Source organism: Candidatus Villigracilis proximus (assembly GCF_016717045.1).
Taxonomy (GTDB): Bacteria; Chloroflexota; Anaerolineae; order Anaerolineales; family Villigracilaceae; genus Villigracilis; species Villigracilis proximus.
This window is the reverse complement of sequence record NZ_JADJUO010000017.1, coordinates 54,137-142,727: the sequence shown is the minus strand read 5'-3', so window position 1 is coordinate 142,727 and position 88,591 is coordinate 54,137. Positions and strand designations below refer to the sequence as shown.

The 88,591-nt window shown below is 49.0% G+C and carries 94 protein-coding genes, 1 tRNA gene, 1 other RNA gene and 6 pseudogenes (1 of these 102 only partly in view); 68 read left to right on the top strand and 34 right to left on the bottom strand.

The annotated features are described in order from the left end of the window. The 3 genes and pseudogenes from IPL71_RS17730 to IPL71_RS17720 all read right to left on the bottom strand — a co-directional run. Nucleotides 1-239: pseudogene (locus tag IPL71_RS17730) on the bottom strand (N-6 DNA methylase); the annotation flags it as partial. A 128-nt stretch (nt 240-367) separates the two neighbouring features. Continuing rightward, nucleotides 368-1,003 carry a hypothetical protein gene (locus IPL71_RS17725; protein ID WP_345323902.1) on the bottom strand — a complete coding sequence of 212 codons (636 nt, stop codon included), beginning with the start codon at nt 1,001-1,003 and terminating at the stop codon, nt 368-370. Nucleotides 1,004-1,061: 58 nt separating this feature from the next. Beyond that, a pseudogene (locus tag IPL71_RS17720) lies at nt 1,062-3,611 on the bottom strand (DEAD/DEAH box helicase family protein). Between the two features lie 165 nt (nt 3,612-3,776). Between IPL71_RS17720 and IPL71_RS17715 the strand changes: the two are divergent. Then, nucleotides 3,777-4,352, top strand: a complete 576-nt coding sequence (locus IPL71_RS17715; RefSeq protein ID WP_345323900.1) for a PHP domain-containing protein — start codon at nt 3,777-3,779, stop codon at nt 4,350-4,352. Further along, on the top strand, nt 4,343-6,751 hold the full coding sequence (dnaE, locus tag IPL71_RS17710; protein ID WP_345323898.1) for a DNA polymerase III subunit alpha: 2,409 nt from the start codon (nt 4,343-4,345) through the stop codon (nt 6,749-6,751). The genes IPL71_RS17715 and dnaE overlap by 10 nt, the downstream gene beginning before the upstream one ends. Before the next feature lie 80 nt (nt 6,752-6,831). On the opposite strand, the gene rnpB is transcribed toward dnaE, so the two are convergent. Then, an RNA gene (gene rnpB / locus IPL71_RS17705) (RNase P RNA component class A) lies at nt 6,832-7,270 on the bottom strand. 342 nt (nt 7,271-7,612) lie between these two features. Here rnpB and coaE point away from each other — a divergent pair. The 4 genes from coaE to der are packed head-to-tail and all read left to right on the top strand — an operon-like array spanning nt 7,613 to nt 12,386. Then, entirely contained in the window at nt 7,613-8,821 is a 1,209-nt protein-coding gene (gene coaE / locus IPL71_RS17700) for a dephospho-CoA kinase (protein WP_345323896.1), read from the top strand. 18 nt (nt 8,822-8,839) lie between these two features. Further along, complete coding sequence (cdaA, locus tag IPL71_RS17695; RefSeq protein WP_345323895.1) at nt 8,840-9,811, top strand: diadenylate cyclase CdaA; 972 nt, start codon at nt 8,840-8,842, stop codon at nt 9,809-9,811. Continuing rightward, on the top strand, nt 9,711-10,958 hold the full coding sequence (locus IPL71_RS17690; RefSeq protein ID WP_345323893.1) for a CdaR family protein: 1,248 nt from the start codon (nt 9,711-9,713) through the stop codon (nt 10,956-10,958). Before cdaA ends, IPL71_RS17690 begins: the two co-directional genes overlap by 101 nt. Nucleotides 10,959-11,015: 57 nt before the next feature. Next, complete coding sequence (der, locus tag IPL71_RS17685; RefSeq protein WP_345323915.1) at nt 11,016-12,386, top strand: ribosome biogenesis GTPase Der; 1,371 nt, start codon at nt 11,016-11,018, stop codon at nt 12,384-12,386. Here the strand turns inward: der and IPL71_RS17680 are convergent. The 6 genes from IPL71_RS17680 to IPL71_RS17655 form a co-directional block, all read right to left on the bottom strand. Then, nucleotides 12,383-12,946 carry a LysM peptidoglycan-binding domain-containing protein gene (locus IPL71_RS17680; RefSeq protein ID WP_345323891.1) on the bottom strand — a complete coding sequence of 188 codons (564 nt, stop codon included), beginning with the start codon at nt 12,944-12,946 and terminating at the stop codon, nt 12,383-12,385. The genes der and IPL71_RS17680 overlap by 4 nt on opposite strands. A gap of 35 nt (nt 12,947-12,981) precedes the next feature. After that, nucleotides 12,982-13,179 carry a hypothetical protein gene (locus IPL71_RS17675; protein ID WP_345323889.1) on the bottom strand — a complete coding sequence of 66 codons (198 nt, stop codon included), beginning with the start codon at nt 13,177-13,179 and terminating at the stop codon, nt 12,982-12,984. Beyond that, on the bottom strand, nt 13,179-13,388 hold the full coding sequence (locus IPL71_RS17670) for a hypothetical protein (RefSeq protein ID WP_345323887.1): 210 nt from the start codon (nt 13,386-13,388) through the stop codon (nt 13,179-13,181). Before IPL71_RS17670 ends, IPL71_RS17675 begins: the two co-directional genes overlap by 1 nt. A gap of 4 nt (nt 13,389-13,392) precedes the next feature. Continuing rightward, the gene (locus tag IPL71_RS17665) at nt 13,393-13,974 is read right to left on the bottom strand and encodes a TolB family protein (RefSeq protein ID WP_345323886.1); all 582 of its coding nucleotides are present in this window, start codon (nt 13,972-13,974) and stop codon (nt 13,393-13,395) included. Then, nucleotides 13,922-14,353: a TolB family protein gene (locus IPL71_RS17660; protein ID WP_345323885.1), complete on the bottom strand. Its 432-nt coding sequence runs from the start codon at nt 14,351-14,353 to the stop codon at nt 13,922-13,924. Before IPL71_RS17660 ends, IPL71_RS17665 begins: the two co-directional genes overlap by 53 nt. A gap of 240 nt (nt 14,354-14,593) precedes the next feature. After that, entirely contained in the window at nt 14,594-16,720 is a 2,127-nt protein-coding gene (locus tag IPL71_RS17655) for an NBR1-Ig-like domain-containing protein (RefSeq protein WP_345323883.1), read from the bottom strand. A 264-nt stretch (nt 16,721-16,984) separates the two neighbouring features. Here IPL71_RS17655 and dinB point away from each other — a divergent pair, with 264 nt between their 5' ends. The 6 genes from dinB (at nt 16,985) to IPL71_RS17625 (ending at nt 21,930) form a co-directional block, all read left to right on the top strand. Continuing rightward, nucleotides 16,985-18,151: a DNA polymerase IV gene (gene dinB / locus IPL71_RS17650; protein ID WP_345323881.1), complete on the top strand. Its 1,167-nt coding sequence runs from the start codon at nt 16,985-16,987 to the stop codon at nt 18,149-18,151. Nucleotides 18,152-18,236: 85 nt separating this feature from the next. Continuing rightward, a complete protein-coding gene (locus IPL71_RS17645) occupies nt 18,237-19,340 on the top strand; it encodes a helix-turn-helix transcriptional regulator (RefSeq protein ID WP_345323879.1) in 1,104 nt (367 codons plus the stop codon). Further along, nucleotides 19,256-19,753 carry a DinB family protein gene (locus IPL71_RS17640; RefSeq protein WP_345323877.1) on the top strand — a complete coding sequence of 166 codons (498 nt, stop codon included), beginning with the start codon at nt 19,256-19,258 and terminating at the stop codon, nt 19,751-19,753. Before IPL71_RS17645 ends, IPL71_RS17640 begins: the two co-directional genes overlap by 85 nt. Before the next feature lie 117 nt (nt 19,754-19,870). Continuing rightward, complete coding sequence (locus IPL71_RS17635; protein ID WP_345323875.1) at nt 19,871-20,905, top strand: GyrI-like domain-containing protein; 1,035 nt, start codon at nt 19,871-19,873, stop codon at nt 20,903-20,905. Beyond that, complete coding sequence (locus tag IPL71_RS17630) at nt 20,905-21,660, top strand: zinc dependent phospholipase C family protein (protein ID WP_345323873.1); 756 nt, start codon at nt 20,905-20,907, stop codon at nt 21,658-21,660. The genes IPL71_RS17635 and IPL71_RS17630 overlap by 1 nt, the downstream gene beginning before the upstream one ends. Before the next feature lie 66 nt (nt 21,661-21,726). Continuing rightward, nucleotides 21,727-21,930 carry a PspC domain-containing protein gene (locus IPL71_RS17625; protein ID WP_345323871.1) on the top strand — a complete coding sequence of 68 codons (204 nt, stop codon included), beginning with the start codon at nt 21,727-21,729 and terminating at the stop codon, nt 21,928-21,930. Between the two features lie 58 nt (nt 21,931-21,988). Here IPL71_RS17625 and IPL71_RS17620 read toward each other — a convergent pair whose 3' ends face one another. From IPL71_RS17620 to IPL71_RS17585, 8 genes are all read right to left on the bottom strand, one after another. Beyond that, the gene (locus tag IPL71_RS17620; protein ID WP_345323870.1) at nt 21,989-22,894 is read right to left on the bottom strand and encodes an ABC transporter ATP-binding protein; all 906 of its coding nucleotides are present in this window, start codon (nt 22,892-22,894) and stop codon (nt 21,989-21,991) included. Then, on the bottom strand, nt 22,887-23,834 hold the full coding sequence (locus IPL71_RS17615) for an ABC transporter ATP-binding protein (RefSeq protein ID WP_345323869.1): 948 nt from the start codon (nt 23,832-23,834) through the stop codon (nt 22,887-22,889). Before IPL71_RS17615 ends, IPL71_RS17620 begins: the two co-directional genes overlap by 8 nt. A 2-nt stretch (nt 23,835-23,836) precedes the next feature. Then, nucleotides 23,837-24,181 (bottom strand): nitroreductase/quinone reductase family protein, encoded by a 345-nt coding sequence (locus IPL71_RS17610; protein ID WP_345323867.1) that lies wholly within the window; start codon nt 24,179-24,181, stop codon nt 23,837-23,839. After that, nucleotides 24,153-24,317: a hypothetical protein gene (locus IPL71_RS17605; protein ID WP_345323865.1), complete on the bottom strand. Its 165-nt coding sequence runs from the start codon at nt 24,315-24,317 to the stop codon at nt 24,153-24,155. Before IPL71_RS17605 ends, IPL71_RS17610 begins: the two co-directional genes overlap by 29 nt. Before the next feature lie 112 nt (nt 24,318-24,429). Beyond that, nucleotides 24,430-24,771, bottom strand: a complete 342-nt coding sequence (locus IPL71_RS26120; RefSeq protein WP_514130813.1) for an HlyD family secretion protein — start codon at nt 24,769-24,771, stop codon at nt 24,430-24,432. A gap of 458 nt (nt 24,772-25,229) precedes the next feature. Further along, complete coding sequence (locus IPL71_RS17595; protein ID WP_345323864.1) at nt 25,230-25,730, bottom strand: HlyD family secretion protein; 501 nt, start codon at nt 25,728-25,730, stop codon at nt 25,230-25,232. A gap of 30 nt (nt 25,731-25,760) precedes the next feature. Further along, on the bottom strand, nt 25,761-26,888 hold the full coding sequence (locus IPL71_RS17590) for an ABC transporter permease (RefSeq protein ID WP_345323863.1): 1,128 nt from the start codon (nt 26,886-26,888) through the stop codon (nt 25,761-25,763). Between the two features lie 112 nt (nt 26,889-27,000). Then, a complete protein-coding gene (locus tag IPL71_RS17585; RefSeq protein WP_345323861.1) occupies nt 27,001-27,621 on the bottom strand; it encodes a TetR/AcrR family transcriptional regulator in 621 nt (206 codons plus the stop codon). A gap of 113 nt (nt 27,622-27,734) precedes the next feature. On the opposite strand from IPL71_RS17585, the gene IPL71_RS17580 reads away from it, so the two are divergent. The 12 genes from IPL71_RS17580 to IPL71_RS17525 all read left to right on the top strand — a co-directional run bounded on the left by IPL71_RS17580 (nt 27,735) and on the right by IPL71_RS17525 (nt 36,682). Beyond that, nucleotides 27,735-29,012 carry an MFS transporter gene (locus tag IPL71_RS17580; RefSeq protein WP_345323860.1) on the top strand — a complete coding sequence of 426 codons (1,278 nt, stop codon included), beginning with the start codon at nt 27,735-27,737 and terminating at the stop codon, nt 29,010-29,012. Nucleotides 29,013-29,062: 50 nt separating this feature from the next. Next, nucleotides 29,063-29,887, top strand: a complete 825-nt coding sequence (locus IPL71_RS17575; protein ID WP_345323859.1) for a M24 family metallopeptidase — start codon at nt 29,063-29,065, stop codon at nt 29,885-29,887. Next, complete coding sequence (locus IPL71_RS17570; RefSeq protein WP_345323857.1) at nt 29,850-30,140, top strand: M24 family metallopeptidase; 291 nt, start codon at nt 29,850-29,852, stop codon at nt 30,138-30,140. The genes IPL71_RS17575 and IPL71_RS17570 overlap by 38 nt, the downstream gene beginning before the upstream one ends. A gap of 103 nt (nt 30,141-30,243) precedes the next feature. Next, complete coding sequence (locus tag IPL71_RS17565; protein ID WP_345323855.1) at nt 30,244-30,672, top strand: RrF2 family transcriptional regulator; 429 nt, start codon at nt 30,244-30,246, stop codon at nt 30,670-30,672. A 69-nt stretch (nt 30,673-30,741) separates the two neighbouring features. Next, complete coding sequence (locus tag IPL71_RS17560) at nt 30,742-31,062, top strand: hypothetical protein (protein WP_345323853.1); 321 nt, start codon at nt 30,742-30,744, stop codon at nt 31,060-31,062. A gap of 151 nt (nt 31,063-31,213) precedes the next feature. Then, nucleotides 31,214-31,600 (top strand): hypothetical protein, encoded by a 387-nt coding sequence (locus IPL71_RS17555; protein ID WP_345323851.1) that lies wholly within the window; start codon nt 31,214-31,216, stop codon nt 31,598-31,600. 62 nt (nt 31,601-31,662) lie between these two features. After that, nucleotides 31,663-32,232: a hypothetical protein gene (locus IPL71_RS17550; protein WP_345323849.1), complete on the top strand. Its 570-nt coding sequence runs from the start codon at nt 31,663-31,665 to the stop codon at nt 32,230-32,232. Next, entirely contained in the window at nt 32,229-32,846 is a 618-nt protein-coding gene (locus IPL71_RS17545) for a class I SAM-dependent methyltransferase (protein ID WP_345323848.1), read from the top strand. Before IPL71_RS17550 ends, IPL71_RS17545 begins: the two co-directional genes overlap by 4 nt. Nucleotides 32,847-33,081: 235 nt before the next feature. Further along, nucleotides 33,082-34,635, top strand: coding sequence for an acyl-CoA carboxylase subunit beta (locus IPL71_RS17540; protein WP_345323846.1), 1,554 nt, complete (start codon nt 33,082-33,084; stop codon nt 34,633-34,635). A gap of 63 nt (nt 34,636-34,698) precedes the next feature. Further along, nucleotides 34,699-35,043, top strand: coding sequence for an OadG family protein (locus IPL71_RS17535; protein ID WP_345323844.1), 345 nt, complete (start codon nt 34,699-34,701; stop codon nt 35,041-35,043). A gap of 56 nt (nt 35,044-35,099) precedes the next feature. Next, nucleotides 35,100-35,558, top strand: a complete 459-nt coding sequence (locus IPL71_RS17530; protein WP_345323842.1) for an acyl-CoA carboxylase biotin carboxyl carrier protein subunit — start codon at nt 35,100-35,102, stop codon at nt 35,556-35,558. Beyond that, nucleotides 35,549-36,682 (top strand): sodium ion-translocating decarboxylase subunit beta, encoded by a 1,134-nt coding sequence (locus IPL71_RS17525; RefSeq protein ID WP_345323841.1) that lies wholly within the window; start codon nt 35,549-35,551, stop codon nt 36,680-36,682. The genes IPL71_RS17530 and IPL71_RS17525 overlap by 10 nt, the downstream gene beginning before the upstream one ends. Before the next feature lie 140 nt (nt 36,683-36,822). Here IPL71_RS17525 and IPL71_RS17520 read toward each other — a convergent pair whose 3' ends face one another. Then, nucleotides 36,823-38,973: a histidine kinase N-terminal 7TM domain-containing diguanylate cyclase gene (locus IPL71_RS17520; RefSeq protein WP_345323839.1), complete on the bottom strand. Its 2,151-nt coding sequence runs from the start codon at nt 38,971-38,973 to the stop codon at nt 36,823-36,825. An 80-nt stretch (nt 38,974-39,053) separates the two neighbouring features. Between IPL71_RS17520 and IPL71_RS17515 the strand changes: the two genes are divergently transcribed. Then, nucleotides 39,054-40,514 (top strand): pyridoxal-phosphate dependent enzyme, encoded by a 1,461-nt coding sequence (locus IPL71_RS17515; protein WP_345323911.1) that lies wholly within the window; start codon nt 39,054-39,056, stop codon nt 40,512-40,514. Nucleotides 40,515-40,612: 98 nt separating this feature from the next. On the opposite strand, the gene IPL71_RS17510 is transcribed toward IPL71_RS17515, so the two are convergent. Further along, a complete protein-coding gene (locus IPL71_RS17510; RefSeq protein ID WP_345323837.1) occupies nt 40,613-41,245 on the bottom strand; it encodes a DUF6962 family protein in 633 nt (210 codons plus the stop codon). After that, a complete protein-coding gene (locus IPL71_RS17505) occupies nt 41,239-42,252 on the bottom strand; it encodes a glycoside hydrolase family 18 protein (RefSeq protein ID WP_345323835.1) in 1,014 nt (337 codons plus the stop codon). The genes IPL71_RS17510 and IPL71_RS17505 overlap by 7 nt, the downstream gene beginning before the upstream one ends. Before the next feature lie 21 nt (nt 42,253-42,273). Here IPL71_RS17505 and IPL71_RS17500 point away from each other — a divergent pair, with 21 nt between their 5' ends. The 10 genes and pseudogenes from IPL71_RS17500 to IPL71_RS17460 all read left to right on the top strand — a co-directional run bounded on the left by IPL71_RS17500 (nt 42,274) and on the right by IPL71_RS17460 (nt 49,643). Further along, a complete protein-coding gene (locus IPL71_RS17500; RefSeq protein WP_514130810.1) occupies nt 42,274-42,813 on the top strand; it encodes a DUF8743 domain-containing protein in 540 nt (179 codons plus the stop codon). Nucleotides 42,814-42,936: 123 nt separating this feature from the next. Next, nucleotides 42,937-43,320 (top strand): four helix bundle protein, encoded by a 384-nt coding sequence (locus IPL71_RS17495; RefSeq protein ID WP_345323831.1) that lies wholly within the window; start codon nt 42,937-42,939, stop codon nt 43,318-43,320. Nucleotides 43,321-43,390: 70 nt separating this feature from the next. Further along, on the top strand, nt 43,391-44,803 hold the full coding sequence (gene hydA / locus IPL71_RS17490) for a dihydropyrimidinase (RefSeq protein ID WP_345323829.1): 1,413 nt from the start codon (nt 43,391-43,393) through the stop codon (nt 44,801-44,803). Nucleotides 44,804-44,850: 47 nt separating this feature from the next. Further along, nucleotides 44,851-45,228: a carbonic anhydrase gene (locus IPL71_RS17485; protein WP_345323828.1), complete on the top strand. Its 378-nt coding sequence runs from the start codon at nt 44,851-44,853 to the stop codon at nt 45,226-45,228. A 16-nt stretch (nt 45,229-45,244) separates the two neighbouring features. Beyond that, the gene (locus tag IPL71_RS17480; RefSeq protein WP_345323826.1) at nt 45,245-45,607 is read left to right on the top strand and encodes a carbonic anhydrase; all 363 of its coding nucleotides are present in this window, start codon (nt 45,245-45,247) and stop codon (nt 45,605-45,607) included. 18 nt (nt 45,608-45,625) lie between these two features. Next, on the top strand, nt 45,626-45,832 hold the full coding sequence (locus IPL71_RS17475) for a hypothetical protein (protein WP_345323824.1): 207 nt from the start codon (nt 45,626-45,628) through the stop codon (nt 45,830-45,832). A 99-nt stretch (nt 45,833-45,931) separates the two neighbouring features. Then, nucleotides 45,932-46,042 (top strand): annotated as a pseudogene (locus IPL71_RS26115) (nitroreductase/quinone reductase family protein); the annotation flags it as partial. Nucleotides 46,043-46,182: 140 nt separating this feature from the next. Then, a complete protein-coding gene (locus IPL71_RS17470) occupies nt 46,183-46,347 on the top strand; it encodes a hypothetical protein (protein ID WP_345323822.1) in 165 nt (54 codons plus the stop codon). Further along, nucleotides 46,344-47,870, top strand: coding sequence for a SulP family inorganic anion transporter (locus tag IPL71_RS17465; RefSeq protein ID WP_345323820.1), 1,527 nt, complete (start codon nt 46,344-46,346; stop codon nt 47,868-47,870). Before IPL71_RS17470 ends, IPL71_RS17465 begins: the two co-directional genes overlap by 4 nt. A 51-nt stretch (nt 47,871-47,921) precedes the next feature. Further along, complete coding sequence (locus IPL71_RS17460; RefSeq protein ID WP_345323818.1) at nt 47,922-49,643, top strand: SulP family inorganic anion transporter; 1,722 nt, start codon at nt 47,922-47,924, stop codon at nt 49,641-49,643. Nucleotides 49,644-49,660: 17 nt separating this feature from the next. Here the strand turns inward: IPL71_RS17460 and IPL71_RS17455 are convergent, their stop codons facing one another. From IPL71_RS17455 to IPL71_RS17430, 6 genes are all read right to left on the bottom strand, one after another. Further along, entirely contained in the window at nt 49,661-50,338 is a 678-nt protein-coding gene (locus IPL71_RS17455) for a lysophospholipid acyltransferase family protein (protein WP_345323816.1), read from the bottom strand. A gap of 20 nt (nt 50,339-50,358) precedes the next feature. Further along, nucleotides 50,359-51,027, bottom strand: a complete 669-nt coding sequence (locus IPL71_RS17450) for a lysophospholipid acyltransferase family protein (protein WP_345323814.1) — start codon at nt 51,025-51,027, stop codon at nt 50,359-50,361. A 94-nt stretch (nt 51,028-51,121) separates the two neighbouring features. Next, a complete protein-coding gene (locus tag IPL71_RS17445) occupies nt 51,122-51,511 on the bottom strand; it encodes a PilZ domain-containing protein (RefSeq protein WP_345323812.1) in 390 nt (129 codons plus the stop codon). 69 nt (nt 51,512-51,580) lie between these two features. After that, a complete protein-coding gene (locus IPL71_RS17440) occupies nt 51,581-52,732 on the bottom strand; it encodes a thiolase domain-containing protein (protein ID WP_345323809.1) in 1,152 nt (383 codons plus the stop codon). Between the two features lie 36 nt (nt 52,733-52,768). Then, a complete protein-coding gene (locus tag IPL71_RS17435; RefSeq protein WP_345323807.1) occupies nt 52,769-53,272 on the bottom strand; it encodes a hypothetical protein in 504 nt (167 codons plus the stop codon). Then, nucleotides 53,244-53,768 carry a GNAT family N-acetyltransferase gene (locus IPL71_RS17430; protein WP_345323805.1) on the bottom strand — a complete coding sequence of 175 codons (525 nt, stop codon included), beginning with the start codon at nt 53,766-53,768 and terminating at the stop codon, nt 53,244-53,246. The genes IPL71_RS17435 and IPL71_RS17430 overlap by 29 nt, the downstream gene beginning before the upstream one ends. Nucleotides 53,769-53,848: 80 nt before the next feature. Here IPL71_RS17430 and IPL71_RS17425 point away from each other — a divergent pair, with 80 nt between their 5' ends. Then, nucleotides 53,849-54,331, top strand: coding sequence for a hypothetical protein (locus IPL71_RS17425; protein ID WP_345323803.1), 483 nt, complete (start codon nt 53,849-53,851; stop codon nt 54,329-54,331). 602 nt (nt 54,332-54,933) lie between these two features. Here IPL71_RS17425 and IPL71_RS17420 read toward each other — a convergent pair. Together IPL71_RS17420 and IPL71_RS17415 are read right to left on the bottom strand one after the other, a co-directional pair. Then, nucleotides 54,934-56,097, bottom strand: a complete 1,164-nt coding sequence (locus tag IPL71_RS17420) for a MalY/PatB family protein (RefSeq protein WP_345323801.1) — start codon at nt 56,095-56,097, stop codon at nt 54,934-54,936. Between the two features lie 8 nt (nt 56,098-56,105). Continuing rightward, complete coding sequence (locus IPL71_RS17415) at nt 56,106-56,744, bottom strand: O-methyltransferase (RefSeq protein ID WP_345323799.1); 639 nt, start codon at nt 56,742-56,744, stop codon at nt 56,106-56,108. A gap of 90 nt (nt 56,745-56,834) precedes the next feature. On the opposite strand from IPL71_RS17415, the gene IPL71_RS17410 reads away from it, so the two are divergent. The 4 genes from IPL71_RS17410 (at nt 56,835) to IPL71_RS17395 (ending at nt 59,910) form a co-directional block, all read left to right on the top strand. Continuing rightward, nucleotides 56,835-57,290: an SRPBCC family protein gene (locus tag IPL71_RS17410; protein ID WP_345323797.1), complete on the top strand. Its 456-nt coding sequence runs from the start codon at nt 56,835-56,837 to the stop codon at nt 57,288-57,290. Nucleotides 57,291-57,361: 71 nt separating this feature from the next. Further along, complete coding sequence (locus tag IPL71_RS17405) at nt 57,362-57,799, top strand: hypothetical protein (RefSeq protein WP_345323795.1); 438 nt, start codon at nt 57,362-57,364, stop codon at nt 57,797-57,799. A 326-nt stretch (nt 57,800-58,125) separates the two neighbouring features. Continuing rightward, complete coding sequence (locus tag IPL71_RS17400) at nt 58,126-58,521, top strand: hypothetical protein (protein ID WP_345323793.1); 396 nt, start codon at nt 58,126-58,128, stop codon at nt 58,519-58,521. A 201-nt stretch (nt 58,522-58,722) separates the two neighbouring features. Beyond that, the gene (locus IPL71_RS17395; protein WP_345323791.1) at nt 58,723-59,910 is read left to right on the top strand and encodes a sulfotransferase family protein; all 1,188 of its coding nucleotides are present in this window, start codon (nt 58,723-58,725) and stop codon (nt 59,908-59,910) included. An 83-nt stretch (nt 59,911-59,993) separates the two neighbouring features. On the opposite strand, the gene lgt is transcribed toward IPL71_RS17395, so the two are convergent. Beyond that, nucleotides 59,994-61,037 carry a prolipoprotein diacylglyceryl transferase gene (lgt, locus tag IPL71_RS17390; protein ID WP_345323790.1) on the bottom strand — a complete coding sequence of 348 codons (1,044 nt, stop codon included), beginning with the start codon at nt 61,035-61,037 and terminating at the stop codon, nt 59,994-59,996. Nucleotides 61,038-61,300: 263 nt separating this feature from the next. Here lgt and IPL71_RS17385 point away from each other — a divergent pair, with 263 nt between their 5' ends. From IPL71_RS17385 to IPL71_RS17260, 24 genes and pseudogenes are all read left to right on the top strand, one after another. Beyond that, complete coding sequence (locus IPL71_RS17385; RefSeq protein ID WP_345323788.1) at nt 61,301-61,804, top strand: RrF2 family transcriptional regulator; 504 nt, start codon at nt 61,301-61,303, stop codon at nt 61,802-61,804. Then, nucleotides 61,801-62,475: an SCO family protein gene (locus IPL71_RS17380; RefSeq protein ID WP_345323786.1), complete on the top strand. Its 675-nt coding sequence runs from the start codon at nt 61,801-61,803 to the stop codon at nt 62,473-62,475. Before IPL71_RS17385 ends, IPL71_RS17380 begins: the two co-directional genes overlap by 4 nt. A 21-nt stretch (nt 62,476-62,496) precedes the next feature. Further along, nucleotides 62,497-63,087 carry an SCO family protein gene (locus tag IPL71_RS17375; RefSeq protein ID WP_345323784.1) on the top strand — a complete coding sequence of 197 codons (591 nt, stop codon included), beginning with the start codon at nt 62,497-62,499 and terminating at the stop codon, nt 63,085-63,087. Nucleotides 63,088-63,197: 110 nt separating this feature from the next. Then, entirely contained in the window at nt 63,198-63,335 is a 138-nt protein-coding gene (locus IPL71_RS17370; RefSeq protein ID WP_345323782.1) for a cytochrome c oxidase subunit 2A, read from the top strand. After that, nucleotides 63,332-63,832 carry a cytochrome c oxidase subunit II gene (locus IPL71_RS17365; protein ID WP_345323780.1) on the top strand — a complete coding sequence of 167 codons (501 nt, stop codon included), beginning with the start codon at nt 63,332-63,334 and terminating at the stop codon, nt 63,830-63,832. Before IPL71_RS17370 ends, IPL71_RS17365 begins: the two co-directional genes overlap by 4 nt. 18 nt (nt 63,833-63,850) lie before the next feature. Continuing rightward, nucleotides 63,851-65,500 carry a b(o/a)3-type cytochrome-c oxidase subunit 1 gene (locus tag IPL71_RS17360; RefSeq protein ID WP_345323778.1) on the top strand — a complete coding sequence of 550 codons (1,650 nt, stop codon included), beginning with the start codon at nt 63,851-63,853 and terminating at the stop codon, nt 65,498-65,500. A 126-nt stretch (nt 65,501-65,626) separates the two neighbouring features. Beyond that, on the top strand, nt 65,627-67,804 hold the full coding sequence (locus IPL71_RS17355) for a hydrogenase iron-sulfur subunit (RefSeq protein WP_345323776.1): 2,178 nt from the start codon (nt 65,627-65,629) through the stop codon (nt 67,802-67,804). A 29-nt stretch (nt 67,805-67,833) separates the two neighbouring features. Further along, complete coding sequence (locus IPL71_RS17350) at nt 67,834-67,962, top strand: hypothetical protein (RefSeq protein ID WP_345323774.1); 129 nt, start codon at nt 67,834-67,836, stop codon at nt 67,960-67,962. A 28-nt stretch (nt 67,963-67,990) separates the two neighbouring features. After that, complete coding sequence (locus IPL71_RS17345) at nt 67,991-68,416, top strand: hypothetical protein (protein WP_345323772.1); 426 nt, start codon at nt 67,991-67,993, stop codon at nt 68,414-68,416. A 468-nt stretch (nt 68,417-68,884) separates the two neighbouring features. Then, nucleotides 68,885-70,327, top strand: a complete 1,443-nt coding sequence (locus tag IPL71_RS17340; protein ID WP_345323770.1) for an NAD(P)/FAD-dependent oxidoreductase — start codon at nt 68,885-68,887, stop codon at nt 70,325-70,327. A gap of 290 nt (nt 70,328-70,617) precedes the next feature. Beyond that, on the top strand, nt 70,618-71,064 hold the full coding sequence (locus IPL71_RS17335; protein WP_345323768.1) for an RrF2 family transcriptional regulator: 447 nt from the start codon (nt 70,618-70,620) through the stop codon (nt 71,062-71,064). Nucleotides 71,065-71,200: 136 nt separating this feature from the next. Then, on the top strand, nt 71,201-72,595 hold the full coding sequence (locus tag IPL71_RS17330) for a cytochrome ubiquinol oxidase subunit I (protein ID WP_345323767.1): 1,395 nt from the start codon (nt 71,201-71,203) through the stop codon (nt 72,593-72,595). A gap of 15 nt (nt 72,596-72,610) precedes the next feature. Next, complete coding sequence (gene cydB / locus IPL71_RS17325; RefSeq protein WP_514130809.1) at nt 72,611-73,648, top strand: cytochrome d ubiquinol oxidase subunit II; 1,038 nt, start codon at nt 72,611-72,613, stop codon at nt 73,646-73,648. Between the two features lie 204 nt (nt 73,649-73,852). Beyond that, a pseudogene (locus IPL71_RS17315) lies at nt 73,853-75,264 on the top strand (cytochrome ubiquinol oxidase subunit I). 90 nt (nt 75,265-75,354) lie between these two features. Further along, nucleotides 75,355-76,308, top strand: coding sequence for an ABC transporter ATP-binding protein/permease (locus IPL71_RS17305; RefSeq protein WP_345323761.1), 954 nt, complete (start codon nt 75,355-75,357; stop codon nt 76,306-76,308). Beyond that, a pseudogene (locus tag IPL71_RS26110) lies at nt 76,253-76,810 on the top strand (ATP-binding cassette domain-containing protein); the annotation flags it as partial. The gene IPL71_RS17305 and the pseudogene IPL71_RS26110, both read left to right, overlap by 56 nt. 448 nt (nt 76,811-77,258) lie before the next feature. Beyond that, nucleotides 77,259-78,236, top strand: coding sequence for an amino acid ABC transporter ATP-binding/permease protein (locus IPL71_RS17295; protein ID WP_345323758.1), 978 nt, complete (start codon nt 77,259-77,261; stop codon nt 78,234-78,236). A 41-nt stretch (nt 78,237-78,277) separates the two neighbouring features. Further along, nucleotides 78,278-78,598, top strand: coding sequence for an ATP-binding cassette domain-containing protein (locus IPL71_RS17290; protein WP_345323756.1), 321 nt, complete (start codon nt 78,278-78,280; stop codon nt 78,596-78,598). 233 nt (nt 78,599-78,831) lie between these two features. After that, nucleotides 78,832-80,112 carry a transcription termination factor Rho gene (gene rho, locus IPL71_RS17285; RefSeq protein WP_345323755.1) on the top strand — a complete coding sequence of 427 codons (1,281 nt, stop codon included), beginning with the start codon at nt 78,832-78,834 and terminating at the stop codon, nt 80,110-80,112. Nucleotides 80,113-80,157: 45 nt separating this feature from the next. Beyond that, on the top strand, nt 80,158-80,367 hold the full coding sequence (locus IPL71_RS17280; RefSeq protein ID WP_345323753.1) for a hypothetical protein: 210 nt from the start codon (nt 80,158-80,160) through the stop codon (nt 80,365-80,367). A 126-nt stretch (nt 80,368-80,493) separates the two neighbouring features. Beyond that, the gene (locus IPL71_RS17275) at nt 80,494-81,318 is read left to right on the top strand and encodes a peptidoglycan DD-metalloendopeptidase family protein (RefSeq protein WP_345323751.1); all 825 of its coding nucleotides are present in this window, start codon (nt 80,494-80,496) and stop codon (nt 81,316-81,318) included. 45 nt (nt 81,319-81,363) lie between these two features. Beyond that, entirely contained in the window at nt 81,364-81,531 is a 168-nt protein-coding gene (locus IPL71_RS17270; protein ID WP_345323749.1) for a hypothetical protein, read from the top strand. Nucleotides 81,532-81,549: 18 nt separating this feature from the next. Next, nucleotides 81,550-82,092: pseudogene (locus tag IPL71_RS17265) on the top strand (biotin--[acetyl-CoA-carboxylase] ligase); the annotation flags it as partial. 86 nt (nt 82,093-82,178) lie between these two features. Continuing rightward, entirely contained in the window at nt 82,179-82,400 is a 222-nt protein-coding gene (locus tag IPL71_RS17260) for a hypothetical protein (protein WP_345323747.1), read from the top strand. Between the two features lie 73 nt (nt 82,401-82,473). Here the strand turns inward: IPL71_RS17260 and gyrA are convergent, their stop codons facing one another. From gyrA to IPL71_RS17240, 4 genes are all read right to left on the bottom strand, one after another. Next, on the bottom strand, nt 82,474-85,005 hold the full coding sequence (gyrA, locus tag IPL71_RS17255; protein ID WP_345323745.1) for a DNA gyrase subunit A: 2,532 nt from the start codon (nt 85,003-85,005) through the stop codon (nt 82,474-82,476). Nucleotides 85,006-85,076: 71 nt separating this feature from the next. Next, nucleotides 85,077-85,160 (bottom strand) — tRNA-Leu (locus IPL71_RS17250). Between the two features lie 467 nt (nt 85,161-85,627). Continuing rightward, on the bottom strand, nt 85,628-85,903 hold the full coding sequence (locus IPL71_RS17245) for a co-chaperone GroES (RefSeq protein ID WP_345323744.1): 276 nt from the start codon (nt 85,901-85,903) through the stop codon (nt 85,628-85,630). 12 nt (nt 85,904-85,915) lie between these two features. Further along, nucleotides 85,916-86,170 (bottom strand): glutaredoxin family protein, encoded by a 255-nt coding sequence (locus IPL71_RS17240; RefSeq protein WP_345323742.1) that lies wholly within the window; start codon nt 86,168-86,170, stop codon nt 85,916-85,918. A 239-nt stretch (nt 86,171-86,409) separates the two neighbouring features. Here IPL71_RS17240 and IPL71_RS17235 point away from each other — a divergent pair, with 239 nt between their 5' ends. From IPL71_RS17235 to IPL71_RS17220, 4 genes are all read left to right on the top strand, one after another. Then, entirely contained in the window at nt 86,410-86,706 is a 297-nt protein-coding gene (locus IPL71_RS17235; RefSeq protein WP_345323740.1) for a hypothetical protein, read from the top strand. A 40-nt stretch (nt 86,707-86,746) separates the two neighbouring features. Next, on the top strand, nt 86,747-87,034 hold the full coding sequence (locus IPL71_RS17230; protein WP_345323738.1) for a hypothetical protein: 288 nt from the start codon (nt 86,747-86,749) through the stop codon (nt 87,032-87,034). 67 nt (nt 87,035-87,101) lie between these two features. After that, the gene (locus tag IPL71_RS17225; protein WP_345323736.1) at nt 87,102-87,872 is read left to right on the top strand and encodes an electron transfer flavoprotein subunit beta/FixA family protein; all 771 of its coding nucleotides are present in this window, start codon (nt 87,102-87,104) and stop codon (nt 87,870-87,872) included. Beyond that, nucleotides 87,869-88,591, top strand: the 5' portion of a protein-coding gene (locus tag IPL71_RS17220) for an electron transfer flavoprotein subunit alpha/FixB family protein (RefSeq protein ID WP_345323734.1). Its footprint extends 267 nt past the window's final position; 723 of the gene's 990 nt are visible here — the first part of the coding sequence; its start codon is at nt 87,869-87,871; the stop codon falls past the right edge of the window. Before IPL71_RS17225 ends, IPL71_RS17220 begins: the two co-directional genes overlap by 4 nt.

The following is an 88,591-nucleotide window of genomic DNA, read 5'->3' as shown; positions in this document are numbered from 1 at the left end:
AACATTTCCACGCCGCCCAAACGCGGGTCGAAGATATTGCCCCAGCCATACTTCTTAAACTCACCCTTGAAGAAACTCGCCTTCCCGCCCATCTCGATCGATTGCCTGTCCATGTCATCCATGAACTTATAGATCAAGGCAATCGTAATCTGCTCCACCTGGCTCTTCGGGTCGGGCACTTTGCCCACGAGAATATCGCGGGCAGAGTCAATACGGCGTTTTGTTTCGGAATCTAACAAGATGTATCTCCTTGATACTATACAGACCCTAAGGGTTTTGAAAACCCTTAGGGTCTTATTTTATTATATAAATTTACCAAGACCCTAAAGGTCTTAAAGACCTTTAGGGTCTATATTTTATATTTATTTTAATCGTAATCATCACCCGCGAACCACTTGCTTTGCGCTTGAGCATCCATTCCTGGTGCAGGTTCAGGTATTCCTGCTTTGTCCCAAAACCAATCCAATACCTCAGTCCGCTGTAAAAAGGTGGATTCTTCAGAGACAAGAATATCATAAGAAGAGTGTTTCCAATCACGAAAATCCTTCACAAATCCATGCTTTTGCGGATTCTGATGTATATAAGCGATCACATTCCAAAACTGACGGTCAGAGGTCACAGGCACGCGCCCGAATGGATGTTGAAATAAACTGCCTACCCGATTGTATGCCTTGTTAATAGACTTGGCATAGGCGTTGAAAAAGTCGGAGAATTTTTTACTTGGATAACCGGTAATAGTAGTAGAGTCCCTAAGGGTCTCAGAGACCCTTAGGGACTTGGAGATTAAGGTTATTTCCTCTTCCGATCTTGTCTTCACCAAAACATGAAAATGATTTTTCAAAAGGCAATAGGCGAACGTCTCTGCCACAGGCTGGATGTGCTTTTCATACAACTTGAGGAAGTATTCATAATTCCGTTCTTCAACAAAAATATTCTCGCGGTTTACACCGCGATTATAAATATGGTAATACGTGTCACAAAGAAGAGGTGAAGGGCTGGTCATGTTATTCCAAGTTTCAGACCCTAAGGGTTTTAAAAACCCTTAGGGTCTTGTTAAATAATTAAGTAAATTGATTGAACGACACGTAATCTTTTACATACTCAACGATCTTGTTTCGTAATTCTATCGTCAATTTTCTCAAAGACTCGCCCCCCGCATGACTTCCCATAATATAGGCAAAGTTACCATCATCCACTTGCATTCTGAAATCGGGGTCAAGCACATAGGTTCTGAAGAAATTCTTCGCGGGCGCAAATTGCTTTTCATCCGGCATAAAACGACTGTCGAATTTATCAAATTCTTCATCCAGCATTTCGTCTCTGGTCTTGAAATAAGACTTCAAACCAAAGATCACTTCCACGATCTCACGCAGAGATACGCGGCGGTCAATATTCAAAGACTTGCGCAGTTTCTCAAGGTTAAAGAACTCTTCCGGCTTGTCAAAGACATTTTCTTCGATATGTTTGATGATGGCTTCCATATCTCCGGCTTCCGCCTTTTCAACGGCAAAATTATCCTGTTTGATCTGATCTTCAAACTTCTGAAAGTACATCCTGTCCACGCGCATGCCTTCGGGGCCAATGGCAGTTTCCCGAATGGCATTGATCGCATCAGCGCGGTTGCTTTCATAGGCTTCATAAGTAACACCTGTACCACCGCCGGTATCAGGTCCGCTGGCACCTGTGCCGCTCTTGAGTTTCGGCAGATGCAGTTTTTCGTTATAGTTAAAATCTTCTTCAAAGTATTCACAATTGGCAAAGAAATCAAACAGCTTGAATTGCTCTTTCTGTTTTGAGCCAACATTCTTTTTCCATGCCGGGTCAGTAATTTGCTCACTGAATTCATGCTTGCGTGTGCCGCGTCCTTTGATCTGAATAAAATCAGTAGGCGAAAACACCGGACGCATGAGAGCCAGGTTGAGAATATCAGGGCAGTCATAACCAGTGGTCATCATGCCCACCGTCACCGCTACCCGCGCCTTGCTGGTCTTGTAACTCTCAATGAAATTAGCCGATCCGCCCAGGTTGTTATTTGAGAAGTTAAGCGAGAACTGCTGTGCATCCTGAATCCTGCCGAGGTGATTTGAATCGCAAAGTCAGATTGATATTTGCCGGGATACATCTTATCTGCGATTTCATTCAAGAGCCTGCGTGATTTTCGCCGCGTGTTTCTGGCTTACGCAAAACACAATCCCTTTACCGATCTCCCCGCTGATCGGGTCAAGCAGGGCATTTTGTAAATATGTCTCACAAAAGACGCGGTTGGTATCATCAGAGAAGAAGGTCTTCTCAAAATCTTTTCGGACGAAGGTCTGCTCGTCCACTTTATTTTCTTCGCCTTCTTCGGCTTCCTCATTGGTTACAGGCACAACATATCCTGTATCCGCCAGCATTTGGGCAGTGATCTCAGTCCGCGCATCCACGACCACCGGATTAATTAAATGCCCTTCCTTGACGCCATCCAACAGTGAATAACGATAAGTGGGAATCCCATTTTCACAGCCAAAGGTCTTGTAGGTATCCATCAAAATACGCCGCTCCCATTCACGCGGATTATTTTGATTTGCAACATCAACATTCTTCAAGTAATCTTTGGGTGTGGCGGTCAGGCCGAGTTTATAGCCGATGAAATACTCAAATACAGCGCGGCTATTCCCGCCAATACTGCGGTGCGCTTCGTCTGAAATCACCAGATCAAAATCATCGGGCGCAAAGAGTCTCTTGTAACGGTTCTTTGATGTAAAAGTCTGCACTGTGGAAACAACAATTTCAGCCTTGCGCCAGTCATCGCGGTTTTCTTTATAGACCACAGTTTGATAATCATTCTTTAGATAATTCACAAAGGCTTTCTTTGCCTGATCTTCGAGTTCGAGCCTGTCCACCAAAAATAGCACCCGCCTTGCATTGCCTGAACGCAGGAATAACTTAATCACAGCCGCAGAGACCAGTGTCTTCCCCGTCCCTGTTGCCATTTCAAACAGAAAGCGATCCCTGCCCTTCTTTACATGTTCCTGAATGGAATGAATTGCTTTGAGCTGATAATCGCGTAGAAAGCGCAATCCATTATTCTGCACAAATTGCGCCCGCGCCACTTCTGAAATCCACGAGGGGTCGGTCTTGTAATCGGGCTTTTGCGTTGAAACAATATAGTCCCTATCCACAACCTCCCGAATAAGCGCCGTCGGGTTTGGGATAAACTCCGAATATCCCTCCACTGATTCAGGAGAAGGGAATTTTGTAATGGCACGCGGGTTGCCTTGTTGGGTATCCCAGAAATAATGTGAATTGCCATTGGATAAAATAATAAAGCGGCAGTGCTGTGATAAAGCATACTTGCGCGCCTGTTCCTTTCCCGCCAGCGCGTGCTTATCTTCCGCTTTTGCTTCAAGAATAATAAAAGGAAACCCTTTTTTATCAAGCAAAAGAAAATCAACAAAGCCGTTCTTGCTCGTCTCAAAATTTTCGCCAAGCGTGTTGATCTGGCTCTCGGTAATTTTGATGTTGTTCTCAAGGACAATATTTGCCCTGCCGTTGGCATCATCAAAAAACTTCCAGCCCGCTTCTTTCAGCATTTCATTAATTTTGATTCTTGCTTTGGCTTCTTTGCTCATAAAATTTCCTCAGCAGGGCATTCCCCGCTCACTGCGTCCAAGTATACCCGACAGATTTTCACATGCAAGTAGTTGCAACTCCAGCTTATCCATGACTCACATTATTAAATAATCTCTGTGTCTTATTCTTTCACAACCCGCCCAAACCGTTGTAAAATAGAACAAATGTACATTCACCTCACAGCGCACTCCGCATACTCCTTGCAGGAAGGGCTGCTCTCCCCCGCTGACCTGGTCCACGCGGCGCAGACGCATCACATGCCCGCCCTCGGACTCACCGACCATCACCTGTTGACGGGCACAGTTGAATTTGTCACCGCTTGCAAAGAGGCCGGCATTCAACCCATCCTCGGGCTGGAGATTGATCTCGAACATGGTCCGCTGAATGTACTGGCAATGAATATCGAAGGCTGGTCGAATCTGTGCAGGCTGAGCAGTGCCATTGCCTTGCAGAATGAAAGCAAAACGGTCTGCTCGCTTGAAATGCTCGCTTTATATTCGCAAGACCTGCTTGCTCTTAGCAGCCATTCCCTCGAAGAACTACAGCCCATCTTTCCAGATCATTTATATGTTGCTCTGCAAAACCAGGTCAACGCATTTAATCTTTCAAAACTTGCCCGCAGTCTCTCACTTCCCACAGTCGTTACCCATCCCATTTATTATCTAACCCCGAACAGGCCGGATTACAACACACGTTATCTGCGATCCGCCTCAACCAACCCGTTCAACAATTGCTGCTGAGTGCCGCCGCACCTGCCGGATCATATTTCACCAGTCCACAGGAGATGGAAGTCCGCTTTCAGGAATTTCCAGAAGCCCTGGCCGCCACTGTCGAAATTGCAGAGCGCTGCCGCTTCGACCTTCCGCTGGGTCAGCCCAACATGCCTACTGTTCCCCTGCCCGACGGAGTCTCGGCCTCACAACATCTTCAGCAAAAAGCATTTGCAGGTGCGCAAAATTTATATGGCGAGATCACACCTGAAATTCAGTCCCGTCTTGATCACGAGCTGGGAGTCATTGCCCGCATGGGATTTGAGCCGATCTTCCTGATTGTCGAAGAAGTATTGGATTATGCCCGCAAGACGGGCGTCCCATTTTCTTCAAGAGGTTCCGCCGCTTCGTCTTTGGTAGCGCATTGTTTGGGAATCACCAGTCCCGACCCATTGCGGCTCAATCTATACTTTGAACGGTTTCTAAATCCCGCGCGACTCACTCCACCTGATATTGATACCGACCTATGTTCCCGCAGACGTGATGCCGTCATTCAACATGTCTTCGATACCTATGGCGCAGACCGTGTGGCGATGGTCGGCACCATCAATCGCTTTCGTCCGCGCTCGGCATTGAGCGATGTTGCCAAGGCGCATGGAATTGAATTATCCAAAGTGCGCGAGATGGTCAATCAATTGCCGTATTCATTCTGGGCAAAATTTGAAGATGGCGAAGACCCCGCATCTCCCTTCGCTGACCTGCGCCTGTCTCATCCGCAATATCAACACATCTTCGATGAAGCCGAAGCCATTCTCAAACTACCGCGTCATCTCTCCGTCCACGCCGGCGGATTGATCGTCGCCCCGTCCGCGCTGACCGATCTTGTGCGGGTCATGCGCTCGGGCAGCAAAGGCATCATCATCACACAGCTTGATCTGGATTCAGTCGAAGCCCTGGGATTGGTAAAGATCGACCTGCTCGGCATCCGCGGATTAACTGTCCTCGGTGATGTGGCAGAATACATCACCGAAAATAATTCTGAAAAATATATCAATCTGGTTTCGGCGCTTGAAGATATTCCATCCAGCGATGAACCAACTGCGCAGCGTGTGGAAACCGGCCAGACCATTGGCTGTTTCAATATTGAAAGCCCCGGAATGCGCTCCACACTCAAAGAAATCCACGCCCGCAGCGAAGATGACATTATGGCGGCGCTGGCTTTGTATCGCCCCGGTCCACTCACTGGCGGGCTGAAAGATGCCTTCGTCCGGCGCTTCAAAGGCGAAGAAAAAGTCAATCACTTGCATTCATCGCTGGCACCATTATTAGATGAAACCTTCGGCGTGATTCTGTATCAGGAACAGGTCTTGAGAATCGCGCATGAACTGGCGGGCTTCAGTCTGGCAGAAGCTGATCTCTTGCGCAGAGCAATGAGTCACTTTGACCCCGGCAAACGTATGCAGGAACTACAAAAGAAATTTGTGGGCGAAGCACAAAGCAAGAGCGGTGTTCCATCTGCAGTTGGTGAAAGAGTCTGGGAAATGATGGCGGCTTTCGCGGGCTATGGTTTTCCAAAAGCGCACGCCGCGTCTTATGCAAGAATCGCATGGCGCTCGGCCTGGTGTAAAACTTATTTTCCGGCGCAGTTCATGGCCGGCGTGCTCGCCAATTGGGGCGGCTATTACAGTCAGCGTGTGTATCTCAGCGAAGCGCGGCGCATGGGTCTTTCCGTCCGACCGCCGCATGTCAATTGGGCAGGTACCAACTTTCAGGTTAAGAATGAAGCGCTTTATATGGGGCTGGATCAAGTCAAGGATTTAACACGTCGCACCATCGAGCGCATCATCCAACTGGCCCCTTTCCATTCACTGGATGAATTTCTTTCGCGTGTCGACCCACGTCCGCAGGAAGCGATCAGCCTGGCGCGCACGAGCTGCCTCGAAAGTTTTGGAACGATCCCATCTATTTTAAGAAGATTAGAAAACGGCTGGCAGGCCGGGCAGATGAATTTATTTGGCTGGGATGACAACGGGGATGATTGGACTCTGCAGCAAAAGATGGATGCGCAGCTGGAATTGCTCGGTGTGAGTTTGGAAGCGCATCCGCTCGAACTGGTAGCTGATCAAGTCTCGAAAAGCAGTTCCATCCCGATCGTGGATGCCGCCGGCAAACTCGGCCAGCGTGTGACCATCGCCGGCATCCGTCAAACGTCACACCGCAGCCGCACCGCCAAAGGTGACTCGATGTTGTTTCTCACCATCGAAGACCTAACCGGCACACTCGATGCCATCGCCTTCCCTGATGTGTATCGCGTTGCGAAAAATATTCTGAGTTCCAATTCACCCATGTTCTTAACCGGCCTGATGGAAATGGACACCTCCCGCGGCGAGCCGTATTTAAGAGTTGAGAAAGTTGCACAGGTGAAGTGATCTGGCTCTGCAAACGATCAGTACAAAACAAATAGTGCATCAATACCTTATGGCATGGATGCACTATTTATAAACAAAGTACCTCAGGCTGGTCTGTAAGCCGCATTCTGTCCAGCGGATTGCTCCGCTTGTGCAGTCATCTCTCTGGGCCGCGCGTCGCCGCGCTGCTCGATGCAGCCTACCCGAGGCTGGCCTTTCCCACAAGAGGGAAAGGCACATGCGGAGACGAGCAGTCTCCCATCGTCCACAGACGATTTCGCCTCTGCTTGGCCTTGCTCCCGGCGGGGGTTACCTGGCCGTCTGCATTACGGCAAACGCCGGTGGTCTCTTACACCACCTTTTCACCATCACCTCTCACCCAAAAGGATGGAAAGGCTGTTTGTTTCTGTGGCCCTTTTCCGGCAGATTCACGCCTCTCGGCGGTTTCTCCGCCCCGGGTGCTATCCGACGCCGTGCTCTATGGAGTGCGGACTTTCCTCGATCCCGACAACGCAGGACCGCGACTGCCCAACCAGCCTGAGTGAATGCATGATACACGCTGCACAAGGTAGAGTCAACCTTGCCTTATCCCGCCACCAAACCCCATGGTTATTCCAAGTCGCTTGACGTGTCTTAATTTCTATGGAGTATTTTGAATGCGCACGCCACATCTTCCCGATGTACTTTTGGGAGTGCAGGTGTTTATCGAATGAACGAATTTTGCGAATTTAAAAAGGTTTTCGTGATTCGCCTGTTCGATTCGCGTTAACTTTCCGACCTTGGAACAGCCAAGCACCAAACCCGGTAAAAGGTGGACAATTCAAGAAAAGACATTAAAATAGAAGAAGCATAAATTTATTCATTAAACAACGAGGAAACACTGTGAGTAATTGGCCCGGCAAATTCGTGATCGGCCTCACTGGCAATATTGCCACGGGGAAAAGCGTGGTACGCCGTATGTTTGAGCATCTCGGTGCATACACAATAGACGCAGATGCGCTCACCCATCGCGCGTATGCAAAGGGAGCGCCGGGCTATCAACAGGTGGTTGATAAATTTGGAAAATGGCTTATCAATAAAGATGGAGAGATCGACCGCAGCAAACTCGGCAATCTTGTTTTCAGCGACTCGGAAGCCATGGGCGAACTGGAAGCCATTGTCCACCCATTGGTGCGGCAGGCATCAGAAATGCTCATCAAACGCGCCACCCAGCGCGTGATCGTGATCGAAGCCATCAAACTGCTCGAAGGCGACCTGCGCAAAATTTGCGATTCGATCTGGGTCACCAACGCTCCTGAAGTGATACAGGTTGAAAGACTCATCCGCAAACGCGGATTAACCCGCGATCGCGCACTGGAAAGAATTCACATGCAATCCGCGCAGAGCGCAAAAGTGGCGCTGGCAAATATTGTCATCACGAATACCGGTTCCTATGATGATCTATGGAAACAGGTCAACGCAGCATGGAAAGAGATCGTCCCGGGCGCCAGCGGTCCCGATACAGAATCACAGATCAAAATAAAACCGGCAGCCACCAGCGGTGAATTTTCAGTACGACGCGGCAAACCCAAAAACTCCGCAGATATTGCCGAACTCATCACACGCTTGAGCAAGGGCAAACGCAAAATGACCGCCGACAATGTAATGGAAGCCTTCGGCGAAAAAGCCTACATGCTGCTGCAACTGGATGGAAAAATTGTCGGCCTCGCGGGCTGGCAGGTGGAAAATCTGGTTGCGCGTACAAGTGATATTTTTCTTGAAGAAACCATCAACCCGCAAAAAGCGCTTGAAACTTTAATCAACGAAGTGGAACGCGCCTCGGGTGAATTACAAAGCGAAGCATCGCTAATCTTCCCCATGAACGATCTCGCCGCGCAGGAAGAGCTTTGGAAAAGACTCGGTTACGAAAAACGCACACCCGAAACGCTCGGCGTGCAAGCCTGGCAGGATGCCGCCGCCGAATCCTTATCCGCAGAAAGCGCCCTCTTCTTTAAAACAGTTACGCCAGGATCGTGTCTTGCGTCCAATTTAGGAATAGGGAGTAGGTATCAGGTAATTAGGTTTGCCTCGTTCCTGATTACCCAACCCTGAACCCTAAACCCCTAAACAGTGACAGAATTCCTCAACAACCTCTTTTTCATATTTCAACGCATCAGTTGGCTAAGCCTATTTGATATTCTGCTTGTCACACTGATATTTTTTGGCTTGCTATATTCCCTGCGCGACACACAGGCCATGGCATTGCTGCGTGGAATGATCCTGATCGTGGTGGGCATCATCCTGCTCACCAGCCTGGTGGAACTTCCTGCATTCTCATGGCTGGCGCGGAATGCCCTCCCCGCACTCCTGCTTGCCATTCCCGTCATCTTCGCCCCCGAGATCAGGCGGACACTGGAACGGCTCGGTCGCGCCGGGACCGTTTGGCCTGTTACCATTAAATCGGCTGATCTGCCGCTGGAGCAGACCATCCGGGCTGTGGTCAGCGCGGCGGCAAGGTTATCGGCCCGCCAGCATGGAGCGTTGATCATCCTGCAGCGTTTGGATAATCTCGAAGAATATATCCAGACCGGTGTGCAGATGAATGCGCGGGTCACCCCTGAAATTCTGCTGCAGATCTTTTATCCGAACACACCCTTGCACGATGGCGGCGTAATTATCGTCGGGCCGCGAGTTGCCGCAGCGGCTTGCGTCATGCCGCTTTCAGCCAGTGGAATTTTGAACCGTACTCCCGAACGTCAAATGGGATTGCGCCACCGTGCCGCACTGGGTACCTCCGAAGCCAGCGATGCGATCACACTAGTTGTCTCAGAGGAAACCGGCGCCATTTCCATCGCGCATGCTGGTAGAATGTTACGCCGGCTTGACCCGGATCGTTTGGAAAATATTCTGATCGCTTTTTTCCGCCCGCATGGTGACACACACAAAATAATCCATTGGAAAGATTTTTCCCCGGTTTATTTCCCAAAAAAGAAGATAAATAATGTTTCGTTGGATATCAGAAAATTACCGTACCTTCCTCTGGGCCTTTGCATTATCAATTGCTGTTTGGGTCGCGGCAGTCACATCCGCCGACCCGGATGAAACGCGTCTGCTTGAGGCTCCTGTGCCGGTACAGATCATTGGGCAGGACCCGAGCCTCGTCATCAACAGCGACATTCCCAAAGAAGTGGAAGTAACCCTGCGCGCGCCGCGCTCGGTTTGGAATTTGATCGATGCCGACCCGCAGATCGTGCAAGCCATTTTGGATATTTCAGGCTTAAGTTCCGGTGAACATAGCATCGAAGTCCAAATACAGATCGATGCGCGCCCGATACAGATCGTATCCGTTGGGCCGGGGACGATCACGTTCATACTCGAGACTTTAGCCACACAAACTCTCAGCGTGGATCTAAGTCTGGCAGGAGAACCTGCTGTTGGGTATCAGGTAGGAGAAACAAGCCTGGAGCCAGTGGAAATTGTGGTGGCGGGCGCCCAGTCTCAGGTCCAGAAGGTGGCGCGGGCTCGTGTCTCCGTAGACCTAAGCGGAATCCGTCAAAACTATGATCAAACGCTGCCGATCGAAGTCCTCGATGAAAAAGGACAACTGGTGGAAGGCATCACCGTTTCACCTGAAACGATCCATGTTTCGATGCCGGTCAGTCAGCAGGGCGGCTATCGTGATGTGGCGATCAAGGTCATCACAACTGGGCGTGTTGCCAGCGGGTACCGCCTGACAGATATTTCTGTGTTTCCTCCGGTGGTGACTGTTTTTGCTGGTGACCCGCAGCTTGTGAGCGAACTGCCGGGTGTTTTGGAAACACAAGCGCTTGATCTGCAAAATGCGCAGGAAGATATCAACACGCGCATTGCTTTGAATTTACCGGAAGGGATTTCAATTGTCGGGGAGCAGACGGTATTGATCCAGGTTGGTGTTTCACCAATTGAAAGCAGTATTACACTTGCCAGCGAGAAAGTGGAGATTACCGGCCTCGGCACAGGGTTAAGCGCTCAGGTTCTGCCCCTGAATGTGGATGTGATCCTCTCCGGCCCGCTGCCCCTGCTGGATACGCTCACTCGTCAGGGAATCCGCGTGACCGTGGACCTGACCGGTCTGCTGCCGGGCACACATCAGGTTGTTCCGAAAGTGGAAGTATTAATCTCGGATATTGTTGTAGAATCAATATTACCGAATACAATAGAGGTTGTGATCTCTCTTAACGGCGTGCCTACTATTACGCCGACGCCTTAGTTATTGCAAGAGGCGCTTTAATTCTTAATCTTATGTAAGTTTGGAAAGCAGTAAATTATTATGAAACCAATCGTAGCCCTTGTCGGCCGACCGAATGTCGGTAAATCAGCACTTTTCAATCGTCTTGCAGGTGAACGCCTAGCCATTGTGGATGATACCCCCGGCACAACCCGTGACCGTTTATTTGGCGTTTCAGAGTGGAATGGCCGTTCCTTCAACATTGTCGACACCGGCGGTATTGACCCGACCCACGGCGGAAAGACTCCGCTCTCGATCGGTTCTGCAGATTTCATTGATGATATTCGCAAGCAGGCGCAGGTTGCCATTCATGAATCTGATGCGATCCTTTTTGTGAATGACGGTGAATCAGGTATTACCGCGCCAGATCGTGAAGTGGCTGAGATTCTGCGCCGCTCACAAAAGAAACAACCTGACGGTACTTTCTGGCCGCCGATCTTTGTGGTGGTCAATAAATGTGAATCAAAGGAACGCCGCGATCAGGCTTCTGAATTTTACGAGTTGGGATTAGGCGATCCCTACCCCATCTCTGCCTTGCACGGCACAAGCACAGGTGACATTCTCGATGCGCTTGTGGCTTCCTTCCCTGTGCAGGAAGAGGAAGAGGAAGATGACAGTATCAAGATCGCACTGGTCGGGAAACCGAATGCGGGCAAGTCAAGCCTGCTCAATAAGTTGACCGGCGAAGAACGGGTGATCGTCAGCCCGATCGCGGGCACAACCCGCGATTCAATTGACAGCAAAATGGAATTTGACGGTCTGTCTGTAACCTTGATCGACACGGCAGGCATTCGCCGCCGCGGTAAGATCGATCATGGCGTGGAACAATATAGCGTACTGCGCGCTTTCAAATCCATCGAACGCGCAGATGTGGCGCTGTTGATGATCGATGCGACAACGGGCATCACATCACAGGATGCGCACATCGCGGGCTTCGTGCTCGATGAGTGGAAGTCTTGTGTGGTTTTGGTCAACAAGTGGGATGCCATCGAAAAAAATAATGAAACGATGGAAGAATACACAACCAGAATTCAACGCGAGTTGAACTTTATGTCTTATGTGCCGATCCTCTTTATTTCGGCCAAGACCGGTCAGCGCGTGGATCAGGTATTGCCAATGGCGTTGCGTGTTCAGGAAGAACGCCTCGCGCGTTTGACCACATCCACCATCAATCAGATCATTCACAAGGCGCAGGATGCACATCCGCACCCAGGTCATGCTGGCCGTGCGCTCAAGATGTTCTACGGCACGCAAGTCCGCTCTGACCCGCCGACTTTCCTGATCTATGTCAACGAGCCGAAGTTAATGCATTTCTCGTATATTCGTTATCTTGAGAATCAGATCCGCGCTGAGTATGGATTTTTAGGGACGCCGATCCGCATTGTGACGAAGGGGCGACGGGAAGATTAGGGGAAGTAAATGAGTAAAAAGTAAAGAAGTAAGAAGTAAAAAAATATACTGGTAATGAGTAAGCGCAACTGGGTTTGACCCAGTTGCGCTTTTTTTTTTTTATTCGTTGTTTTTAGATCGGTTTTCGTTTGGTCATTGCGGTGAAGAGTCCGCCGAGGAAGAGAGCGGCAATGGCAATGCCGACGATGCCAGGGTGTTGTTTCGCTTTTCCTGTTCGGTGTATTCGCGCAGGCCAGCGGGTGGAAGTTGGTGCGGGTCACTGTCAGCGTGGGGAATGTTGAGGGCGATGAATCAGGTGTCCCGTTGAGAGATGCGGGGGCGGCGGGTTGCGGAGCATTTTTCAAGATCAATAAATGTTCACCAGGCCGGACCGTTGTGTCGGTTAATCCATTTAATTCCTGAATTTTTTTAATGGTTGTGCCGTATGCAATTGCGATGCTCCATAGGGTTTGACCGTATTTGACATCGTGATATACGCTGCCATCTGCAAGCGGAGTGTTAACCGTAACTGCATACATGCCCTGTGGAAGCAATCCGTTTTTTGCGGCTTCGGTAGCCATGCTTGAATACGCGGCCTGGGTTTGTGGAATGCCGGTCAGGATGGCGAGGGCTTCGGTTTGCGGCTGCCCGCTTTTGGTTTGCAGGGCGGTTTCGACCCCATCTCGGGAGAAAACGCAATGCCCACGCCAATACTCGATAAATTGAAAGCTGGTGTTGCTGTGTTCGTCGCCTCAGCCACATGTCCCTCGCGGCCTGAGGCGATTCCATCTGCTTCCTGTTGACCGACTTGCATTAATACGGGATGCGCACCCAGCGGCGTAAGGCCATGCGCGAATTATTCACCGCATTGATAATATACGCATGAGTCGGAGGTCCGCTGATGGGTGTGGAAGTTGCGGGCGGCGGCGTGACAGTTGGAGTTTCATCCTGCGCCGAGACTTGATTCACAGAGAACAGAGCCAAAAGAAGCGCAGACGCTGCGAGCCATAAAAAATGTTTCACGAGATTACGGCCTCCATGAAGGCGCGTACCAATCAAAATCAGTAGACAGGCCCGGCGCTTGCAGCATCTTCATTTCGCGTGTGGCAAGATTTACAACGAACAAGTGTCCGCCTGAGACGGATGTTGTTTCTTCAACAAGTAAATATTTTCCATTGGGTGAAAAGATCAAACGTCCAATGGTTGTGCCTTTATAGACTGATGTCAGATTGCCGCCTTTACGATCCACAATATAAACTTCGGCGCTGGGCGAGCTGTTGACAAAGCTGCTGTAATAGTTGAATGCGATCCATTGACTATCAGGCGACCAAACGATGGGATATAAACTTCCGCCTGAAAAATTTGCGAGGGCCACGGCATTTGCGCCGTCAGGTTCCATTACTTTTAAAATATGATTCTGGCTGTTGTAATCATATTCATCATAGGCCAGCAGACTTGCATCCGGCGCGGCGATGAATTGCGATTTGGTCAACAGCGTTTCAAACATCGGGCGGGCATATCCGTCGCTGGCGCGCACGAGATAGATCAGGCCTTCGTTACCGGGCAGCGCCGAACGCATGATGATATTTTCTGTATACCAGCCGTCCATGATGTATGGGCGGCCTTCGAGGGGCAGGCCGGCGGAGATGCTTTAATTCAGAGCCATCACGATGCACAACATACACATCTTCACTGCCGAGTCCGTCCTGGGTGCGGAAGGCGATCCACGTGCCATCGGGTGACCAGAAGGGCGGGTCGATGTATGGAAATTCCGCGAGCGAAGTCCACGTGTTGGATGCGGTATCGAACAGCCACATTTTTGTCGGCGTGCCGTTGGCGTTATCAGAATAGGAGAACGCGGCGTGCTGTCCATTGGGCGCCCAGCTTAATGCATTGATCGTAAAGTTAAACGCAAACGGGACGTTCACGATCTGCATCGGCGGACATTGTGCCGGATTCGAGATACACGCGCCTGAAACTTTTGCCAATTGGATGGACGCTCCGGCCTGCCTCGGTTGCAGGAAGAAGTACAACTCCCCTCCCGCTTCTTCACTGAACGTTGTGCCTGATTCTGTTCATTCATTCCCAGCGGAGCAGGCTGTCAGAAAGATGGAAATTAAAAAAATAATTCGTTTCATTAAGTCTCCTTTTCGCAAAAAGGACGCGTATAAAAATAAAAAGTTCCCGCTGCCTTTCGACAACGGGAACTTTTTTGATTGCTGACTTGTTTACGGTGTTGCAGTTGCCGTGGCAGTTTCTGTTGCGGTGGCGGTTGCGGTTGCTGTGGATGGATCAACCGTGGACGTGGCAGTTACTGTCGGGCCGGTGGTAGCTGTGACCGTTGCCGAAACCGTGGCAGGCACCGGTGTGGCGCTTGGCACGGTACCAGAGGATGCCGCGTTGTAAATGATGGGCGCGACCCAAAGTGCGCGATCACCGGCAGCGGTGCCAGTGGCATTTACAGTGAGGACAAATTTAATATCCTGACCAGCCAATGCAGAAAGATCAATGTCGGCGGAGTAATACTGGCCTTCATATCTTTCAACGAAAGCCCAGAAGGTTTGAATGGTGGAACTGCCGCTGACAACATAATCCAAACGGAAGACAACATAGCAGGATGTGGCGCCATTTTCACAATTGACAATCGTGCGGAATTTATCGCCGCTCTTCACTTTGTAAACCGGGTAATAGCCTTGAATGTATCCGTTGTTGATGTTCTGCGGAAAGGCCAGTAAACCGGGGCGGCTATCGCTGACTCCGTTTTCCAGTTTGGAAGGATTGGTGATCAACACAAATCCTTTTGCATCGCCTTCAGTTCCGGGGCATGGCAGTTGACCTGCTCCGCTGAACCAGGTGGCCGCGCAGACGTTGGCAACAAAATCATAGTTGGTGCCGGCGATCGGAGTTGCAGGAGTCACAGGCGTGCCGGGGGTGACGGTCACCACTGGGGTAACGGCCGTGCCAGCCACTTTGATCTCAACCCAGAAGGATTTTGTTCCGGCTGAGCCAATACCAAACGGAACGCCGCTGGCATTCTTAAGTTTCCAATAGCCGCGGAATGTTCCACCGGTGGCGGGAGCAGTCAGGCTAATGGTAATGTCTACGGTCTGGCCGGGAGCCACAGAAGTTGGGATCACCGCAGAATCAGGCCCACCCATCTTTTCGCCTGAGTCAAAGATCAGGCTGTAATTTGTCCATGTGCAGGTGCCCACGTTCTTTAAGCGCCAGGTCTTGCTGAAGGCGGCATTCGGCTGGAAACTGGTTCCATCGGGTACGGTGACATCAGAAACAAATTGCGCACGATCACAAGTGGACGGTACAGGAGTTGCAGATTTCGTTGGTGTAACTGTGGCGGGTGTGCCAGTGACAGTAGGATTGGGTGTGTTGGTAGCAACCGTTCCGCCAGCACGTGCAATCACCGGATTAACCCACAAAGCGCGGTCGCCGGTTGGAGAACCATAAGCAGAAATCACAAGGATAAACTTCACATCCTGACCTGCTAATGAACTCAGGTCAAGATTGACGTTGTAGCTCAAGCCTTCATATTTCTCGCGGAAGGTCCAGAAAGTCTTGACCGCATTGGAACCGATCTGATAATCAAGGCGGTACGTGACATAACAATTGGTCGCGCCATATTCGCATCCGATCGTAGACTGGAAGCGGTCACCGCTCTGTACTTTGAAAGCGGGATAGCTCGCCTGAATATAACCATTGCTGACATTGTTCGGAACAAAGAGCAAACCAGCCTGCGCGGATTCGATTCCGTTTTCAAGTTTGGGTTTATCAAGTTTCAAGGCAAAGCCATTGGCATTGCCATCTGCGCCGGGGAAGGTCAACGCGCCCGCGCCGCCTGACCATGCAGCAGAAGCAGCATTGGCTGTAAAGTCATAGCCGGTGCCGGAGGACGAAGTGACATTGATCTCAACCCAAAAAGATTTGTTCGCGGTTGTACCAATACCAAATACGCCGCCCGTGGCGCTCTTGAATTTGTAGTAACCGAAATAATGACCAGCCGCACTCGGCGCGGTCATATCCACGGTAATATCCACGGTCTGGCCGGGGTTGACAGTGGTCGGCAAGGCAGATGAAGCAGGCGCGCCCATCTTCTCACCGCTGTCAAAGATCAAGGAGACATCGGTGCTGCTCCAGGCGCAGGTACCAATATTCTTTAATCGCCAGGTTTTCTTAAAGGCAGTACCCGGAGCATAATTTGTACCGTCAGGAACGGTTACATCGGCGATGAATTGCGCCCAATAGCATGTCGCAGCCTGTGCAGATTGCGTGGCTGATGGCACGAGTGAGAGCATCAAAGCCAGTAAAAGTAGTGCTGTTGCAAATTTTGTTACGAATTTCATTTCTTCCTCCGTCTAATCAAATGCTAAATAATGACGTTAAATAAAATCGAAAAGTTCCCTTTGACTATACGCCGTCTCTAGTATAACTTTTCTTAAGCGATTGTTCAATATATTAACAGGGCAATTTCATGACCTTTTTGTCCCATATAAAATCGACGCTATAGAGTCTTTGGAGTCAGACAGCTTGCTGTCTGAGTGATTAACTTGAAACCATCAGCAAGCTGATGATAGACTCCACAATAAACTCCAGACTATAATTCACTCATGCCACGCACCATCCTTCATTTAGATCTTGATGCCTTCTTCTGTTCAGTGGAAGAAACGCAAAACCCCGAATTACGCGGCAAGCCTTTCGCTGTGGGCGGGAAGCCCAACGAACGCGGTGTGGTCGCATCGTGTTCGTATGCCGCGCGCGCAGTAGGCGTCCGCAGTGCCATGCCCATGTCGCGCGCGCTGCAACTATGCAGAAACCTGATCATTGTTCCCGGACGGCATCATTTATATAGTGAAGTCTCAAAGCAAGTGATGGAAAGACTTCATCATTTGACAGGTCTGGTCGAACAGATTTCCATCGACGAAGCCTTTCTCGACATCTCAGACATGAGCGCCCCCCCAGCACGCATCGCGCTCGACCTGCAAGCGGGCATCAAAAACGAATTGCATTTACCCAGCTCGATCGGAATCGCATCCAATAAACTCGTGGCAAAAATTGCAACCGAGGTCGGCAAGAAATCAAAAAAGAAAAGCACCGAGCCGCCCTTTGGATTAACCATCGTCCCTGCAGGTGAAGAAGCAAAATTCCTCGCGCCCCTGCCCGCGGACATGCTCTGGGGTGTGGGCCCAAAAACATCAGCGCGATTAACCGAGCTTGGCATTCACACCATCGGCGATATTGCCAACTGGCCCGAAAATGAAATGGCCCGTCTCTTCGGCGAAAACGGACGCGACCTCTGGCGCCACGCACACGGCATCGATAATCGCCCCATCGTCACTGAATATGAAACCAAATCCATCAGCCAGGAAACCACATTCAATGTAGATATCCGCGATGACAAGACTCTTGAAAAGACGATCCGCGAACAGTCGAAAGAAATCGGTCGTCAGCTTCGCAAAAATGATCTTGCCGGAAAAACTGTCAAGTTAAAGATTCGCTGGCCTGATTTCACCACCATTTCAAGACAGGTCACATTGCCAACTTCAACAGACAATGATGATGAAATCCTCAAGGCCGTTCTGAAATTATTGCACAGCGTTCGCAAACCCAATCAGGCGGTGAGGCTGATCGGAGTCGGCGTCAGCGGGCTGGGTGCTCCAGTACGCCAACTCAGCTTGTGGGACGTAGGAAGCGAGAAGTCGCGTAAGTTGCAGGAAGTCGTTGACCAGTTACAGGAAAAATACGGGAGGGATGTCATCCATAAAGGTGAATCCTAAAAGCAAAAACTGAAATTTTTCTCAAAGCGGATATATGTCATAATCTGACATATATCCGCTTTATATTTATGACAGGAAGTTAACCATGTCCAACGTCGCCACACGTTTGATCACGCTCATTTTGAGTTTGCAAAACCAGCCCAATCAAAAAGCTGCAACCCTTGCAAACCGGCTCGGCATATCCGTGCGGACTTTGCACCGCTATTTTGCGATGCTCGATGAAATGGGCATTCCGATCTACGCCGAGCGCGGACCGTACGGCGGCTTCTCACTTGTGCGCGGATATAAACTTCCGCCGTTGGTCTTTTCAATTGAAGAAGCGGTTGCGATCTCACTCGGGGCGAGTCTGGTTGGAGAGATGTGGGGCCAGCCCTATTTGCAGGCGGCACAGGGCGCACTGGCAAAGATCGAAAATGTACTGCCCAATGAACAACGCAATGAAATTGACTGGGCGCGGCAATCACTGGTGGCAACCAGATTGCACCGCGCAGATATTGCAACGCTCTCCCCCATTTTGGAACAGCTTCGTCAGGCCACACGCGAACGCATTCAGATTTCGGCTGTCTATCAAGGCCTGTCAAATGAAAAGCCTGCCAAACGAAAAATAGATCCGTATGCATTGGTCTTTCGCGCAGGCTGGTGGTATCTGGTTGGGTATTGTCATCTGCGGTCTGCGCTGCGCACCTTTCGCGTGGACCGAATTCAGAAGTTAAGCATTCTGAAACAATCCTTCAACATGCCCGTGGACTTTGACATTCACAAATATCTGGAGGATGAATTCAAGAATCAGCCGGTGATCCGCGCGCGTTTGAAGTTCATCCCTGAAGCTGCAAACATCGTCCACAGCAACCGGCTCGTCTGGGAATCGATTGAGGAAAACGCTGATGGAAGTGTGATCGCGACTCTAACAGCGCCCGATCTACCCTGGCTGGCATCCACGACATTAAGTTTGGGAAATTGGGTGACCGTGCTCGAACCGCCGGAATTAAGAGGAGATGGTCCGCAAGTGGGCGCAAGCCACGGCGGATTTGTTTTGAAAAATTCGGCTGATTCGCAATCGAGTGAGGGTACGGTAGAGAATAACGAGGAACAAAGGAGAATTTTATGCCAAAACCGACTTCGAAAGATCAAATCATTGAAACTGCGCAAACAGAAAGAACAGCCCTTGAGCAATACATCGCCGGCCTGACTGATGAACAATTGAACCGCCCAAATATCGCCGGTGACTGGTCGGCTAAAGATGTGTTGGCGCATCTGATTGAATGGGAGAAAATGGTGATCAAATGGTATGAAACCGGCGTGAAGGGAAAAGTCCCTGCTGTGCCTTCTGAAGAATACAACTGGGGACAATTGCCGCAGCTTAATCACGCCATTTTTCTTAAACATCACGATCGAAGCCTGGCTGATGTTCAAAAGGATTTCAAATCGTCGCATAAGAAAATCATCAAGGTCATTCAATCCATTCCCGAAAAGGAATTATTCACCCGTGGACATTATCCCTGGACGCGCAACAACGCCCTCGCCGCATATTTTGTCTCTGCCACGAGCAGTCACTATCGCTGGGCAAGGACTCTGCTGCGTAAGGGGTTGAAGAGTGGATGAGGGGGGAAATGAGTAACGAGTAATGGAGTTCCAAACGCCAAAAACTAAACCAAGGCACAAAGACAAGTTTCTATGGGGTCCCCCCCCTCTTCCCCCAAAAAAAAAAAGGAGCTTCCCGTGAAAGTATTAGATCTCAAGAAACAATTCAAGCATCTGTATCAGCCTTCGGCGAAGAAGGTAGAGTCGATTCAAGTCCCTGAGTTTCAGTTTGCAATGATCGATGGCGCCATTGAAAAGGGATTTGCTCCCGGCACGTCCCCGCTGTTTGCTGAAGCAACTCAGGCTTTATACGGGCTTTCTTACACGCTCAAATTTATGCTTAAGAAACGCAAGACGAACGCAATTGATTATCCCGTGATGGCGCTTGAAGGCTTGTGGTGGGTGGAAGATGGATTCTTCGATATCACCATAAAGGACAATTGGTTTTATACACTGATGATCATGCAGCCGGATGTCATCACCAGTGAGATGTTCGAGGAAGCGCGTGAACAAGTCCGCAAGAAAAAAGGGGACAGTGACCTGCTCAACAAATTAAGGCTCGCCCGTTTTAACGAAGGCCTGTCCGTGCAGACCATGCACATCGGTCCTTACGCCACCGAACCCGCCACATTTGACCGTATGAAAGAATTCATGGCAGAGAACGGATTCAAAGATCGCGTCGGCCCGGCTGGCGGCAAACATCACGAGATCTATATCAGCGACCCGCGCAAATCCGCGCCCGATAAAATGAAAACAGTTCTGAGACATCCGGTTGAAGGGAGGAACCCTGAGAAGAAAAAAGAGGAAAAGAACATGAATTGTTTTTACCACCCTGAAAACCCGCCATCGGACTATTGCAAACACTGTCAGCGCGGATTGTGCCCCGAGTGCGCCGCAGTGATTGACGATGTGCTGGCCTGCCTGCACCGCCACGAAGATGATGTCCATAAACAGGAACAGCTTATCGCGCGCAATTTATTTCAATCCAAACGGGTTGCATCCGCATACACACGCAATGCCATATTTTACGGGCTGGTTGGCGCTTTGTTTTCATGGTTTGGAATCATCCAATACCGCTTCATTGGCATACAAGCTGTATTCTTTATATTGATCGGGATATTCCTGCTCTACGCCGCAAGCGCCAATTATTTTGAGGGAAGAAAACATAAATAATGGGCACATGGATCTGTCACCTGCGCATCGCGGAAAAACTTCTTCCCCACTTTCCCGAGTTGGATAAAATCCTCTTCACGTTCGGGAATCTTGCACCAGACTCAGGCATCCCCAACGAAACGTGGACAGTGTTCGACCCGCCCAAGGAAGTGACTCATTTCCTGCAAAAAGGCGAAGGCGAAGACATGATCCGCGACCTCGTGTATTACCGCGAATATCTTGCACCTCTCAACCCGCAGGATGATATTCAACTTTATAGTTTCCGCTTTGGTTATTTCACACATCTCATCTGCGACATTTTATGGATGAAATATCTGGGAACCACCACAAAAGCCGCCTTTCAGGAAATGATCGCCACAGATCCGCAGAAAGCCTGGGATAGGATCAAAGATGACTGGTATGGCCTCGACCAGCTTTACAACCGTGCCCACCCTGAAAATCTATTCTGGCAGATCATTCATAAAACACCAAGTCCACCCTCTTATTTGCCATTCGTCAATGAAAAAGCCCTGCATCAACAATACAACCATATCCGGAAATTCTATGGTGAACCAGACGCCGAATTTTTTATCGAAAGAAAGTTTCCCTATCTCAACGAATCCACCATGACACGCATTATAGAAGATACGGTCAATGCAACGCTATTGATTATTGAACAACTCAGGCAGATCAACATTCAAAAGTTTCAAAGTAGTTTTGAGATATTGCCCGCAGAACTTATCCTCCCCTACCCTATGCCACTCGGCGATCCATAGCCTGCAACTCTTTTCATTTATCTGCGTAAAACAAATAGACAAACAGAAAAATGAAAGGAGTAAAAAATGAGCGACTATAAAACCCTAACCCGAAGCAAGTCTGACCGCATGATCGCGGGCGTGTGCGCAGGTCTCGCAGATTATCTAAACATTGACCCAACCGTTGTACGTCTGTTATTCGTGCTTGGCTTCTTCCTTGCCGGCCCCGGTATTGTCATTGCCTATCTCATCATGGCAATCGTCACCCCCGAAACATCCCTACCTCAGTAACAAAAAAGCAGGTTTGAACATTTCAAATGTTCAAACCTGCAAACGTTTTAACTTATTCTCAACGAGCCAGTGACAGGAAGACATCCTCCAGAGTGGGCTCGCCTCTTTCGATTTTTTCCACGCTGATATTTTCCCTCATCAATAGACTTTGCATCGCATCTTTCCCTACCTGTGAGCTGATCGTGCGCAAGTGATCTCCCGCCAACCCGACACGTTCCACACCGTCCATGGCTGCGAGGATATCCAATCCCCTCTCAAGCGGATGCGCGTACACTTCCCAGACATCACCCGTGATGATCTTTTTCTTTAACGCGGTGGGCGTATCCATGGCCAGTAATTTTCCGTCACGCATCACAGCCACACGCTCGCAATATTCGGCTTCATCCATATAATGCGTGGTGACTAAAATTGTCACGCCGCCTTCTGCCAGTTGATAGATCAGATCCCAAAATGCGCGGCGGGCGGTTGGGTCAACGCCTGAGGTGGGTTCATCGAGAAATAATAATTTCGGTTCATGCACCAGCGCAATGCCCAGCGAAAGCCGCTGCCGCCAGCCGGTGGACAGATCCCTTGTCAGCGTGTTTTCATGCCCATTGAGTCCGACCAGCTCAAGGGTATGCAAGATGCGGGCTTTGTCATTAATCCCATAAACGCCGCCGTAGAATGTCAAATTTTCGAGAGTCGTTAAGTCATCATAGATGGCGAATTTTTGCGACATATATCCAACGCGCATTCTGATCTCTTCGCTTTGTTTAAAAACATCGTAGCCAAGGACGGTGGCTTTGCCATCGCTGGGTTTTAATAAACCGAGTAACATGCGAATGGTGGTGGTTTTGCCGGAGCCATTCGGGCCGAGATAACCAACCACCTCCCCCGCTTTCACTTCAAAGTTAATATGATCCACGGCCACGAAATCACCGAAGCGGCGCGTGAGATTTTCAACAACAATTACAGACTCAGTCATGGTTCGACTCCGATAAAGCGATGAATACATCTTCCAGCGCAGGCGGGATGATGCGCAAATCTGTGACCGTTGCGCCAGCGGCTTGGATATTAATGGGCAAACGCTTCATGATCTCGTCTGATTTTCCTTCGCGAATGCGCACATGTAGTTTGTCACCGAACGCGGCAACATCTTCGACATCTGCATCTTGATGCGCAACATGGCGCAGTTGATTGATGGGCGCACCGCGCAGTTCGAGTACACGTCCATTTAACCGCGCCCGCAAATTGGACGGAGTATCTTCGGCGATGATCTTGCCCGCTTTCATGAATCCCACACGATGACAGCGTGAGGCTTCATCCATATAAGGCGTGGAGATAATTACAGATACGCCATCGCCTTCGCGACTGGAAACCAATTTGATAACCAACTGCCAGAAATCCTGGCGAGTGACAGGGTCTACACCTGTGGTGGGTTCATCCAACAACAACAAGCGCGGACGAGTGACCAGAGCGGAGGCGAGGCCAAGTTTTTGTTTCATACCGCCAGAGAGCTGGCCGGCGCGGCGATCTTTGAATTTATCGAGCCCGACAAATTCAAGAATTTCCATCGAGCGCGGCAGCCACTCTGAGGAGGAAAGTCCGCGGATCTCGGCGAAGAAGCGAATGTTTTCGAGGATGGTTAAATCTTCATACATGGAAAATCTTTGCGAGAGATAGCCAATAGTTGAGCGAGCCAACTCCACTTGTGTCCGCAGGTCATAGCCGCAGATTTCGATCTCGCCTTGTGTGGGCAGCAACGCCCCCACCAACAAGCGCATGGTGGTGGTCTTCCCCGCGCCGTCTGACCCGACGAGTCCATAAATTTCGCCTGATTTTATGTTTAGGTCAACGCCATCTACGGCATGAACATTACCGAAGTATCTTTTAATTCCACTTGCTTGAACTAGAGTGTTTGTCACGGTTAATTCTCACTAAATTTTGTTGGATGAACGATCACGAACGCCTCATCTTTTGCCAAGCCTTCCAATTGTGCGCGGCTGGGGCGCCGAGGCAATCCATGCGCCTTTTCCATTATTAATCCGATCATGAACGGATGTCTTTCAAGGCGCACTTCCATAAAATCTGCGAACTTTATTGGGTCGCTAATAACTTCGGCAACGCCTTGAAAATGTTTTGCGCCCACGCGCACATTCACTTGCGGATGTGCTTGAATATTAAGCACCCAATCAGACTTTAATCCACGTGCCGCACCCAGATAATAATCAGCGCCGATCATTTCATATTGAAGAGGAGTGACCCGCTTCATCCCTGACCTGCGGCCTGTAGTGGCCAAAGAGAATGATCCTGCCGATGAGTGGGCCAAGTCCAATGGCGTAAAGAACACGATGAATCTTTTGAATGTTCTTCATCTTTGTCCAATCGAAGGTTATGGGTTTCATCATGTTCTCCATTCGCCATACATCTGGTCTTAATACAGTTAGGAAGAGTGCTGCGCCTTACTCGGCCACCATTTATTCAATATGCTTCTTACTTTTACTTTTTACTTCTCGCCAATTATTTAAAAACCACATCCGCCGGCATACCGATCTTCAACTTACCATCGGAGTTTTCGATCTTCAGTTTGATTGCATAAAAAGTGGAACTGCGACCTTCAGCGGTTTGGACGTTGCGCGGGGTAAATTCGGCTTGATCCGAAATATGGACCACGGTGGCGCTGAATGTCAGATCAGGGAAGGAATCCACGCGGACTTCGGCGGTTTGCCCGAGGGAAATTTTTCCGTAGCGGTCTTCAGGGACATAAACGGTGATGGTTAAGTCTGCGAGATTGGCGAGCGTGAGCGCAACCGAACCCGGCTGGACAAATTCTCCAGGCTCAGCGTTGCGAGTGAGAATCACGCCATCAATCGAAGCAAATACGTCCAGTTTGGCGATCTGTTTATCAAGCAAGTCGAGATTGGCCTGCGCTTGTGTGACAGCAGTCTGCGCTTGATCAAGGGAATTTTTGGCAGAAATCACGGCGGGAGATTGCTCGCCGGTTTGCAATGAAAGCAGACGCGTGTATGCGGCGTCGTAACGCTGTTGGGCCACGATCACCTGTCCACGGGCGTATTGGATATCTTCTTCGGCGGTTGTGCCGGTGAGATCGTTGAAGGCATCCTGAGCGGTGTTGAGTTCATCTTCGGCATCATTGTAGTAATCATAGGCCGCATCCTGTAAACCTCCGCCTTCAACGGCGTTCTCAGCTTGAATCTTAACCTTGTCTGCAATGAAGAAAGCAGCGCGTGCTTCAGCCAGTCGCTTCTCTGCGGTAACGTATTGGTTATTTCCCAGATCGTTGATTACCTTTTCAAGATTTACGAGTGAATCATCAAGCGCAACTTTGGCGGTGTCCACTTCGGTTTGTGCGGCGGCGATTTCTTCGGCCTGTGCGATGTACCATAAGGGCTGATCAAATTCATCGGGCGCGGAACGATACCAATCTTTGGCACGCAAGCTTCCTGTGCGGAGAGGGCAGCTTGCAGGGTTTGATCATATTTGGTTTGAGCGGATGCGAGGGCGGCGTTGGCAGAATCCACTTGAACGGCGGCAACTGCCCGTTGGGCAGTCAGCAGGCTCGGGTCCAGATGAAGAAGCGAGTCATTCATCGCCACAAGTGAACCTTCTTCAACGTCCACGGCTGAGACTTTCCCAGCGAGTTCCGGTGAGACGTTCACAATGGTGGCTTCGATGGAACCGGAGGCGGTGAGATCGCCGTTGGTGGAATCATTGAGTGTGCGGTAGCCTACATATGCCAGTGCGCCGATGAGGATCACAGCGAGGACAATACGAACGGGCATGGGGATTTTTGAATGCATGAGTAACTCCTTAAAAATATTTTTGAATGATTAATCGAGCCGCTTGCGGAAGCGAAGGGACGCGGCGCCCATGATGACAACGCCGAAGATGATCAGCGCAATGACTTCACTTTGAATGGCAGCCAGACCAACACCCTTAATCAAAAGGGAGCGAATGATGGTCAGGTAATAACGCAGAGGAATGGCATAGGAGACAACCTGCAAAAATTTTGGCATGGCCGCGATTGGGAAAAAGAAACCCGAAAGAAAGATCATCGGCAGGTTGAACATCATCACGGTCATCATGGCTTCCTGTTGTGTATTTGCCAGCGTGGAAGCCAATAAGCCGATGCCCAGACTGGACATGAGGAACAAGCCCGAGGTGAGAATAATTAATCCGCCGCTGCCGCGAATGGGAACACCAAACCACCAATGGCCGATCAATAGGATTTCAAATGTTTCGATAAAGCCCAAGATCACATAAGGCAGTAATTTCCCGGCAATCAATTCCCAAGATCGAATGGGAGTGACAATCAACTGTTCAATGGTGCCGCGTTCGCGTTCACGCACGATGGTTGTGGCGGTAAGGATCGAAGTGATGAAGGAAAGGATCATACCGATCACGCCGGGGATATTGAAGAAGGCGCTGTCAAGATCAGGGTTGTACCAAACCTGTGTCCGCACCTCCACGGGCGCGGAAGGCGCCGCACGCCCGGCGAGCGCGGTCTGTTCGCCGAGGATTTTTGTGGAGTATGCCTGCCCGACCAGACGCGCCGTGGATAGTGCTGTAGCACCAACGGTGGCGTCCGAACCATCGAGCACCATTAAGACCTGGGCATTGCCTTCGATCAGGCGGCGGTCATAATCAGGCGGAATGACCAATACCACGCGTGTATCACCTGACTCAACCAGCTTTTGATATTCGTCGGCAGATTCGACAGAATAATCAAGAACGAAATAATCCGCGGCACGGAAGGCATCCAATAGGGCGCGGGATTGCGGAGTCTTGTTTTGGTCCCATACGGTCATGGAGATGTTCTTAACATCTGTGGTGGCCGCATACCCAAGCAGAAACAATTGCATAATGGGCATGACGATGATCATCGCCAGCGTACGCGGATCACGAAATATCTGCAAAAACTCTTTGCGGATAATGGAGAAAATACGAGAATTGAGCATGAGCAAGTCCTTTTAGTGATAAGGATGAAATAGGAAGGATGAATAAAAGAAAAGAAAGAAGAAAGGTTTTTGAATTTTAGATTTTGATCTTAAATTCATCCTTCATAATTCATCATTCATCCTTTCCCCTTATGATTCCGTGAAAATAAATATCCATATAGGCATCCAGCGGATCTTTTGGCATGAGCTTCCCGAGGTGAGAATTCCCCATGATCATATCGGTCAGGAAAAATGAGATTAACATCCCGAAGAAAGAGCGCAGCAGCATGACCGGATTGGTAATACGCAGTTCCTTACGGCCTTTGACCAACTTTTCAAACACTGGCAGAACCTTGGGCGCGATCTCAAGCAGCATGGAAGCGCCATGCTTGCCTTTGAATTCAACAAATTCAATGAACATCAAATTCATATAATACGGCTGCGACTTAAGCTCAGTCAGCGCAAGACGCGCCGCGCTGCGCAGAAAATCTTCTACCGTATTCCCTTGCGCGGCGAGCAAGGCGGGTAAAACTCTTTTATATGGATGCTTGTCAATGATGATGGCTTCGAAAAGTTCCTCTTTGCTTGAGAAATGATTGTAGATCCCACCCAGCGCAAGGCCGGCCTGTTCTGCGATCTGTCGCATGGACGTGGCATGGTAGCCATGTTCCATGAATAAAGTCACAGCGGCATCTTCAATGGCGATACGGGTGGTCTCACCTTTCGTTGGGGTGTCTTTCTCTTTTACAGGCATGATCTTCTTCTCCAAATAAAAATGAACGAACGTTCGTTTTTATTTTATGCAAAAGCAAAAATCTGTCAAGAGCAAAATTACGGTCTAAAATGCGCATCAGGTACAATCGATGAATGCTCACAAATCTTGAAAAAGACATCCGTCAAAACTTGAAACATAACGTCACCGTAGGTCTATGGGACGGCAGTCTCTTCGGCGTGGCGCTCGGTTTCGCATCCTTCGGCACCATCCTCCCCCTCTTCGTTGCATCCATGACCACCTCCGCGTTATTGATCGGCCTTGTGCCTGCCATCCATTCGGTTGGCTGGCAATTGCCGCAATTGTTCACCGCGAGTTTTGTCTCACGTCTGCGCAAATACAAACCAAACGTTTTACTAATGACCATCCACGAGCGGATTCCGTTTTTAGGATTCGCCATCGTGGCCCTCCTGCTGCCCACCATCGGCCTGCAAGCCGGCCTGATCGCCACATTTATTCTGCTCGTCTGGCAGGGACTCGGCGGCGGATTCACCGCCAACTCGTGGACCTCCATGATCTCAAAAATTATTCCGCCTGAAACACGCGGCACATTTTTTGGATTACAAGCCGGACTCGCGAATCTCTTCATCAGCGGATCAGCCGTCGCAGCCGGCTATCTTTTGGACTATCTCGATTCACCCCTCGACTTTGCGGCCTGCTTCCTCATCGCAAGCATTTTCTTCACCCTGTCATGGTTCGCACTCGCATTAACGCGCGAACCCGAAGACACTGAAAAGATCATCCCCGAAGAAAAGACTCACTTCTGGGACGACTCAAAAAGAATTCTTGGCAAGGATAAAAACTTCAACTGGTTCCTAGTTGCACGCTTTCTCTCGCAATTCGCCACCATGGGATTTTCCTTCTACATCATCTACGCCCTGCGCCGCTTCAATATGGATGCCATCACCGCCGGTTTCCTCACCGCCACTTTAACCATCTCCCAAACTGTGGCGAACATTGGCATGGGCTGGATCGGTGACCGGGTTGGTCATCGCGCCATGCTGATCCTTGGCGCAGTTGCCGCCTTGCTCAGTTCCATTCTGGCATGGAACGCGACTTCCATCGCGTGGTTCTATCCCATCTTCCTGCTTGCCGGCCTCGCCAACGTTTCCATCTGGACCATCGGCATCGCCATGACCGTAGACTTTGGAACCGAGTCAGAACGTCCGCTATATATCGGGCTATCACAAACCCTCACCGCCCCCGCCACCATCATCGCCCCCCTCATCGGCGGCTGGATCGTAGACAAAGCAGGCTTCATCCCAACCTTCACAATTTCAATTGTCCTTTCACTAGCTATGATCGGCATTCTTATCTTTTTAGTCAAAGACCCAAGAACACACAGAACAATGACCGCAGACCATAGACCATAACCAAAAAATCTTTCTTCTTTCCTCATTCATCCTTTCCTCCCGGAGCCCCCATGTCACTCATTCAAGAAAAAGTAAATCAAGCCATTGCCATTCTCAAGGAACAGGAAATTGACATGTGGCTTACCTTCGTGCGCGAAACATCCGGCGTACGCGACCCTGTTCTTGATTTTCTGATCGGGCCAAACGACCTTACCTGGCCTTCCGCACTCATCCTGACCCGCACAGGTCAAAAGATCGCCATCATTGGCAACCTTGAAAAAGAATCACTCGAACGATTAAATGTCTTTGACGAAATTATTGGATACGACACCGCAGTCAGCGCCTTGCTCAAAGAGACAATTACCCGCATCAACCCTGAACGAATAGCTGTTAACACTTCCAGAAACAATGTCCACGCTGACGGGTTGACTCATGCCATGTACGAATTCCTCAGAGAATATCTGGCGGGCACACCCTACGCCGAAAGACTCGTCAGCGCTGAACCTATCATCTCTGCCCTGCGCGGAAGAAAGACTCCCGCCGAGCAGGCGCGCGTACTCAAAGCTGTTCAGATCACAGATGAAATTTTCAAGAAGACATTTGACTTCATCAAAGTCGGTATGACCGAACTCGAAGTCGGCGCGTATATGCACAACCTCGCCCGCGAATACAACGTCGAACTCGCCTGGCCCGCTGACAATTGCCCCGCCGTCAACAGCGGACCAGACTCCCCTGTTGGACATAACGGCCCGACAAACACCAAGATCGAACGCGGACATATTGTCCACTTTGATTTTGGTGTGAAGTATGAAGGTTATTGTTCCGATATTCAACGGGTATGTTATGTCTTGCGTGAAGATGAAACCGAAGCGCATCATCGACTCTGGCTATCCTGAATTCAAATACGCCCTCGGTCATCAACTGGGGCGTGTCGCCCACGACGGCGGCGCGCTGCTTGGTCCGCTCTGGGAGAAATACGGCGACTCACCCAACCAGAAACTGGAAGTCGGTCAGATCTTCACCGTCGAACCCGGCCTCGCTGTAGATGGCTTTGGTTATGTTGGGCTGGAAGAAGATGTTGTGATGACCACCAACGGCGCAGAATATTTAGGCGAACCGCAGCGCGAGATCGTTTTGCTGAAAGGATAAGCAGATGATGGACAATGAACCATACAGTCTACGGTCTATCGTCCACGGTCTTTATAATTCCCCCTTGACAAATAAATAAACTAAATATAAAATATATAAAGTTATGAGCTATTCACTATCGTTTTCACAGGCTATTTTTACAGTTCTCTTTGTAGGTGACAAAGTCAGCCAGGGATTCTATGACTTTGTTCCAACAAAAGAGTTATCTGCCTCGTTGAATATCCCCAACCCAACAGCAGTAAAAATTCTTGGAAATCTTGCCAGCGCAGGAATCATTGAGACCCGCGAAGGATCGCGAGGCGGAGTACGCCTGGCGAAACCGCCGCAAAACATCACCCTGTTGGATGTGTTCCTTGCCATTGAAACAGGCAAGCCTATGTTTCGTCAGGATCATAAGCTGCGAGTAACAGGCGTGAAGCCCACACGTGCGGAAAAATCTGTATCCACGATCCTCGCCGACGCAGAGGCAGCCATGAAGTCCCATTTGGAAAAGACCACAATTGCAGATTTAATGGCAACCCTCAACAAGTAAGATTTTTTTACGAATAACTATATATACTAAGTATGTAGTTTACAAATAAACTTAAACAAGGAGATAAAAATGGAAACAAAAGAACAATCAAATACAAAATGCTATCACTATGTAGCAAACTTTTTTGCCGGGATGACTCTTGCGAATGTCGTACCACATTATGTCAATGGCATTTCCGGCAACCCATTCCCTTCACCGTTTGGCAACCCACCGGGTTTGGGTAATTCATCGCCATTAAGTAATGTGCTGTGGGGATCGCTTAATATTGTCATCGGATATTTGCTCTTTAAGTTCAGCAAGGTATCAGAAAAAAGAATCGTTTCATTGATCATTTTATTCGCCGGCATTGTTTGCCAGGGGGTGATATTAAGTCTTGCGTTTTCACGTTGATAAAATTGTTTCAATTCTCGCCAGGAGAAACAGCCTTGAAAACCAGACTGGCAGTTGATTTGATGACGAACCGCCATAAAAAGCAATATTTTTGCGTACAAACACATGAATTACATGTGTAATTTAAAAAATCAAAACAAGGAGATCGATCATGAAATTGAAAGTGTTATTACGTATCATTGGGGTTGTGCAACTGGTGTTGGGACTGATGTATCTCTTCATTCCAATGAAGTTTCTGGGGATGATGGGACATTCCATACCGCAGGCGGATATCGCCTACCCGCTTGGAATGCTGGCTGCCCGCTTTTTAGCATATGGCGTCGGCATGTTGTTCATTGCGCGTGAGCCGGAGAAACAATTATTCTGGATCAATAACATGATCCTGATTCAAGTTCTGGATCTGGCAGTGGGAATTTTCTACACCGCAACTGGCATCGTGGGACTGAGTCACTCAGGGTTTCCCATGTTCAATGCCACCTTGTTCATAATCTTGTTGACATTATGGCGTCCCAAAGCAACAGCAGGAACAACCGGATAAATAGTGAAAAAAGTGTGCGGGGAATATTCTCCGTGCACTTTTTTACTTTGGAAAAAAATGGCATGAAATCATTAACCGCTTTGAGTAAGCACATACAGGGAATTGCAAGCATCAGATCATTTCTTTTCCTGACACTGATTATGTTTGGGCTGGGATACGCAATGCTCTCTTCGGCGAGTTCATCGGAGGAATTGATGGCGCTGGCTAACGGACTCAACGTACCCGATACGCAATTTTGGAGATCTGCGGATGCGCTATACAGCCAATTGGCAGATTATGGCGAGTACGGCATCCATCTCTATTTGACGCGCGTATCGCCTGTTGATCTTTTTATTCCAATTGCACAGGCATTGTTCCTGTCGATTCCCATCACGCTTGTCTTTCAACGCGCATTTAATACGAATAGCGCCTGGCTATTGCTCAATACCATTCCCTTTGCGGCAATGATCGGCGACTATCTTGAAAATGCCAGTGTTGCAACGATCATGCTGGTTTATCCAGACCGGCTGGATGCGCTGGCTTCAGTCTCAGCGCTATTCACAGCTGTCAAATTTATTGCCTCTTTTGCCAGTATTGGTTTGATCGTCGCAGGTTTCATCGCGTGGCTTATAAAAAAGAGCACCTCAAAATGAATATGGCTCAATTCTTTCACTATGTGCAGGATGCGCCATGGTATTTTCATTTCCTAAAACCTGTATTGCAAATACTGGAACCACTGCCGAACAATGCCAAAGTGTTGGATGTGGGAACAGGCGCGGGCAAGCTGCTTGAGTTGGGAAAGTCTCAAACCGGTTTTCGTTGGGAAGGAGCAGACACAGATAGTGAAATGTTATCTGAAGCGCGAAAGCGGCCTGCACTTCTGGATACCCCGCTCCATTTATTAATCCCGGATATTCTGCCTTTTGAAACCGCTTCATTTGAAGCTGTGACATTTTGCTCAGTGTTATTCCTGATACCCAATCCCCTTCCCCTGTTGGAAGAGACCGCACGCATCCTGCGCCCTAACGGACGATTGGTTGCGCTGACTCCAACTGGGGAAGGAAATATTTCTCCAAAAATTATCCGTCAGATCGGATTACATCCTCAAAACTGGACTTTCTTTTTATGGCGGCAAATGACATCCGGCAATGGCCGCTCCTGGGCACAAAAAGAGACACTGGCTAAATTTGCCCGTCAAAAGAATGCGGCATACAATAAACAGATCGTATTCAATGGACTGGCTGCGGTTGAGTGGATTCAATTTTGATCCAGTCAATTGACCGTGGACTGTGGACAATAGATCGTATGGTCTATCGTCCGCCGTCTGCGGTCTTTTATTAAGTAGAATCAACCAAAAGGGAGATAAAATCAATTAACCTGAATCAATTGTCAGCAAAAGACGAAGCGGATTGTCCTATTTCCTGTATGTCATAAATCACTGGCCTATCCGTCGTCGAATGATATACTTCCAATTGTGAAATTTATCACCTAAAGGAATTAATATGACAAACGAAGACCCCAGAATTCTTGAGTTGAGAAAGATCCGTGCCAAAGCGCTTGAAGGCGGCGGCGAGGAGCGGAACGCAAAGCAGCGTGCAAAAGGAAAGTTAACTGCGCGCGAACGGGTTGAGTTACTGCTTGACCCCGGCACCTTTAACGAGATCGAGCCATTCATCACACATCAAGGCGATGAGATGGATTTGTTAAAGGAAAAGTTTTATGGTGATGGAGTCATCACCGGCTATGGACAGATCAACGGGCGGACAGTTTATTTATACTCACAGGATTTTACAATTTATGGCGGCACACTAAGCGAAATGCAATCGCATAAAATTTGCCGCGTAATGGATCTGGCTGTCCGCAATGGCGTGCCGTTTATTTCACTGATCGACTCAGGCGGCGCGCGCATTCAGGAAGGCGTACGTTCGATGGGCGGTTATGCTGAAATCTTCAGACGCAACGCGCAATATTCGGGCGTGGTGCCGCAAGTGAGCGTTATGCTCGGACCCTGCGCAGGCGGCGCGGCTTACTCCCCTGCTCTGACAGATATGGTCATCATGGTTGAAAAATCTTCATTCATGTTTTTGACCGGCCCGGATGTGATCAAAGCCGTCACCGGCGAGATCATCGACTCAGAATCATTGGGCGGCGCAAGCGTGCATACTTCCGTCAGCGGTGTGGCGCATGTCAGCGTGGAAAGTGAAAAGGCGGCCATTGATATGGCGCGGCATTTCCTTTCCTATCTTCCCTCCAACAATGTTGAGAATCCGCCTTATGTGCAGGCGGGCGATCCGCTTTCACGCATGGATGAAGAACTCAATCACATCATCCCATTGGAAGCGACCGAACCATACGTCATGCATCAAGTGATCGAAAAAATTATCGACACAGGTACATTCCTTGAGATCCAACCCGATTGGGCGCGCAATGCCATCATCGGCCTCGCGCGCATTGGTGGACATAGCGTGGGCATTGTCGGTCAGGAACCTGCCATCATGGCCGGCGTGATCGATATTGATGCCGCCGATAAAATGACGCGCTTCGTGCGCATGTGCGACTGCTTCAATATTCCGCTCGTTACCTTCGTCGACTCGCCCGGCTTCCTGCCTGGTATCGCGCAGGAACATGGCGGCATTATTCGTCACGGCGCAAAACTTTTGTACGCGTATTCCGAAGCCACGGTGCCGAAGATCTGCGTCATCACTCGCAAGGCTTATGGCGGCGCGTACGTGGTGATGTCTAGTAAATATCTTGGAACCGATGTCACTTATGCCTGGCCTTCGGCTGAGATCGCAGTGATCGGCGCGGAAGGTGCGGCAAATATTTTGTTCAAGAAACAAATTGAAACTGCTGAAGACCCGATTGCCGAACGCAAAAAACTTGCGGCAGAATATCGCGAGAAATTCAACAATCCATACTACGCAGCATCCACAGGTTATGTAGACGATATCATCGAGCCGCGCGAATCACGCCCGAAGATCATCGCGTCACTGTCTGCGCTCCGTGATAAGTACGCGCCCGCTCCCCCACGCAAACACGGGAATATCCCTGTCTAGTAGACCGTGAACCATGGACGACGAACCCTCATCGTCCATGGTTTATCGTCAAAGAGAAAAACTATGACTGACTTAACTCTTTCCCTGCAAATCACCGCCCTCGGTATGGGGCTTGTCTTCGGCGCAATTATTTTGTTGTGGCTGATGATGATCGTGCTGACTTTTTTAACTGCTGAAAAAGATTCCCCCGACGAAGTGCCCGCATCCGACTCCCCCATGCCTGCTTCTGTTTCTGAAACAGGATTCAAGGTGCAAGCGGCTGCTCTCGCAGTGGCTGTGGCTCTTGCCGAACAGGGACAGTCCACTGCGCACCCATTGCCTGATCCACCCACAGCGATCGTTTCTGCCTGGCAGTTGGGAATGCGTACACGGCAAAGTTCTGAAAAAGGTAACTTTAGAAGACATTAATATTTTCAGACCTGACAGGTCGCTTCGCGAAAACCTGTCAGGTCTTCGGAGAATATATGAAATATAAAATCACAGTCAACAATAAAATTTATGAAGTTGAAATTGAAAACATCAACGCGCGTCCTGTAGTTGCATTCGTGGATGGTGAACGGTTTGAGGTCATGCCTGAGAACGCTGGTCAGGCTGAGGTTAAGAAAGATGCGCGTCAAGTTGAGAAAAAATCCTTTAATCCGAATCCTGCTCCAGCCACTTCATCTTCTCCGAATCAGGCATTAAGCGGAAATGTTTTAAATGCGCCATTACCCGGAACGATCATTGAGGTATTTGTAAAACCGGGTGAAAAGGTGGAGGCGGGACAGGTGATCGTGATCATTGAGGCGATGAAGATGAAGAACAGCATTCGCTCGGTATTCAGCGGAACGGTGGGCGAAGTGTTGGTGAGCGCGGGGCAAAGCGTGGCACATAAGCAGGCATTGATCAAGTTTGCAGACTTGGGCGAGGCTTCATGGATCTAGGTGAATTACTTCCCGATCTAATCAAAGGCTTTACACATTTCACGTTCGGCAACGCAGTGATGATCTCTGCCGCGCTGATATTAATTTATCTGGCAGTGTTCAAGGAAATAGAACCTGTGCTTTTATTGCCAATCGGATTCGGATGTTTGCTGGCAAATATTCCGCTGGCCGGCATGACCGCATCTGAAGGCATGACAAAAGTTTTATACGATGCAGGAATCAAAACAGAATTATTCCCGTTGCTGATCTTTATCGGCGTGGGCGCGATGATCGATTTCTCGCCGTTACTGGCGCAGCCGCGCATGGTGCTGCTGGGCGCAGCGGGACAATTTGGAATCTTCGGCACGCTCATCCTTGCCATTCTATTGGGCTTCCCGTTGAATCAAGCCGCATCGATTGGCGTGATCGGCGCGATTGATGGACCGACTTCAATTTTCGTTGCGACCAAACTCGCGCCTGAATTATTGGCTCCGATTGCAGTGGCCGCGTATTCCTACATGAGTTTGATCCCGATCATTCAGCCGCCCTTGATGAGATTACTGACGACGAAAAAAGAGCGCCTGATCAAAATGGATTATGCGCCGAAACCCATTTCAAAAATGACTCTGATCCTGTTTCCTGTTGTGCTGACTCTGGTTGTGGGTCTGCTCGTACCGGAAGCCACGCCGTTGATCTCGATGCTGATGCTGGGAAATCTGCTCAAGATGTCGGGCGTTGTGGATCGGTTAAGCAAAGCTGCAGAGAATGAGATCATTAACATCGCCACGCTCTTTTTAGGGCTGGCAATTGGCTCCACCATGAGCGCTGCCGCATTCCTTAATCTTGATACGGGCAAGATCATGATATTGGGATTATTTGCTTTTGTGTTGGATACGGTCGCTGGGTTATTATTTGGGAAATTAATGTGTGTCATTTCCGGCGGCAAGATCAATCCATTGATCGGCGCGGCGGGAATTTCAGCATTCCCAATGGCCGGACGTCTGGCCGCAAAAACTGCCAATGACGAAGACCCGGACAACTTCATCCTGATGCACGCGATGGGCGCGAATACCGCCGGTCAACTGGGAAGTGTGATCGCGGGCGGAATTCTGCTTTCGGTTGTGAGTAAGATGCTTGGGGTGTGAGTTGAAGTAAAGAAAAAGAAAAGTAACCGCAACCTTTCCAAAACCCTGGTGCAAACCACCGGCACATGTAAGGTTGAACGCCTCAAAGACCAGGGCCATGATGGTCTTTCCTCTTTTATTTTATGCTTGAAGTGTGAATATTAGCCTTTACCCCCAGCGTTCTTAACAGAGGAAATTTTGGGTCCGGAAAAAGGCCAAAATCTCCAGGGATTCTTAGTGACTTGGAAGAGAGCTTTATGATCTGCAGTAACTTGGTAGTCAAAGATTTTTATCTGGCAAGTATAATCTTCTTCAAAGATCATCACTTGATTCTTTCCCTTTTCCTTCGATCTATATAAAGCCTTATCGGCAGATTCCAGCACCGCCATACCATCCACACCATGTTGTGGATAGGAGGCGATCCCAACAGACAGAGATACCTGCACTTCCTGTCCATTGAAACTTTGATGCAGCATTTGAAAGGCTCTACGCCATTGCTGGGCACGTTTGCGCGCACCTTCTACACTGGCGTTCGGCATGAGCACTGCAAATTCGTCACCGCCAAAACGGCAGGCGATATCGCCGCGACGAGTATTATTTTCCAATATTTTCGCGAAGGATGTTAAAACCAAGTCACCTACCCGATGTCCATAACGGTCATTGAGCCCTTTAAAATTGTCGATGTCAATCATCGCAATACAAAAACCTTTTTCATCCCGCCTGGCATGTGACACTTCGCGATCCAGAGTTTCTTCAAGAACCCGGCGGTTGTACAACTCGGTCAACGGGTCGCGGATGGCCTGTTCGCGAAGTTTGTCCTGTAAACTGATGATCTCTTCCATTTGGAACTTCATGCGGCGATTGGCTTCCTGCAAATCAAGTTCCATTCGTTTGCGGGCGGTGATATCCTGTTTGACAGCAATATAATTTGTCACAACACCTTTATCATTATTGACAGGCGCAATGGTCATCTCTTCAACAAACAAGTGTCCCAGTTTATGCCTGTTAACGATTTCTCCCTGCCAGGTATTCCCCGCTTTGATGGTTTCCCAAAGGGTTTTGTAAAATTTATCATCCTGCACGCCTGATTTTAAGAAGGATAGATTTTTGCCAAGTGCATCGTCAGAAGAATAACCCGAGATCTCTGAAAATGCGCGGTTAACCCAGATGCAGCGTCCATTCACATCTGTGATCACCACGGCGTTAACCGCCACGTTCAAAGCCGAACTTTGCAAATGGATCAGGTCATTGCGCTGGTTCATCAGTATCATGGCCTGATTCCTACTGGTAATATCACGCGCCACAACCACGCGGCCTGCCAACTGTCCCTGAGAATCTGTCAGGGGTGTAATCACCAGTTCAAGGTCGCGGGGCGATGCGCTGTTAATCCTCACTTCTGCATTGCCCTGCTGAAAGTCATCGTATGATTCCAACACTTCATACAATTCTTTAAAAATCACTCGAATATGACTGCCTGTTAATTTTTCATGTCCGAGCCCAAGCCATTTCTGACCCATGCTGTTGACATCCACCATACGGTTTGCGGCATCCAACACCAATACCATTTCGGGGATGTTCTCAAAAATGATCTCACGTGCAATGGGAGCAAGGTCAAGAAACCCCAAACGGAAAATACCAAAGCTGTAAATTAATCCGGTGACGACGAAAGCCAAAGCTGTGAAATTCAAAGGAATATAATATTGCGGAAAAATCATCCGGGACAAAAGATAATAGGCATTGGCAAGCCACGGAATTAATATTCCCACCAGGATCACCAAACTTTGTCCGCGATAAATACCCGGATATCGAAAGGTCGTTCTCAAAATAACGAATGCGCCAAGCAATACCAAAAAATAATTCTGGGCAGCCTGCACCCAATACCAAAATCCGCCGGCGGCAAGCAGAGGACCGCCTGCGTTTGAAAAAGGCTGCAAAGAGACATAATAAAATTTTTCGAATGGAGAAAAAATGAGCATCAGGGTAATCAATGGAATTACAAAAAATAAAGCGACGTATTTCCCCGAAAACCAGCGTGCATTCTGTGTATACCGAGATGCAAAAAGAAACCAGAAGACCGGTATGGTAATGATTCCAATGTTTTCAATCTTAAACCAAAAAATCTTTAATGGAATTGAAAGCGTGATTAGCTCAAGCGCATAAGTAAGGGAATAATATCCAGCTGAAATCATGAGCAGTGCAAAGAAATCCTGGCCGCCCTGCCAGTGCTTGCTCCAACTGCGCCAGGCCAGATAAATGCTTATAAAAAAATTCAGAAGAAGAATTCCTGAAACAAGAATCCAGTTGATGTTCATGAAGCTATTATAAAGAAAAAAACGGGATTGTGCGCTATAATAATTTGTCTGACAACTATCATCAGGAGACTCCCATGACCATAATTGACCTTACAATTCACAAAGACCGCCGCGCCCGCGCCATTCAACGCGCAAAAGAGCGCAATATCATCATCCCAACTTATGCCCAAATGAAAGATCCTTCAAAGATTCCCGCAAAAGTAAAAGAGGAATTGAAGAATATCGGACTCTGGGACATTCATCCGCGCAATCTTTTTCGCATCAGTTGGAAGAATCAACCCATCGCATCCGGCGGGACGTTTGGTGGAGTCAATTACATTGAGCTTCCCTCTTCGCTGACGGGAGTCAAGGCGCGCATCATTGCCATCGTTGGCAAATGGTTCCCAACCGGAGCGCACAAGGTCGGGGCGGCGTTTAGCTGTCTCGTGCCGAGGCTGGTCACAGGTCAATTTGACCCGACGACTCAAAAAGCAGTCTGGCCGTCTACGGGGAATTATTGCCGCGGCGGCGCGTATGATTCCGCTTTGCTGGCATGTGAATCCATCGCTATTTTGCCCGAAGGCATGTCGAAGGAAAGATTTGAGTGGCTCGAAAAAGTGGCCGGCGAAACGATCAAAACTCCCGGCTCTGAATCCAATGTAAAAGAAATTTTTGATAAATGCTGGGAATTAAGAAATTCGGGGCAAGACCTGATGATCTTTGATCAGTTTCAGGAATTTGGAAATTATCTCTGGCACTATGAAGTGACCGGCCACGCAATGGAAGAAGCGCTCAAACAAGTGATGGGACCCAATGACCGCTTCCGCGGCATGGCCTCAGCCACAGGCTCAGGCGGCACCATCGCCAGCGGCGACTATCTCAAGCAAATATTCCCTGAAAGCAAGATCATCGCCAGTGAAGCCTTGCAATGTCCAACCCTTTTGGAAAACGGATTCGGCGCACATCGCATCGAGGGCATCGGCGACAAGCATGTCCCCTGGGTGCATAATGTAAAGAATACAGACTTTGTGACCGCCATCGATGACAATGCAGTGGTCAACATTGCGCGTTTGTTCAATGAAGAAAATGGCCGCGCCTATCTCGCAGCAAAAGGCGTGCCTGAAGCTGTCATCAACAATCTTGACCTGCTTGGTTTCTCCGGCATTTCGAACGTGCTTTCCTGCATCAAAGTAGCCAAGTACTATGAAATGGACGAGAACGATGTGATGATCACCATGCTGACCGACTCAATGGAACTCTATCGTTCACGTTTACATGAGATGCATCAGGAATCAGGCGAATACAGCGAAAGAGACGCAGCTGCCGATTTCGCCCATTACCTGCACGGACAGTCCACTGATAATATGCTTGAGTTGACTTATCCCGAACGCCGCCGGGTTCATAATTTGAAATATTACACCTGGGTTGAACAACAAGGCAAAACCTACTCGGAAATCCAGGAACAATGGTATCAACCAAACTACTGGACGGATGTCCAAAAACAGGCCGATGAAATTGATGAATTGATCGTTGAGTTCAATAAAGAAGTTGGGTTGTCGTAGGAAGTAATAAGTAACGAGTAAGTAAGTAAAAGAGATGGTCGCTTGAAAAAGTGACCATCTCTTTTTATAGTGCGGGTAAAAATTGATTTTCTGTAATTCTACAAAGAAAACTTCAACCCTATTAACAATAAGATCACCCCGATCATTTGGATCCAATGAAATACGCCGTTGTTATCAAAATACCAGATCATGGATTTTCCCACCTTGCCAACTGCCTGCACCACCGCAGCAATGATCGTGACCAGCACTCCGGCGAACATCCAACCGGCTCCGGGGAGAGTAGCGTTGAAGGTCAGAAAAATATAGACGCCCAGTGAAAACAACATGGCAATGGCTTCATAAGCAATAAAGGTCATAAAGTTGCCGGGGATAAACACTGTGACAAGGAAGAACGCGAATCCAATCGCAAGCATGAATGGCAGCGCCTTCTGCGCGAACACCTCCCCACTTAAGTCATATAACGCGCCAACGACGAACAGTCCCAGTACAAGACCAAGTGACAGATTCAAAGGCATCCAAATGCGGTCATTTGTTTTTTTGCTCATCTCGAAGCCATGCGCGATAGCGCCTAAAATTGCCGAGAGTGCCAGCAGACCAAAGGCCCAAGTCCACACTTGTGCATTGAATCCGCTGTATTGCGCGACTTGCACAGCAGTGTAAATAGAAAGCGCGCCCAACAGCAAATCTGTCAGGGCGGTCATTCGCTCAAACTTTGATGAATGGATCAGCATGGTTTTCTCCCAACGGATACTTCAAAGATGGCCTGCAGCAGGGATGTTTCATCCAGCGTATCGTGTGCGAGTTCCCAAATCATCACGCCGCCCGCAGACTCACGCAAGGCATAACACGTCTTGCGCTGAACGGTTTCGATTCCGTTATAGAACATGCCGTCCACTTCGTCCAACTGAAATCCCGGCTGATAGCGCCGCATAATTTCAGCGTATGATAAAACACGATAAGGCGGTTTGGTATTGCGCCCGTAAAATGGTATTCCTAAAACTAATTTTTCCGGTGGAATGCCCGCATCGACAAACGCTTGAAAATCAGCCACGGCCTGCTCATATGTTGCGTGCTTCACATCGCGGTCATATGACATGATGTGTATTCGGTCTACAACTGCAAAAGACTTAAGCGGAAATCCCAACTCGGGATACAAGGCCACACTGACGAGCAGGTTATATCTTGAAAAAGATTCTTTTGTTTCGGTTAATAACAAAATGTAATCTTTAAATTCAGTTTCATCTTTTGGAAATTCCCAATCAAAATCAACGCCGGCGAGATTGTGAGAAAGCGCAAATTCAGTTAATGCGTTAACAAATTTATGGCGGGTGATCTCATCTGCGGTCATTGCAGAGAAATCTGATCCACGCTCCCAGCCGCCAATGGACAGATGAAGCCGGGTTCCGTTTTCTGTTCTTATCTTTTGCAAAGCCTGCCATGTCGCTTCGTTTAATCGCGATGTATCCAAAGTCCCATCGGCGCGGGGTTCGGCGGAGAAATAAATAATATCGGTCAGATGTTCGGCCCAGACGGATTCAAGTTGTCGGTAATCGGGGAAGTAACCAATGACCGGGATCGAGCGAAACGGCTCGGGTGTGGAGGTCGGTTGAGGCGGGACGGGCGTCAGCGTGGCGAATGCTGTTTGAGTGGCATCAGGCACGGGCAGAGTCAGATGCGGGGTACTTCCTCCACAAGAAGAAAGTAAGACAAGAATCAAAAGCGCGGGGATAAGTTTCATATCAAACATTATAATAAAGACATGCTTAAGCCAACTGATCTGATTTTGGTGTGCCTTTTGCCAACGATGCGGGACATGGAAATTGCGCGGCTGTTGGGATGGTACCGCATCCCGCTTCGCACCGCGCCGAAAGTTGTTGCCGTGGACTATCTGGCTTTTTATCAACCTTCAGCATTTGCCGAGCGCGGCGGACAAATTGAGTTCATTGCGCAAGTCCGCGGGCACGAGTTGACCACGCGCGGCGAGTTGTTGCGCGACGAGAAAGATCATCCGCGTGCGAAGGAAGAATATTACAAGATTCAACTGGGCGGACTTGAAAAATTACAAGAACCGATCAAAACCGATAAATGGAAACGGCTGACATTTTTATATTCCACGGGCGAGTATTTGCATAATGCAAAGACTCTGAATGATTTGGTGATAGATGGTGAGGAACGTCTATTGTTGTGGAAAAATTTACGCGAACGTGCAGAGAATGAGCAATTATATAAAACGGATTTGCCTGAGACTGATATTCCGCCGGAAATTTTGATGGCGCTGCTGGGGATAAAAGGTTTTTGAGGTTTTTGAGGTTTTTGAGGTACATGATTTTAGTTTATGAGTTAACATCAGAAACTTTACAGACCTTAGACGCCTGATAAACCTTAGACACCTCAGGCACCTGATCTTTAAGGAAAAGACAATATGCAAAGTGTACCAAAAGCATTTCGGAAATTGATAGTCTGGCAACGGGCACACGAGTTTGCATTGATGATTTATAAGGCAAGTGAGAAATATCCAAAGCATGAATTATTTGGACTCACGAGTCAAATGCGCCGTGCGGCTGTGTCTGTAGGCGCAAACATTGCCGAAGGATACGCACTTGGAACAGCGCCAAACTATTTACGGCATCTAAATATCTCGATCGGCTCACTGGCAGAGTCAGAAAGTCACATTGAAATTGCTCATGATCTCGAGTATCTTTCAGATATAGATTACGAAAAACTTACCGAAAAAGCACGGGAAGTAGGATACCTTCTCTCACGCTTAAAAACATCCATCGAAAACAACACCCGCAAAAAACCTTAAAACCTCACACACCTCATACACATCAGAAACCTTACACACCTCACATACCTCAGCCCTTCAGGAACATCCCATGGCAACACTTATCAAAAACGGCACACTCATCACCGCTTCAGATACATTTCAGTCTGATATTTTGATCGAAGGCGAAATCATCGTCCAAATTGGCAAAGACCTCACCCACCCCAGCGCGGATGTGATCGATGCAACAGGCAAACTCATCATGCCCGGCGGAATTGATCCGCATGTGCATTTGGATCTGCCAATGTTCGACACGGTTTCCTCCGACGACCATTACACCGGTCACAAAGCGGCGGCTTTCGGCGGGACAACCACCGCGATGGATTTTGTGGTCCTGGAACATGAAGGCTTTAAATATTCGGTTGACTTGTGGATGGAAAAAGCCGCTAAAGCCGCAATCGATTATTCCTTCCACATGAACCTGACCCAATTCAGCGACAAGATCGCGAAGGAAATTCCATCATTAATGGAAATGGGGATTCAAACGCTGAAGGTGTTCACTGCCTACAATGGACGATTAAGAATTGATGACGGCAGTATCTTCAAAGCGCTGCGCATTGCAAAAGAGAACGGCATGTTGATGATGGCGCATTGTGAAAACGGAGATGTGATCGAAACCCTCGTTCAGCAGGCACTGGCCGATGGACACACCGACCCCGAATGGCACGCGTTGACCAGACCGAGTTGGGGTGCAGTGGAAGCAACTCTGCGCATGGCGGCCATGGCAGAGCAGGCGGATTCGCCTGTGTATATTGTCCACATGAATGCTGGCGGTGAAGTGGACATGCTGCGCTATGCACGTGAGCGCGGCGTAAAAGTGATGGGCGAAACTTGTCCGCAGTATTTATTTTTCACAGAAGATGCATTAAGCCGCGAAGACGGCTCGAAGTGGATCTGCTCCCCGCCGATGCGAACCGAGATGGACAATGCTCGGCTCTGGCAGGGACTTCACGATGGAACGCTGCAAACTATTGGCACCGATCACTGTCCATTTTTCTTTGATGGCACACAGCCGATTGTTTATGAAGGAAAGGAAATTGCGATCGCCGGCAAGGAACTTGGAAAATATAACTTCACAAAGATTCCCAACGGTCTGCCCGGAATTCAAGACCGCATGCCCATCCTGTGGACATATGGTGTGCAAACGGGACATATCACGCCCAATCAATTCGTGGCTTATATGTCCACAAACTCGGCGAAGATCTTTGGCCTGTATCCACGCAAGGGAGCACTGGTCCCCGGCGCCGATGCGGATATTGTCATCTGGGACCCGGAGAAGCGTGTAAAGTATGGCGTCGCACAATCTCATCAACGCACCGATTACAATCTATACGAAGGCTGGGAACTGGCAGGCTACCCTGAGAAAGTCTTCCTGCGCGGCAAGTTGATCGTGGATGGCGAGAAGTGGCTGGGCAAGAGCGGAGATGGTCAATTCCTGAAACGCGGTACTGGCGAGATTTTATAAATATTGAAATTCCTTTTATAACGAAAAATAAAAATTAGAGGTAAAAAATGGCAGCAAAAAAACCGATCATTCATTGCGATGCACTTGTCGTCCACTGCATGGACTATCGCCTGCAAAAATTTATCCAACCGTGGATCACTGTCCGCTTTGGATATGATAATTTCGATATCATTTCCCTCGCGGGCGCGGTCCACGATTACGAGATGGTCTTGAAATATGTCCAACTTGCGGTATTGATCCACAGCATTGAAACCGTATGTCTTATCAATCATGAAGATTGCCGCGCCTACGGACGCGATGGGACGTACAAACGTCACAAGCATGATCTGATGGATTCGCAATTTAAGATCAAGGCTTTATTCCCCAAATTAAAAGTGGAAACTTTCTTCCTGCATTTAGACGGAAACTTCGAATCGATCTCATAAAAAGGAATCTAAAACTATGTCTCATAAATGTGAAGCCATCGTTGTCCACTGTATGGACTATCGTCTGCAATCCTATATCAATCAATGGCTGGAGACAAATCTCGGCAAAAGCAGTTATGACCGCGCCGTGATGGCAGGCGGCGTATTTGATGTATATGATGTCATCCGTCAAGTAGATATCTCCGCGCGGCTGCATGGGATTTCCAAAGTCATCCTCATCAACCACGAAGATTGCGGCATGTACGGTCCCGGCGGCACGGAGGAACATCACGAAGAGGATCTGAGCGAAGCTGAAGAAAAGATCCGCCGCATCTTCCCCACTCTGGAAGTGGATACCTATTATTTGAATTTAGACGGCACCTTTGAGCAGAAATCATAACAAATCCAAAAGGATGGTATGAAAACCATCTTAATCAAATGGTTCATGGCGATTAACGCATCCCTAATCCGCATCACCCGTGGACGTATCGTGCGCAGACTCGGCACACAAACTATTCTGATCTTGAACACAACCCGGCGGAAATCAGGCCAGCCGCAGCCAAAGCAATGCCTATTTTTTTTAGGGAAATATCCTCGTTGTAGAAAGACAATGGGGAAAAGATAATCACGCCGATTGGTATTTCAACCTACAAAACCAACCGCAAGCCAGCATTGAAGTGCAAGGCAAAACGATCAAAGTTAATACAAGTTTGCAGAAGGTGATGAATATATCCGCCTGTGGGAATACGTCACAAAGAAACACGCTCCCTATTTGGAATATCAAAAGATGACACAAAGGAAAATTCCAATTGCGATCTTTGAACCAATTAGTTAAGAAAGAACTTGAAGAGCTGTAATCCTTCAAGTTCTTTCTTATGAACGCTTTGGTGATAAAATCCTCATACCAAAACAAAGGACGCCTTGGGGGAGCATGAGCCTTTGTGTATCTAATTATTTCTGTTCGGAGAATCACATATGCCCCGCCGTTCACTGGCTCGTCTTTATCAGGACGAGTTTTCAAACTATTCACTTGTCAAATTTCAACAGGACCTGATCGCCGGCCTTTCTGTCGCTGCGGTGGCGCTTCCACTGGCACTGGCGTTTGGCGTTGGCTCGGGTGCGGGCCCGCAGCCGGATTGATCACCTCCATCATCGGCGGGATTTTGATCGGAGCATTGGGCGGGGCGCCATATCAGATCAGCGGCGCAAAAGCAGTGACCAGCGTCGTATTGATCGTGCTCGTCAATCGCTACGGACTCGAAGGCATGTGGTTCGCCACTTTATTCTCAGGCCTGCTCATGCTCATCATCGGTCTCATGCATCTTGGCCGCTTTATCGCCTTCATCCCCGCGCCAGTCATTCGCGGTTTCACACTTGGCATCGCGCTTATTATTATGATCCGCCAGGCCGATAATTTTTTGGGAATCAAAACACCCACCACAGAAACCGCCGCGCAAAAATTGATCGGCTACTTCGATAGCGGACTCACGCCCAACATCCACGCCATTATCATCGGCTTCGTAGTGATGGGAATTATGATTCTCTGGCCGAAAAAATGGAATGTCTATTTCCCCTCCTCCCTTTTCGGATTGATCGTCGCCGCGCTTCTTAACTGGACTTTGGGCTGGTCGGCCGCAACCATCGACTCCATCCCCCGCACCTTGATCCTCGAACAACACCTCAATCTCACATCAATCCCCTGGGACAATCTTTCTGATTTCATCGCCCCCGCGTTGACCCTCACCGCACTCGGCTCGATTGAAGCATTTTTATGCGGCGCGGCTGGCTCAAACATGACAGGCACCCGCTTACAGGTCAATCAGCAACTGATCGCGCAGGGATTGGGCAACATCGCCCTGCCCTTCTTCGGCGCGATTCCCACCACATCTGCCATGATCCGCACCAAGGTTGCCATTCAAGCAGGCGCGCAAACCCGTCTCGTCAGTATTATCCACGCGCTTATTTTATTGGCCGTTATGTTCCTGTTCGCACCGCTCATTGAAAAAATTCCACTGGCCGCGTTGGCCGGGTTGCTGATGGTAGTCGCCTTCCGTACCAATGAATGGGAGGCCATCAAACGCATCTTCAGTAAACGCTTCAAGACCGACATGATCGCCTTCACAATTGCGATGCTCGCCACTGTTGTCTTAAATCTAACAGACGCAATTTTGATCGGCACATTTCTCGCGGGCGCAGTTTTCCTAAACAAGATCGCCAGTATTGACATTAACGTTCAGGATGTGGACATCAAACGTCTCAAACAACGCGGTATCAAAACCGCTGGCAAGTGCGGACATGTACGCGTGGCATTTCTCACCGGCCCATTATTCTTTGCAGCCACGGGTCAATTTGACGAAGCCTTCGCAAACTTAACCGACACACACGCTTTGATCTTGTCCATGCGCGGCGTGCCATTAATTGACACCGAAGGGCTCGAAGAGATTCACCGTTTATATGATAAATTGCAAAAGCAGGGCGGCACGCTCATGTTTGCAGGCTTGCACGATAACGCGCGTGCCATGATGGAGCGTGACGGCCTGATAGAAATTATCGGCGAGGGAAATTTCTTTTGGTCCAGCGACCAGGCCATCGTCGAAGCAGAGAAGCGCGGATGTCAGTTCTGTGAATCAGAAAAGTTACAAAAAACTAAAGTTATGTCATAATAAAATTTGTCAGTCAAAAATGGGGGCATCATTGCTTTGGAGAAATAATATATGCCACGAAGAAGCCTTGCTCGTCTTTATAAAGATGAATTCTCAGGATATTCGCTCGCAAAATTTCAACAGGATGCACTCGCAGGACTGACAGTTGCTGCGGTTGCATTGCCGCTTGCGTTGGCCTTTGGGGTTGCATCAGGTGCGAGCGCCGCGGCAGGTTTGGTGACCGCCATTCTCGCGGGCATCATTATGGGCCTGCTCGGCGGTGCACCGTATCAGATCAGCGGCCCCACCGGCGCGATGTCTGCAGTGTTGATCGTGCTCGTCACACGCTACGGTCTCGAAGGCATCTGGTTCGCAGGATTATTATCAGGGATACTGCTGCTCATCATCGGCATCATGCGCCTTGGCCGCTTCATCGCCTTCATCCCCGCCCCTGTTATCAGCGGATTTACATCAGGCATCGCCCTTATTATTTTCATCGGTCAGATTGATAATTTCCTCGGCGTCAAAACCGAAGCCACTGAAACCGCCGCAAAAAAATTATTGGGATATTTCAACAGCGGATTCACTCCCGACTCTCACACAGTAATTCTCGGCCTTGTCGTGATCGCAACCATGCTCTTCATGCCGCAAAAATGGAGCGCGCGCTTTCCCTCTTCCCTTCTGGGACTCATTCTCGCCACGCTTCTTAACTGGACTTTGAACTGGTCAGTCCCGATGATCGGAGCCATCCCTCAAACATTGTTCCTCGACCAACGCCTCAGCTTTGCCAACATCCCCTGGGACAGTTTCTCTGAATTTCTCGCTCCCACATTAACCATCACCGCACTTGGCGCAGTCGAATCGTTATTATGCGGCGCGGTAGGTTCCAATATGACTGGTGTACGTTTGCAAGCGAATCAGGAATTGATCGCACAGGGTATTGGCAATATGATGATCCCCTTCTTCGGCGGAGTCCCTGCCACTGCTGCAATTGCGCGCTCAAGTGTAGGCATCAAATCAGGCGGACAAACTCGCATGGTCAGCTTTATCCATGCGGTTGGATTATTACTCTCCATGTTTCTGCTTGCGCCGTTAATGGCTCGCATTCCGCTTGCGGCATTGGCCGGTGTGTTAATGGTCACCGCCATCCGCATGAACGAATGGGGCGCGATCAAGTTCATGTTCGGGAAACTCTTCAAGACCGACATGATCGCCTTCACCATCACCATGTTCGCCACTATCGTACTGGATTTAACACAAGCCATCCTGATCGGCTCGTTTCTCGCGGGCGCAGTCTTCCTCAATAAAATTGCCAGCATTGATATTACCGTTCTGGAAATTGATGTGGAAAGACTCAAACAAAGAGGAATTGAAACTGCAGGGAATTGCCAGCATGTGCGCGTGGCATTTCTCACCGGCCCGTTATTTTTTGCGGCCACGGGTCAATTCAATGAAGCCTTTGCAAATCTGGGAGATACGCATGCGCTGATCCTGTCCATGCGCGGGGTGTCGCTGGTGGATACTGCGGGAATCGAAGCCGTTCTCCGCCTGTATGAACGGTTACATACACAAGGCGGCACGTTGATGTTTGCCGGAGTCCACGATAATGCGCGCAACATGATGGAGCGCGGCGGGTTGGTAAAAATCATCGGCGAAAATAATTTCTTTTGGTCCAGCGATCAGGCGATCGTTGAGGCAGAGAAGCGCGGATGTAAATTCTGCAATAAGACACGCTCACAATTCTCCTTCTCAGACTCCTATAAAAAGTTGAATACAGACAAAAAAAAGCCGTAGGCATCAAAAAAGTCCCGTTACTGAACAGGACTTTTTTGATCGAGCAATTCCGCCACCCGCGGATAATCGGTATAAACCCCGCGATATTTTTCAGGCAACTCCGCCGCGATGCGGCACATGATTTCATCAGTAGCATCACGCATGGCCTGTTCACGGCCTTTGCCATTGGGGATTTCGATCGTAAACAACTCCCCGGCCACAGCCCTTATTTTTGAACGCCGAAATCTTTTCAAGTTCGCGATCACGCCGCGATCTTCTGTTCCTGTCAACGCAATCGGCATGACGGGATATCCGCTTTTGCTGGCGAGGAATGCTACACCCATTTTGCCTTCCTGCAAGGCTTCGGTTTTTGAGCGTGTACCTTCGGGGGCGATCACCATCAGCCCGCCTTTTTTCATACGCACCAGAATTTCACGCAGCGCGGCAAAATCTGCTTCGAAACGATTAAGCCAGATCGCATCCACAGTGCGGCCAATGGCACCAAACAAAAGATGGTCTTTATATTTTTCAGCCACCGCCATAATGATATCTTCACGATCAATCGCGTAGAGCAGGACAGCAGTATCCAAACGACCCAAATGATTGGCAGCCAGCAATACATTGCCCTGCGGAAGTTTATCCATACCGACCACTTCCACATCGGCAATGATGTTCATAATGAAGCGCACAATTGAGCGTAAGGTTTTATATTTCATGGAGTGTATTGTAACAACAATTACCCGCTGCCCTTTAGCAATTCCTGCAATCGCGGATGGTCTGCGTAATATCCGCGATTTCTTTCGGGAATCATCACCGCAATCCGGCACATGATCTCATCTGTGTATTGTTGTAAAACTTCTTCACGGTTTTCCTTTGGAAAAGGTGGAAGCATAAACGACTTCCCAGCCACCAGCCGAATCTGCGTCCGACGGAATCGTTTAAGGTTGCTCCGAAAAACACGGTCTTCGGTGCCAATGATCGCAACCGGCACGATCCTCCATCCCATTTTGGATGCGAGATAGGCAACACCCGGTTTGCCCTGCGCCATTTTTTCATCGCGTGCGCGCGTACCTTCAGGAGCGATCACGAGTGTCTGCCCATCTTCCATGCGTTTGATCATTTCACGTATGGCTTTCAGGTCAGGGTTGAAGCGGTCAATGAAAATAAAGTTGAGGTATTTACCCAGCCAGCGCCAGAGAGCACTTTCCTTCCACTTTTCACCCACCGGAATAAAGAGATTCCAATTATCGAGAGCGTAATATGCCATCGGCACATCCAAAAAGCCGAGGTGATTCACCGCAATGACAAACCCGCCCTTTTCGGGAATGTTTTCATATCCAGAGGCATCTATTGTGGTGAGAAATTTTAAAACAGTGTGGATCAACCAGCGCAGGAATTTTTTCATATATTAATTTTACACGGTTTTATCAGGATGACGCCCTATATATAAAAACAAAAGCCCCGCTTGCGCAAGGCTTTTCTTGAACTCATTGATATTTTTAACCCCAAATATAATCGGAATTATTTTTGTGATGAGAAGCTTCCTTCGTGCCATACACATTGAACATTTTTACGAAAATATCGTAATCGGCCGGTGACATATCCACGATCTTAAAGCCAACGTTATACATGGTTGGATCGTAGGGATCCTTCTGACACCACATGGCGCGCGCATCAAAGACCAGATAACTCTTCTGCGAAATTTCGCCGGTTTGTTCGATGCGAAGCCGAAAATCAATATTGGCTGGCAGCATATGATTACTTTCAACTTTGAAGCCGCCTGTGCTGATATCGGAAAGATGCCCAATTAACTTACCGGTGCTTTCGTCCATGACGAGCATATAGTAGGAAAAATTTCGTCTGGACAATTGTCGTCGTTCTGCTACCATAGGAGACCTCCTTGCAAATTTGTTAGGTCGACCTAGTATAAAGCAAAATACGGCAACAATCAAGCCGATCTAGACATCATTTATCAAGATATGGGTCAAAATGGTTGCACCCGAGCCGCCAATATTTTGCGCCATGCCGATCTTTACGCCATCCACCTGGGTTTTGCCGCACTCCCCCCGCAATTGCTGGACAACTTCCACGAGTTGATAGACTCCTGTCGCGCCGACTGGATGGCCACGGGCTTTTAATCCGCCGCGAGTGCAGACGGGCACACGGCCCTGAATGCTGATCTCGTTATCGAGGGCGAGTCTTACGCCCTGGCCTCTTTCGGCAAATCCGCTGGCTTCGAGAGACAGCGCCGCCATAATGGAGAAGGCATCGTGTAATTCAAAGACATCAATATTCGCCGGGGTAATGCCTGCCATTTCATAGGCACGCCTTGAAGATTGATAGGCGGCCTGCAAAAACATGGGATCCTTCCGCGAGTGGACGGCGATCGTGTCTGTTGCAGCGGCAGAGGCAGCAACGACAATCCGTGGTTTGCGGGCGACCTTCTCAGCAGGGACGATCACGATCGCGGCCGCGCCGTCTCCGATCGGAGATGCATCCAACAGGTTGATCGGCGTGGAGATCATGGATGATTTTTCAAATTTTTCAACTGAAATTTTTTCGTGCAAACGCGCGTAGGGATTGTGCATGGCGTTGGCATGTGAATTAATGGAGAATGGAGCAAAGTCTTCGTGCTTCCAACCGAACTCGTGCATATAACGACGCATGACCAGTGCATTAATCCCAACGAAGGAAATTCCCTGATCCACTTCGTAATCTGCGTCGGCGGCGGTGGCGAGTGCGGCAGTGACATCGCGCCCGGCTTTGTCGGTCATCTTTTCAACACCCAGCACCAGCGCTGACTCTACGTCGCCGGAGGCAACAGCCATCAGGGCGGCGCGAAACGCAGCAGCTCCTGATCCGCAGGCAGCTTCGATCTTGACGGCTTCCTGCTTCCACAATCCGATCCAATCCGCAAAAAATGCGCCCAGTTGATTCTGTCCGCTGACGATGGGGGCAATCATGTTGCCCACAAAAAGCGAGTCGACTTTTTCAATGCCCGCGTCCTGCATGGCGGCAAAGGCGGCATCGCCTCCGATCTCGCGCAGGGATTTCTCCCAGTGCTCGCCTATTTTTGTTTGACCAATTCCAAGGATGGCTACTTTTCTCATAAAGATAATTTTACACTCTCAATCTATCAGGGACTATCAATTTTCTGACAGCAACAAACCCATGCGATACGCGCTGACTCGTTTTGTACAACCCAGTTCTTCAACTGCTTTGATAAGGGGAATCTGCCAGTCATTGAGGGTGATCTCAATGCGGCGCGCCGGGCTGATCCTTTGTATCTCGGCGAAGACGTGTTGAATAAAGGGTGATGCGATCTCGGAATATTCGGGGTCTAAAATAAAGCCGGCATAATTTACGCCGCCCGGCCGTGTGCGGACTGTGCGAAAGGCGGTGCCGGCTGTTTTTCCATCGGGCGCGCGCAATACGAAGCGTGTATTTTTTGCGCCGCCCATAGCTTCAAAGAGTTTTCCAAATACTCGCAACAGGAAAGGCATTTGAAATTTTTTCTCTGACAGCGGCTCGAATTGTTTTACTTTTTCAGGGATAGTGCGGAGCGCCAGTTCGTAGCGAATGCGCCAGTTGGAGTCCTGTAACGGGGTCAACGACCAGCCATCAGGTAGGGAAAGATGCGCGGTCTTCATCTCCGGTGCATCGTATTGAGATTCGCTGGCGTAAGGGGAAAATCCAAGTTCCTTGTAAAGATTGAACGCCGGGCAGATTTTCTTCGATCACTTCCAGGAGAATAAATTTTGCTTTGCGTTCGCCCAAAGTGGACATGGTGGCGTTGACGAGTTTGCGCGCAATTCCATGACGGCGATAGGCAGGCAGCACGGTGACATTTGCGATCATCCATTCGGCAGGCCTGCCAGGCGGACTCATATAATTGACCAGTCCGACTGGCTTGTTATCTTCTTCGTAAATAAATCCGTGCATCAGGTTTCGCAGGGAAGGGGCAAAAATCTGCATGAAGCGCATCAGAGGCCACATGCGTTTTATACCGTTAAGACGGTCGATCATTCCCTCTTTTTCGTCTTCCTGCACGCTCCAGGCCGGGTTTTCAGGATATTGAAATCCTTCCATGACCAGCGAGTTCATAAGATCAAGATCTTTGGGGAGTATAAATGGGCGTATCGGCATTGTTAGATTTTACTCCAACAGGAACAAAGTGCATTGCCCTTGCATCCATTTCTTGTTATTCTAGATCAAAGGAGAACACCATGTCGCGAATCTTTTTGTTATTCACACTTATCATCTCATTACTTCTCACAGCCTGCGGACAGTCTGCCACGGCGCAGCCAGCCGCCTCCCCCGCACCAGAAAAACCTGATGCACCAACTTCCGCAGCTCCGTGGACGATCCGCATGATGCACTCGGGCGGCATTATGGGATTGGCGCGTTCCATTGAAATTTCATCAGATGGAAAATTTACAATTACAGATGAACGTTTGAGCACAACGATCACCGGCGAACTTTCCTCAGATGAATTATCAAAAATAAATGAGCTTGTTTCAACAGCAGAATTTATCGCGATCAGTAAACCGGATGGAATGGGATGTGCCGATTGTTTTGTCTATGATCTGGAAGTACACAGAAATGGTGATAGTTTTTCAGCGCAACTCAATGACCTCAACCTGCACGACTCCGGGCTTGCGCTATTGGTTGATCATTTGCGTGGGTTGATCGATATAAATTTAAGATAGAAAAAACTGATGTTTCGCCGTAAAAAACGAGTTATTAATCTACACGACTACTTTCAAAACTAATAGCTGATTTTAATGTAACGGACTTTTTTTGATGTATGCTGAAAGCAAGAAACAAAAAGGAGGTCGTTCTACACAGGCCACCTCAGTCGGCACAAGGGAAGAACGTAGTCCCCGATCTGATTTGAAATTGCTTGTAATAATCAGATGTTTCCCAAAGACGTTATTCAGATATACGAAAAGGAGGTTGCGATCGATACACCACCTGAACAGTATAAAAATGGAAAGGTCGAAAACGCACTGACCTGGTCGAGTAAGTTTATTGTAGAACCAGACGTTCCCCAAACGAAATGAAGGTCGCTAAATCGTTCCTTTCCTAACATAATGATAGTCCGACGGACGGGTAAACTCCCGTCCGTCTTTTTAAACAGTCCCTAAAGGTTTTGAAAACCTTTAGGGACTGTTTGATAAGTCTGTCTTTGACCACAAGCCACCACGCCAAAGACCCCCGAAAAAGCTGCTTAGCGCCTCACGCCCACCCAAGCGGTGCAAGTGTGAGACTTGTGACGTAAGCGCGCTCAAAAAATTTTAGGGACTTATTATTAGATTGACTTTAGCGCCTTACGCATTTGCTCAAGTCCCTGTTCGAGCAGTTTTCTCGAAGTACCAAAATTCAAGCGGATATGCCCCTCGCCTTCTTTGCCAAATATTTTGCCTTCGCTCGCAGCCACTTTGGCATTCTTCAGGAAAAATTCAAATGGAGAGCCATCGATGCCTGTTTGTGTAAAATCGAGCCAGCCGAGATAGGTCGCATCGGGCACGGTCAAGCGGACATCCGGCATATACTCGGTGACATAGTCCACGATGAAATCGCGGTTGCCGGTTAGATAGCGATTCATTTCTTTGAGCCAGCCGTCACACTTGCCTGAGAACGCCGTCTGCGCAGCGATCAATCCCAGACTGCCAACATGCAATCGCAAATGATTGAGTTCCTTTTCATAGCGTTCGCGCAGATCTTTATCAGTGATGATCGCAAATCCACAAAATAGTCCTGCAATATTAAATGTCTTGGACGGAGAAACTAATGTAATCGTATGCTTCGCGATCTCAGCCGATAATTTCGCCATTGGCGTAAATTTATTATTATCCAAAAGCAGCTCGGAGTGAATTTCATCTGAAACGATCAATACATTATTCTTAATACACAATTCCGCCATCTTCAATAGTTCTTTGCGCGAGAAAATAATTCCCAGCGGATTATGCGGATTGCACAACAGGAACATGCCTGCTTTCTTAATCTGCTTCTCAAAAATATCCCAGTCAATTTCATAGCTGATGATATTTCCATTTACATGTTTGATAAAAGGCGCGCTTAACTGCGGAATGCCGATATTATTTTTCACTTCATGAAACTCATTATAAACCGGCGTTTGCACAAGCACGCCGCGTTTGGGCGTGCAGGCCATACGCGCCGCAACACTCAACCCGCTGACAATACCCGTCACAGCAATCACCATTTCCGGCTTCACCTTCCAACTGTATAAATTATTCATACGTTCGGCAACCGTTTCTTTCAACGGCAGCATTGGCATTTCATAGCCCAACACACCATGATCCACAGCTTTATGCAGCGCGCTCAGAATCGGTTTGGGTGTCAGGAAATCCATATCGGCCACCCACATCGGCAATACATCTTTCGGATACCACGCCCACTTAATCGAATTGCTGGCATTACGACGATCTGGAACAATATTGAAATTTGTCATGAAGTCCTCTATTTTTTATAAGCTATGATCATTCCGTCGCGCATCGGTGCGAGCGAAACGATCCAATCTTTATCCGTGGTGATCTGGCGCGTAAACTCACGCACACCTTCCGTTGCCGAAGAAATATCCTTGTTATCAAAAACTCGTCCGCTCCAGAGCATATTATCAATAATCAACAATCCGCCGCTGCGCAATTTCTCCTTGATGACCGGCAAAGACGCGGGATAGGCCTGCTTATCAATATCATTGAAAATTACATCGAACGGACCTGATTGCCCGCGCAGAGTTTCCACCGCCTCTGCCACATGATACTGGACAAGGTCAGCGAATCCCAGCTTTAACAGGGAACTGGTTGCGCTCTTTGACAGTTCCTCATCCCAAACAGTGTGATGCACCACACCTCCCCCATTTTCCCGCACCGCCTTCGCAAACCAGGCCGTGGAATACCCGTAGCCTGATCCTAACTCAAAGACAGATTTTGCGCCGATCATGCGTGCCAGTTGATAACAATAATAGCCGCAGGCGGGACCAATAATCGGAAAGTCATGCTTCGCGGCATAGGATTCCATTTCTACAATTTCCGGTTCCCGCGGCGGGACTAAAGATGCCAGATAATCCTGTGTGGCCTGATAGGTCAATTCACTCATTGTTGCCTCCAAAATGTAAACGGATAAAACGCATGGCAGTGATTTTATCTGTTAAACTATGAAACACCAAAACATTAAACAGGACAAAAAATGAAATACACTCTTGAACTTCTCATTCACAAATCGCGCGCTGAAGTCTGGCGCACATTCGATAACCCCGAGAATATAAAACATTGGCAAACGACTCTGGTCAAGTTTGAAACCGTCAGCGGGATACAAGGTCAGCCGGGAGCGGTATCCAACCTGACTTATGGAGAGGGCAAACGCGAATTTGTCTTAACAGAAAAGGTCACCCTTCGCGCCGAACCTGAGCGTTTTGACGTGATGATCGAAAACGATTTCGCCGATAACAGCGTGAAGAATACCTTCATCGCAATCAGTGAAAACGAAACCCTGTGGAAAATAGAAGTGAACTTCAAATTCAAGACTCTGCTGATGAAACTCATCGGGCCATTCGTTAAAAAGAATTTTGTCAAACGCAGTGAAAAGGAAATGGAACGCTTCAAGGAATTTGTGGAGAAACCGTCCGCGCTGAGTGGTGAATAGGACGCTCGGTCAATTGTCAGGGCGGACGATGCGTGTTCTTAATCCGTAAATGCAGAAGGTATAATCATCTTATGAAACAGGGAACTTTCGAAAGGCAGATATTTATCCAGTCAGATGTTAAGACTGTGGTCGGGGTTGTGGCGAATTACAACCAGCACCATAAGATTCACCCGTTGATCGTGAAAGTGGAGCAGGCACAGGATGCGCCGGCAGGTGTGCAGCGTTTCTTCATCACCGACCAATTGCAATGGGGACCATTTAAATTTAAGATCAAATACCGCGCGGATATTATTTCTGTGACGCAGGATACTGTTCACACGGAAGCGTTTCAATCTCCCGGCACCTACGTTACGAATATCACCAAAGTCACGCCTGCTCAAAGCGGTGTGACTTTACACGAAACCATCACGCTCAAAACGCCCGATCTTTTATTCGGTTATGCATTTCAACAGGCACAAACCGCGCACGAGGAAATGCTAAAAAGAATCAAGCACTTTATAGAAGCGTGAGCTTCAAAAGCTGACATCAATTTGTTATGACAGAGTGGAATAGATGGGGCGATAATCGTTCTTGAAAGGATCACGTGATTTCATCAAGAACAGTCAAATGAAAAAATATTCTGCATTTTATTTTTTGATCATCTTTATCGTTGGCACTGCATGTATTGGGATTACTGCGCCACAAATCACGCAGCCTATTTTCACTGATACGCCGATTTCAACACCCACAACAATTAGCGACCCATCGTTATATGGCGGCATCAAAATAAAGGGGAATTCGGAATTCATTACACAAACCCGCGCGGCCTTAACCCTGCTCGAACAAAAAGACCCGGATGCATTTAAAGAAAATTCAAACTTATGTGGGCATTATCGAACAGGGCGAACACAGCGGAATGTGGGCCTGGGAGATTCCGCCGCGTTATGAAGTGGGCAATGTAACCGCGTTTTACAGTGTCACCTGGTACGCATCGACCATCGCACACGACGCCACACATTCAGAGTTGTATGCTCAATATCAACTGGCGCATCCGGGCGAGCCTGTCCCAGAGGATGCCTACGGCGGCGTGGAGATCGAACGTTTTTGCATCGGCTACCAAGTGGAAGTGGCCAAACGCATCGGCGCGCCGCAAAGCGAAATAGATTATCTATCCACGCTGGATGGGACGCATTGCGATGTTGATGATGACGGCGATTGTGATTGGGATGATTATCAGAATAGAGATTGGTAAGGAATGAGGAGAATTTTATGGTTTTATTCGCGTAATTCGTTCATTCGAGAAATTCGCGTTAAGATTTTTTCGGCCTTGCAATAGCCATGAACACTGTCTAACTCCCCCGTTCCAAAAACCTTTTTTACTGTTAGAATAATCGAGAAAGCCCAAACGGGCTTTTTCACTGCAAGTTTACAACGCAAGGATACAGACTCGTACATGAAATATAACTTTAGCCTCTTCTGGCGCACCCTCTATCGTTCCTTCTTCGACTCAAAAAACACCACCGCCCGCCTCACACGAAAACGCTTTATCTTCCTTGCGCTCTTCTGTATCGTCTGGCCTTTCGGCATGCTCGTCCACTGGTTCTTCTTCTGGTTGGATGACATTCTCTTCCCTGCCTACAAAAGTTATCCCATCGAAAAGCCGTTGTTCATCCTCGGCAATTTGCGCAGCGGATCAACCTTTCTGCACCGTTTGCTTTCGCGCGATTCGCAGACCTTCACCAGCCTGACCACATGGGATATTTATCTGACTCCCTCGGTCACACAAAAGAAGATCACGCAATTCTTTGCGCGGCTGGACACAAAATATTTCAACAATACATTTCATCGCCTGCTGCACAAATTTGACGACGCAACACTTGGCAAATTAAAGATACATCCGATCTCCTTCTTCCAACCCGAAGAGGATGAGAACATCCACCTGCTGATCTGGGATGGCTACTTCGTCACCTTCCTTTTCCCCTTCATGGATGAAATGCCCAATTACCAGCATTTCGACGAGGCGCTCAGTCCCGAACACAAACGCCGCATCATGACATTTTACAAGTCCATGCTGCAACGTCACATGTATGCCACAGGGAAGAAATATTTCGTGGCGAAGAATCCAGCTTTCAGCGCGAAGATCGAAACGCTCGCTGAATTCTTCCCCGATGCGCGCATCATCTACCTCGCCCGCAATCCGCTTGATATGCTTCCCTCCACCGTTTCATGGATCAATTATGCGCGCCGCGTTTTCACCGATCCCGTGGATGGATATCATTACACAGACGAGATCGTAGACATGACCAAACACTGGTACAGTCACCCGCTTAATTATCTGGACGCGCATCCTTCGCCCCGACACCTGATCCTGAAATACGACGACCTGATTCAGCGCCCGGAGCACGTCATCCGCGGATTCTATGAGCAGTTTGGATATCCCGACAAACCCGGCCTGCCCATCATCATTGACCAGGCTGTAAAGGAAACCCTCACCTTCAACAGTGACCATACCTACTCCTACGAAGAAATGGGATTTACCCGTCAGCAGATCGTGGAAATGTACCCTGACGTTTTCAAACGTTTCAATTTTGAAACCCGCGAAGATGAAGTAAATCAAAGAGTGCAAGTCGAATACAAATAATAGATAGTATTGGAAATCGTGTTTCTTCGTAAACTTAGCATCAAAAAAGAGCGCCGCACGGCGCTCTTTTTAATTTCACTGCACTATTCGCTACTCTTACGTTTTACTGTAGGTTTCTTTGCCGCAGTCTTCTTCTTTACAGGAGTTTTCTTCTTTACTGGCACCGGAATTTCTTCTTCATCCTCTTCTTCATCATCATAGGTAGACACATCTTCAGCCATCGCTGACTTCACACGCGTACTACTGCGTACCTTCTTCTCAACAGGTTTGATCTGATAATCCTCTTCCCAATTTTGCGCAAATGCAAGCTGCAATTTTCCAAAACGCACCAGCAGCATCACCACGCCAGCAACTGCCATTAAAAGTGAAACAAACATCGAATAAGTAACAAACGTATCCCCGATCAATGGCTGATCAGGACGGAAGAATTCGATAAACGCGCGCGCCAAACCTGCAAAGATCAACCAAATCGAAAAGATCGCACCCGGCTTCATCCGTTCCACATATTGACGGGAAAGCCAAAGCAGCAATAACGCCAGAAGAATATTCAAGATCATCTCATAGGCAAATGTCGGGTGGAAGCGGGTTGTCTCAACCGGAAACAAACTCAAATTTGCATATTGCGCAAGGCGATGTCCTGCGTCAATTGGGATTCCCCACGGCAAATTCGTTGGCTGACCATACAGTTCCTGATTAATATAGTTCGCGGGGCGGGCCAAAGCCTGTCCAATAAACACGGCGGGAGCAATAGAATCAAGAAAAAGCCAGAAATCCATCTTATTATTTTTCAGGAAAAAATATAAAGCCGCCGCGCCAAAAAGCAAACCGCCAAAGAAATGCAAACCGCCTTCCGGGATATTAAAAATTCTGGAAGGAGTGTCCGTATAATACGTACTGCCGCCGAGGATATTATTCATCACATACCACAAACGCGCGCCCAGAATACCAGCGGGCAAGACCCATACCATTGCATCCCAGATCGCTTCACCATTCTCGCCGCGCCTGCGAATCTCCCGCTCTGCCAGCCATGCACCTGCCACCGCGCCAAGCATCACCAATACGCCATACCAGCGTAAAATAATATCAACACCAAATAGTTTAAATTGAAAAATTATGGGATCAATCATGTATTACCTCTGAGTTTAAGTTTTGTGGATTATATCATCCAAAAATAGCAAAAAAAATGCCTAAAAAACCCCTACATCTCAAAAAATGTGATATAAAACGCCGAATAAATAAGACAACTTGTGTAATAAATATTGCACGACTCCGCAAAAGAAAAGACATTTGTCATATTGCGAAGTGATAAATGCCACATCAAAAAAATCTTGAAATCCATACAATAGCAGTAAACATTGACAGTTTTACTCAACATTGACGGGATAAAATCATGCTTCGCATAAACCGACAAACTGACTACGCCGTTCGAGTCATCCTTGCCCTCTCAAAAAAGGCAAAAAATAAACGCGTCCCCACATCTGAGGTCGGCCACGAAATGCTCATCCCCCCTTCACTGCTCCAGCGTATTGTCGCTGATCTGGCAAACGGCGGTTTCATTCACACGCAAGCCGGGCGCGATGGGGGCATTTCCCTCGCGCATGACCCGAAAGACATCAACCTGCTTGAAGTTGTGGAATTTTTTGAGGGAGAAATTTACCTTTCCGATTGCATCCTCAAACCCGGCGAATGTCCCTTTGAAAGAAAATGCCCGGTTCATTGTCAATGGGTGCGGCTTAAAAACTTGCTGCGCAATGAAATGGCAGCCATCACATTTCAACAACTTGTGGAAGAAGGCAGCTTGATAGAATCCAACCTGACGGGAAACGCATCAAACGCCCTGTCTCCTGTTTCTGTTACGAATGGCATCCTGCTTCCCGTTGACATACTCGCATGAATAAATATCTGCTCAATGGCATGTACGGAGTGCTGGCATTTATCGTGGTATCTGCCTTCGCCTTCAAGATATTTCAGCCGATCCAGGTTTTACCACGTATGCAGCTCTCTCCGGCCTTTAGCCTCACCGACCAAAGCAACGAACGCCTCACCAGCGAAGACCTGCGCGGAGAGTTTGTGCTTTACACCTTTACATACACCAACTGTCCTGCCCCCTGCTACAACATCAACGAAACCATGCAGGATATACAATCCCGTTTAAATGAAGTGCAACTTGATGGGATTGAAGTACGCTTTGTCACCATCTCCATTGACCCGGAACGTGACACCCCGGAAGTGATGAACGCATACGCTCAATCCATTAATGCAGATCTAACCCAATGGCAATTTGGCACCACCACAAACAAAGCCCTGCTAAAAACAATCATCGGCTCGGGCTTTGAAACTTATTATGAAGATAAAGGTGAAGGCAACTTTGCATTTGACCCCGCCTTTGTCCTTGTAGATGGTTGGGGTATCGTCCGCGCTGAATATCGTTATCAAACCGAAGTCTCCAACGCCGACCGTATTCTCCGTCACCTTGGCGTGCTGGCAGAAGAAGTGCGTAACAGTGTAGGCTCTACAAAACTGGCATACGAAGCAGCACATTTATTTTTGTGCTATGCGCCATAAACTCAAGGAACTCTATCATCGATGAAATTAAAAATTGCGCTTGCCATTGGTGTTATTTTTGCGGGTCTCGCCGCAGGACTTTATTTTTTTCGTCCGCACACCTTCCATGGAACAGTCATCCAATCTCCTGAAACATCGTATGACTTCACACTCTCCAGCGCCAATGGTGACGTGTCACTTAGTGATTATCGCGGGAAACTTGTCCTCGTTTATTTTGGATATACCTTTTGCCCTGATGTTTGCCCCGCCACGCTGGCAAATGTTGGTCAGGCATTGCGCAGCATGAGCGAAAGTCAGGCGGATGATGTACAACTCATTATGGTCTCGCTTGATCCCGGGCGGGATACCCCCGAGAAACTAGCTGAATATGTCGGTCACTTTTATCCCTCCTTTGTTGGTATTACCGGTTCACAGGAGACGATCGAGCAAGTGGCATCACTTTACGGAATTTTTTATGAAAAGCGCGATGGTTCAGATGCCACAAATTATCTGATTGACCATACGGCTACATTATTGGTAATTGATCGTGAAGGGTATCTTAAGTTGGTATTTCCATTTGGCGTGACCGTTGAAGAGATCGCCGATGATCTGAAGTACATGTTAAGGCAATAAGGAGGTGGAACTGTAACAGCGTAAAAAATGCACATTTCCCCCTCCGCAATTTGCGGCGCCGTATGAAGCGGCAAGTCCTACATCCATCAATTTTATTAGGAGAATGAAACATGGCGAAAAAAGATAAAGAAGATGATGAGTTTCGCCCAACTGGCACAATCGCGATATTAGCGATCTTTGTCATTACACTCATCGCAATCTGGACAACGATCTACATGATCCTTGTCGGCCGGGGAGGCACACTATGAGCACCAAACAAATGCATATTGACCCTTACGAGCGCAACTGGATGATCTTCAGCGCCATCCTGCTTGTATTATTTGCAACTGCCGTCAGCGTGGCTGCATTTGGTATGGGAATTCAAGTCCCCGCGCCTGAAACACGCGTAGATCCCCGCACTGTGGCGGTTGACCCCAATAGCCCATGGTCAAACCCCGGTTTGCGCGAGATCGAACCCGGCAAGTACGATGCCTATATCTTGGCTCATGCGATTCCAAACTGGGAATACCTGCCCAAGGAAATCACAGTCCCTGCGGGTTCCAGCGTATCCTTCTATGTGACTTCATCTGATGTACAGCATGGCTTCAAGATTCAGGATACAAATGCGAACTTCATGGTGATCCCTGGTCAAGTCTCCAAGTTGACCGTCAAGTTTGACGAGCCCGGCACGTACAACTTCATTTGTACTGAATATTGCGGCAGCGGACACGCCATCATGTACGGCGCGGTCATCGTTACGCCTTAGGCTGCAAAGAGAGACATCATGAAACAATATCAATTATCCACTGGCGAAAAGAAATTCATTAGCTGGCACCTTTTGGTGGCTATCCTTGCGCTTGCCGTCGGCAGTTTGTTTGGCCCTTTGCAAGCTTTTGAACACGCGGGCTGGGATTTTTACCCCTACCTCAAGCCCTTGATTAAATCCTATTATCAAGGCCTCACCGTTCACGGCGTTTTGAATGCCCTGGTTTGGACAACCTTCTTCATCATGGGTTTCCTAACCTTCAACGTGATGTTCGGTTTAAAGCGCCCGCTAAAAAATATGACCTTGAACAAGGTTGGCTTTTGGCTGATGGTTGTCGGTGTAGTCGCTGCCGCAATTCCGATCCTTGCCAACCAGGCCACTGTGCTCTTCACTTTCTATCCTCCACTCAAGGCGAACTGGGCTTTCTATCTCGGTCTGACCCTCGTGGTTGTTGGCAGTTGGGTGGAAGGCTGGGGTCTGTTCATGACCTATATTGCATGGCGCAAAGAGAATCCCAACGAACGTACTCCGTTCATTGCGTTTGCCAGCATCATCACTGCTTTGCTTTGGCAAATTTGTACTCTCGGTATTGCCACTGAAATCCTTACGATGCTTTTGCCGTGGTCATTGGGCTTGATCGAAAATGTTGACCCGCAATTAGCTCGTACCTATTTCTGGTTCACCGGTCATCCCCTTGTGTATTTCTGGCTTCTGCCCGCATACATTTCATGGTATGCCATGCTTCCCGAGCAGGCTGGCAAAGGCAAGATGTTCAGTGATTCACTCGCGCGCCTTTCCTTCTGGATATTCCTCGTTCTCTCCACACCGCTTGGTTTCCATCACCAGTATGTGGATCCCGGTATTCCCCCAGCCTGGAAGTTCCTGCACTCGATGCTCACCTTTGGTGTATTCTTCCCATCCATGATGACCGCCTTCACTGTCGTTGCATCCCTCGAACATGCGGGACGTAAAAACGGCGGCAAGGGCGCACTCGCCTGGATCGGCAAGTTGAACTGGAGCGATCCCTCCGTGGCTGCCCAGCTTCTCGCCGGCATCCTCTTCTTCTTCGGCGGTATCGGTGGTTTGGCAAATGCTTCCTACAATGTCAACCTCGTTTTGCATAATACTGCCTTCATTCCCGGTCACTTCCACCTCACTGTGGCTACCGGCGTGACATTAAGCTTCATGGGTATTTCCTACTGGCTCCTGCCATATCTTACCGGCAAGAAACTTTGGAACCCCAAGGTTGCTGTTGCTCAAGCCTGGACATGGTTCGTGGGTATGATCATCTTCTCCAATTCCATGCACGTTTTGGGTCTGCTCGGCGCCCCACGCCGCGTACCCTTGGGTTTGGCTCCCTATGTTCCCGCTGAATGGAACAGCCGCCTCTTCCAGGTTGGCGTAGGTGGTGCCATCCTCTTCATCAGTGGCGCTCTCTATCTCACCGTCATGCTTATGACCGCCCTGAATAAGGAAAAAGTTGCAGAAGAAGTAACGGTACCCATTGCCGAATCCATGCAAGACCTCTCCCACACCCCCGAATGGCTTGACCGCTGGGCTCCATGGGTTTATGGCACACTCGCATTGATTGTTATTGTGTATGGACCACAGCTCTTCGATATGATTAAAAACATCGCCCTCACCTCCCCAGGCTTCCGAGTCTGGTAATCGAATTCAACTCAACGTTCTCCCCGCAAGTACATTGCGGGGAGAACTATTTCGCAGCCTTTATTAATTGCCCTTATTTTTATTTATTACCTTTCACGCGAAATTACCCGTCTCCACCCGAATCACATGACATCATCCCCTGAAAAAAAACAACTGATAGACTCCCTCTCTGAACGCAACCCCAGCGTAGACTGGAAAACACGCCTCAATTCCCCAAGCCGACGCCTGCTTAATTTCTTCGAGAGCATTTCCCTCCGTTTTGAAGCGCCCGTCAACTGGCTTATCCACGACCCGCGTTTTAATCCACTCTATCACACAGGCACGATCACCATCTTTCTACTGGTAGTCATCTTGTTGACAGGTGTCTACCTGACCATGTTCTACCCGTTCGGATTCACAGCCTCCTACCACGCAGTATCTGAGATCGAAGCCAATTTCACAGGGCGCATCATCCGCGCCATGCATCGCTATGCCTCTGATGCCGCAGTCATCTTTGCGCTCCTGCATGGTTGGCGCACCTTCTTTCAAGATCGCTTCCGCGGACCACGCTGGCTGGCCTGGGTTACTGGTGTTGGCATGGCATTTGTAGTCTGGATCATTGGCATCACAGGCTATTGGTTGATCTGGGATAATCGCGCACAAATTCTAAACCAAAGCCTCTTTAATATCCTCGGCAACTTCAAAGGCGGCCAGGCCTTTATCGTAGACTACCTCGTCGGTGATGCAGCAGGCACAGGCTGGGTCTTCATGATGATCGTCATCATTTTGCACCTTGGTCTCTCCGCACTCACCGCCGGATTCCTATGGATGCATCTCAAACGCATGAGCCGCGCAAAATGGCTGCCGCCTCAATACTGGATGATCATCTCCACTGTCGTGCTTCTGTTTTCCGCCGTGCTCTTCCCGCTTGGCATGTTACCGCCGCTCAGCGCCACGCAACTTCCCGCGCAAGCACCCATTGACTTATTCTTTTTATTCTATCTACCCACCTTCCTGCGCGGACCGCAGGCGCTCTTCTGGAGCATTCTACTGCTCATTGTAGGCATAGTCACCGCCCTGCCGTGGATCATGCCCCGCGCCAAAAAACTTGAACCCATCAAAGTGGATTTAGCCAACTGTGACGGCTGCACCCTTTGCGAACGCGACTGCCCCTACCTCGCCATCAAAATGATCCCGCGCACCGATGGCGCGCGCCCCAAATTTCAGGCAGATATCGACCCCAAGCTCTGCGTCTCTTGCGGCGTATGTATCGGAAGTTGTCCTGATAACGCCCTAACCTTCGGAGATATTCCACTCAACCCGCTGTGGAAAACAACTCTTAACGAAGTTGCAGAAAATAAAAACGTAAAAGTTGTTTTTACCTGTGAACGTCACGCGATGCATGGCGCAAGCAAACACTTCAACGACCCAAATATTTATATCGTCCCGCTGACTTGTATCGCCATGCCCAATCCCAACCTGGCTGCGCAGGCACTTGAAGCAGGCGCAAGCGATGTGCAATTCATCGGCTGCCCGCCTGAAGACTGCGCCAACCGTGAAGGCAATCTCTGGCTCAATGAGCGTGTCTCTGGCGAGCGGCTGCCCAAGTTAAAACCCAACTTCATTCCGCTTGTGCATACTGCCTGGGTGGCGCCCACTGATTTTGGTAACGCGATCAAATCACAGATTAAGTCCGAACCGAACACATACACATTCGCGCCCAATCAGACTCATATCCGATTTATTCTTGCCCTGCTTGGCGTGATGGCAGTCGTCACTGCATTTCAAATCTGGCTTAGCGATATGCCGACTCAATTCTTTAGTGCGGATTCAGCAACACTCGCGATTCAGATGACTCACCACAGCGGATACGCCATTCATGATGTTGCGGATCAAGCCGCGCTCGAACCTGATCTTAACCATCCGACACGTCTCACGCTGGAAGTGGATGGCGAACTTGTCTTCGACGAAACCTATACCGCCACAAATAACAACATCAATCAAGGCGTACGCATTTTTGAACAAATCCAACTTCCGGTTGGAAAACACCACATCACAATAAAAATGTACGACAGACCTGATGCAAGCATTGAGCAGGTTTTGCTCGATAAAACCATTCCACTCACCGCGCGCCAATCTCTGACCATTAATTTTAGAGACATGCACTTGAGCGACCCCAAAGCAGGCGAAAGCATTTACTATGAAACAGCCGCCGGAGTTAACGCGGGCTGCCGCATTTGTCACTCGCTTGAAAAAAATGAGACCATCATCGGGCCGTCTTTTTACGGCATCGCAGACCGTGCCGCAAACCGCGTCCCGGCCTGACCGCAGAAGAATATCTGCAGCAGTCCATCGTGGAACCAAACGCCTTCATCGTCCCCGGTTATCCCAGCGGACAAATGATCCAAAACTTCGGGCAGATTCTTACCGAAGAACAGATCAACGACCTGATCGCCTTCTTGATGACGATGCAGGAAGAATAGACCATCTACTGTCTCAAAAAGAGGAAACATGAAACGAATTCATATCTTAATTTTAATAGCAGCGATTGCTCTTTCGGCTTGCGGAAGAAACAAACCCGGAATTCTTGGCGCAGACGCACCTGCTGACAATGTGCCAAACATCGTCGGTTCTTATGCGCTCAACGCTCTGGATCCAACCGGCGAACAATATGGCGGTACATTGACCATTACCAACGGTGACCAGCTCAATGACTATAAGTTTCAATGGTTGATTTCCGGCGGCATTCAGGAAGGGACAGGCACGCTTGAAGGTAATCAATTAACCTTCACCTGGAACAGCCTTGCCGGAACCGATCAGGTTGTCTCTGGCACAGGTGTGTATACTGTGACCGTCAACGGAGAGTTGCACGGCACTCGTACGATTGATGGCGTGGAAACTCCCGGGCAGGAAACTGCTTATCCAAATCCCAAATAGCAGCATAGTCCCTAATTGATGGATCAGGATATCTATTCTCCAGCTGCATCCTGATCCATCTCAACTATAAATTTGACGTTCCGAATCATTCCTAAAAAATTACATGTATATTACAATGCCTTACATTTATTTTTTAGTATTCTTATTCAAAGCAATTTCCTTAGGTTATTTTTTTTCCGCCCGCCCATCTTTACAAACAACTTTAATATACTCACGCAATTAGCCGAATAAGAAGAGACAGATCATCACTTTATTAAACGATGGACTGTCGTGAAATACACACCAATACATGGATGAATGTATTCACTATGATTTTCTGGCAAATGCAGCACGCACATCAATCCAGTCCCTTCCTTGAAGGGAAATGTTTTCGCGCACATCAATACTTCCATATTCAACCATAAAGACAGACGGTAACACATCGCGCCATCTGTCTTTATATTTTTAACCCAAAGGAGTAAGAGAATTATGGCTAAAGTAGTAATCATCGGAGCAGGGTTTGCAGGGCACACCGCCGCATTGTATCTGGGTGACAAGATCGGCAGGAAGCATGAAATTACCGTCTTAAGCAACCGTGACGTATTCAGCTATTTGCCTTCGTGGGTATGGGTCGGCGTGGGGCATATGAAGCCTGAGAAAACCATCTTCAAGCTCAAGCCAGTTTATGACCGCAAGAATGTTAAGTTTGTTCATGCGGCTGTAAAGGAAGTCCACCCGGATGCAGGCGATCAGTATGTGATCGGTGAACGCATCGGTTCAGGAGAACAGGTGCGGCTGGACTATGATTATCTGGTAATTGCCACAGGGCCGAAACTGAATTTCGAAGGCACTCCAGGCCTCGGTCCAGATGGAGGCGGGTTTACCGATTCCATTTGTTCGCTGCCCCATGCAGTCAAAACACGTGATCATTATCTCGCCGCGATCGAACGTCTTAAGAAAGGTGAAAAAGTAAAATTCGTGATCGGCACAGGCCACCCGGGCGCAACCTGTCAGGGTGCGGCATTTGAGTATATTGTCAATGTACACAAAGACCTGGTGAAACTGGGCGTGCGTGACAATGCTGAATTGCTGTGGCTTTCAAATGAGCGCGCGCTCGGTGACTTTGGCGTGAAGGGCGTGCAGATTAAACGTAACGGACATGTGCTCAAAAGCGATGAATTCGTTCAAGCCGTGTTTAGAGATCATGATATTAAGTGGCAAATTCAAAGCGGCGTAACAAAAGTGGAAGATGGATTAATCCACTGGGAAAATTACGAAGGCGAACAGGGCACAACAGCATTTGATTTCTCAATGCTCATTCCGCAATTTAAGGGAATTCCGATTCAATACATCAACAAGGCTGGTGAAGACATCACATCCAAAGTGACCAATCCGGCAGGCTTTTTACTGGTGGACGGGAAATATGGGATGGCGTACCCGGAACTTTCAGAAACACCCGAAGCATGGCCTTCCACATACCAGAACCCAACATATTCCAACATCTTCGCCGGCGGAATTGCCTTCGCGCCTCCCGGACCGATCTCTCAGCCGCACACCAATAAAAATGGACTCGCGATTGCAGCCGCTCCCCCACGCACCGGCATGGTCAGCGGTGTGATCGGGCGCAGTATTGCGCTCAATATCATTGACCTGATCAACAAGGGCAAGACCACCCACACCGGCCGCATGACCGAAATGGTGGCGGCTTGTATCGCTTCAATGGGAGATTCATTATGGGATGGGAACGCCGTGGTGATCGTGATGAATCCCGTTGTGCCGGATAAAAAGGCATTTACAAATGAATTTGGCCGTGACCTGTTCACCTCACATTTAGAAATGGGCGTCAGCGGCGCGTGGATGAAGTTCATGCTTCACTATACGTTCATTTGGAAATTTAAAGCACTTCCCGGTTGGACGATCATCCCCGAGTAAAAAAGGAGCTTATGATGGAATTCTCACCCGCAGAAAAATTTTGGATGAACTTCAAGCTGTATCAATTATGGCGCTTTATTATTTTGAACATCAAAATATTGATCGCCGTAGGTCACAGCAAGCGCAAATAAAAATATTTCAAAACAAGATCTGGAAATTTCCAGGTTTTGTTTTTTTAGAAATAATATCGCATTCGTCCACTAAATCCATGACATTTCTCTATTGACCCCCAAAAAAACAGGATGTTATAATTTGTTAATTAGTGTGAAATATAACAAATTACAACATTCATGTTCCGAGCCAACCGCCAAACCGACTACGCTATTCGTATGATCCTATCCCTTGCAAAACGGGAGGTAGGAACACGCACATCCACCTCAGAAATACAGAAGGAGATGTCGATTCCGCACTCTTTTGCCCAGCGCATCGTTGCGGACCTGGCACGGGGCGCCTTCATCCAAACATTTCCCGGCCGCGACGGAGGGGTCACGCTCGCCCGTCCGGCGCATGAGATCAATTTACGGCAACTTGTGGAGCATTTTGAAGGCGTGCTTTTTGACTCAAACTGCGAACATTTGGGAAAAAGCTGTCCCTTCAATATGGACTGCCCGATCTGCCTTCAGTGGAAACATCTGCAAAAAACAATGATGAATGAACTGGAGCAGGTCAATTTTGAAGATCTTGCAAATGCAACCCAACCGCCGAAAGGGATGATTCCTCTGGGTTGGCTAATTTAATGATATTTTTATTTAATAAGTAATAAACACGAAAGAAAACACATCACAACAGGAGTACAATTTGAACTAAATTTCACAATACGTGTTCCATCTATATACGAAAGAAATCAAATTCAATTTTTCGGAGAACAAAATTATGGATCCAATCACACTTTCAAGATGGCAATTTGGCCTCACAACCATCTACCACTGGTTGTTCGTTCCCCTCACGCTTTGTTTGGGCTGGTACGTGGCATTTTTCCAGACCCGCTATTACCAGACCAAAGATGAAGCCTGGCGCAAAATGGCAAAGTTTTGGGGCAAATTGTTTCTGATCAACTTCGCCATTGGCGTGGTAACGGGCATTGTTCAGGAATTCCAGTTCGGCATGAACTGGTCTGAGTATTCCCGCTATGTCGGCGACATCTTCGGCGCTCCCCTCGCGGTGGAAGCTCTAATGGCCTTCTTCATGGAATCCACCTTCCTCGGCATCTGGATCTTCGGCGAAGGCCGTGTGTCTGAAAAAGTCCATCTTGCCTCGATCTGGCTGGCAGCCATCGGCTCCAACCTCTCAGCCCTGTGGATTTTGCTCGCCAATGGTTTTATGCAAGCCCCGCCCGCGAACTCCTATGTCTACAACGAAGCCAATGGACGCCTTGAACTCATTAACTTCTTTGCCCTGATCGGCAATCCCAAAGGCTGGATATTCTTCTGGCACACCATTTCTGACGGTGTGGCTATGGCAGCTTTCTTAATTTTGGCTGTCAGCGCGTATCACATCGCCCGCAAACAAAATCTCGATTTCTTCAAACGCTCATTCAACATCGCAGCCGTCAGCGGACTTATCGCTGGCGTATTGATCTTCCTCGGCGGTCACACCATGGGACAGTACATGGCTGAAGTACAGCCGATGAAATTGGCTGCGCTCGAAGCCATTTGGGAAACTGAACAACCCGCATCCTTCTCCCTGCTCACCATCGGTGACTTAAGCGGCAAAAAGGAAATCTGGTCAATCCGTATTCCCGCCGCGATGAGTTTCCTTGCTTGTAACAATTTCACCTGCGAAGTCAAAGGCGTGAACGAACTGCAAGCTGCCTATGAACAGCAATACGGTCCCGGCGACTACATCCCATTGATGATCGTCACTTACTGGACCTTCCGCATCATGATGGCCTTTGGTATCGTGATGATCCTCATCACAGCATACTTCGTATGGGCAAACATGCGTGGCGACATCACCAAAGCCAAATGGATGAAGTGGGCCCCGTGGATTCTCGTCCTGCCGTATCTTGCCAACGCCAGCGGCTGGATCCTGACCGAAATGGGACGTCAACCCTGGATCGTCTACGGCCTGCTCAAAGTGGAAGATGCAGTCTCCCCCAACCTCACCACCGTGGACCTGCTCATCTCACTCATCGGCTACACCGCTGTCTATGGCACGCTTGCCGTTTCCATGGTCTACCTGATGAAGAAATACGCCATCGCCGGTCCAGACGCCGCCATGCACGAATCAGTGGACGTGGCTCCCGCGCGCGTTGGCGCACAAGATTAATCACAGAGGAATAACATGTCATACGAATTCTTACAAATCCTTTGGTTCATTCTCATCGCTGTATTATGGATCGGCTTCTTCTTCCTTGAAGGTTTCGACTTCGGCGTAGGAATGCTCCTGCCCTTCCTTGGCAAAAAAGACGAAGAACGCCGCGCCATCATTAACTCCATCGGTTCCGTTTGGGATGGAAATGAAGTCTGGCTATTAACAGCAGGCGGCGCAACCTTCGCAGCTTTTCCTGAATGGTACGCCACCATGTTCAGCGGCTTCTATCTCGCGCTCTTCCTTTTGCTGGTTGGCCTCATCATCCGTGGCGTCTCTTTTGAATATCGTTCAAAAGACGCAGCCCCCGCCTGGCGCAACCGCTTTGACTGGATGATTGCCATCGGATCCTTCATGGCGGCACTCTTACTTGGCGCTGCATTTGCAAACCTCGCACGCGGTGTGCCGATTGACGAAAACATGATGTTCACCGGCAACCTCTTCACATTGCTCAATCCCTACGGCTTGCTCGGCGGACTCACCACCGTTGCGATCTTCCTGCTTCACGGCGCAAACTTCCTAGGCCTGAAACTCGAAGGTGAACTGCGCGAACGTGTCAACGTCTTTGCAAAGAAACTGTGGATCGGCGCAACCGTACTGTATATTGTATTTGGTATCTACACCTACATTGCAGGCTTCTGGGCCCGCGGCTTCATTGACCCTGGCATTGCACCGATCGCCGCAGTTGCCGTCCTGCTCGTCGCTGGCTACTTCATCAACCAAAAGATGGAAGGCTGGGCATTCATTATGGTTGCACTTAATATCGTGCTAACACAGGTCACCTTCTTCTCGATGACCTTCCCCAATGTCATGCTCTCCACCACCAACCCAGCTTTCTCTCACCATCTACAACGCCTCCTCATCCCAATACACCCTCGGCGTCATGTCCATCGTCGCGCTGATCTTCGTCCCGATCGTCCTCGCCTATCAAGGCTGGACATACTACATGTTCCGCCAGCGCATCAGCACCGACAAAAAGACTCTCGTTTATTAATCAAGCACGACAGCTAATCATAAAAAACTCACCCCGAAAATTCGGGGTGAGTTTTTAGACAGTCAAATCAAATTAAGGGAATATAAGTTTCTTACAAAGACTCTTATGTGAAATTAAGTACAAAAAAGACCTTATTAGTTAGAATAACGCCATGATTTGTGATGTACTTCACAACACAAGTTGTAAATCTATCGTAACAAAATTAGTTAGAGGCAACTATCATGGACGTTATAACCCTTTCCCGTATTCAATTTGGCGTAACCACTGCCCTTCATTTCCTATTCGTACCCCTTACCCTCGGTTTGATCTGGTTCATCGCCATCTTTCAAACACTATACTATCGTACAGGCGAAGAACGCTATCGCCGTATGGCAAAATTCTGGGGCAAACTTTTTCTTGTCAATTTTGGCATGGGAATTGTCACCGGGCTGGTACAGGAATTTCAGTTCGGCATGAATTGGTCTGAATATTCCCGCTTTGTTGGCGACATCTTCGGCGCACTGCTTGCGATCGAAACAATGGTTGCCTTTTTCCTTGAGTCGGTCTTCATTGGTATTTGGATCTTCGGCGAAGGGCGTGTTTCCAAACGTGTTCACTTATTTTCGATCTGGATGGCCGCCATCGGCAGCCTGGCCTCTTCGATCTGGATCTTGCTTGCCAGCGGATGGATGCATAACCCTGTTGGATATATTATCAACCCCGTCACTGGCAACGCTCAACTAGTGGATATCTTTGCGCTTCTCACCAACCCCAAAGGCTGGCTGCTGTTTCAACATGCTTTTTCCGCAGGGTTGGCAACTGCCTCCATTTTTATGCTGGGAATCAGTTCCTGGTATATCCTGCGCAAGAAAGAACTGGAAGTCTTCAAACCTTCCTTCGTGGCTGGAGCAATTGTCGGCGTGATCGGATCGTTCCTCTTATTAATGACAGGCCATACACAAGGACAGGAGATGCGCATTTATCAACCGATGAAACTCGCCTCCATCGAAGCTTTATGGAATACCGAGCAGCCCGCATCTTTTTCCCTGCTCACCATCGGCGACCTGACAGGCAAACAGGAAGTATGGTCCATTCGCGTTCCCTACCTGACAAGTTTCCTGGCCTGCAATAACTTCGATTGTGAAATACAGGGCGTCAACCAACTGCAAGCGGAATATGAAGCACGCTACGGCCCAAATGACTACGTTCCGCTGATGGTTGTCACCTATTGGTCATTTCGTATCATGGCTGGCTTGGAAGTCATTATGCTTTTCGCCTCAGCCTTCGCCCTCTTCGTTGTGTTGCGCAATTGGTCACCCAAACTTATAAAATGGCTTAAGTGGATGCCTATCTCATTCCCCTGCCCTTCATCGCCGGCGTAGCTGGCTGGGTCACCACTGAAATGGGACGTCAGCCCTGGATCGTACAGGGATTGCTTACCACGGCTCAAGCCGTCTCGCCAAATCTCACTGTGGTAATGGTCTCAACCACCCTCGTCAGTTTTACATTACTGTATAGTGTGCTCGCGCTTGTCATGTTTAGATTAATGTATAAATTTGCACGGCAGGGAACTCAGGCCGCATTGACCAAATCTGTAGATGTGGAAGAACCCATCAGTGCAGGCAGCATTATCATCATCGGCGCGCAGGATTAAAGATCAGAGAAGTTGGAGAATATAAATCATTCTCCAACTTCTCGTTGTCACCTTGCACGTTTTATCTAATCACCATACACTCAACCCATTATGCACCGCAGACTTCTGACTCTCACCCGCGACACCCGCATTCCCCTTATCTTAACGATTCTTTCTGGACTGTTAGCTGGTCTGCTTACGATCTGGCAGGCGTGGCTCCTCAGCAGCGTGATAAATGCTGTTTTTTTTGATAAGCAGATACTCGCGCAGGTAATGCGTCCGCTGTTCTTCATCCTTCTCGCCATTAGCGGACGTTCCCTCATGAGTTGGCTTAATGAAGTCGCCGCAAACGCCGTCGCCGTCAAGATCAAAACGGACTTGCGCAACCGTCTCTTCGCGCACATCCTCAAACTTGGTCCCGCCTACGCCCGTGGACAGCGCACCGGCGAACTGACAGCCGCCGCAGTCGAAGGCATTGAAGCGCTCGACGCGTATTTCAGCCAATATCTTCCCCAACTGGTTATCACCACACTCGTTCCCCTTTCCATTCTTATTTTTGTTTTTCCCATTGACCTGCTCTCCGGCATTATCCTTCTTCTCACTGCGCCATTGATTCCCTTCTTTATGATCATGATCGGCAAAGGCGCAGAAGCTGTCACCAAACGCCAATACGAAACCCTGCGCCTCTTGAGCGCCCACTTCCTCGACAGCCTGCAAGGACTGACCACACTCAAACTCTTCGGCCAATCCAAAGCGCAAACGCAAACCATTGCACAAGTCAGCGAAAAATTCCGTGACACCACAATGAGCGTGTTGCGCATCACCTTCATCTCCGCGCTCGCCCTCGAATTACTCGCCACCCTCAGCACCGCCGTCATCGCTGTTGAGATTGGCTTCCGCCTGCTCTACGGCAAAATGGACTTTCAACCCGCGCTCTTCCTCCTTGTCCTCGCCCCCGAATTCTACATGCCCCTCCGCGCCCTCGGCGCAAGATTCCACGCAGGCATGAATGGAACGACAGCGGCGAAGCGGATTTATGAAATTTTGGATACAAAAAGTGGATAGTGGGCAGTGGACAGTGGACAGTAATCAGTCTGCCGAAATATCTTCAATTACCTTCAAAAATGTTTCGTTCACCTACGCAAGCGAGACGACTCCCGCGCTCGAAAATATCAACCTCACCATCCAACGCGGACAACAAATTGCATTAGTCGGAAAAACAGGTGCAGGCAAATCCACCCTTGCCCAACTATTACTTGGTTTCATTCAACCCACACAAGGCGACCTCACGTTTCACTCATCACCTAATCCCTCGTCCCTAATTCACTCATCCCCAATCACCTCCCCATTCATCATTCCATCTCCCTGGTTCCCCAACGCCCGCACCTCTTCCACGACACCATCGCCGCCAACATCCGCATCGGCAAAGCGGACGCAACTCACGCAGAAATTATCATCGCCGCGCAAGCCGCGCACCTTCACGAGTTTATCGACTCGCTTCCAGACAAATACGAAACCATCGTCGGCGAAAGCGGGCCCGTCTCTCAGCGGACAAGCCCAACGTGTAGCCCTTGCGCGCGCCTTCCTCAAAGACGCCCCCGTCCTCATCCTCGACGAACCCACTTCCAGCCTTGACCCTGAAACCGAATCCCTGCTCGAAGAATCCACGCGCAAATTAATGCAAGGCCGCACCGTCCTCACCATCGCACATCGCCTCAACACCATCTTCCAATCCGACCAGATCATCGTCCTTGACAAAGGCCGCATCATCGAACAAGGCACACACAGCGAACTGCTTGCGAACAATGGCATGTATGCGAGCATGGTTAGAACCTATAAAAACGTCGAAAGTCAAAAGTCAAAGGTCAGTACCACACCATCCGAATCTTCCGACCTTCGACCTTCGACCTTCACCCATTATTACCAATCACCTTCTTCCAATCTACCAATCACCAAACCTATCCTCCCGTCTCCTCACCTTCCTCCGCGGCAACTGGCATCGCGTCGCACTCTCCGTGCTCATCGGCTCCATCACCATCGGCTCCAGCATCGCGCTCATGGGCACATCCGCGTGGCTCATCTCCACCGCCGCCATCGCAACCTCTGTCGCAGATCTCGGCGTCTCCGTCGTTGGCACGCGGCTCTTCGGCATCACGCGCGGCATCTTCCGCTACCTCGAACGCCTCGTCTCGCACGACGTCACCTTCCGCCTGCTCTCGCGCCTACGCGTCTGGTTCTACGAAAAACTTGAGCCCCTTGCCCCCGCCCGCCTGATGGAATTCCGCGCGGGTGATCTACTTGCCCGCATCATCGGCGATGTGGAAACTCTGGAAAATTTCTACGTTCGAGTTGTCTCTCCCCCATTGACCGCTGCCATCGTCGGCATTTTCACTTCGATGTTTCTCGCTTCTTTCTACCCGATACTTGCTCCTGTTTTCCTGATATTTTTTCTCAGCCTCGGCATTGTCCTCCCCGCCATCGCTCAGATCACCAGCCGCAAATCCGCCGAACAGACGATCACCCTGCGCGGAGATTTACACACCCGCCTCGTGGACGGAATTCAAGGCATGGCCGATCTGCTCGCCTACGGCCACGCAGATGAACGCTTGAAGCAAATCGCATCCAACGGCCTTGACTATGGCAACGCTCAACGCCGCATGGCACAAGTAACAGGTCTCCACGCGGGCCTATCCACCTTGCTCACCAACCTCGGCATGTGGACGGTTCTCTTCCTGTGCATCCCACAAGTAACAAATGGCAACCTCGCTGGCCCCATGCTCGCCTCGCTGACATTGCTAACTTTCGCCTCTTTTGAAGCCGTCACCCCGCTGCCCCTCGCCGCCCAAATGTGGAACTCCTCTCGTGAAGCCGCGCGCAGGTTATTTGAAGTGGTGGATACTGTGCCAGTGGTCAGTGATCAGTGGACAGAAAAGTCACAAAAGAAGAAGTGGAAGCAGCCTGCAAAGCCGCGCAAATCCACGACTTTATTTTGAGTTTGCCAAAGGCTACGACACGATGATCGGCGAACAGGGACTTGCGGCTTTCGGGCGGCGAACGTCAGCGGCTGGCGATTGCGCGCGTCATCATCAAAGACGCGCCGATCTTAATTTTGGATGAACCCACCGCCAACCTCGACCCGTTGACCGAGAAACAGGTGCTTGAAACTTTGTTCGATCTGATGAAAAAGAAAACTTCGCTGCTCATCACACATCGTTTGGTGGGCATGGAAAACATGGGCGAGATTTTGGTGATGGACCACGGCCAAATTGTGGAGCGCGGAATCCACGAAAATCTAGTTCGGGAAAACGGTTTATATCAACGCTTGTGGACATATCAAAACCGCATCCTTGATTAACTGCTTGCACCTTATTAATGTGCGTGCTATAATGCCGTCAATTCCCCTGATGTTTGACAAAGTATTTTATTTATATGGCCGCATATCATCTACACCACATGCGGAAAGCGTAACGAGAACATTGACCGTAACCCCTGATTCACCAATCACATCCTAAGGAAATCCACCGGCATTTTAAAAAGATGCTGGTTCTTTGCATTTACATTCCAATCCCATCCAAGAGAAAACACAACATGAAAATACTTGAACTAGAGAACGAACCGCTGTCAAAATTGCGCGGCATGGCAAAAACCCTCAATATTCCTGGCTACAACCGCTTGAAGAAGGAATCCCTTGCGATGATGATCCGCGAGGCGGAGGCGCAAAAGGAGGGCATTGAACTGCGCGGCGGCATTTTGGAGATCATGAGCGAAGGCATCGGCTTTCTGCGAGCCACAAATTACAGGATTAGCGACCAGGATGTATACGTCTCACAGGCGCAATTAAGAAAATATGATCTGCGCGCAGGTGACCTCGTGATCGGGCAAGTCCGCCCGCCGCGTGAAAGCGAAAGGCATTTCGGGTTACTCAAAGTAGAATCAATTAATGGGCTGGAACCAGAAACAGGCAGTTCACGCAGAGTTGTTTTTGAAAACCTCACCCCTATTTTCCCGGAAGTACGTTTTGATCTTGAAATTGAACATGACACCCTCGCCCCTCGTCTCATCAACCTGATCGCACCCATTGGACGAGGCCAGCGCGGATTGATCGTTTCTCCACCCAAGGCGGGCAAGACTACAATTCTCAAGCAAATTGCGAATTCCATTTCAACCAAATATCCCGATGTGCATTTGATTATTGCTCTCATCGGCGAACGCCCTGAAGAAGTAACCGATATGGACCGTTCCGTAGACGCGGAAGTGGTCGCTTCGACCTTTGATGAGCCCGTTACAGCCCATGTCCGCACAGCGGAACTGGCCTTAGAGCGCGCTAAGCGTTTGGTGGAGATCGGTCGCCATGTGGTAATCTTAATGGACTCGATCACCCGCCTCGCCCGCGCCTATAACCTGGTCGTCAATCCTTCAGGCCGTACACTCTCTGGCGGTATGGATCCTTCGGCGTTGTATCCTCCCAAGCGTTTCTTTGGCGCGGCGCGTAACGTGGAAGATGGCGGTTCGCTGACCATCATTGCCACCTGCCTCGTGGATACCGGCTCCCGCCTCGATGATGTGGTGTACGAAGAATTCAAAGGCACCGGCAATATGGAATTGATCCTTTCCCGCAAACTTCAGGAACGCCGCATCTTCCCCGCCGTGGATATCGAACGTTCGTCCACCCGCCGCGAAGACCTGCTGCTCGGACCTGATCTTCTCCAGCGCGTTTGGCTCATGCGCCGCATGTTCATTCAGATGATCTCTCCTCCCCCGCAAGGCGCAGGCATGGACAATTCCGTGGCCACCGAAGCCATCATCACCCGCATGGAACGCGCCAAGAATAATATAGAATTCCTTGAGAATCTAACAAAGGATGCGTAATTTTAGTCAAACAGTAAGTTGTTTGACTCCAGAGTAAATTAGAGAATGAAAAAATTCATTGATAACATACGACCCTTCTTTTCTGCTTTGGGTCAAAAACTAAAGCGCAAGCCAAAGGTTATTTCTGCGGTGAATGAACCTCCAACCGCGCCGCGCGTCAAAGGCAAAGCGGATCGTTTTACAATCATCAGCTGGGTTGCTACAATCTTGATCGTGGCCGCTTTATTAAGCTCGGCTATTCTTTATAAGAATTAAAGTCCCGCAAGCATCACTGTCTCAGCGCAACCCACCAGTGTTGCGGGCGCTGGTCAACCTGAAGTTGGCGTACCCGTTACCAGCGGAGATGGAAGCGGGGTCTCATCCATTCCGCGCAAATTGCAGTTGATCACCAATATCCCCGAAAGACCACGCTATGAATCAGTCATTTATCGTGTTTCGCGCGGCGATGCCATGATCTCCATCGCGGATGACTACAAACTAAAATCAGAGACGATTCTTTACGTCAACACACAGCTGGAAGATAATCCGCATAACCTCAAACCCGGCATGGAATTAACCATCCCGCCAGTGGACGGTTTGTATTATGAATGGCAGGATGGCGATACGTTTGAATCTGTCGCTGAAGAATTTTATACAGAGGCCGATGAGATCATTGCCTTCCCCGGAAACAATGTTGATCTAACCGACCCAAAAATAAAGCCGGGCACAACAGTCATGATTCCTGGCGGCTCGCGTGACCTGCGTCAATGGGAACAGGATCTCGCCACCAATGGACGCGGCGCTGATACCGGCACCGGCGGAGCCAACGCCACGAATGCCTGCGGCGGTGGACCTGTTGCAAGCGGCTTCGGTTGGCCCGCAAACTCGCACAGTATTTCGGGCAACGGCTACGGCCCCGGACATCTCGGTATTGATATTCAAGCCAATGAAGGTGAACCCGTGTATGCGGCCGGGTCGGGAATTGTCACCATGGCGCAAGGCGGCTGGAATTACGGCTACGGCAATGTGGTGCAAATCGATCACGGCAATGGCTATGTAACGGTCTATGCCCACTTAAGCGTAATCAATGTTGGTTTGTGTACGCCGGTTGGTCAGGGCGCGGTCATTGGCGCAGCAGGCAACACAGGTAATTCCTTCGGCGCGCATTTGCATTTTGAAGTGCGCATCGGCGGCTCGAACGTTAATCCATATAGCATTGTTCAATAGAAATAAATCCTAAAGGTCTTAAAGACCTTTAGGATTTTAATTTACATGAACGAACACTCCCTCAAAAAAACTCTCTCGAAATTAAACATCAGCAGCCTGCGCTATTTTGATTCCATCGGATCCACCAATGACGAAGCGCTGGCCTGGGCTGCGGAAGGCGCACCTGATCTTTCCATCGTCCTTGCGGATGAACAGACTCAGGGCCGCGGCTGACTCGACCGTAAATGGTTCACCCCAAAAGACAGTGGACTGGCCTTCAGCCTGATCCTGCGCCCCACCGCCGCCCTGCGCCCGCATCTCTCGCGGACCGTTGGGCTGGCTGCGCTTTCAATGGCAGAATCCTGTTCCATGCTGGGTCTCGCTCCGCGCATCAAATGGCCGAATGATATTTTGGTTAATGGAAAAAAAACAGCAGGCATCCTGATCGAAACTGTCTGGTCAGGCAATGATATAGATTCATTAGTGATTGGCATGGGAATTAATGTCTACAAATCATCGGTGCCGCCCGTTGAAGTATTACAATTTCCAGCCACCAGCCTTGAAGATGAAATTGGAAAGGAACCTCCCGCACGCGAGGAGATTCTCTTTGGCATCTTGAATGCGTTTATCGATTGGCGCAAACGTATGGCTTCCAATGAGTTGATTAAAGCCTGGGAGGAGATGCTGGCCTTTCGCGGCGAGCAGGTTCAAATCCACGCAGGAGACGAATCTCCCATCACAGGTGAATTGATGGGGCTTGAGTCAGATGGAAGTTTGCGTCTGCGCGGCTCATGACAACTGTCCGTAATAGTCCGCTTCGGGGATGTAGTGAGGCCGGGCGCGATGAGTTATTAAATTTCAAAAAAATAAAAGAGGTCACTATGTTTGATAATCTCCGTGAAGATGCAGCAGCCAGTCCATTCTACGAAGAAGAAGCTAAATTCCAACCCGCTCTTGATTTGGCTCCCAGCGGACGTGCCAGGTCGAGCCGCTTTTTGGGTATGACAGCCATGCAGCGCTTTGTAATTACTTTTATGCTCATGCTGGCGGTATGTGTCATTGGCACAATGGCACTGCTTGTCCTGGGAAAAATTGCGTTCTAAAATAAAAAAACGCGGGCTCTAACCGCACTCTTTTGGCTAAAAAAACAGGCGGGCAATGGCCCGCCTGTTTTACTTATACCAACTTGGGCTGTGCTTCCTCTTTTTCAGTGCTCTCGCTAAGCTGCGCGCCCACCTTCTTTAGATCTTCAGCAGAGGTGCGAGCCACAGAAGCAACACTATCGCCTTCATTCGGCTTGATCAAATGTACGCCCTTTGTAGCGCGGCCGGATTGTTTAACATCCTTCACTTTCATGCGCAAGGTAACGCCATTGGAAGTCATAATGGTCAGGTCGTCTGCATTTTGCACCACACGTGCCGCGGCGATCTTGCCAACTTCGGGCAGAGCTTTTTGGTCGATGGTGGAAATACCGCTTGTGGCACGTCCCTTCGCGGAATAATCTTTCAGCGGAGTTTGTTTGCCAAAACCTCGAGTTGTCACAACCAGTAACGCGCCGTCTTTTTCAACCACATCCATACTGGTCACGGAATCATCTTTCGCAAGGCGAATTCCCTGTACGCCCGCGGCCTGACGTCCCATCGAGCGGACTTTATCCTCACTAAAGCGCAATGCCTGTCCATTTTCGGTGACAATGATGATCTCATCCTTGCCTGAAGTTTGGCGCACCCAACCCAAATGATCACCCTCTTCCAAAGACATGGCGATCAACCCAGAAGGACGCACCGATGCGAACTCTTCCATCGTTACACGTTTGATCTTGCCGCGTGCGGTCATCATCATACAATAATTACGCGCCGAGAATTCTCCCACCGCCATGGCGGCTGTCACTTTTTCATTGGGTTCAAGAGATAATACATTGACCAATGGAATTCCCTTTGTCGCGCGGTCTGAATCTGGAATTTGATAGATCTTCTCAGAATACACTTTGCCTTTATCAGAGAAGAACAACATGGTATTCAAACTGCGGGCCGGGATGAGCATCACAACTTCATCCTCATCCTTGGTGGTGTGACCCATCACCCCCCGTCCGCCGCGACTCTGTGACTTGAAGGCCGTGGCAGCCACACGTTTGATATATCCGCGCTCGGTGAGGCTGATCAATACAGCTTCATCTGCAACGAGGTCTTCATCGTGAATATCTTCCTTGGCTTCCGCTGAGATCTGTGTGCGGCGTTCATCGCCAAATTTTTCGGCAAGTTCGTTCAAGTCAGATTGAATCAACGCGAGAATCTTCTTGGGGTGTGCAAGCAGATCTTCAAGGTTTTCAATAATCGCGCGTACTTGTTTATGTTCTTCTTCGATCTTCCAACGCTCGAGTGCAGCCAGTCTACGCAATTGCATGTCCAAAATCGCCTGCGCTTGCAGTTCACTCAACTTGAAGCGCTTCATCAAATTGGCTTTGGCCGTATCTGCATCTTCAGCTTCACGGATCACTTTAATAATGGCATCAATGCTGTTGAGTGCGGTCAGATACCCATCGAGAATATGCAGGCGAGCTTGTGCTTTGGCAAGTTCAAATTTCGAACGGCGGGTGATGACAGTCTGGCGATGTTCGATAAATATCTGCAACATGCGCTTGAGGGTCAACGTGCGCGGTTCCCCATCCACCAGAGAGAGCATTTGCACGCCAAACGTGGACTGCAAAGCTGTATATTTATAAAGTTGATTAAGAACCTTCTTGGGCTGCGCGGCGCGTTTCAACTCAATGATGATGCTCATACCGCGTTGGTCAGATTCATCCCGCAGGTCCGAGATTTGATCGATCTTGTCGTCACGCACCAGTTCTGCGATGCGCTCGATCAAAGTGGATTTATTTACCTGATACGGAATCTCCGTAATGTTGATCTGATAACGCCCGGCCTTTGTCTCTTCGATGTGAGCAATACCGCGCATCACGATGCGGCCGCGGCCTGTTCCATACGCCGAGTGAATTCCCTCCGTCCCGACGATCATGCCGCCAGTCGGGAAATCAGGGCCGAGTACGAACTTCATCAGGTCGTCCACGGTGATGTCATCGATCGTGTCGTAATTATCGATCAGATAATTGATCGCGCCAACCAATTCGCGCAAATTTTGCGGTGGGATATTAGTCGCCATACCCACAGCGATACCTGATGAACCGTTCAATAAAAGATTCGGTAAACGCGCCGGAAGAACAAGCGGCTCTTCGAGTGAATCGTCAAAGTTGGGACCGAAATCCACGGTATCTTTTTCGCGGTCGGCCAGCATTTCTTCGGCCATTTTTTGCAAACGCGCTTCGGTATAACGCATGGCCGCTGGGGAGTCACCATCAACCGACCCAAAGTTACCCTGACCATCCACGAGCAGATAGCGCATGGAAAAATCCTGAGCCATGCGTGCCATAGACTCATATACAGCCGAGTCACCATGCGGATGGTACTTACCCAGCACTTCACCCACGATACGAGCAGACTTTTTATAAGCCGAGTTCGAACGCATACCCAGTTCATGCATGGCGAATAAAATACGCCGATGGACAGGTTTCAAACCGTCACGGGCATCTGGCAGAGCACGCGCCACGATCACGCTCATGGCGTAATCGAGATACGCAGTGCGCATCTGCGAATCAATATCAACGCTTTCGATGTTTCCTGTATTTGCGGGGACTATGTTTTCTTCAGCCATAAAGGTTCCTTACAAAGTACTGCATAAATTGATTAAATGCAAAAGAGACCCGCTTGCGCGGATCTCTTTTGTGCCGAAGGAGGGAGTCGAACCCTCACAAGCGTTAGCCCACTACGACCTGAACGTAGCGCGTCTGCCAATTCCGCCACTTCGGCTTGGGTAGTGCGAGATGTATTTTATCCCAAACGCTTGTTTTGTCAAATATCCTGCGAGGTTTGAGGGATGGCTTTCTCAAAATTAGCAAAATCGCTCACTTCGCATCTTTCATGTTAAGCCTGCGTATATAAACCGAATACGGGAACAAATCTGGAAGGTCGGGCGTCTCGATTTTACCCTTTCAAAATTGTATTGTGGAACCATTACAGTACTGTTAGGGGAGTATCTTTTTGTTTCCAAAATCGTTATAGTATCTATCATGCAGAAAGGAGTTAGACATGTTTGTATTCGCAGCAGTTGTTTGTATCCTGTTGCTCGTCCTGGCCGGCTCGGACTTGTTCGTAGCCCAGTACAACCCGGACGAACTCAACAACATGGGAGTTCAAAAGAAATGATGGAAGACTCCCCCATCCTCTAGCCCGACGCAAATCGAAATATGCGCCGGGCTTTTTTTATTTTTTCACAATCAATTCAGGCGGGCCAAAACATCGTTCACTTCAAGCAACAGATAATCAGTTCCGTCGAATTTGAATTCGGTGCCGCTATACTTGGCGAACAAAACCTTGTCCTTCACTTTTAATTTTATGCCTTCATCATCACCGATGGCAACCACTTCGCCGGTCTGCGGCTTTTCTTTTGCGGTTTCGGGCAAAAACAAACCTGAATTCGTCTTGGATTCCTGCTCCAGAGGACGAATAAGAATACGTGTTCCAAGCGGCTGAATGTTATTATTTTTTGCCATTTTATCCTCCAATTATTTAATACTAAGCAGTTGGTCAATTTGCGGACGGTTAAAGCCGACTATGATCTTGCCGCCGATATCAATAACAGGAACGCCCATTTGACCTGAGCGACGCACCATATCACGCGCGGCTGCCTGATCACGACTCACGTCAATATCAGTAAACTTGATACCTTTATCACGAAAATATTTCTTCGCCATGGTACAAAACGAACAGGTAGGTGTGCTAAACACCACTACTTTGGGTTGAACTTTCTGGTCAGACATCTCATACCTCCAAAAATTTGATTTATGTATAGATGTAGGCATACAAAATAAGTTACACAAAGCGACATTAATATTCCATATGAATCAAGGAAAGAAATATCCCAGAATAAATCAGCCTACCGCTCGGTAGGCTGATTTATTCTGGGATATAATTCAAATATACATAGCCAGCATAAATAGACTTCGCCCCGATAGTTACCCTTTATAATGGACAAAAAAACGGCAAGGATAAATCAAACATGAATATGGATGTAAACCCATTACACACCAAGGTTGAAAAAGTGATCCAGGTCAGCGCCGGGATGATCATATTGGAAAGCGCTATCAAATTTCCGTACAGCGAGTCCAATCTATATTTGATCGGACTGGATGGAAAGATCATCTGGCAGGCTGAAAAGCCTGACCCAAATACTTTCTTTACACGTGTCAAGCTCAATGAAGATGGATACACATTATCTGCCTACACGCTTAACGGCCACGCCTGTGAACTCGAATTGAAATCGGGAAAACTTATCAGTTTCACCACTTTTAGATAAAAAAAGCCATAGACTTCGGAAGTCTGTCACAACAATAAAAATGTCAACTCCCACCCAACCGCCCCTCGGATTTGTAATCCTCTTCCTGATGTTCAGTTTAATATTCCTTTCTAACACTTACAAACTCTGGTTCAAAACAGAAGCCTACTATCAGGATATTTACAACAGCCTCACCCGCTCTCTTATGCCATTCAAGGAATTCTTCATTAAACGGCTGGAAAATCGCAAGCGCTGGGAGGTGGAACAAAAGCTTTTCAGCGTAATTGGATTTGTGGCGGTAGTCGGTGCTGATGTTTTTGTAGTTATGGCTTATATGGCTGGCAGATAATTGTTTAACCTCACGGAGTTAGTAAAAGTAAACCGTAACAAAAGAATTCAAATCAAGGAGAAGCAACTTGAAAATCATCGCATGTATCAAGCAAGTGCCCGACTCTGAAGCCAAAGTAACGGCCGCAGACGGGAAAGTATCCTGGGGCGATGCGCCATTGGTCATCAACCCGTTCGACGAATATGCAGTGGAAGGCGCGCTTCAACAGAAGGAAGCATCAGGCGGCACAGTCACTGTACTGTGCGTCGGCCCTGAATCAGCCAAAGACGCGCTCAAACACGCCCTCGCCATGGGTGCAGATGAAGCTGTGCTCATCTCAGACGCAGCGCTTGCCGAATTAGATACCGTCGGAGCGGCGCGTGTGCTGGCGGCCGCCATCAACAAAGTTGGCGGCGCGGACATGGTTGTCTTCGGCCGTCAGACCCTTGATAACGGCGCAGGCCTGACCCCCGCGCAGACCGCCCGTGTTCTCGGGTGGCCAATGCTTGGGTTGGCCGGCCAGATCAAAGTCGACGGTGGAAGCGTGACCGTTGAACGAGTCATCGAAGAAGGCCGGCAAATTGTCAACGCAAAATTGCCTGCCGTACTGAGCGTCGTCCAAAGTATTGGCGAACCGCGCTACCCATCCTTCATGGGCATCCGCAAAGCATCGAAGGCCACCATCCCCGTTTGGTCGCTCGCGGATATTAACGCCGCCGCGCCCGCAGCCATCATCACCCGCACCGAGTTGATGAACCCGCCCGCGCGCGAAACCACAGTAGAAATGATCGCCGGCGAAACCCCGGCCGAGATCGCCGAAAAACTCGCCGACAAAATTCTCGCGGAGAAAGTGCTATGAAAACTTTTGTTTATATTGACCACTTCAAAGGCGAAGTGCAGCCCGCATCATGGGAAGCGCTCGGCCTCGCAAAAACTTTCGGCACAGCCACCGCTCTTGTTTTTGGTTCAGGGTTCGATGAAATTACAAAAGCCGCTTTTGAATATGGCGCCGATGAAGTGATCGTTGTGGATGATTCAGCGCTGACAGATTACCGCGCTGAACCGTATGCCTCCACCCTTTCGGCGCTCGCCTCTTCCTCTACCCCAAACCTGATTCTGTTTCCTTCAACCACTCGAACCCGTGAGTTGGCTGCCATGTCTGCCGTGGATTTGAACACAGGCGTGTTGACCGATGTTACAAAATTTGAAATGAACGGTGCGCAGTTGATCGCCACCCGCCCGATTTATGAAGGCAAAGTTTTAGAGAAAACCGTTTGCGCAGGCAAGCCGGTTATGGCCACCATCCCTGGGCGCGCTTACCCCAAACCAGAACAAGTGGCGGGCAAACCAGGCACACTTACCAAAGGTGAAGCCAAAGCAGACGCACTCACAACAGTACAAGGCTACTCAGCCTCTGAATCCGCAGTAAACCTCGGCGACGCCGGAATCATCGTCTCTGGCGGGCGCGGAGTGTCAAACAACCCGTCTCTAGGCCTGGATGAAGCCGCCACAGCCAAAGTAGGCTTCGAAATGATCGGCGGCCTCGCCTCCCTGCTCGGCGGCGCAGTCGGCGCTTCA

Bases quoted from the DNA above. Each gene is read 5' to 3' on its own strand.
- IPL71_RS17725 (WP_345323902.1), bottom strand. From the start codon at position 1,003: ATGACCAGCCCTTCACCTCTTCTTTGTGACACGTATTACCATATTTAT.
- IPL71_RS17715 (WP_345323900.1), top strand. From the start codon at position 3,777: ATGTACATTCACCTCACAGCGCACTCCGCATACTCCTTGCAGGAAGGG.
- IPL71_RS17690 (WP_345323893.1), top strand. From the start codon at position 9,711: ATGTTTCGTTGGATATCAGAAAATTACCGTACCTTCCTCTGGGCCTTT.
- IPL71_RS17680 (WP_345323891.1), bottom strand. From the start codon at position 12,946: ATGGCTACCGAAGCCGCAAAAAACGGATTGCTTCCACAGGGCATGTAT.
- IPL71_RS17675 (WP_345323889.1), bottom strand. From the start codon at position 13,179: ATGCAAGTCGGTCAACAGGAAGCAGATGGAATCGCCTCAGGCCGCGAG.
- IPL71_RS17665 (WP_345323886.1), bottom strand. From the start codon at position 13,974: ATGGACGGCTGGTATACAGAAAATATCATCATGCGTTCGGCGCTGCCC.
- IPL71_RS17655 (WP_345323883.1), bottom strand. From the start codon at position 16,720: ATGAAATTCGTAACAAAATTTGCAACAGCACTACTTTTACTGGCTTTG.
- dinB (WP_345323881.1), top strand. From the start codon at position 16,985: ATGCCACGCACCATCCTTCATTTAGATCTTGATGCCTTCTTCTGTTCA.
- IPL71_RS17645 (WP_345323879.1), top strand. From the start codon at position 18,237: ATGTCCAACGTCGCCACACGTTTGATCACGCTCATTTTGAGTTTGCAA.
- IPL71_RS17640 (WP_345323877.1), top strand. From the start codon at position 19,256: ATGCCAAAACCGACTTCGAAAGATCAAATCATTGAAACTGCGCAAACA.
- IPL71_RS17630 (WP_345323873.1), top strand. From the start codon at position 20,905: ATGGGCACATGGATCTGTCACCTGCGCATCGCGGAAAAACTTCTTCCC.
- IPL71_RS17625 (WP_345323871.1), top strand. From the start codon at position 21,727: ATGAGCGACTATAAAACCCTAACCCGAAGCAAGTCTGACCGCATGATC.
- IPL71_RS17620 (WP_345323870.1), bottom strand. From the start codon at position 22,894: ATGACTGAGTCTGTAATTGTTGTTGAAAATCTCACGCGCCGCTTCGGT.
- IPL71_RS17610 (WP_345323867.1), bottom strand. From the start codon at position 24,181: ATGAAGCGGGTCACTCCTCTTCAATATGAAATGATCGGCGCTGATTAT.
- IPL71_RS17605 (WP_345323865.1), bottom strand. From the start codon at position 24,317: ATGATGAAACCCATAACCTTCGATTGGACAAAGATGAAGAACATTCAA.
- IPL71_RS17595 (WP_345323864.1), bottom strand. From the start codon at position 25,730: ATGCATTCAAAAATCCCCATGCCCGTTCGTATTGTCCTCGCTGTGATC.
- IPL71_RS17590 (WP_345323863.1), bottom strand. From the start codon at position 26,888: ATGCTCAATTCTCGTATTTTCTCCATTATCCGCAAAGAGTTTTTGCAG.
- IPL71_RS17585 (WP_345323861.1), bottom strand. From the start codon at position 27,621: ATGCCTGTAAAAGAGAAAGACACCCCAACGAAAGGTGAGACCACCCGT.
- IPL71_RS17580 (WP_345323860.1), top strand. From the start codon at position 27,735: ATGCTCACAAATCTTGAAAAAGACATCCGTCAAAACTTGAAACATAAC.
- IPL71_RS17575 (WP_345323859.1), top strand. From the start codon at position 29,063: ATGTCACTCATTCAAGAAAAAGTAAATCAAGCCATTGCCATTCTCAAG.
- IPL71_RS17570 (WP_345323857.1), top strand. From the start codon at position 29,850: ATGAAACCGAAGCGCATCATCGACTCTGGCTATCCTGAATTCAAATAC.
- IPL71_RS17565 (WP_345323855.1), top strand. From the start codon at position 30,244: ATGAGCTATTCACTATCGTTTTCACAGGCTATTTTTACAGTTCTCTTT.
- IPL71_RS17560 (WP_345323853.1), top strand. From the start codon at position 30,742: ATGGAAACAAAAGAACAATCAAATACAAAATGCTATCACTATGTAGCA.
- IPL71_RS17555 (WP_345323851.1), top strand. From the start codon at position 31,214: ATGAAATTGAAAGTGTTATTACGTATCATTGGGGTTGTGCAACTGGTG.
- IPL71_RS17550 (WP_345323849.1), top strand. From the start codon at position 31,663: ATGAAATCATTAACCGCTTTGAGTAAGCACATACAGGGAATTGCAAGC.
- IPL71_RS17545 (WP_345323848.1), top strand. From the start codon at position 32,229: ATGAATATGGCTCAATTCTTTCACTATGTGCAGGATGCGCCATGGTAT.
- IPL71_RS17540 (WP_345323846.1), top strand. From the start codon at position 33,082: ATGACAAACGAAGACCCCAGAATTCTTGAGTTGAGAAAGATCCGTGCC.
- IPL71_RS17535 (WP_345323844.1), top strand. From the start codon at position 34,699: ATGACTGACTTAACTCTTTCCCTGCAAATCACCGCCCTCGGTATGGGG.
- IPL71_RS17530 (WP_345323842.1), top strand. From the start codon at position 35,100: ATGAAATATAAAATCACAGTCAACAATAAAATTTATGAAGTTGAAATT.
- IPL71_RS17525 (WP_345323841.1), top strand. From the start codon at position 35,549: ATGGATCTAGGTGAATTACTTCCCGATCTAATCAAAGGCTTTACACAT.
- IPL71_RS17520 (WP_345323839.1), bottom strand. From the start codon at position 38,973: ATGAACATCAACTGGATTCTTGTTTCAGGAATTCTTCTTCTGAATTTT.
- IPL71_RS17510 (WP_345323837.1), bottom strand. From the start codon at position 41,245: ATGCTGATCCATTCATCAAAGTTTGAGCGAATGACCGCCCTGACAGAT.
- IPL71_RS17505 (WP_345323835.1), bottom strand. From the start codon at position 42,252: ATGAAACTTATCCCCGCGCTTTTGATTCTTGTCTTACTTTCTTCTTGT.
- IPL71_RS17500 (WP_514130810.1), top strand. From the start codon at position 42,274: ATGCTTAAGCCAACTGATCTGATTTTGGTGTGCCTTTTGCCAACGATG.
- IPL71_RS17495 (WP_345323831.1), top strand. From the start codon at position 42,937: ATGCAAAGTGTACCAAAAGCATTTCGGAAATTGATAGTCTGGCAACGG.
- hydA (WP_345323829.1), top strand. From the start codon at position 43,391: ATGGCAACACTTATCAAAAACGGCACACTCATCACCGCTTCAGATACA.
- IPL71_RS17485 (WP_345323828.1), top strand. From the start codon at position 44,851: ATGGCAGCAAAAAAACCGATCATTCATTGCGATGCACTTGTCGTCCAC.
- IPL71_RS17480 (WP_345323826.1), top strand. From the start codon at position 45,245: ATGTCTCATAAATGTGAAGCCATCGTTGTCCACTGTATGGACTATCGT.
- IPL71_RS17475 (WP_345323824.1), top strand. From the start codon at position 45,626: ATGAAAACCATCTTAATCAAATGGTTCATGGCGATTAACGCATCCCTA.
- IPL71_RS17470 (WP_345323822.1), top strand. From the start codon at position 46,183: ATGCCCCGCCGTTCACTGGCTCGTCTTTATCAGGACGAGTTTTCAAAC.
- IPL71_RS17460 (WP_345323818.1), top strand. From the start codon at position 47,922: ATGCCACGAAGAAGCCTTGCTCGTCTTTATAAAGATGAATTCTCAGGA.
- IPL71_RS17455 (WP_345323816.1), bottom strand. From the start codon at position 50,338: ATGAAATATAAAACCTTACGCTCAATTGTGCGCTTCATTATGAACATC.
- IPL71_RS17450 (WP_345323814.1), bottom strand. From the start codon at position 51,027: ATGAAAAAATTCCTGCGCTGGTTGATCCACACTGTTTTAAAATTTCTC.
- IPL71_RS17445 (WP_345323812.1), bottom strand. From the start codon at position 51,511: ATGGTAGCAGAACGACGACAATTGTCCAGACGAAATTTTTCCTACTAT.
- IPL71_RS17440 (WP_345323809.1), bottom strand. From the start codon at position 52,732: ATGAGAAAAGTAGCCATCCTTGGAATTGGTCAAACAAAAATAGGCGAG.
- IPL71_RS17435 (WP_345323807.1), bottom strand. From the start codon at position 53,272: ATGAAGACCGCGCATCTTTCCCTACCTGATGGCTGGTCGTTGACCCCG.
- IPL71_RS17430 (WP_345323805.1), bottom strand. From the start codon at position 53,768: ATGCCGATACGCCCATTTATACTCCCCAAAGATCTTGATCTTATGAAC.
- IPL71_RS17425 (WP_345323803.1), top strand. From the start codon at position 53,849: ATGTCGCGAATCTTTTTGTTATTCACACTTATCATCTCATTACTTCTC.
- IPL71_RS17420 (WP_345323801.1), bottom strand. From the start codon at position 56,097: ATGACAAATTTCAATATTGTTCCAGATCGTCGTAATGCCAGCAATTCG.
- IPL71_RS17415 (WP_345323799.1), bottom strand. From the start codon at position 56,744: ATGAGTGAATTGACCTATCAGGCCACACAGGATTATCTGGCATCTTTA.
- IPL71_RS17410 (WP_345323797.1), top strand. From the start codon at position 56,835: ATGAAATACACTCTTGAACTTCTCATTCACAAATCGCGCGCTGAAGTC.
- IPL71_RS17405 (WP_345323795.1), top strand. From the start codon at position 57,362: ATGAAACAGGGAACTTTCGAAAGGCAGATATTTATCCAGTCAGATGTT.
- IPL71_RS17400 (WP_345323793.1), top strand. From the start codon at position 58,126: ATGCATTTAAAGAAAATTCAAACTTATGTGGGCATTATCGAACAGGGC.
- IPL71_RS17395 (WP_345323791.1), top strand. From the start codon at position 58,723: ATGAAATATAACTTTAGCCTCTTCTGGCGCACCCTCTATCGTTCCTTC.
- lgt (WP_345323790.1), bottom strand. From the start codon at position 61,037: ATGATTGATCCCATAATTTTTCAATTTAAACTATTTGGTGTTGATATT.
- IPL71_RS17385 (WP_345323788.1), top strand. From the start codon at position 61,301: ATGCTTCGCATAAACCGACAAACTGACTACGCCGTTCGAGTCATCCTT.
- IPL71_RS17380 (WP_345323786.1), top strand. From the start codon at position 61,801: ATGAATAAATATCTGCTCAATGGCATGTACGGAGTGCTGGCATTTATC.
- IPL71_RS17375 (WP_345323784.1), top strand. From the start codon at position 62,497: ATGAAATTAAAAATTGCGCTTGCCATTGGTGTTATTTTTGCGGGTCTC.
- IPL71_RS17370 (WP_345323782.1), top strand. From the start codon at position 63,198: ATGGCGAAAAAAGATAAAGAAGATGATGAGTTTCGCCCAACTGGCACA.
- IPL71_RS17365 (WP_345323780.1), top strand. From the start codon at position 63,332: ATGAGCACCAAACAAATGCATATTGACCCTTACGAGCGCAACTGGATG.
- IPL71_RS17360 (WP_345323778.1), top strand. From the start codon at position 63,851: ATGAAACAATATCAATTATCCACTGGCGAAAAGAAATTCATTAGCTGG.
- IPL71_RS17355 (WP_345323776.1), top strand. From the start codon at position 65,627: ATGACATCATCCCCTGAAAAAAAACAACTGATAGACTCCCTCTCTGAA.
- IPL71_RS17345 (WP_345323772.1), top strand. From the start codon at position 67,991: ATGAAACGAATTCATATCTTAATTTTAATAGCAGCGATTGCTCTTTCG.
- IPL71_RS17340 (WP_345323770.1), top strand. From the start codon at position 68,885: ATGGCTAAAGTAGTAATCATCGGAGCAGGGTTTGCAGGGCACACCGCC.
- IPL71_RS17335 (WP_345323768.1), top strand. From the start codon at position 70,618: ATGTTCCGAGCCAACCGCCAAACCGACTACGCTATTCGTATGATCCTA.
- IPL71_RS17330 (WP_345323767.1), top strand. From the start codon at position 71,201: ATGGATCCAATCACACTTTCAAGATGGCAATTTGGCCTCACAACCATC.
- cydB (WP_514130809.1), top strand. From the start codon at position 72,611: ATGTCATACGAATTCTTACAAATCCTTTGGTTCATTCTCATCGCTGTA.
- IPL71_RS17305 (WP_345323761.1), top strand. From the start codon at position 75,355: ATGCACCGCAGACTTCTGACTCTCACCCGCGACACCCGCATTCCCCTT.
- rho (WP_345323755.1), top strand. From the start codon at position 78,832: ATGAAAATACTTGAACTAGAGAACGAACCGCTGTCAAAATTGCGCGGC.
- IPL71_RS17280 (WP_345323753.1), top strand. From the start codon at position 80,158: ATGAAAAAATTCATTGATAACATACGACCCTTCTTTTCTGCTTTGGGT.
- IPL71_RS17270 (WP_345323749.1), top strand. From the start codon at position 81,364: ATGAACGAACACTCCCTCAAAAAAACTCTCTCGAAATTAAACATCAGC.
- IPL71_RS17260 (WP_345323747.1), top strand. From the start codon at position 82,179: ATGTTTGATAATCTCCGTGAAGATGCAGCAGCCAGTCCATTCTACGAA.
- gyrA (WP_345323745.1), bottom strand. From the start codon at position 85,005: ATGGCTGAAGAAAACATAGTCCCCGCAAATACAGGAAACATCGAAAGC.
- IPL71_RS17245 (WP_345323744.1), bottom strand. From the start codon at position 85,903: ATGGCAAAAAATAATAACATTCAGCCGCTTGGAACACGTATTCTTATT.
- IPL71_RS17240 (WP_345323742.1), bottom strand. From the start codon at position 86,170: ATGTCTGACCAGAAAGTTCAACCCAAAGTAGTGGTGTTTAGCACACCT.
- IPL71_RS17235 (WP_345323740.1), top strand. From the start codon at position 86,410: ATGAATATGGATGTAAACCCATTACACACCAAGGTTGAAAAAGTGATC.
- IPL71_RS17230 (WP_345323738.1), top strand. From the start codon at position 86,747: ATGTCAACTCCCACCCAACCGCCCCTCGGATTTGTAATCCTCTTCCTG.